We start from the raw sequence: 115,343 nt of genomic DNA, 5'->3' as shown, positions 1-115,343 counted from the left end.
CCGCCGCGCAGACCTCGTCCGACGCCGACGCCGTCAGCTGCTCCTCGAACCGGCCGCCGAGCCGGTCGAAGTCGTCGTCCGGTTCCGCGTGCTCCTCCAGGTCGACCCCGACCAACTCGGCGAGGTCATCGAGGGTGAACCGCTGGTCGCGCGCCGCGCGTCCACGCTCGTCGAAGACGACGCCCTCGGCACTCAGCAACCCGGCCGGGTCGTCGGTGCGCCCGGGGTCGACCCAGGCGAAGTTCGGCGACACCGTCCCCCCGACCTGCAGCACCCGGTGCGCGTTGGGCGCCCACTCCGACGCGAGCCGCGCCCCGACCGCGATCGGGTGGCTGCCGATGACGGCGGCCAGGTCGCCGTAGGTCGTCCAGGCGCCTGCCGGGAGGGCGGCCAACACGGCGTTCATCAGGTCCCAGGCGGGTTCGGCGTCCTTGCCGACGCTGGTCGGCCCCGGCCAGGTCTTGGTCACCGCCGTGGCCAGCCGGTCGGCGCGGGCCCGGATCGACCCCGGTCCCCAGGTCGCGGCGCGGGCGATCTCGTGGTTCATGGCCAGGCCGCTGTCGGCCAGGTGCTTCCGCTTGTCCTCGAACGACTTGTTGCCGAGTCGCGCGTTGTACCCGGTGAGCGTGAGGTTCCCGATCGTGTGCAGCACGGCTTGGTGGACCTGCTCGTAGGTCTCCCCCTCGGCCAGCTCCGCGCCGACCGCGCGCTCCCACTCGTCAGTGGAGGTCTGCGGGAGCACGTGTTCGATGGTCAGGGTGGTGAAGTCGACCGGTTCGCGGCTGCCGTAGGTCTCCTCCAGCCAGCGCAGCACCAACGCGCGCTGGTTGGGGCGACCGTTCAGGTAGAAGGGAACGGTGTGCACGGCAGTGCGGACTTCCTGGTCCGTTGCGTAGTACTTGCGCCCACTGGACAGGTAGCGGTGCACCGCCTGATCCACGGGAACGTCGTCGGCCATCTCGGTGACGGTGGACAACAGCACGCGGTTCACGTTCGCGGTCGCGCGGCCGATCAGCAGCCTGCGCACGAAGAAGCTCTCCACGTGCAGCATCGCCGTGGCGATCTCCTCCGAGGTGGCGGTACTCGCGGACCGACGGTCGAGTAGGTGCAACAGCAGCGGGTAGACGGTGGTCGTGCCCCAGTCCTTGAGCCTGCTCAGCCGCGTGCGGACTGTCTGGTTCTCCTCGCCAGTGGGATCGAGCACGAGTCCCAGCAGTGTGCCCAGCCTGTTGAACCGCTCGACCTCGGCGACGATCTCGTCCTCGGTCCGCAGCCGTTCGAGCCGTCGCTGCTGACCGGCGTAGACGTCCGTCTGCTTCACGCGCGGGTCGCGGTGCACGAGATCCAACCAGAACAACAGCTCCAGGTCTTTACCGCTCAACCGGTCCTGCAACGGCAGCCACAGCGACCGGTACACCTCCTCCCCGCGCGTGGGCAGGCGCATGAACAGGTAGTTGCGCAGCAGGTCGGCCTGGGTCAGCCGCAGGCCGGTGTTGTTGAGCGACTCGAAGATGCGGTAGGCGTTGTCGCCGTGCTGCGTGGTGACCGAGACCAGCGCGAGCCCGGAGATGACCGCGTCCTCGACCTGCTCGACGCCCACGCCCGACTCGTCCAGCCGCTCGACCTCGGCGCCGAAGAAGCGGTACGCGAACCCGACCGGGTCGGCACCACCCGCCTGGGGTGTGCCGTCCACGCACGCGAGGTAGGCATCGGCGTCGGCCTGCGTCGGCACGAGCTTGAGTCGCTGGGGTTCCTTCTTCCAGGGATTCACGAGGTACTGCTGGTTGATCCGGTCGCGGTGGCCGGGCTCCTCGGCGCGGGCGCGGTGGTCACGGATCGCGCAGAGCAGCAGGGTCAGCGTGGTCAACCGCTGCTGGCCGTCGACCACGAGGTACTCGGACACCCCGGCGGGCCCGTTGGCCGGGCTGGGCGCGAGCACCACCGAACCGATGAAATGCGTGGCGTCGGGCTGGTCCAGCCGGTCACCGGCGAGGTGGACGACGTCCTCCCACAACCGGACCAGCTGGTCCCGGTCCCACGAGTAGGTCCGCTGGTACAGCGGGACCCGATACTGCTTGGACCCTTCCAGCAACTCCTGCAACGACGTCTCACGCGCAACCACCATGCCGCCGCATCCTAGTGGTGCGACCCACTAGCGGGTGCCCCCGATCCGCCTTACATTGTCCACAAAGGACCTAATGGGCCCCGAGCGCGTCGACGGCGATCTTCGCGGCGCGGGCCACGAACGGCCTGGTGCGGTCGCCGTCGTGGTCGTTCGGGGCCGTGAAGACGGCGACCAGCCAGGGGGCGCCGTTCGGCGGCCAGGTGATGGCGACGTTGTTGACCTGGCCCTGTGCTCCCGAGCCGCTCTTGTCGCCGGTGCGCCAGCCGGTGGGCAGGGCCGCGCGGACGAGATCCTTGCCGGTGGTGCTGTCGACCATCCACCCGATCAGCCGGTCCTTGCCCGGTTGGGTGAGGCCGTCCGCCAGGAGCAGCTTGCCGAGCGTCCGGGTGATCCGGGTCGGCGTGGTCGTGTCCCGCTCGTCGCCCGGCGCGGCGACGTTGAGATCGGGTTCGACGCGGTCCAGCCGGGTGATGGTGTCGCCGAGGGAGCGGACGAAGGCGGTGACCCCGGCTGGCCCGCCGACGAGGTCGAACAGCAGGTTGTCGGCGGTGTTGTCGCTGACCTCGACGGCGGCCGCGCACAGGTCGGCGACCGTCATACCGGTGTCGACGTGCCGACCGGTGATCGGCGCGTACTCCAGCAGGCGCGAACGGTCATACCGGATGAGCTGGCCGAGAAGAGCGGACTCGGTCTCCGCGCGGTGCAGGATGTTCGCGGCGACCAGGGGCTTGTGCGTGGAACAGGACAGGAACAGCTCATCCGCGCGATGCCCGGCGGAGCGCCCGGTACCGGTGTCGATCGCGTACACGCCCAGCCTGCCCCCGAGCTCGGCCTCCAACGCCACCAACGCATCGGGCTCCGTCATGGCGGGCGTCGTCGTACCCCCGGTCGATGTGACCACAACGGACTGTTCGACGGCGCAACCCGCGACCAACGCAAGCCCGCCGAACAACGCGGCCCGGCGCGGAATCTCGTTCATGGCACCCCCAGTGCTCGTGGACGATCTCGCCCCAGGCTACCCCGACCCGGGTGAGATCACGCGCCACCGGGCCGGACCCGCGACCACGGCCCTTACTGTCGGGACCGAGAACGCTGGAGAACCGGAGGAGAACCGTTGCCGCTCACCCACTCCCACCTCGGCGACTCCCATGTGCTCGCCCTGGTCGGCGAAATAGACCTGCACACGGCCCCGGACTACCGCGACGCCCTGGCCTGCGCCGCCGTGCCGCGCGGGGCTCCGGTGATCATCGACCTGCGGGGGCTGGGATTCCTCGGCATCGCGGGAGTCCGGGTGCTGGTGGAGTTCGCCCGGAACCGAGAAGACGTGTCCTTACTGGTCGCCCCCGGAAGCCTGGCCTGGCGAGTACTCGAAATCTGCGAGACGGACCTACCAATCCTGAGCGACCCGATCCCGACCCACCTCTGACCCACTCCCACGCCGCCCCGCCAGTCGGATGCCCCTCCGCACCCCGCCAATCCATCCCACACCCACGTGATCCCTCGCCGAACCCCAGACGACCCACCCCACCGGCCGCCCCCAAACCGCCGACCCAGTTGATCATCGCGGGGCGTGCGACGACCGCGTTCGCGGTAATCACCTTGGCGGGCAGCAGGTGGGGAGCGTCCGGCCGCAGGAGTCATCCACAAGCGGCCCGAACCATCCACAGCCCGAAGCAGCGGCTTTCGCGGTGTTCGGCCACGCGAATACGTTCGTCTCAAGGAAGGACGACGGACCAGGGGGATGAGATGTCCACAATGGAGAGGTACCGCCGTGGGCCAACCCGGCCCACGGCGGCGATGATCACTCTCAGGAGCCGAGCTTCTCGGCTCTGCCTGCCAGTGGCATTGTCATCGGAGGCCCCGGGCCGCAGCGACCATGTTTCGGAGGGCGGGTTCCACCTCGGCGTAGCCGCGGGTCTTCAGGCCGCAGTCGGGATTCACCCACAGGCGGTCGGCAGGCACGGCCGTGAGAGCGGCCCGCAATCGGTGGACGAGTTCGTCCTCCGGAGGGACCCGGGGCGAGTGGATGTCGTAGACGCCAGGGCCGACGCCGCGGCTGAAGCCGATGGCGGCCAGGTCGGTCAGGACCTCCATGTCCGAGCGGGCGGCCTCCAGGGTGGTGACGTCCGCGTCCAGGCCGTCGATGGCGGTGATGATCTCGCCGAACTCCGAGTAGCAGAGGTGGGTGTGGATCTGCGTGGCGGCCGCCGCGCCCCCGGTCGCCAGGCGGAAGGCGCCGACGGCCCAGTCGAGGTAGGGCTTGTGGTGGTGTTCGCGGAGCGGGAGGGTCTCGCGCAGGGCCGGTTCGTCGACCTGGATGACGCGCAGGCCGAGGGCCTCCAGGTCGGCGATCTCGTCGCGGAGGGCGAGGGCGACCTGGTCGGCGGTGTCGGACAACGGCTGGTCGTCGCGTACGAACGACCAGGCCAGGATCGTGACCGGGCCGGTCAGCATGCCCTTCACCGGGCGCGCTGTCAGCGACTGGGCGTAGGCGCTCCACCTGGTGGTCATCGGGGCCGGGCGGGTGACGTCGCCGTGCAGGATCGGGGGACGGACGCAGCGGGAGCCGTAGGACTGGACCCAGCCGTGCGCGGTGTGGGCGAAGCCGTCGAGGCGTTCGGCGAAGTACTGCACCATGTCGTTGCGCTCGGGTTCGCCGTGCACCAGGACGTCCAGCCCGGTGTCCTCCTGCACGCGGATGACCCGCTCGATCTCGGCGCGCATCAGCGCGTCGTAGCCGTCCTGGTCGATCGTGCCCCTGGCCAGGTCGGCGCGGGCGCGGCGGACCTCGGGGGTCTGCGGGAACGAGCCGATCGTCGTGGTGGCCAACGGCGGCAGGCCCAGTCCTGCCTGGGCCTCGACCCGCTCGGCATACGGCGCGCGCGCCCGGTCCGAGGGGCGCAGTTCGGCCAGCCGGGCCCGCACGGTGTCGTCGCGCCGGGCGGTGGCCAGGCCGTGTCGCACCTCCTCGCCCGAGGCGGCGAGCGCGGACGCGACATCGACACCGTCACCGCTGAGGACGCGGCCGAGCAGCACCACCTCCGCGACCTTCTGCCGCGCGAACGCCAACCGGGCGCGCACGGTCGGGTCCAGGTCGGGCTCGGCGTCGAGGTCGTAGGGCACATGCAGGAGCGAGCAGGACGTCGACACCGCCAGCGTGTCCGCGGAACCGAGCAGCGTCGCGCACAACGTGGCGGCGGCGCGCAGGTCGGACCGCCACACGTTGCGGCCGTCGATCACGCCCGCGACCAGGATCTTGTGTTGCAGCCCGGTGATCGTGGGCACCCGGTCGGCGGCCTCGGGCCCGGCGACCAGGTCGACCGCGATCGCCTCCACCGCGGTGTCCGCCAGCACCGGCAGCGCGTCGCCGAGGTCGCCGAAGTAGCTCGCCACCAGCAGGCGTGGGCGCGTGGGCAGCTCGGCGAGCCGGTCGTAGGCGCGGCGCAGCGCGGCCAGGTCGTTGGCGGAGCGGTCGGTGACGAACGCGGGCTCGTCCAGCTGCACCCAGTCGACGCCCGCCTCGGCCAGCCGGGCGAGCAGGTCGGCGTAGGCGTCGAGGAGGTCGTCGAGCAGGTCGAGGGTGCGGAACTCGTCCGGCGAGCCGGGCGCGGGCTTGGCCAGCAGCAGGAACGTCACCGGGCCGAGCAGTACCGGACGGGTGGTCACGCCGAGTGCACGGGCCTCCCGGTAGTCCGCCAGCGGCTTGTCACCGGCGAGGGTGAAGTGCGTGTCCAGGGTCAGTTCCGGGACCAGGTAGTGGTAGTTGGTGTCGAACCACTTCGTGAGTTCCAGCGGCGCGACGTCCGCGGTGCCGCGGGCCATGGCGAAGTAGGTGTCCAACGGGCTCAGTCCGAGGCGGCGATAGCGCTCGGGGATCGCGTCGAACAGGACGGTGGTGTCCAGCACGTGGTCGTAGAAGGAGAACGTGTTGCCGGGGATGGAATCGAGATATCCCAGGTCGCGCCAGGCTCGGGCGCGCAGGTCGGCGGCCGCGGCGTGCAGTGCGGGCTCGTCCAGGGCGCCCGCCCAGTACTTCTCCACCGCGCGCTTGAGTTCCCGGCGCGGGCCGATCCTGGGGTATCCCAGCACGGTGGCGCCGATCGGGTTGTCGTGCACAGCTCTCTCCTCGCGAGCTCGGCCAACGGCCCGAGGGCAGGGGAGAACGCGCGACGGCGTCGCGTAGGCCCTCCCGAGAGGCCCCGGACCAGCGCGTGCCGGGTCGGCACGCGCACCGAGGGCAGGTCTTCGGACTCGTGGGCGCACTGCTCTGACCTACTGGCCGTCGCTTCCCAGGCTCGCGCCCAGTGCTTCGTTGACGGCGGTCGTTCCCACTCACCGCTGCGGGGCAGTCCCGGAATCGCACCGGGTTCCCTGTTGCCTCACCCCGGACGGGGGTGAACCTTCGGCAGGCCCGAGCGTAGTCGACGGCGGTCGGGAGCACCACGATCCGGGAAACCGGCCGAACGGGTGATCACCGTTGGCGACCGGTCGCGCTCCCGTGTCAGGGTGGGGGCGTGTTCGAGATCGGCGCGGCAGGCGCGGAAGACCTGGTGTTGATCGGCGAGTGGGCGCACGAGGAGGGCTGGAACCCCGGTCGGTCCGACGCGCTCGCGTTCGGTGTCGCCGATCCCGGCGGCTTCCTGGTCGGCAGGCTGTCCGGCGATCCGGTGGCCTGCGTGTCGGCGGTGCGGTACGGGGCCGGGTTCGGGTTCATCGGCCTCTACATCGCGCGGCCGCCGGTGCGTGGCCAGGGCTACGGGCTCCGGCTGTGGAACGCGGCGATGACCCGGTTGTCCGGGCGGCTCGTCGGCCTCGACGGGGTGGTGGCGCAGCAGGCGAACTACGCGAAGTCCGGGTTCGTGCGGGCCTGGAACAACGTCCGCTTCGAAGGCGTGCCGTCCACTGTGGATGCCGGGGTGCGGGTGGTCGACGCCCGAGCGGTGCCGTTCGACCGACTGGCCGCCTACGACCGGCGGTTCTTCCCCGCCGAGCGCGACTCGTTCCTGGCCGCCTGGATCGCCATGCCCGACCACATCACCGCCGCGGCCCTACGCGACGGCGAGCTGTGCGGTCTCGCGGTCGCCCGCCCCTGCCGCGGCGTCCCCCGGATCGGCCCGTGGTACGCCGACTCGCCCTCGGTCGCGGCGGCCCTCCTGTCGGCGGTGGGCTCGGGCACGCGTGTGGCGGTGGACGTGCCGGACGCCAACCCGGCCGCGGTGGAGCTGGTCACCGGGATGGGGTTCACGCCCACGTTCGAGGCCGCCCGCATGTACACCGGACCCGCACCCGCGGTCGACCTGTCGAGCCTGTTCGGGGTCGCCAGCCTCGAGCTCGGCTGAAATCATCCACAATAGACCGATGAAACCATTCCGTCGGTGCGGTCGGTGGCGTTGATCTCGCCCAGGAGCCCGCGAGGCGGCCTCGGCGGGCCGCTCGCACCCACTACGGTCGACGACATGACCTCGTCCGGGCCGTGGTGGGCCACCCCGCTCATCGCGCTGGTCGGCACCGTCGGCGGCGTGGTGCTGACGCTGCTGGTCAGCGGGCGGCGGGACGCGCGGTCGCGGTTCGGGGACCGGAAGCGGGTCATCTACGCCGACTTCCTCGGTGCCTGCGACGAGCTCCGGCAGCTGCGGATCTGGCCCGCCGACCAGCCGACCGCGCCGGTCATCGGGCGGATCCGGGCCCAGTCCATGCACACCGTCCTGGTGGCGCACCGGGCGGTGACCGAGGCGCTGTCGGCCGCGGTGGAGGCGGCGGCGCGGCTCGCGGCCGTGGTCGACGAGATCCGGTCCACCAGCACGCCCGGATACGGGGGCGCCGTGGACGAGCGTCGACGCCCCCGGTACACGGAGGCCACGGCGGCGTTCGACGCCGCGTTGAACGAGTTCGTGCGGGTCGCGCGCACCGACATCGACGTGCGCACCGCCTACGCGCCACCGTTCCCCGCGAACCGATGACCGCGAACCGATGACCGGAGTCTGGTCGCGCACGCCGATCGGCGAACCGGCGCGGCGGTGGTCCACGGTGCGGCATTCCCGAACGGTGTTGTTCGTCGTGCACACCGTGGCGTCCGCGAACCGGTTGCTGGATGTCCTGCCCCTGTTCGATTCCGACTTCCGGGTGCGCGTGGTTTTCACGTGCCCGCACGGGTCGACATTGTCGGTGGGGGTGGAGGATTTCCTGCGGGAGTACGAGCTGCCGTCGGTGTCATGGGACCAAGCGCTGGACAGCGCATGGGACCTGGCGATCACAGCCAACACCAGCGGAAACCTGCACGACCTGACGGCGCCGCTGATCGTGCTGTCGCACGGGATCGGCTACAGTAAGACGATTCCGGGAAAGCCGGAAAGCCGGAAAGCCGGAAAGCCGGAAAGCCGGAAAGCCGGAAAGCCGGAAAGCCCGGGAGTCTACGGGCTGTCGCCGCATTCCCTGATCTCGGACGGCCGGGTCGTGCCGGACGCGCTCGTGCTCTCGCATGACGAGCAGGCCGTCCGGCTGGCCGAGTCGGTCCCGGAGGCGGTCGGGGCGGCCTTCCTGGGCGGTGATCCCCGGTTCGACCGCATGATCGCCAGCCGAGGCCGACGAGCGCGGTATCGGCGGGCCTTGGGCGTGCGGGACGGGGAGGCGCTCGCGGTCGTGTCCTCCACCTGGCGGTCGGAGTCCCTGTTCGGCACCTGGCCGGACCTCCTGCGCACACTGCTCGCCGAGCTTCCGGTGGACCGCTATCGCGTCGCGGCCATTCTGCACCCGCACATCTGGTACCGGTACGGCCTCAAGCAGATCCGGCTGTGGCTCGCGGACTGTCTGCGGGCCGGGCTGATCCTCATCCCACCCGCCGAAGGCTGGGCGGCCGCGTTGGTGGCCGCGGACGTGGTGATCGGCGACCACGGCGCGGTGACCGGATACGGGGCGGCATTGGACAAACCCGTGTTGCTGGCGTCATTCCCGGAGGAGGAGGTCGCCCCAGGCACCGCCGTGCGCCTGCTCGGCTCCACCGCTCCCGCCTTGCGCAGGGACCGCAGCCTGCTCACACAGCTCGACCAGGCCCGCGAACGTTACGAATCCGGCACGCACAGGGATATCCGGGCATTCGTCACGTCCGTCCCGGGCGAGGCGGCAGAGCGGTTGCGGCGCCTCTGCTACGAACTGCTGGACCTCCCCGAACCGGAAACTCCCGTTCTGGTTCCACTTCTCCCACTGCCTGTTGCGATTCCCGGCACGGGACAGCACCTGGGTGTCCGGGTGGCGGGCGCGGTGATCGGCGACGAGGTCCACCTGGCGCGGCACCCCGTGGACGCGCTGCTGGGCCGGGCGACGCCGAGACCGATGCTGGACGACGCGCACCTCGTGGCGGTGGCCGACCACCCGATGCCCGCCGTACGCGGCAACGCGGACATCGTCTTCACCCGGGACGTCTTCACCCGGGACGGCGACCCGACCTGGCTCGCCGAGGCCCACGACGCCCACCCGTTCGCCCGGATGGCAGCGGTGGTGCTGGACGAGGCGCGGTGCGTGGTGAGCGTGCGGGGTGGCCCTATCCTGCGTATCGGCAGGGAAAGTGGCGCAGTGGAGGCGCTGGCGGCCGTGTCGGCGCTCTACCTGTGGCTGACCGAGCACGACGAGCCCCCGGACACGCTGACCGTGCGCGCGGGCGATGCGAGCGTGTTCAGCGTCCGCCGCTGAGCCGCGTGTAGAGGTCCAGCAGCCGAGCCCGCTCCTCCTCGGTCGGGTCGTTCTCGATCACCAGGTCCAACGCCTCGGCCTCACCCTGCAAGGATTCGTCCGCCCGAAACAGGGCGGCCACCCGGCGCGCGACCTCGGCCGCCACGGTCGCCCGGCCCAGCGCGGCCAGCGCTTTCGCCTGCACCAGCAGGGGTTTCGCCTGGTTGTCCCGCTCGTTCGTCTGCTCGAAGTACTCGACGGCAGGCTGCGCGGCGGCCTGCACCTCGTCGGCGCGGCCCGCGGCGAGCAGGACCCTGGCGCGTTGCAGGCACAGCAGGGCAAGCATCCGCGGCCGGAGCTCCGCGGGCACCTGGGTCTCGGCCACGTGCCAGGACTGGTCGAAGTACCGCAGCGCCGTCTCGTACTCACCCCTGCGGGCGGCGACCTTGCCGGACCACTCCAGCGCGCTCTGCCTGCCGACCGGGTCCTTCGCCTTCTCCGCCGCCGCACCGGAATCGGCGAACGCCTGGGCCGCGCCCGCCAGCTCATTGGTGGCCAGCAGCGCGGAACCCAGCTGCGAGGTCATCCGCATCACCGCACTCGGGTTGCCCGACTGGATGGCGGCGGCGAGGCCCGCGTGGTGCGTGGTGATCCAGTCGTCGTAGTGGCGGTGCAGGTGGAACAGGCCCCACAGCGCCTCGCAGAGCTGCCAGGTGAGGTCGTGCGCCTGGATCCGTTCGGCGAGCGCGACGGCGGCACGCAGGTTGGGGCGATACTCCTCCAGCCACACCAAAGCTTCGGCACGGGACGGCTGGACGCCGATCGCCTTCCGGCCGTACGCCGGGTTGGTGCGTGGCCGGTCCGACAGGACTCGGTCACGTTTGACGGTCTCGTCGAGGTACCACCGGATCACCCGCTCGGCGGCGGCCCGACGCGCCTCGAACGGCTCGTCCGCGTCGGCCCGCTCCCGCGCGTGCCAGTGCGCGACATCGTGGAACCGCACGAGATCGGCCGACACGAACTCGACGAGCGTGCTCACCGCCAGCCGCGACAACGCGGCCCGCGTCTCCGCCACCGACTCGCCCAGCATCGCGGCGGCGGCCGCCACCGGCACGGTCGACCCCGGGTGCACACCGACGACCAGCCGGTAGGCACGCGCGTCGGCGGCGGCGAGGCGCTGGTAGGCGCGGTCGAAACTGTCGCGGACATAGTCCTGGGACTCCCGGTCCAGCGCACCGACCCCACTGCGCGCCACCTCGCGGATCAGCTCGGGGACCTCCCATTCCGGCGTCCCCGCGATCTGCGCGGCCGTGGTACTGATCGCCAGCGGGTACCCGCCGCACGCCCGCACCAGCGACTCCGGGCGCACGTCGGCGGCCGCGAACCAGTCAGGTCCCAGGGCCCGCTCGAACATGGCGACCCCGTGCTCGTCGGCCAGCGGCTCCACGGCCGCCAGGTCGAACCCTTCCTTGGCAAGCAACCGGATCCGCGACCGCGCGACGACCACCAGCGCCGACCCGGGCGAGTTCAGCAGGAACGGCTTCACCTGCGCGACGCTGACGACCTCCTCCAGCACCAGCAGCAGACTCAGCGAATAGGTATGGCTGCGCAGCCAGTCGCTCCGCGACTCGACCGATACGGGGATGTCATCGCGCGGCACACCGAGGTCGACCAGGACCCCGCTCAACGCCTCCCCCACCGGATCGGCGTTCCGATCGACCGCGTCACCGAGCCGGACCCGCAGCGCCCCGTCGGGAAACCGCGCCGGATCCGCCCAGTACGCCTTCTGCACGACACTGCGCGCCCCGACCCCCGACGGCCCGTGCATCGCCGCCTGGGCAGGCCGCCCTTCCGCCTTCGCGGCCGCGAAACACCCCGTCAGCCAGCCGACCAACGCCTCCCGATCGACGAACCCCCGCGGCGGCGCGGGCAACTGCTGGTGCACAACCACGCCCGACACTCCCCTCGTTCCCCGCGCCGACCCTACACAGCACGCTCACTCCGCGCTGTCGTTCACTCACATCCCCACAAGATCACCCACACGCCGCCTGCCTGCCGGGGGCCTGCCCATGCGTGAACCTATCGGCCCAGGTCAGGACGAGGGAAGTGGTGCCCGACCGGCTGTGGATGGATTCGACACCCTGTGGATGACCAAGAGCCCTGCTTGCGGCCCCGAAGGGGTCAGTCCGGCTGGTGAGCGTCCAGGACTCGGTGCACGAGGTCGTGGAAAAGGCGGAGTTCAGCGGAGGTCAGGGCGTTCAGGGCGGCAGGCGGCTCGCTGACCCGGGCGACCAGCTCCGCGCGCACACGTTCCCCCACCGCGGTCAGGGCGACGACCTTGATCCGGCGGTCGGTCTCGTGTGGGCCGCGCGCGACGAGGGCGCGGCGTTCCAGGCGGTCGACGATCCAGGTGGCCGTGGAGGCGTCGCAGCGCCAGAGCTCGGCGAGGTCGCGCATGGCGGGGCGGGCGTCGGGGGTGAGCGCGATCAGGGCCTTGACGTCACCGGGGCTCAGGCCTGCGGCGGCGGCGGAGCGGAGGTTGGCCTCGGTGGTGGCGCGGAACAGCTCGTAGAGGGCGCTCCAGGTCGCCGCGCCGAGCCGGTTGTCGTCCACGGGACCAGGGTAATCGGCCGCGGCTTGACAGTGGAGGCGCGTCGCCCGCCTCACGCCGACGTCGCCCAGGCCCTGCTCGCCCTGCTGCGCCACGACGGCATGGACGGCCAGGCGGTCACCGTCGCCGACGACGCCCCGACCACCGCCTGGGACATCGCGGCGCTGACCGGACAGGCACCGCCGCGCGACCTGCCGCAGCCGGACCCGTGGGAGCTCATCGTCGACACCACCCGTCTGCGCCGCACCCTCGGCGTCCGCCCGCGCCACCCGACCGTCCACACAGCACTCGACGCCGACGCGCTGTGATCACGGCCGGGAACGGCCGGACACTCGCGCGAGCACAAGGACTCAGGCGTCCTCGGGTTCCGTCTGGCAGTCGGCGAAGAATCCGCGGGTACCTTGGGCAAGGTTGGTCATCTGATTGCCCGCGTCCAGCCGAGTGGTCAAGGTCAGCCGCCAACCACGCACGGGAGTGTCCGGGGAGATCGTCCATCGCAGATCGATGGTTCCCCAACCATTGTGGCTCGCCGCCAACGCGATGTGGTCGGCGCGCCAGTCCCGGACCCCGGTCCAACCGCGATAGTCGGCGGCCAGGGAGTCCAGGAACTCCGGAAGGTCGACCTCGGCGACCGGGTCGAGGCGGAGGGGACTCCGCACCGAGATCCCCTCCGCCTCCACCTGGATATCCATCACCAGGTAGAGGCGTTTGAAGCTGTAGAACTCCGCATACCGTGGCGGCCCGATCAGTGTTACCCGCGTGCGACGGTCGCCGACGCTCTGGAAAACCACCGAGGACACCGAAATCCCCCAGGATCAGCGGCTGGTGCGAAACTTCCGGAGGACGGCTCAACCTCCGGGCACAGCGGACTCATTCACTCTTCGAGCTGTCACACGCCGTCACCCGGTAGAGCTCGAAGGTGCCGCCACGATCGAGAAGATCGAAGCCGGGCGTGCCGGGCGGCGGGTAGGTGACGCCGTCCCACATATTGTCCCACGGGCGGTCGTTGGTGAGCAGGTAGCGGACGTTGAGGCGGCGGGCGATCTCGCAGACCCGCGGGTCGGTGTTGGCCTTCACCAGGTACTGCGCCAGATAGGCCTGGTCGGTGGTCATCCGGCCCAGGTTGATCTGGGGGAACAGCACCTGGCGGCCGCTGATCGCCATCGCCTCGGGGCTGCCGTTGAAGGGCATCTGGGCGATGATCGCGCCCGGCTCGACGTACCGGTTCAACCGCTTGTACAGCCCGTACTCGTCGTCATCCACCAGGCGGTGGTCGCGCGGGTACGCGGCGAGGACGCGGTTGCGGTGGTCGGCGTGGTTGACCACGCCGGTGCCCAGGACGAACACCGCGAGCACCGCCGGGACCACCAGCGGGGCCAGCCGCACCCGGCCCTCGGACGTGGTCAGCAGGCGCCGGACGTAGGCGATCGTCGCGGCCAGGCCGATGGCGGCGAGCGGGACGCCGGTGATCGGGACCATCGCGGCCAGCCGGTGCGAGTCGGTGTACCAGAAGCCGGTGAACAGCCGCCGCGTCGCGCCGGGCAGGCCCGCGGCCAGCACGTACAGGCCGCCCGAGATGGCGTGGCTCGCGACCAGCCAGCGGCGGGTGCGCTGCACGAAACAGGTCACCACGCCGACCACGACCAGCGCCGCGAGCACCCAACCCGCGGCCCGTCCGTTGGTGGCGCCGGTCAGCACCTCGCCGAGCGCGTGCGACGGGGTCTCGAACGGCAGCGCGGCCGCGTTGATCGTGCCCGCGAACAGGTCGGTCTTGGCCACCACCAGGTAGTACAGCGGTGGCGTGAGCACCAACGGCGACAACAGCAGCAGCGACAGCCCGCGCTGCCCGGCGGCCCGGCGGCGGCGCGCGGCCAGCACCAGGCCGAGGATGATCACCGGCAGGGCGACCGCGAGCAGGCTGAACACCGCGTTGGGGTGCGCGATGGCGACCGCGAACAGGATCACCGGCGCGAGCAGCCACGCCCGGCCGCGGCCGATGGCGTCGTCCTGGGCCAGGCCCGCCATGGACAGCACGGCCGCCAGCGCGGCGGGCACCAGCGCCAGACCCAGCAGGTTCGGCCACAGGATGCCCCAGCCGAGCAGCTCCCACGGGAACGCGCCGAACGCGATGCTCAGGAACCCGGCGAGGCCGAGCAGCAACGGCTTCGGGCCGAGCAGCTGGCGGGTCAGCAGCACGCAGCCCAGCGGCCAGACGACCAGCGCGATGGTGACCGACAGGATGTTGGCCGCCACCGGGACGGACCCACCGGTGATCATGACCAGCAGCGAGCCGAGGTCGTGCCAGCCCGCCGGGTAGAAGCCGCGCACCCGGTCCGGCACGCCCAGCGTGTCGACCATCAGGGTGGAGGCGTCGCGCGAGTTGAGGATGTGCGCGATGGCGTTGTAGTGGAACGGCGAGTCGGAGGTCTCGATCAGCTGTTCCGGCGAGGTGATCACACGGGTGACGGTGAACGCGCCGAACAGCATGGCGGCCAGGATCCCGGCGGCTGCGGCGAGGATCGCGGGCCGCGGGTCGCCCGCGATCGGAGCGGCCAGTCGGGCGCGCAGCGGCAGCACCACCGCCGCCAGCAGACCGGCGGTCCCGGCGAAGACGGCCAGCAGCAGCCACGGCGACCACGCGATGCCGAGCTTGGACGCGACGATCGCGGTGACCACCACGACGAACACGACCACGATCGGCGCCAGCGCCACGGCGGCGAGCCTGCGCAGGCCGAGCAGGTAGGTGATCGGCACACCGGGCACCACCAGCCCCAGCGCGCACACCAGCACGCTCGGCACGCTGCCAAGCCAGTTCATTCGGGTACCCCCGGTAGTTCCTGTCGTCCGGAATCCGGACGAGCACATCCCCAGCACCCGTCCGCGAGCGGAAACGGGCTTATCCGGCATGCTATACATCCGGCCCCGACGTGCGAGTCCCGGGGTATGCACGCAGCGTGCTCCCCGAGTCCATCCTGGATCGTCGGGATCCGAATGAGACCAGGTGGCGTGGTGTTCGGCAACTCGACCGGCCGTGTACGGTGCGTGTTCACCCGGACGCGGAAAACCACCCGTAAGTGACGCCGGGTTTCCCGATCGGGATCCGGGTCGAAAATCGCACACCGTTCTCCGATGCGCACGGATTTGTCCACGCGTACGAATACACCCGGCCCGGAGCAGAACACCACGGACCGCCGCGCCATCGTCGAAAGGTGCGAAAAGAAGTCCGTCGGACTGTGCCTCGCGGCAGTTGACAATTCCGCTTCCGACCGTTCGTCCGCGCTGGTCCGAGCACTCGTGCCCGGTCCTCGGACAATCGCCGACGGATAGCGCCGATACCGTCCGGTGATGGGTAATGTTCGACGGTAGGCGGCTCACCCGGGCACTTCCGAAACCGGTTCGTGCCCGGCGGTACTCCGCGCGTCGCAGCACCCCGCGACCCGCCGAGTGAACCCGAGGCCGCCCCGACCGCCGGCGGATCCCGGGGGCCGAGCCGAAGGAGGCAGTTACACCGTGACCGCGAACGGCACCGCCGCACGAGAGGGCACAGAGCCCGCGCTCGTGCGGCTGTTGAGCCCCGAGGGCACCCGCGTCCCGCACGACGAGTACTCGATCGACCTCACCCCGGAGCAGCTGCGCGGGCTGTACCGGGACATGGTCCTGACCCGCCGCTTCGACGGCGAGGCGGTCTCCCTGCAGCGCCAGGGCGAGATGGGCCTGTGGGTCTCCGCGCTCGGCCAGGAGGCCGCGCAGATCGGCTCCGGGCGGGCGGCCCGGGATACCGACTACATCTTCCCCAGCTACCGCGAGCACGGCGTGGCCTGGTGCCGCGGCGTGGACCCGCTGACCCTGATGGGCATGTTCCGCGGCGTCAACCACGGCGGCTGGGACCCGAACACCAACAACTTCCACCTGTACACGATCGTCATCGGCCCGGTCACCCTGCACGCCACCGGCTACGCGATGGGCGTGGCCAAGGACGGCGCGGACATGGCCGTGCTGTCCTACTTCGGCGACGGCGGCTCCAGCCAGGGCGACGTGTCCGAGGCGCTCAACTTCGCCGCGGTGAACAACGCGCCGATCGTGTTCATCTGCCAGAACAACGGTTGGGCCATCTCCACGCCGATCGAGAAGCAGACCCGGGTGCCGATCTACCAGCGGGCCGCGGGCTTCGGCTTCCCCGGCGTGCGGGTGGACGGCAACGACGTGCTCGCGATGATGGCCGTGACCAGGGCCGCGCTGGAGCACGCGCGCGGCGGCAACGGCCCGTTCCTGATCGAGGCGCTGACCTACCGGATGGCGCCGCACGCCACCTCCGACGACCCGACCCGCTACCGGTTCGCCGAGGAGGAGGCCGAGTGGCGGCTGAAGGACCCGATCGCCCGGCTGCGCGCGTACCTCGTCAACGAGGCCTGGGCGGACGACGCGTACCTCGCCGCGATCGAGGCCGAGGCCGACGCGCTGGCCAAGCGGGTGCGTGACGGGCTGCGGTCGATGCCGGACCCGGAGCCGACCGCGTTCTTCGACCACGTCTACGCCGAGCAGCACCCCCTCGTCGACGAGGAGCGGGCCGAGTTCACCCGGTACCTGGCCGGGTTCGAGGAGGGGCACTGATGGCCGCGCGGACCCTGACCATGGTGAAGGCGCTCAACGAGTCCCTGCGCAAGGCCATGGAGGACGACCCCAAGGTGCTCGTCATGGGCGAGGACGTCGGCAGGCTGGGCGGCGTGTTCCGGGTGACCGACGGCCTGCAGAAGGACTTCGGCGAGGACCGGGTCACCGACACCCCGCTGGCCGAGTCCGGCATCGTGGGCACCGCGATCGGCCTGGCGTTACGCGGGTACCGGCCGGTCGCGGAGATCCAGTTCGACGGGTTCGTCTTCCCGGCGGCCAACCAGATCATCACCCAGCTGGCCAAGATGCACGCCCGCTCACTGGGCAAGGTGCGGCTGCCGGTGGTCGTCCGGATGCCCTACGGCGGCGGGATCGGCGCCATCGAGCACCACAGCGAGTCGCCGGAGGCCTACTTCGCGCACACGGCCGGGCTGCGGGTGGTGACACCGTCGAACGCGGCGGACGCGTACTGGATGCTGCAGCAGTCGATCCGGTCCGCCGACCCGGTGATCTTCCTGGAGCCGAAGCGGCGGTACTGGGAACGGGCCGACGTGGATGTGGACGAGATGCCCCTGCCACTGCACCAGGCCCGGGTGGCACGGGCCGGGACGGACCTGACGCTGCTGGCCTACGGGCCGATGGTGCGGCTGTGCCTGGACGCGGCCGAGGCGGCCCGGGAGGACGGGCGAGACCTGGAGGTCGTCGACCTGCGCTCCATCTCGCCGATCGACTTCGACACCATCCAGGCGTCGGTGCGGAAGACCCGGCGGCTGGTGGTCGTGCACGAGGCGCCGGTGTTCCTCGGGCCGGGCTCGGAGATCGCGGCCCGGATCACCGAACGCTGCTTCTACCACCTGGAATCCCCCGTACTGCGGGTCGGCGGCTACCACAGCCCGTACCCGTCGTCGCGGCTGGAGGAGGAGTACCTGCCCACCATCGACCGCGTACTCGACACCGTCGACCGCGCGTTCGCGTTCTAGGGGCGCCGCGTGACGACAGTGAAGTCCGTGGAATCCGGGCTGCGCGAGTTCCGCCTGCCCGATGTCGGTGAGGGGCTGACCGAGGCCGAGATCCTGACCTGGCGCGTCCAGGTCGGGGACCGGGTGACGGACGGGCAGTTCGTGGTCGAGGTGGAGACGGCGAAGGCGGCGGTGGAGCTGCCCATCCCCTTCGACGGGGTGGTGCACGAGCTGCGGTACCCGGTGGGCGCGACGGTGGACGTGGGCAGCGTGATCGTCGTGATCGCCGCCGGGGGCGCGGGGGCTTCCGGGACCGCCGAGCCTGCCGAGGAGCCGGAGCCGCCCGCACGACAGCCGGTCCTGGTCGGCTACGGCGTGGCGGAGGGGTCGGGCGGCAGACGCAAGCGGACGAACGCGCCGTACCCGACCCGGTCGATGGCACCGGCACAGTCGGCGGGGTCGGCACCGGGGGTTCGGCCGTTGGCCAAGCCGCCGGTGCGGAAGCTGGCACGGGATCTGGGGATCGACCTGGCCTCCGTGACGCCGTCCGGTGTCGGCGGGATCGTCACCGCCGACGACGTGCGGGCGGCGGCCGTGCCCGAGGTGCGGACAGTGCCGGAGAACCCGCGCGAACGCCGGGTCCCGATCAAGGGCGTGCGCAAGGCGACCGCGCAGGTGGTCTCGCGGAGCGCGTTCACGGCACCGCACGTGACCGAGTTCGCCACGTTCGACATCACCGAGACGGTGGAGTCGGTGGCGGCGCTGAAGCAGGACCCGGCGTTCGCCGGTGTGCGGGTCAGCCCGCTGCTGCTGGTGGCCCGCGCCCTGCTGGTCGCGATCCGCCGCAACCCGGGCGCCAACGCGCGGTGGGACGAGGCGGCCCAGGAGATCGTGACGTACGACTACGTGAACCTGGGCATCGCGGCGGCCACGCCCCGGGGCCTGATCGTGCCGAACATCAAGGACGCCGACCGTCTCACGTTCCGCGACCTGGCCACCGCCCTGGCGGACCTGGTCGGCGAGGCGCGCGCCGGGACCACCACCCCGGCGGCCCTGCGCGGTGGCACGATCACGATCACCAACATCGGCGTGTTCGGCGTGGACACCGGCACCCCGATCCTCAACCAGGGCGAGGCCGCCATCCTCGCCTTCGGCGCCATCCGCGATATGCCGTGGGTGGTGGACGGGAAGGTGGTGCCCCGCAAGGTGACCACGCTGTCGCTGTCCTTCGACCACCGCCTCGTCGACGGCGAACTCGGCTCCCGGCTCCTCGCCGACACCGCCGCCCTGCTGGAACACCCCAGGCGCTTCCTCACCTGGACCTGACCGCGCCCGACCGAGGCCCCGGACCGACCCACGGCCCGGGGCCTCGGCCTTTCCCGAACCCCTGTCCGACAACACGAACCCGCATCCCGGCACCGCCCGGGTGCATGTCACCTCCCAGGCGGACAACCTCCGATGTGGAGCGATAGACGCCCGATCCCATTAACTGGAGCGCTGAATCATCGGCCTGCGTTCGGAGCAACCTGTTTGCCCGGTGATCAACAGCGCGCTTACCATTCCGGCACCGAATGGTCCCCCGCCGAACGGATGTCCTCATGCGCGTGCGAACCGTGGTGGCGGCCGTGCTTGTCACGGTCGGCAGCGTCGTGGTGATCGGCGAACCCGCCAGTGCGACAGGCCAGACGGTCACGGTCGCGCGGGCCTGTGACTCGCCGTCGGTCGGTCGGGCGGATCTCACGCTCGCGGGCGACATCGAGAACCCTGTCTTCGACTACCTCGGCCCCGAGCCGCGCGCGGTGACCGGGATGTTGACCATCCCGACGGCCGGTCTGTCGGGCGCGGTCGGTGTCGAGGGGACGGTCACCGTGCGTCTGGTCGCGCAGACCGCGTTGGGTACCTCGTATCCCACGCGCACGCTCGACCTGCGGCCCACGCAGATCACCCCGGGGCAGGACGCGGTGATCCCGGTGTTCGGGTACGCGACCGCCGCCGTTCCGGGGCGCGTCTGGGGATCCACGACCGTCGATGTGGACAGCGTCCAGTTCACACTCACCGGCAAGCGCGCGGACTGGTCCGACATCACCCCGGTCAGCACCACCTGCGTGCGCGGCGACCAACCCACCGCGCGCTGGTACTCGGTCACCACCATGGACATGCGGCCCGACTACGTCCCCGCGCCCAACCCGTTCTCCGCCGACGCCACCGCCGACAGCGTCACCGCGCACTGGGGCCTGACGACCGCCACCGGCTACCAGGTGCTGCTCGACGACCGCGTCGTCGCCACGACCGGCTCCAACGACACCACCGCCACGATCACCGGACTGACCCCCGAGACCGACTACTACGTCCGAGTCCGCCCGATCGACCAACTCGGCCGTCTGGTCCGCTCGACCGCCCCGATCAAAGTCCGGACACTCCCCCGCACCACGACCTTCCCGTACACGCTGACCGGGACCGCGCGGGTGAAGGGCGCGACGGTGCCGTTGACCGGATCACTGCGCACGGTCCTGGAGGCCTTCTCCGGCAAGCACACCTCGGACCTGACCCTGGACCCGACCGACGTGTCCGCGCGGGGAACATCCGCACACCTGGAGTTCGTCCCGGAGTCACCGACGACCGGGACGTTGTCGGCGACCGTGTTCACCGCGAACGCGCGGGTCGCGGTCGTGGTGAAGTCCGTGACGGTGCGCGGTCACCGGGTCCTCATGCCCGAGGGCTGCCGGACCGCACCCGTCGACCTCCCACTGCGCTCGGCCGCCGGCTTCGACCCCCGGCTGGGCGGGGAGGTGACCGCCGCGTTCACCGTGCCGCCCCTGACCGGGTGCGGCCCGCTGACCACCACGGCGAACGCCCTGCTGACCGGTGGCGGCAACACCGTCACCCTCCGGCTGGTCGGATAACGACAGTCCGTTATGGACGGTGTGCCCGCCCCCTGGGGATCCGGAACAGGGGCGGGCACACCTATCCACCGAGTCGGCCCAGGGCGAGGGCGATATCGCCGGGCGGGATTGGGAACTCACCCCGCGAGGCCTGCCGACCCGGCAAGTGGGCCGACCCGATCAGCCGCCGGTACCGTCGTCGTACGGGGTGAGCACGGCGGACGCGGTACAGCCGCCGCTCGGGGTGGTGCGGATGCCGGGACTCCCGTTCGCGGAACTCGGCCCCGCCGCGAACGCCACAACCGGCGCGCACACCCTCTCGCGTACCTCCATGCTCTCCACTCCCCTCTCCCCGACGACCACAGCCGGACCGGCGTGCCCATCACCGGCCCGACCGGTCCACCGACAGGGGCCTGACCGGGCTTCCGCGACCCGGACCACCGATCTCGGCGGCCCGGGGAGAACTCTGCCGGTGCTCGGGGTGCGCGGTCTTCGTGAGCGGTGACCAATCCTGGGACGGGATCGGGTCTGGGATTTGTCAGAGACCACGAAAACGAGGATCCGTCCGCGAACGATCGCGCGAGCGCGAAAGATGGAGGATGGAGGGCAGACAACTACAACACCTCTCAACAGGAACAGAAGCCCACACCCCCGCCAAGACGACACCCGCCCGCACAGTTGCGTTCTCTTGCGGTGGCGTCATCCTCGGCTTGGCAGCGTGGTCCCGTAGTCCGCGCGGTTTGGTGTCACGCTGTCGGATAACCTGCTCAACGGAAAACACATCATCCGATGATCAGGTGCCCGACTTAGTGAAGCGGGTCCTGCCCGAACCACATTCCGGGCAGGACCCGACTTCCCCCCTTGCGACGCCTATCCAGTTCAAGCGGGCGGATGACCGGGACGGACCAACGTGGGAGCCGTGTGCGGGTGGCCATCGGGCCGTCCCGGTTCCGCCCGCCGCAGTGCGTGTCGGGCCCTCGCGAGGGCCCGACGTCCAGGCTGGTTCCCCCCTGCCCGGGTGGCACCACAGCGGTCGGTTCGCGGTGGTGTGCCGCTTGCCGGGGAACACTGTGCGCCAAGGCGCGGAAGAAACGCTGCAGTACGGTGGGAAGGGTCGGCCGACCTGCGGGAACGGTGTCGGGGGCGCGGGATAGATTGCTCTGGTGACGGCGAGCGGGGGTGAACCGGCGGATACGGGAACGCGTTTCGGGGTGTTGGGCGCGACGGCCGCGTGGCGTGGTGGCGTGCCGGTGCGGCTGGGGCCTGCGAAGACGGTGCGGGTGTTGGCGGTGTTGTTGCTGCACGCGGACCGGGCGGTGGACCGGGGCGAGATCATCGAGTTGGTGTGGGCGGGGCGGCCACCGAAGAGTGCGGTGAACCTGGTGCAGAAGTATGTCGGCGACCTGCGCCGGGCGCTGGGGCCGGGGGTGAGCGCGCCGGAGCTGCACGGTACCGGCTACCTGTTGCGGTTGGGGCCGGACGAGCTGGACAGTCGGGTCTTCGAGGGTCTGCTGGACCGCGCGCGTCAGGCCGACGCGGTCGGGCGGCTCGGCGACGCGGAGCGGTTGTTGGCCGAGGCGTTGGCGTTGTGGCGTGGTCCGGCGTTCGGCGACCTGGACGTGCCTGCGGCGGCGGCCGAGCGGGCGCGGTTGGACGAGTTGCGGGTCACCGCGCGGGAAGACCATGCCGATCTCGCGCTGCGCACCGGCGACAACACGGCCGCGATCGCCCGGTTGCGACATCTCACCGCCGAGCACCCGTTGCGGGAACGTGCGCGGGAGTTGCACATGCTCGCCCTGTACCGGAACGGCAGGCAGGCCGACGCGCTCGCGGTGTACGCGGATCTCCGGACGGTGCTCGCGGACGAGCTCGGCATCGATCCGGGACCGTCGGCGCGCGCGATGCACGAGCGCATCCTGCGCAACGACCCGGCACTCGCGCGACCCGCCCCGGCGGTCACCCTGCCCCGGCAGCTGCCCGCGCGAGTCCCGAACTTCACCGGTCGGGCGGCGGAACTGCGCAGGTTGACCGAGGTGTTGGAGGCCGCGCGGGACACCATGCGGATCGTCACGATCAGTGGATCGGCGGGCATCGGCAAGACGACGCTGGCGGTGCAGTGGGCGTATGAGGTGCGCGAGCGGTTCCCGGACGGTCAGCTCTACGTCAATCTGCGCGGGTTCGAGCACACCGGTGCCCGCACCTCCCCCGAGGCGGCGGTGCGCGGTTTCCTGGAGGCCCTGGGTGTCCCGTCCCAGCGCGTCCCGGTGACACTGGACGCGTCGACCGCCCTGTTCCGGAGTCGGCTCGACGGCAAGCGCGTGCTGGTGTTGCTGGACAACGCCGCCGACGCCGAGCAGGTCCGACCGCTGCTGCCCGCCGCGCCGGGGTGTCTGGTCGTGCTCACCAGTCGCCACCAGCTCGCGAGTCTGGTGACGCTGGAGGACGCCGAGCCCATCTCGCTCGACCTGCTGACCGGCGCCGAGGCCCGCGACCTGCTCGCGTCCCGACTCGGTTCCGACCGGGTGGGAGCGGAGCCCGACGCGGTCGAGGAGATCGTGACCCGGTGTGCACGTCTGCCGCTCGCACTCGCGATCGTGGCCGCGCGGGCCCGCACTCGTCCCGGAACGCCGCTGGCCACGCTGGCCGAGGAGTTGCGGGACGCCCCGAACCGGCTGGACGCGCTCGCGGGCGAGGATCCGGCGGCCGATCCGCGCACGGTCCTGTCCTGGTCCTATCACCGACTTCCGTCCGCCGCCGCCCGCCTGTTCCGGTTGCTGGGACTGCACGTCATAGCCGATATCGCACTGGAGGCCGCTGCCTGCCTGGCCGACCTGCCGGTCCCGGCCGCCCGGGAGCTGATGTCCGAACTGACGGAGGCCCATCTGGCCACCGAGTCGTCCCGGGACCGTTTCGTCCTGCACGATCTGCTGCGCGCCTACGCGGCGGAGTTGGTCACGTGCCAGGAATCGGGCAGTGCGTTGAACCGTCTTTACGACCATTACGTGTCCGGCGCTGCGACGGCGATGAACGCTTTGCACCCGGCGGAGACCGAGCATTGGACACGGGCCACTGGTTATCCGTCCCAGGATCTGCCGGAGATCACCCAGGACGCGGCGCGCACGTGGTTGGACACGGAACTGCCCACCCTGGTCGCGATCACAGAAGGCGCCGGGACGCGGCACGTGATGACGTTGTCCACGATTCTGTTCCGCTACCTGGAAAGCGGCCACTACACCGACGGACTCACCGTCCACACCAGCGCGCTCGCCGTCGCCCGGCGCCTTGGCGACCGGGCGAGCGAGGCACACACCCTGTCCCTGCTGGGGAATGTCCACACGCGACTCGGCGACTACGCGACCGCTCGTGACCATCATCAGTCGGCGATCAGGTTGCACCGGGCTGCCGGGGATCGGTCCGGGGAAGCGCGCACGCTGAACTGGCTGAGTGTGGTGGATTGGCGGATCGGTCAGTACCACGCGGCCGAGGAGGACGCGTTGCGGGCGTTGGCGTTGGCGGAGGAGCTGGACGATCCCGACATCGCCGCCTCGTCGTTGGGAAGTCTGGGAGTGGTGACCACGTTCCTGGGGAAGTTCGACGATGCGGTGGTGTACTACCGTCGGGCGTTGGATCATCATCGGGCGGAGGGTGATCGGTATGGGGAGGCTCGGACGTTGAGCAATCTCGGGCTGACGTTGACCCGTACCGGTCATGACGATGAGGCTGCCGAGTACTTTCAGGCCGCTCTGTCGATCTCGCGGGACCTTGGCATCCGGTTCGGCGAGGCCGAGACGCTGACGAACCTGGGCGGGGTGCACAGTCGGCAGGGGCGGGCGAGCGACGCGGTGGACTGTCTGCGGCGGGCGCTGGTGATCTTTCGGGAGACTCGGGAGAGATACGGGGAGATTCGGGCGCTCAACGGGCTGGGCGAGGCGGAGCTTGCCTCCGGGCGGCCCGGGATGGCGGTTTCCCATCACATGGCCGCGGTGTCGATCGCCGCGGAGACCGACAACCACGATGAGCGGGCGCGGGCGCATATCGGGCTCGGGCATGCCCACCTCGCGTTGGGATCTCCGGCGGATGCCAGGAGCCAGTGGCTGACGGCACGGGACATCTACGCCGGTCTGGCCTCGCCCAGGCTCGATGACATCCCCGCGTTGCTGGACCTTCTCCCCGACGAAAGCGAATAGCCGACGTCACCGGCGGTCCGGTGGCAGTACAGGCCGGATATCAGCCGCAGGGGGGTTGGAAGTCCGCGTCCGGGAAATACGAACGCCACTGTTCCACCGTCAATCCCGGCCCACCCGCGCCACAAACCCGGGCCGCCAACCGTCCCGGATCAATGTCCCACAACGTCGCCGTGTTGTTGTCGCCGGTAGTGGCGACCACTGTCCCATCCGGACTGAACGTGATCGCATGGCTCGACGACCGAGCACTGACCAGCTCGGCCCGTAACCGAGGCGCTCGGGGATCCCCCGTGTCCCACAGCTGCGGTGGACGCCCGCCCCCGGCGATCAGGGCGAGCGTGTCGGTGACAGGGCTGAACGCCAGCTGCTCCCCCCACTCGCTGGCCTGGTCGAAACTGACCGGGATCTCGGACAACGCCTCCGGATGCGCGGGATCCCCCAACCCCCACAACCGCGTCGTCGTATTCGGGGCCGTCGTGGCAAGGACACCATGGCGGTCGAAAGCCAGGGTGGCCGTGCGAACGGGCAGATAGCCGGCCACCCGAACCTCGTGCAAGTCGGTGATATCCCAGATCCGGACCGCCCCATCGACTCCCAGGTTCGGCTCGGCGGTGACCAGCAACCGGCCATCAGGACTGAACGCGGCCGAGCCCGCGGTGATGCGCCAGCCGAGCATCTTGCGGGGAGTACGCGGATCCGTGATGTCCCACAACCGGTTCGCCGCGTACAGCACCTTCCCGTCCGGAGCGAGCGCGATCGCGCCCGGATCGCCCTCGGCCGGTATCTGTGCCAGTTCCTCGAAACTCCCGTCCCGCAACGGATGCCACAGGTTCGCCGTGCCGTCCAGGGCAGCGGCGGCCGCCAGGTCACCGCGCGCGGTGGTGGTGACCGAGCCGATCACGTCGGCCGTCTGCCTGCCGCCCAGCCTGCGCGGAGCCGTCCGGTCGGACACGTCCCAGGTGCGGACCATGCCGTCGGTGGCGGCGGTCACCAGCTGGCCGCCGTCCGGGGTGAAGGCGGTGGCGGTGACCGCGCCGACATGGCCCGCCATCAGCTCGGGCGCGATGTCCGTGAGCCGGGTGGTGCGGTCCTCGGCGGTGGTCGCGATCACCAGGCCGTCGGGGCTGAACGCGATGCCGCGCACCGGGGCCGTGTGCCCGGTGAGCACGCCGACCTCGCCCGGGTGGCGTGGGTCGGTCACGTTCCACAGCCGGACCGTGCCGTCGCAGCCGCCGGTGGCCAGGGTCAGGCCGTCGGGGCTGTACGCGGTCGCACGCACGGCGCTGGTGAAGCCGCCGATCGTGCCCAGGTCGGCGGGGTGGGCGAGGTCGGTGATGTCGATCAGGCGCAGCACGCCCTCGCCGACGCCGACCGCGAGGGCGTGGCCGTCGGGGCGGAAGGCGAGGGACTTGGTGGCGCCGGTGGGGTCGGGGACGGTACCCGCGAGCCGGGGGCCCGCGTCGGTCATGGTCCACAGGCGCACCTTGCCGTCGGGTCCGGTCGCGGCGAGGACGGTGCCGTCCTGGCTGAACGCGGCCAGCGGGCTGTGCCGGGGCTTGCCGGAGACGGCCGGGTCGGGTCCGATCAACGGCCAGGTGCGGCGCGGCGGGGCGAGCTCGGCCACGGTCACCCCGATGTACGGGGACACCTGGGCGACGAACCTGCCGTCGGGGCTGACCGCCTGGGCCGACAGGTCGTGGTCGCCGTCCGGGCGGGCGGTGGCGTCGAGCAGACCCCACGCCTGGGCGGTGTCGAGGCCGGGAAAAGCGCGGATCTCGCGGTGGTCGGCGCCGAGCTCTGGGTCGACGCCCCGGCGCAGGGTGTCCACCAGACGCGGCATGGTCTCGCCGTCGAGATGCCACAGTCTGGCGCCCTCGCCGTCCACGGTGAGCAGGGACTTGCCGTCCGGCGCGAACGAGAGCCGATACGCGCGGCCGACGCCGGGCAATACGCGGGCGCGTGGGACCGCGGACGCGGAGATCAACGCGCTCAACGTCTCCGGACCGGGCCGCAGCCGATACGCGGCCAGGGCGATCTGCCCGGCCAGCACCGGATCGCTGCCGCGCAACGTCGCCGCCGTCTCGACCGCGCGCCGTGCCGCGAGGGTGAGTCGTTCGTCGGCCGAGGACTTGCGCGCGTCCACCGCGAACGCCAACGCGCCCGCCGCTATCAACAACAACGCGCCCAACAGCGCCACCAGCCTGCGCGTCTGTCGGGAGCGCAGGCGCGCGGCCGCGTGTTCCGCCTCCCACGCCGCGACGCTGGCGGCGAGGAACCGGCGTTCCCGTCCGCTGAGCGAGCGCGCGGTGGCCGACCACTCGCGGGCCAGGGCGAGGCGGGTGCCGCGGTAGAGGGCGCCGGGGTCCTCGTCCAGCGCCGCCCACGTCTGCGCTGCCTCGGTCAGGTCGCGGTGCGCCCGGTGGCCCTCGCGGTCCTCGGCCAGCCAACCGCGCAGCCGGGGCCAGTGCCGGACGATCGCCTCGTGCGTGATCTCCACGCCCTCGTGGTCCAGGGTGACCAGGCGGGCGGCGGCCAGCCGGTCGAGCACCGGGGTGGCGTCCTCGTCCAGCTCGTCCCGGACCACCCGGCGCTTGGTGTCCTCGGCGTCCTCGCCCGGGGCGGTCAGCCGCAGGAAGATCTGCCGGGCCACCGCGCGGCCGCCCGGGTCCAGGCCGGTGTAGACCTGCTCGGCGCTGCGCGCGATGGCGTGCCGGATGCCGCCCGCGGCCTCGTACCCGGCGGCGGTGAGCGTGGTCCCCTTGCGCCGCCGCCAGGTCTCCCGCAGCGCGTGCGCGACCAGCGGCAGCGAGCCCGGCCTGCCGATCGCGTCCGCGACCAGGGTGGTGACCAGGGCGGCCTCCACCCGGCAGCCGACCGACTCGGCCGGGCGGGTGATCGCCTGCCGCAGCTCCTCCGCGGTCATCGGGCCGAGCAGCACCTGAGCGCCGCGCAGCGCCGCCACCAGGCCGGGGTGCCGGGCGCAGTGGCCGAGGAAGTCCGCGCGCACGCCCAGCACGACCCGGGTGCGGCTGGTGTCCGCGGTGGCGGCGGCGACCAGGGCGTCGATGAACCAGTCCCGCTGCGCGGGGTCCTCGCAGACGGTGAACAGCTCCTCGAACTGGTCCACGACCAGCACCAGCTCGGCTTCGTCCGGCTCGTCGACGAGCGCCTGACGCACCCGCAGGTGCAGGCGGTCGGCGCTGCCGGGCAGCTCGGTCCGCAGGGTGGCGGCGGGGACGCCGAGGACGCTCGCCAGGTGCACGGCGCACTCCTCGACCGGTCGCCGCCCCGGCGTGAACACGACCACCCGCGAGGTGAGGGCGGGGGCCAGCCCGGCACGCAGCACCGACGACTTGCCACTGCCCGACGGGCCGAACAGCCCGACGAAACGCTTGCCCCGCACGTGGTCCACCAGCTCGTCGACCACGCGCTCACGGCCGTGGAACCGGTGCGCGTCGTCCTGCCGCAGCGGGCGCAGGCCCACGTAAGGAGCGTCCTGCTCCGGACACGGCGCCGGTTCGTCCGGTTCGTCCGCGGCGGCCAGTTCGGCGGCGGTGTCCCGCCAACGCGCTTCCCACTCGTGCGCGTCGCCGCCGCAGCCGCCGACGAACGCGAGCGTGACCGCCAGGCTGGGCAGCTTGCGGCCGCCCGCGGCCTCGGACAATGCCGCCGCCGAGTAGTGCGCGCGCTCGCTCAGCACCCGGTAGGTCGGCCCGCCCGCCGCGGACCGGAGCGCGCGCAGCCCACCCGCGAACCTCGTCAGCGTCTCCGGCCCCGGCCCCAACGGCCCCTCGCCCCTCGGCATCCCCCACCCCCCGCCTCATCGGCACACCCCAGCCATTCCCCCTGGTCCCGATCCCTCCCCTTCGGGACCCCGCACGGGCTCCCCCGGCCCATCACCCGCGGGCGAGCCACCGCCGGCCGGACTCCCGCACACCGGTCCCCCATGGCCCCCCGCCACCGGTGTGCGGGAGGCAGGCACCCCCGGTCATCGCGGCTCCGCGACTCCCCGCAGCAACCGGTATAACGGACCGGCTTTGTTCACGGTCCACCATCGCGCGCTGAACAACAGGTCCTGAACATCCCCGACGACCCCGGTCCGGCCACTGAACAGCCGCCGACCAGGCGAGACTGCCTGGACATCCGGTCATCCGAACAAACCGGAACCCGGCAGGCGAGCACGGACGCACGGGCATACGGTGCGGGGAACGATCACCGAGGGAGGGCCGATGGGGCAGGTGCCTGCAGCGGGCGGCTGGGGGCTGCTGGCCGGGTCCGCGCTCATGGTCGGCGCGCTCGTGGGCTTCCTGACCAGGGTCCCGCGCCCGGTCGTGGCTGCGGTGATGGCGTTCGGCAGCGGGGTGCTGCTCTCGGCGGTGTCGTTCGAGCTGATCGCCGAGGCACACGACCAGGGCGGCCTGCTGCCCACGGTCCTCGGCGCGATCGGCGGCGCCGCCGTCTACACGCTCGCCGACCTGGTGCTGGCGGTGCGCGGGGCCCGGCACCGCAAGCGCTCCGGCGACCAGCAGCCGTCCGAGTCCGAGCAGGCCGGGTCCGGCACGGCCATCGCGCTGGGCGCGTTGCTCGACGGCATCCCGGAGTCGATCGTCATCGGCACCAGCCTGCTCGGCGGCGGGTCGGTGAGCGCGGTGACGGTGGTGGCGGTGTTCATCAGCAACGTGCCGGAAGGGCTGTCGAGCGCGTCCGGCATGCGGCAGGCCGGGCGGAGCCGGACGTACGTGTTCGGGCTGTGGACCGGGATAGCGCTGCTCAGCGCCCTGGCCGCGATGCTCGGCAACGCCGTGCTCGGCGGCGCCCCGGCCGCACTGCTCGCGGCGATCACGGCGGTCGCGGGCGGCGCCATCCTGGCCATGATCGCGGACACCATGATCCCGGAGGCGTTCGAGGACACGCACGTGTGGAACGGCCTGATCACGGTGATCGGCTTCCTCACCGCCTTCGCCCTGTCGCACTCCTGAGACCTTGGTAGCGTCGCGCGGGTGACCTGGTACGGCCCTGAGGGCGCTCCCCCGGTACTGCTCCTGCACCCGTGGTGGGGCGTGACCCCGTCGATCATCGAATGGGCGGACATCCTGGTCGGCGCGGGCCGCCGCGTCCTCCTGCCCGACCTGTTCGACGGGCGGACCGCGGACACACCCGCCGACGCCGAGGCGTTGGTGCGGTCCATCGGCTCCGAGGCGATCCACGCGCGGGCGGAGTCGGCGGCCGCGGAGGTGGCCGCCGGGGAGCAGCCCTGGGCGGCCGTCGGGTTCTCGTTGGGGGCTTTCCACGCTTGTTCGTTGGCGGTCGTGCCCGATGACCTGACGTTGTTCTACGGGGGTCAGCCGCCGGTCGGCCGCACGGCTCGGCGAGTCCGGTTGCACGTGGTGGAGGGCGACGAGTACTTCACCGCGGAGGAGTTGGCCGAGACCGAGACCGCGTTCCGCGCGACGGAGGCCGACGTCGACGCGTACCACTACCTGAACGTCGGGCACTGGTTCGCCGAACCCGGCTCCCCCGCCTTCGACGACGCCGCCTTCGCGCTGGCCAGGACCCGGGTCCTGAAGCAGCTCGGCGTCTGACCGGTCCCGGTCAGACGGTGACCGAGGGAGCGGGCGCGGGCGTGGTCAGGCCGATGGCGGCGGGCAGCGTGAAGGTGAAACGGGTGCCGCCGCCCGGGTTGTCGGTTGCGGTGATGACGCCGCCGTGGCGTTCCACGATGCGCTTGCAGATGGCCAGACCCAGGCCGGTGCCGGTGTAGCCCGCGGCGCGGTGGGCGCGGTGGAAGTTGTCGAAAATGGCGTCGTGCTGGCCCGCGGGCACACCGATGCCGCGGTCGGCGATCGTCACCTGGACCATGCCCTCGACCCGGGAAGCCGTGATCGACACCTCCGGGACCGACCCGGGGGCGGTGTACTTGACGGCGTTGCCCACCAGGTTGTCCAACAGCTGCCGCACCAGCACCGGGTCGGCGTGCACCGGCTCCAGGCGGCCGATGGCGAACCGGGGGGCGGGCATGCCCGCGGCGGCCGAGGCGTCCGCGCGGGCACCCGCGATGTCCAGGGCGACGGCGGTGATGCTCAACGGGATCGGCGCCATCGTGGCGTCCCGGGTGGTGGTGTAGGCGAGCAGGTCGTTGATCAGGCCGCGCATCCGGGTGGCCGCGCGCACGACCCGGGTGAGACCGTCCCTGGCCTGGTCGACGGCCGGGTGCGGGGGCACGTCGGCGAGCGTGTCGTGGGTGATGCCGGTCCAGCCCTCGACCGCGGCCAACGGGTTGAGCAGGTCGTGCGCGACCACGCCCGCGAACCCGGTGAGCTCGTCGACCTGACGGCGCTCCGCGGTGACGTCGTGGTAGAGCAGCACGGCGCGGGAGCTGCCGTGCCCGTCGGGCAACGCGTGCACGGTGACGCTGACGATGCGCCCCTCTGGCACGCCCGCGTTGCGCACCAGGACGTCCATTTCGGACACAGACTCGCCCGCGAGCACGCGCCGGTGCGGCATCTCGGCGTCGACGAACGGCGTGCCGTCCGGATGGAACAGTCCATAGTGGACACTATCGGCGACGGTGTCGTCCGGACTGATGTGTCCGCCCATCAGCCGCGCCGACGCCGGGTTGCGCAGCGCGATCCGGCCGTCGCGGTCGATGACGACCAGGCCGTCGCCCATCGAGTCGATGATCGCCCCCATCAGCTCGGCCCGCTCCGAGGCGTGCTCCTTCTCCGTGGCCAGCTCGGCGATCAGCCGCACCCGCTCGTCGCGGCCGAGCGACAGGGCCAGCCCGACGCCCGCGACCACGACGATGAACAGCTGCACCATCAGCGCCTTGACCGAGTGCGACCCGAGCGTGGCAAACGGACCGTCACCTTGAAGGGTGAACACGACGGCGATCGTGCCGACCAGGAGATCGTGCACGGCCACGAACGCGGTCGGCAGGCGCAACGCGGCCCAGACAGTGAGCGCGATGAGCATGAACGCCAGCGGAAGGCCGTGGTTGACGGCGAAGCTGAGCACGTAGGCGCCGACCGAGCACCCGGCCAGGGCCGCGTACTCCAGCACGCGCCACGCGGAGACGCGACGGACCTCGACCCCACGCGCGAGACAGAGGCCGACGGCGCCGACCAGCAGGATCCCGGTGATGTTGCGGGCCAGCCAGACGGCGGTGGCCAGCCAGGAGTAGTGGCCGGTCAGCAGCCAGAGGCCGGTCGGGCCGACGGCGGTGCCCGACAGCGTGGCGAGGAAGGCGGCGGCAAGCAGGGCGGACAGGTCGCGCGGGCCCCGAAAGCCCTCGGTCAAGAGGGTGGGGCGCCAGCGGTCAAGGAGGAGGACGAATCCCCAGGCCTGGGCGAGGTTCGCGGCCACGAAGACGGCGCAGGCGGCCGCGCTCGCACCGGTCGCCATGTTGACGACGAGGGTGATCGCGCTCAGCGCCGTGACGTCCACCCAGCGGGTCGGCAGGTGGCGTTGGGCACGGAACCAGAGCACCGCGACACCCGCGGCGGGCCAGACGAGGCTGAGGTTGGTGCTGTCCATGACGGTCATCCGGCCCGCCACCGTGGCCAGGAGGTAGAGCAGGGCGAAGCCCAGGGTGCGGGCCAGCGCGACGCGCGCGCTCCCGCTTCCCGGCTGCTCGATGGTTACCCTGCGCAACCCCGTCACCTTCCCGTCCGAGGTACTCGCCTGGCCCATCGGCCGGTGTGGTGACGGTCTGAGAAGTTGCCTGCCTGCGGGTGAACGATGTGGTTGGTGGTGCTTGTGTGAGGCTTGTGGTAGGGACCTGACGGCTGCCAGGCGGCACCAATGCCGCAACGTCCTCCCGCCAACGCGACACGCCCCACCCGATCAAGCCCACAACGACACTCGTGTCTCCAGCGCGATGCCGAAGGCGAGCCGACCACCAGCGATGCCGCAGGCGAGAAGTCCCGACACACCACGACCACAGGACCACCGTGCGGGCCGATCGACAACCGGCCCGCACGGCGCCCATCACGCACCCAGCAGGGAACTCCCGCCTGCCAGAGCCACCCGAGCCACCCCGGCCCCCGGAGGCACGGGATCCGGCTCGCAGAACAGATCCCGCTCCGGCAGCTCCCCTGTGACCAAGTACCGGTTCGCGCCGGTCACCGCACAGGACGGCGTGCTCGGGTCATAGGCACCATGGTTGCCCGCGTCCACGGTGATCAGACGAGCCCGGTGCCCCAACGCCCGGCGCATCCCCAGCGCCCCGTCATACGCCGTGACCGGGTCCCGCACGTTCTGGACCATCAGGATGTTGTCCGGTCCACGATCGGTGACCCGGACCGGCCGTTCGACCGGGTCCGGCCAGAACGCGCAGGCGTGGATGTTCGCGCCCACCCCCGCCAGGATCGGATACCTGGCTCGATCCTCCCGCACCGCACGTCGATAGGAGTCGATGCGGCGAGGCGAGGCGACGTCACCGCACAGCACGGCGGTCTGGGAGGCCTGGATGTTGTCCACCGGCACGCCGGGAATCACCGGCGCGACGGCTATCTGCGGCGGCGGGCCGGATCCGTCCACGAAATGCCACAGCGCGGCGAACCGGGGAAAGAGCAGCACGTGGTAGTAGGCGTTGCGGAACGAGCCACGGAAGCGGTTGCCGTCGATCGGCCCCGCCTGGGGATGCACGACCGGGGTGTGGTCCAGGCGGTCGGCGAGCGCCAGGTAGTTCGCCCGCACCTGGTCCGGTGTCGTGCCGAGGGCTGGATCGTGTTCGACGGCCCACTTGGCGAAATCGGTGAAGCGGACCTCGGCGGCCGGGTCCCACAGCCGGAACTCGTCCTGCCAGACCCGGGTGGGGTCGACGTTCGCGTCGATGACGAACCGGTCGGTACGCTCGGGGAACATCGTGGCGTAGACCGCACCGAGGTAACTGCCGTACGAACCACTGAGATACGAGACCTTGGACTCGCCCAACGCGGCACGGATCTGGTCCATGTCCCGAGCCGTGTTCGCGGTCGTCACGTACCGGACCTCATGGCCGCCCTTGGCGAGACAATCCCGGGCGAGATCACGGGCGAACGCCACGTTCGCGTCGATCGAGCCGTCCGGGGCGGGGTAAGGCAGGTAGAGCGTGTCGGGCAGCTGCGCCGGGGTTCGCCCGCAGGTGAGCGGCGTGCTGTGGCCGACGCCGCGCGGATCGAAGCCGACCAGGTCGTAGCGGTCGAGGACGTCCTGCGGGTAGGCCCGCACGTAGGCGCTGGGCAGGTTGAGGCTGGCCACGCCGGGGCCGCCGCCGTTGTGGACCAGGATCCCGCGCCGCAGGCCGGGTTTGGCGGTCTGCATGCGGGACACGGCGATGTCGATCGTCTCGCCGTGCGGCGAGTCGTAGTCCAGCGGGACCTTCAGCGTCGTGCACCGCAGGCGCGGGTCGACGGGGATGCCCAACGGGTCGGGGGGACAGTCGGTCCAGGTCAGTGGTGGTGGCTGGGGCGGTGTCGGGGCGGCCTGAGCCGGGAGTCCGGAAGCCAGGCCCGCCAATACGACCGCGCCGAGGAGAATCGGAAGTGATCGTCGCACAGTCTCGACGGTAGAGCGATCTCCCCGGCGCGGCACCGGTTTTCCGGACGTACTCGGAAGTACCCGGGAAGTTGCGGCCACCAGGACCAGGCCGCTACTCCTGTCACGGCAACGATTATCCGATATCGGACAAAGAAACCCCGCTGGCGGCAAGGGTTATACGCGCGAGCGTGTCGTTTCGCACGGGCGGAGCGGGGTCCGGTTTGCAGAACAGGTCACGTCGAGGAAGCGCGCCCGTGGTCAGGAACCTGTCGGTCTCGGTGACCGCGCAGGACGGCGTGCTCGGGTCGTAGACGCCGTGGTTTCCCGCGTCCACCGTGATCATGCGGGCGCGGTGGCCGAGTGCGCGGCGCATGCCCAGCGCGCCCGCGTAAGGCGTTGCCGGGTCGCGGAGGTTCTGCAGGATCAGGATGTTGTCCGGTCCCCGGTCCGTCACGCGGACGGGCGGTTCGACCGGGTCCGGCCAGAACGCGCAGGCCCGGACGTTCGCGCCCATACCCGCCAGGATCGGGTATTTCGCCCGGTCCTCGCGCACTTCGCGGCGGTACTGGTCGATCCGGCGCGGGGAACCGATATCGCCGCAGGTCACCGCGACCTGGACGGCGACCTCGTTGTCCGCCGGAATACCGGGCAGCACGGGGAAATCGAACCAGTCCGGCGCCGGTCCGGTGCCCTCGACGAAATGCCACCAGGCGGCGATCTCCGGAAAGAACACGACGTTGTAGGAATATCCCCGGTAGGCGGCCCGGAACAGGTTCCCGTTGACCTGTCCCGCCTTCGGATGGGTCACCGGCGCGCGGTCGAGACGGTCGGCCAAGGCCAGGAAGTTTGTCCGCACCTTGTCCGGCGTCGCACCGAGCGCCGGATCCTGCGCGACGGCCCACTTGGCGAAGTCGGTGAACCGGAGCTCGGCACCGGGGTCCCACATCCGCCACTGGTCCTGCCAGATGCCGCCCGGGTCGACGTTCGAGTCGATGACGAACCGGTCGGTGCGCTCGGGGAACATCGTGGCGTAGACCGCACCGAGGTAACTGCCGTAGGAACCGCTGTTGTACGAGACCTTCGACTCGCCCAACGCCACCCGGATCCGGTCCATGTCCCGAGCGGTGTTCGCGGTGGTCACGTACCGGATCTCCCGGCCGCCCTCGGCCAGACAATCCCGAGCGAGGTCACGCGCGAACGTCACGTTGGCGTCGATCGAGCCGTCCGGTGCGGGGAAGGGTAAGTAGACCTCGTTGGGCAGCTGGTCCCAGGTGCGGCCGCAGGTGACCGGCGAGCTGTAGCCGACGCCGCGCGGGTCGAAGCTGACCAGGTCGTACCGGTCGAGGATGTCCTGCGGATACACGTGCACGTAGCTGCTGGGCAGGTTCAGGCTCGCGCCGCCCGGTCCGCCCGCGTTGTGCAGCAGGATCCCGCGCCGCAGTCCGGGTTTCGCCGTCCGCATCCGGGACACGGCGATGTCGATGGTGGCACCGCGCGGTGCGCGATAGTCCAGCGGCGCCTTCAGCGTCGTGCACCGCAGGCGCGGGTCGACGGGGGTGCCGAAGGGGTCGGGTGGACACTCGGTCCAGGTCAACGGTGGGGAGGTGGGCACGGTGGCGGGGGCGGCCTGGGCGGGGAGCCCGGATAACAGGCTCGCCAGCACCATCGCGCCGAGCAGGGGCGGAAGTGATCGTCGCACGTTCGCAACCTAGGCAGCCCCGACCCGCGCCGTCATCCTCCTGAAAGAGGACATTATCGCTGATTCTCGGACAAATAGGGAGCAATACGTTGCGCCTTTCGGGCCAATCCGATCAGCCCGGCGCGGCCAATGTGACCGTGCCACCGGCGGCGACGAACGCGTTCATCTGGGACTGCAGGTCGTAGGCGAAACTGCGGTAGTAGGCGGGATAGGCGGGCAGGGTCGGCGGCGGGTTCTGGATGACCGCGTTCGGCGATCCGGCGAAGTTGAGCCCGATCGCGAAGTCGTCGGCGGCCCGGACGGAGATGGAACCGGAGTCCCCCTTGGCCACCCACAGATGGTTCGCGCCGTCCTTGGCGCGCAACAGGATCACGTTCTGGTAGGCCAGGCCGGGCGGATTGTAGTTGACGTAGACGACGACGCCCTCGGTGAACCTGGTCGTGGCGCCGAACTTGTAGACGGCGTCGCCGGGCACCGCGACGCCCACGCCCTGGATCGTGCGCAGGCCGGGGTGCCACGGATAGTTGGGCACCGCGTTCTCCTGTGCCCGGCTGACCAGCGCGACCGCGCAGTCCAGTGTGGGCGTCTGGTAGCCCTGCACGTAGTCCGCGCACAGGTAGTTCGGCGGGGCGACGATGTTGTCGTCCTTGGGCTGGATGACCTCCGGGTGGGCCACCGAGGCGTTCTGCAGGACGTGCTGGTTGGTCAGCAGGTAGACGCCCGCCGGGACGTTGTTGCCCGGGTCGCCGGTGGTGTCGATGAAACAGCCGATGGAACCCCAGGCGGGCGGGATCTCGCCCGCGGCCACCGACAGGCCGGAGAACATCGGGTCGTAGCGGGCGAACGGGTCGGTGGCGAGCAGTTCCAGTTCCTCCCGTTCCTGTTCCACCACGTCCGTCGGGAACCCCTCCAGGCTCGCCGGGACCCGCTGCCCGGCGGGCACGTCGTGCTTGTGCTCGACGAACACCGTGATCGCCAGGTCGTCCCGGTCCGTGCCGCCGACGTTCTTGCGCCCGATCGCGACGCCCGTGCAGCCCGGCAGCGCCAACAGCTGGTCCCGGCGCCGGGCCAGCACGGCACCCAGCGTCCGGACCTCGTCCTCGCGGTCGACCGACATCGTCGCCTCCCTGCTCCCGTCGGGGCGCCCACCTTCCTCCCGGTCGGCGGCCGTCGACAATGGCCGCCGCCGCGCGACACCCGGTCGTGCCGGTCCGTGACTCGTTCGGCCCAACGGCGGTGGTCCACTGTGGATGTCCGGTCGGGACGGACCACCCGGACGGCGGCTTGGCGACGGGCGGGCCACCGGTGTCGGCGACCCGCCCGCCTGCCCCGGCAACGGGGCTCAGTGCAGCCGGTAGGCGTGGATGATGGTCTGGTCCACCGTGTTCCCGTCACCGTCCCGGGTGCTCGCCCGCAACGAGACGTAACTGGCACCGGCCGGGTGGACACCGGCGGCCAACCAGCGACCGCCGACGCTCACGACCGGCAGCGGCCGCCAGGTGGCGCCGTCGTCATAGGAGATCCACACGTCCGGCTTGGCCACGCCCGCGGCGGTCGTCCCGTTTCGTTGCGCGTAGACCGGCAGGGCGAACACCCGTCCGGCCCGGGCCCGGTTGTGGTCGTCCAGGACCGGCGCGAACCGGACCACCGGCAGCGTCACCGGGACGACCGTGCGGGACGGCGCCGCAACGGAACGGAACGTCCACTCCGCGCTGACCGAGGTGCTCAGGTCGAACGGCGCGCCCCGCGTCGCGACCGCCGTCAGGCGGTAGTCGTCCGCGGCGGCGGGCAGGGTGGCCTGGAGCGGGAGCCCGGTGTCGGATTCCGCGACAAGCGTCTCGTTCCGGAACAGCCTGGTCCGGGTGGACGCGGTCGACGGGAAGCCCACGTGGTGCGCCGACTGGTCGCTGAACAACGGGAGGTACACGGACAGTCCGGTACTGCTCCGGCGCACCCATCCGGACACGCCCGAGGTGGGGAACGCCGGGCCGAACACCGCCGTGTTCCACCGGGCCTGTCCCTCGGCCGTCGCCTGCTGGTGCGACAGTTGGCGACCCGCCGCGTCGGTCTCCTGGAAGTCGAGGCGCCACGGGAAGTCCGGGGTGCGGTAGAGGTCGATCCCACCCGGCAGCGGCACGTCGGACATGTCGAAGAACCGGCCCCGCGCGCCCGCCGCCGACGCGGCGGCCGCGAGCCGGGAGTGGGGCAGGTCCCGGTCGCGGAGCAGGCGGTCGGGCCGGTCCGGGACGCGGCCGTCCTCGTCCCAGCCGACCGTGTACAGGTAGGGGCTGTCCCGGAACCCGCCGGAACGGTCGGGACGGGCGAGCGCCGCGGCCACCTTGAACCGGGCCTTGCCCGGCGCGGAGGTCACCGACGGGACGACCGAGACACCGTCGAAGTCCGGCAGCAGCAGGATCTCACCGACGTTCCCGCGCGAGGTCGTCTCCTCCATGCCCACCAGCGCGGTGTCGACGACCGCCTCCGGCCGCTCCACCCGAAGTCCGGCCGGTTGTCCCCGACTCGCGTCCAGGACCAGCGTCCGGTCGCCGGTGACGACGAACGCGGGCTCGTAGAACGCGGCGATGTGCTCGTAGTTCTCGTCGTACACCCGGGCGTCGACGAAGTAGCCGCCCGGCCGCAGCCGGAGCACCACCGTGTCGGCCTCGCCACCGCCCACCTGGCCGGTGTCGTCGTCCAGGTCGGTGAACCGGAAGTCGTAGCCGGTCGTCGGCGCTCCCGTCCTGTCCCGGAACCGGACGGTCACGTTGTAGTGCTCGCTCTCCTTGGTCAACGCGAGCGCCGTGCGCACCACGCTGTCACCACCGGTCGCCACGATCGCGCCGCGGTAGTCCCCGTCCGGGGCGGCCACCCGCGTGTCGACGGTGACCGTGACCTCGGACCGGCCGCCTGCCGGGATGGTGACCCGGTCCGCCGACAGCGTGACCAGTCCGGTGGCCGCCGCGTCCCCGGGTCCGGTGACCTGCGGCGCGATCGTCAGCGTCACCGGCGCGTCGCCGTCGTTGTGGTAGGTGATGGCGCGCGTGATCGGCTGGTCGTCCTGGTGCGGCCACGACGCGGTCCCCAGGCTCAGGCTGCCCACGCTCGCCGACACCGGCTGCCGGGTCGCGCGGCCGACGTCCACCCGACCCGCGCCCTGCGCGAACACCGAGACGGTCGGGTTCGGCGACGCGCTGTCCATCAGCGTGGCCTTGATCCGCTCCGGGCCCCAGTCCGGGTGCTCGCCCGCGAGCAACGCGGCGGAACCGGCCACGTGCGGCGCGGCCATCGACGTCCCCGACAGCGCCACATGCGTGGCATCCACCGGATCCCCGATCGTTCCGTGCGCCGCGCGGGCCGCGACGATGCCGACCCCGGGCGCGGTGATGTCGGGTTTGATCGCGCCATCACCCGGCCGTGGCCCCTGGGTCGAGAAGTCGGCCAGCGCGTCCTGCCGGTCGACCGCGCCGACGGTCAGCGCGGCATCGGCGGCGGCGGGCGAGCCGACCGGCAACGAGGCGAAATTCCCGGAGGAAACCACGAACAATGTGCCGTACTGCGCCGTCAGCCGGTTGACGGCCTGGGACAACGGATCGTCGCCCGCGGACGGCCGGGCGTTGCCCAGGCTCATGTTGACCACGTCCGCGCCCGCGGCCGCCGCCCACTCCATCCCGGCGATGATCGCGGAGTCCGAGCCCTCGCCCTGGTCGTCGAGCACCTTGCCGACCAGCAGCGTGCTGTCCGGCGCCACACCCCGGTACCGACCGGAACCGGTGATGATCGACGCCACGTGCGTGCCGTGCCCGAACAGGTCGTCGGTCGTCGGCGATTCGGTGAAGTTGCGCGTGTCCGCGACCGCCCCGGCGAGGTCCGGGTGCGTGGCGTCGATGCCCGTGTCGAGCACGGCCACCGTGACGCCCCGGCCGGTGTGGCCCGCCTGCCAGGCCTGCGGACCGCCGATCTGCGGGACGCTCCGATCCAGGTCAGCGTGGTCGCGGGCGTCCAGCCAGATCCTGCCGACCCCGGCCCGGTCCGCCGCGAGCCCCTTGCTCCGAGCCGACACCCAGAACTCCGAGCCGGTCACGGTGAATGCCTCGCCATCGACACTCGGCAGCTGCCGAGCGCCCGGCGTGGCCGCCAGCCGCGCCCCCGGATAGGTGACGATCACCGGCGTGCCCGCGGTGTAGCCGTCGCGCACCAGCGCCGTCACGTCGAACAGCCGCGCGTCCACCCGCCCCGACGCGACGGCGGCGGCCGCGTCGACCGGGACCACGTGCAGGTCACCGTGCTCGTCCACGCGTTGGGTGAACGCCAGCCGCTCGCGCCCGGCCGCCGGGCGGACCCGCGCCGGGCCGTCGCCGACTGTCACGTGGTCGCCGGTCACCAGCGTGATCTCGGTGTCCCGGGCCGGTCGTCCCGGCGCCGCCCGAGCGATCGGCGGGACGACCACCGCACTCGCCGCGAGCGTCACCACGAGGACGGCCAGCGGCGCACCCCGTCTGTACGTCATTCCGCACTCCCCTGGTCCCGAGCGGTGTCGACAACCGCCCCGCCCTACAACGCCGATCACGGCACGGTTGTTGAGCGACACCCCGGTAGTCCATAGTGGACACACCAAGGGCGCGGACCGCCCCGGCTCAGGGCTCGCCCGGCCCGGCGCGGCGGTCGTCGACGGGATGACCGCGGCGTCGCGGAAGTCGTCGTCGATCACGTTCACCCCGGTCAGGCCCCACGCGGTGGGTTCGCGGTAGTCCAGCGACGCGTAGCGGTAGACCGCGTCCGGCCGCTCGACCCGCACCGCGACCGGGCGGGCGTCACCTCGTCACCGCCCAGGCCGGGCAGCGTCTGCTCCGCCGCCCCGTTCGCCACACCCACGCGCGGTCCCACCGCGCGGGTTGCGCCGTGTGCGGAGATCAAAGTCCGAAAGGGAGGTACCACGCGCCGTGTTGCGGGCCGTTCCGGAACGGCCCGCAACACGGTTGGTCGGGGTCAGGTCAACTGACCGGCGGGCATGGGCTGGGTGAAGGAGCGGTCGCAGTAGACCAGCGGCGGGTGCGCGGCCACGTGCAGAGCCTCGACCCGGCCCACCAGGATGCTGTGGTCACCGCCGTCCAACATGTCGTACCGGGTGCACGCCAGCCGCAGCGCGGCATCGGGATGTCCCGGAAGTCCCAGCTCGCACGGGACCATGTCGCCCGCGTGGAACCGGTCGACCCCCGACTTCGCGAATCGGCGGGCCACCTCCGCCTGGTCGCCGTTGAGCACGTTGACCATGAAGTGCGGCGAGCCCGCGAACGCGGCGTGCGTGCTGGCCGTCTTCGCCAGGCAGATCAGCACCAGCGGCGGGTCCAGCGACAGCGAGCTGAACGAGCTGCCGGTGAAGCCCCACCGCCTGCCCGCGCCGTCGACCGTGGTGGCCACCGCCACCGGGCCGGGGACGCGGGACATGGCGCGGGTGAACGCGGTCGCGTCGATCGACATGGACCCTCCTCAGTCCCGGAAGTCGACGATGGTCTTGAGGTCGGTGGTGTGCCGGTAGTTCTCGAACACCCGCACCAGGCCCTCGTAGTCGTCGAACCTGTGCACGCGGGACAGCAGGTTCTTGCCGTCCACGATCCCGGTGCGCAGCATGCGCATGGCCGAGGCGATCACGTTGGCGGTCTTGTGCATGGGGAAGCTGGTGACGTCGAACGGGGCGGCGCAGATGTCGATGCCCTTGGCCAGCATCAGCCAGGTGTCGAACTTCTGCATCTCCTGCGAGGCACCGTAGAGCACGTACTTGCCCTTGGGTCGCAGCTTGCGCATGGCGACCCGGCGCGGGTCCTTCTCCTCGTCGTCCACCTTCACCGTGGGCAGGGCGTCGAAGACGTAGTCGAACGAGCTGTCCTCGACGGTGTCGATCAGCTCCTGCGGCAGGTATGCGTGCTGCGAGAAATGTGCCTCGGCGTGCGCGTTGCGCTGCGGGTTCGCGTCCACCGAGACGATCGAGTGCGGGGCCAGCAGGCGGCGGATCACGCTGCCCGCGATGATGCCGATCGGGCCGGTGCCCATGATCAGCACCCGGTCGCCGACCTTGGGGGCGTTGGTGAGCACCGAGCGCAGCGCGCCGGTGATCGGCTCGATGAACGAGGCCTCCAGGTCGGACATGTCGTCCGGGACCTTGACCGCCGCTGCCCGGTGGTCGTCGAAGAAGTTCCGGTCCGCGGCGAACACGTCCTCCAGCACCTGGCCGGAGAAGATCGGCCGCAGCGAGCGGTACTCGGCGAAGCCGCCGTAGTCGGTCTGGCCCCAGTACACGACCCGGTCGCCGATCTCGATGCCCGCGCCGTCCGCGTCGAACGCCGGGCCGATGTCGACGACCTCGCCGAGGTACTCGTGGCCGAGGATCACCGGGTACTCCGAGGGGAACAGGTGGCCCTCGTAGAAGGAGATGTCGGTCGAGCAGATCGACACGCAGCGGGTCTTGAGCAGCAGGCCGTCGATCGGGGTCTCCGGGACGGGCACCTCGGCCAGCACGGTCTTCTGCGGCGCGATCAGCTGCAGCGCGCGCATCGTCTTCGCCCGGGTGCGCGGGGCGTCCATCATGGTCATGGTCTTCGTCTCTCCGTGAGTTGCGACAGGACTGTCCTAAAAGGATGTTCGGTCATCGGCGCAGGTGCAGGCCGCCGCCGAGCAGGTACTGGCCGACCATCTCGAAGTGCGACGGCGACAAGGTGATGTGCTTGACCGCCGAGTGCACGTCCCGGAAGCAACGCTCCAACCGGGACGTGGCATACAGCGAGGAGGAACCGGCCAGCGTGTAGGCGATGTCGACGGCGGTGCTCGCGTGCTCGGCGACGGTCGCCGCCACCACGCGCACCAGCGCGCTGAGCCGGTCGCCGCCGTCCTCGCCGTGCGCGACGGCCTGGTCGGCGGCGTCGCGCAGGAGCAGCTCGGCGGTGTGCGCCAGCATCTCGGCGCGGGCCAGCTTCTCCTGCGTGGTGTGGCCGGAGGCGAGCTTGCTCAGGCCGAGCGTGGGGGTCTTGGTCAGGGCCAGCTCGGTGAACGTGTCCAGGGCGTCCTGGGCGATGCCCAGCGCGGTGGACGCGGACGTGAACGGACCGAAGTCGTAGTAGCCGATGGGGTACGCGCGGGAGAGCCGGTCGGCCGGGGCGGCGAGCATGTCCGCCCGGTCCACTGTGTACTCCTCGGGCACGAACACGTCCCGCACCCGATAGTGGTTGCTGCCGGTGCCGCGCAGCCCGACGGTGTACCAGGTGTCGAGCATCTCGGCGTCCGCCTTGGGAATGAACAACATCCGCAGCTGCGGGCCTGCCGCGCCGGTCACCGGCTTGCCGTCCAGGGTCACCGGCGCGGCGCAGACCAGCCAGTCGGCGTGCGCGGAGCCGCTGGCGAAGCCCCACTCACCGCTGAGCCGGTAGCCGCCCTGGACGGCCTCGGCGCGACCGCTGGGGTTCACGCCCCCGACGACCAGGCCCGCGTGGTTCTTGAACAGCTCCCGCGCGGTCTGCTCGGGCAGGTAGTCCGACAGCCGCCCGATCGCGCCCTGCACGCCCATCTGCCAGGCGATGGAGGCATCCAGCCTGGCCAGCGCGCGGATCACGGCCGAGCCGGTGCGCAGGCTGACCTGCTCGCCGCCGAACTCGGTGGACACCCACATCCGCGGGATGCCCGCGTCGCGCAGCTCGGCGAACACCTCGGCGGGCGTCGCGCGGTCGTGTTCGGCCTGGTCACGGCCCGCCCGGAGCACCGGCGCGAGTGCCGCGACCCGGCCAAGCCAGTCCTGTTCCTCGGCATCGGGCGTGCGTTGCCACAGCCCGACCCGGCCGGACTCGGACATGCGAGATCACCTCGTCTTCCATACGGGAAAGGGAAAGCGGAATCAGCGAGAAGTCGACACCGCTCGGGTGTCCGACGGGAAGTCCACCTGGGCGATTCGCCACGACTTCCGTGTGACTCCATTGTGCGGCACCGGCGAACCGGCGGACAACGGGAAAGTGCGAAAGTCGCACCCGGAACGCGGGTATTCCGGGCGCAACTTCAGGGCGCGAGACGAAGGGCGGTTGAATCGACCATTTCGGTCGACGTGGCAAGCGACCGGAACGCGTAGGCGGCGGACACCATCGTCATGTGGTGGTGCCAACCAGGAAATGAGCGGCCCTCGAAGTCGAGAACGCCGTAATCGTGTTCCAGCACCCGGGCGACGCGGCGGGCGGCGCTCGCGTGCGGGACCAACGCGCGCAGCTCGCCGACCCGCCGGTGGACCATGGAGGTGAGCCAGTAGCAGGTGGGCGCGCCGCGCCTGGGGCACCAGTCCGTCAACAGCCGTAGAGTTCCGCGCACCCCGGGGACGTGCACGAGTCCGGAGTAGACGACGTGGCCGCCGTCCGCCGCGCCGATGTGCGGCTGGCGGGCGTAGCCGTGGGACAGGAACTCGCGGGCGGTGGTCCGCTCGCGCGCGCGGCGCGGCAGCAGCATCGGCGCCCTGGGAGCGTGCCCGGCGGCCGCCGACGCGACCGGCTGCGTCGGGGCGACCTGGACCAGGAAGTCCTGTCCCAGATCGACCAGTCCGCGCACGACCGGGCCGACGTCCGGGAGCGTGTGCAGGTCGAGCACGAACGGCATGCCCGCCGGGAACTCGCGGGTGGCGGCGAGCGCGGCGAAGTCGAGCACGTGCGCCCATTCCGGCCGCGGCCCGATGCCGTCGGGGATGCGCACACGGCGCTTGCGGTGCTCGTCGGCCAGCCACGACTCGTCCAGCGCGAGCCGCCAGTCCACCGGCAGGCAGCTCTCGGCGGACGCCAGGTAGAGGCCGATGCCCAGCTGGCAGTTGACGGTGCGGCCGGTCTCCGGGTCGAAGCGGCGGTGCACGCCGACGGAGTGGTCGCCCCGCTTCGGGATCACCGACAGCGCGGTGGTCCAGGCCAACGGGCGGGCCGCGGCGACCGCGGCGCGGGCCAGCGCCCGGCGGGCGGGCCGGAAGTCCCACGGACTGGAGTTGATGAACTGGCGCAACGCGTGCGGGGTGACCGACGGCGACCGCACCGCCTCGGCCAGCCGCTGGATCGTCTTCTTCCCCCGCACCCGAAGCAGACCGTCCAGATAGACCCCGGCCCAGCGCCGCTGGTCCACCCTGGGCAGCCCGCCGAACACCTCGTCGACGAACGCGACGAGGCCCCGGTCGGCGGCCGCGGGTAATCGAAAGGATTCATGGCTCGACATGTGTCGACTCTCCCCCTGCACTCCCCGGTGCGACTGGTCCGACGCGCGTCGACGAGTGGTCCGGACCGCGCACGCCTGCCGGAGCACGCGCGGGAACCACTCGTCGATCGGCGTCAAACTACCCTTGTGCGTCGGTTCCCGGCGCACTGTCGAGGCAACTTTGCCAATTCCTGACCTGACCTGCCGGAACGTATTCGGACATACGCTCGGAACGCTCACTGAATACGGAACGCCGAGCGTGACGCACCGTCGGTCACGAGCGGGATCAACCGTTCTAGGCCATTAATCCCAAGCGCACCATCGGGGACCGACAGGGCCCGGAGGCCGCGATCACGAAGAAATCACGGGAATATTCTTGGGCGGCCCCGGGCCGCCATTCGGGCGAGCGCGGCGAACCTGGGAAAGTCGCACCGGATTCGCGATCGACCACCCGCGCCGCCGGTACCGTCGGATTGTCGCCCGGGTCGGCCGCGCGTGTCGCGGGCCCGGGTCGGCTCCCCACGTCCCGGCGGCGCCCGACCGCGTGTGGGCACCGGGATCCCACCCGAGGAGAACGAGGAGAGATCCGCATGACCACCGCCGACTACGTGATCGTCGGGGCGGGTGCGGCGGGCTGCGTGCTCGCCGACCGCCTCAGCGCGGGCGGGGCCGAGGTGCTGCTGCTGGAGGCGGGCCGCCCGGACCCCGAGCGCGAGCCCGACGTCCGGGTGCCCATCCGCTTCCCGCGCACCTTCGGCACCGACCTGGACTGGGGCTACCGCACGGTGCCGCAGCCCGGCCTGGACCACCGGGTGATCGACTACCCGCGCGGCCGGGCGGTCGGCGGCTCGTCGGCCATCCACGCCCAGCTGTGGACCCGCGGCCACCCCGCCGACTACGACGGCTGGGCCGCCGACGGCTGCGCGGGCTGGTCGCACGCCGACCTCGCACCCTATGTCGCGCGCGCCGAACGCGACCGCATCCGGCTGGCCGGGCTGCGCTATCCCAGCCCGGTCACCCCCGACTTCCTGACCGCGTGCGCGCAGCTGGGCTACGACCCGGCAAGCGAGCTGCCCGAGGGCTACTCCGCCGCCGTCGCCACCCACCACGACGGCCTGCGGTTCAGCTCCGCCGACGCCTACCTTGGCGCCGCCCGCGGCCGGGCGAACCTGCGGGTCATGGCGAACACCCTGGTACGCAGGGTGGTCTTCGAGGGCACCCGCGCGGTCGGCGTGGAAATCCGCACGGCACAAGGTATCGAGGAGGTCCGCGCGCGGCGCGAGGTGCTGCTGGCGGCGGGCGCGATCGGCAGCCCGCACCTGTTGCTGCGCTCCGGCGTCGGCCCGGCCGACCAGCTCGCCGAGCACGGCGTGCCGCTGGTGGCCGACGCGCCCGGCGTGGGCGCGAACCTGACCGACCACGTGCTGGTCCCGATGGCGTTCTCCGGCGTCGGGTTCGCCTCGCCCGGCTCCACCGCGACCGACGAGGACGTCCAGCGGTACCTGCGCGACCGCGAGGGCCCGCTGGAGTCGATCCTGTCCGAGGCGACGCTGTTCCTGCGCACCGACCCGGACCTGCCCGCGCCGGACATCGAGATCATCATGCTGCTCGGTGCCCTTGGCGCGCAGGAAAGCCGGGCCGAGCACGCGCTGTCGCTCGGCGTCGTGCTGCTGCGGCCGGAGAGCCGCGGCGCGGTCCGGCTCGCCTCGGCCGACCCGGACGCCGCGCCGTTGATCGACCCCGGGCTGCTCACCGACCCGGCCGACCTGCGCACCCTCACCACCGGGGTGCGGCGGGCGCAGGAGATCCTGACCCGGCCGGTCATGGCCAGGTGGTGGGACAAGCCGCTCACCCCTGGCGCGCTGTCGCCCGAGGCCGCCGACATCGCCGACTACGTCCGGCGGGTGGGCGAGAACATCCACCACCCGGTCGGCACCTGCCGGATGGGCGCGGACCCGGCCTCGGTCGTGGACCTGGCGCTGCGCGTGCGCGGCACCGACGGGCTGCGGGTCGTGGACGCCGCCGCCCTGCCCACCATCGTCCGGGCGCACACCCACGCGCCGGTGACCATGTTCGCCGAACGGGCGAGCGACCTGGTGTCGGCGGACCGCTGAGGCCACGGGCGGGTCAGACCGGGTCGGGGCGCGGCGGCGAGTACTTGGCCAGCACGCGCACCGCCTCGGCGACCGCCTCACGCAACGCGTGCGGCGGATAGTCGGCACCCAGCACCATGCGGCGCAGCTGCGGCACCGCGAACCCCCAGTTGACCAGCCCGAGGGTGAAGAACACCAGCACCCTGGGGTCGACCGGCGGGTTCGCGGCCGCGGCGGCGTCGACTCGCTTCTGGTACTTCTCCGCCCGTTCCGGCTCGCCGGGCACCGCGCGTTCCCCGTACTCCAAGGCTTCCCACATCAGCAGGCGCAGCGTCTCGGGGTTGGCGGCGTGGTAGTCGACCAGCCGTTCGGCGTAGCCCGCGAGGTCGCCGCCCTCGATGGTGACCTCCTCGGCGCAGCGCGTCATCTGCCGTTCCAGCACGGCGCCGAAGAGCCGGTCCTTGTCGCCGAAGTAGTCGTAGATGGCCCGCTTGTTGGCCCTGGCGTCGGCGGCGATCCGGTCGACCCGGGCGCCCGCGATGCCGTGCGCGGCGAACTCCGCGGTGGCCGCCGCCAGGATCCGCTCCCTGGTCGCGTTCGAGTCGTAACCCATTGCACCACCATACCGCGCGCTAAAACGAACTGGTTGGTTTGACCACGACGCGCGAGTCTGACAGGCTTTCGATCCAGATGGTTCGTTTGAAAGGAGCACCCGTGTCCGTGGACACAGCCCGGCCGACACTGAGCCGACGGGCGATCTTCATCCTGGCGCTCGCCTGCGGGGTCACCGTGGCGAACGTCTACTTCCCGCAGGCGATCAGCCCGCTGGTCGCCCGCGACCTGGGGGTCACCCCGGACGACGCGGCACTGGTCGCCACCGCCGCCCAGCTCGGCTACGCGGCGGGCATCTTCCTGCTGGTCCCGCTGGGCGACCGGCTCCGCCACCGACCGCTGATCCTCACCCTGCTCGGCCTCACCGGCCTGGGCCTGGTCGGCGCCGCCCTGGCCGACACGCTGCCGCTGCTGGTCACCGCGAGCGCGCTGATCGGCCTGACCACGGTCGTGCCGCAGATCATCATCCCGATGGCGGCGGGCCTGGTCCCGGACGACCGCCGCGGCGCGGTCACCGGCACGCTGCTGTCCGGCCTGCTCGGCGGCATCCTGCTGGCCCGCACCTTCAGCGGCACCCTGGGCGACTGGCTGGACTGGCGCGCGCCCTACGTGGTCGCGGCGGCGTTGGTGCTGGTCCTGGGCGCGGTGCTGGCGGTGACGATCCCGCTGACCACGCCCCCGTCCCGGCAGCGCTACCCCGCGCTGCTCGGCATGTCGCTGCGGCTGCTGGCCACCGAGCCCCAGCTGCGCCGCTCCTGCCTCTACCAGGCCACCATGTTCGGCGGCTTCACCGCGGCGTGGACGGCGATCGCGCTGCTGCTCACCGGCCCGGACTACTCGTTCGGCTCGTCGGTGGTCGGCCTGGTGGCACTGGTGGGCGCGGGCAGCATGTTCTTCAGCCCGATCGCGGGCAGGCGCACCGACCGCGACGGCTCGGACACCGTCAACCGCGTCTGCTTCCTGGGCGCCATCGCGGGCGCGGCCATCCTGGCCCTGGGCACCGCGGGCGGCGCGCTGGGCGTCATCGGGCTGGTCGTCGGCATCCTGGTGCTGGACATCGCCGTCCAAAGTGGACAGGTGGCCAACCAGGCACGGATCTTCAAGCTGCGCCCGGAGGTGCGCAGCAGGCTGAACACCGCGTACATGACGTGCGCCTTCCTCGGCGGCACGGCCGGATCCTGGCTGGGCGTGCGGGCCTACGTGTGGCTGGGCTGGGGCGGGGTGTGCGGCCTGGTCGCGATCCTCGCGGCGGTGGCGTTCACCGCGCACGTGCTGTGGCAGGCTCGGGCCACGGCCGCACCCCAGCTGGCAACGGTCCCGCAGGCCTAGCCCCATGGCGGGCGGTCGGCATCCTCCCCGCCGACCGCCCGCCCTATCACAGCCGGGTGGCTCATGCCCGCTTTCCCAGTGGGCGGTTGCGGTTGCCCGGCCCGTGCGCGCGGAGGAGCCTGCCCGGCAAGAGGTATCCGTCACCCGGGAGCGACCATGACCGTGGAAGTCCAACACCCGCTCAACAACGTCGACATCGCCGCGGTGGGCGCGCTCGTGACCGCCATCCAGGAAGATCCGGCGAAGGCCCACACGACCTGGGCCGCGCATGTGACGTGGACCGGCGGTTTCGGCTCCGAGGCCAAGGTCCGCGCCTTCGCCCCGGTCCCGTCCGACGAACCGACCGCGCTGGGCGGCGGGGACAGCGCGCCCAACCCGGTCGAACAGCTTCTGAGCGCCCTCGGCAACTGCCTCGCGGTCGGCTACGCCGCCAACGCCACCGTCGCGGGAATCCGGCTGGACCGGCTGACCATCGACCTCAAGGGCGACATCGACCTGCACGTCTTCCTGGGACTGCGGGAAGGCCACGCGGGCTTCGACACCATCACCGCCACCGTGCGGCTGGACTCGCCCGCGCCGCGCGCGGACGTGGAAGCCCTGCACGCCAAGGTGATCGCGTCGTCCCCGGTGGGCCACACCCTCGGCGCGGCCGTGCCGGTGCGCGTCGACCTCGCCTGATCCCGTTGTGACACCAGGGCCGTCGAACCCGCCTCCCGCCGGCACGACGGCCCTTCGTCATACCGGGCCATCTCCGTCCTAAGTGGACTCCACCACTCGCGGCCGGGTCGACGCGGTCACCAGCGCGTCCCGGTTGGCGAAGTGCCGCCACAGGGTGCCCGGCCCGACACCCGCGCGCCGGGCCACGTCGTTGAGCGCGGCCTGCTCGATGCCCACCTCGTCGAACACCTCCCGCGCCACCGCGATCAACCGGGCACGGTTACGGCGCGCGGTGTCCCGGACATCGGACCTCCTGACCCAAGCGGAGCGGCACTCCGGATACTACCGGACCGCCCCTACCGCAATGGCGCGCACCGGCGGACGTGGTGAAGAGCACCCGCGACGCCGCGGCCGCCCGCACTGAGGGTGCGGCCGCGGCCGGGTAGGTTGGGCCGGTGGTCGGGACACGGACATCTGCGCACGTCTGGACCACCGTCCGACCAGCCCGCCGGGTGGCCGCGATCGTCCACAACATCACCGCGGCCACCCGGCTGTTCGACGTCCTGCACCTGCTGGCCGACTCGCGCGTCCAGGTCGAGTTCACCGTCCCCGGCTCGTCGGCGTTCACGGCGGGGACCGAGGAGTTCCTGACGGGGCAGGGAATCCGGGTCCACCCGTGGCAGTCGATTGTGGACAATCCACCGGACCTGGCGATCAGCGCGAGCCTGGGCGGGGACCTCTCCGCCTTGCGGCCGTTGCTCGTCCTGCCCCACGGAATGGGCTACAATAAATATCTCCGGGAAACGGGAAACGGGAAACGGGAAACGGGAAACGGGAAACGGGAAACGGGAAACGGGAAACGGGAAACGGGAAACGGGCATGAGGGCGCCTTCGGCATCTCCAGCGAGTCCCTGCTCAACGCGAACGGCGACCTGATCCCCACCGTCCTGGTCCTCTCCCACGAGGAACAACGCACCCGCCTCGCCCGCTCGTGCCGCCAAGCCGTCCCCATCAGCCTGGTGGCGGGCGACCCCTGCCTCGACCGAATGACCGCCAGCCTCCCCCTACGCCCCATGTACCGCCGGGCCTTCGGCGTCGCCCCCGGCCAACGCCTGTTGGTCGTGAGCTCCACCTGGGGCCCGGGTTCACTCTTCGCCGAATGCCCCGACCTCCCCGATACCCTGGCCGAATTACCTCTGGACGAATACCGCACGGTGGTCGCCCTGCACCCCAACATCCGCGCCTGGCACTCCGACTGGCAGGTAGCCGCCTGGCTGGCCCGCTGCACCCGCGCAGGCCTCACCATCCTCCCCGCCCAGGACGGCTGGCGCGCCGCCCTGATAGCCGCCGACACCATCATCGGCGACCACGGCTCGGTGACCTTCTACGGCGCCGCCTTAGGCCGCCCGGTATTCCTGGCCACCGCCCCGCACAGCACCGTGGACCCGGACTCCCCCATCGCCCAATTACTCCACATTGCCCCGCGCTACACCGGCGACCCAACCGCCCCCTGCCCCGACCTAACCTCTGTGACAGCTCTCGCAACCTCCCACCCCGACAAAGCCGCCCCCCTCCTCCGCACCGAGTTCTATCGACTCCTCAACCTCCCAGAACCCACCTATCCCCCCGAAGTCCAGGTAGTCCCCACTCCCCTGGTCCCCCCAACCACCCCCGCAGCCCAACTAATCCACGTCACCCTGCACAACAACACCGCCGCGATAACCCGCCACGCCTCCACCAACCTCAACTCCGGCGCCTACAACGGAACCCACCTCACCGTGGACACCACCGCCTCCCCTCTCCGCCGCGAACTGGAACTCGCCGAGATCCTCATCGCCCCCGACCCCACCACGGCCCAGGAACTCCTCCACTCCCTCCCCGGCGCCCTCCTCGCAACCACTCCACTCCCGCACGACCGCTGGCTGACTCTCTCCCGCCACAACACCCACTACGTGACCACCGGCCTCCCCACCTCCCACGGCCCACTCGGCGCTTCCCTCCTCCATCACCTCCTCAGCGACCACACCCCGCCCACTGTCCCGCTGACCCTGACAATCCACTGCGGCCCCCGCCGCTTCACCGCAACCATCCAGCCCGCCGACTGAGTTATCCACACCCGCCACCCGCACCCCATACTCTCCGTCTCGCAATCCCACCAGGCTGGAACTCGGGGGTCCCCGAGCGAGTTGTCCACAACCCGCCCAGGCATCCACAGGGCTCCGCTCTCCCTTGACAAGCGCCCGCCAGCGCCGCCGATTCGGCCCTGTGCACAGCTCGGCGCGTAGACCTCAGAGTTCCGGCGGCTGATCAACAGCCGGAACAGGTCCGTGAACAGCGTGATCCACAGGCACCGTGGCGGGGCCTGTCTCAGAACTCGCTGGGTTGTGCTCGGGGGTGGCCGGATCCTCGGACGAGGTCGGCGAGTTTGGTGTGGAGTTCGCGGGCACGCGGCTGGTGGCCATAGGTCTCGGCGATGATCAAGGCGCGGCGGTAGCAGTCGGCGGCGGTGGGGTCGTGGGTGGTGGTGGCGAGGTCGCCGAGGGCGGTCCAGGCGTGGGCCTCGTCGTAGGGGCGGGCGAGGGTGTGCAGGAGGTCGAGGGCCTGGGCCAGGTGGGTGGCGGCGTCGGAGTGGGCGGCGGTGGCGGTTTCGGCGATGCCGCGCAGGAGGTCGCACTTGGCGACGTTGTGGGCGTCGGTGGGGCCCGCCGTCTCGAAGTACGCATGGGCGGCCGTGAGCAGGGCGATCGCCTCGGTGGGGGTGACGGCTTTGGACAGGTGCATACGGGCCAGGGCGATGCGTCGCGGGTCGCCGACGGTCTCGGCCAGGGACAGGTTGCGGCGGAGGAGGTCCGCGGCTTCCGCGCGGCGGTCCAGGGCGAGGGCGGCCAGGCCCAACGACTCGGTGGCGGTGGCGATGATCTCGGGGACCGCGTCCGCGTCGAGCGCTGTTCGGAACAATGCGTAGGCCGCGGCCGGATCGCCTCGGTGCAATGCGGCGAAACCCTCCTGGGTGCGCAGTACCGCCGCCACATCCGTCCGCCCGCGACGTTCGGCGGCGGCCGCGCCGAGGGAACCGGCGAGGGCGAGGTCGTCGAGGTACTTGCCGCGTTCGTGCAGGGGCCACAGCATCAGGGCAAGTTCCCATGCCCGGTCCTGGTACTCCGACTCGGCCGCTCGGCGCACTGTGCCGAGCAGGTTGACTCGCTCGGCCGTCGACCAGGCCACCGGATCGACCGGGGCCAGGGCGTCGAAGGCGGCCAGGTGCGGGGCGAGCTGGTCGCGCCACGGGCGGGACGGCAGCATCGCGTGACCCGCCGCGACGCCGACGTGGTGGTAATGCGTGTCCACGGCCGCGGCCAGCTCCGCGGCCACCCCGTCCTGGTCCGCTTTCGTCCACGCATGGAGATGAACCAGCTCGTGCAGGGACAACCGGTCCTCGACGTTCTCCTGTGCCAGCCCGGCCCGCAGCAGCTCGTCGGCGGCGTCGCGGACATCCCAGGTGTCCAGGCCGAGGACCGCCGCGACCGTGTCGAGATGCACGTCGCCGGGACCCGGATGGGCGCCGAGCAGCCGGTAAACCTGGCGCGAGGTCTCGCCGAGCCGCTCGCAGGCGCTGTCGAAGACGGCGGCCACGGAATGGTTGGTGGTCCGCGACAACACCGCCAGCCTGCGCCGACGGTCCTCCAGCTCGGCGACCAGACGCGCGATCGAGCGCTTCGGGTACTCGGCCAGCGTCGTGCCCGCCACGCACAACGCGATCGGCAGCCCCGCGCACAGCTCGACCAAGGCGTCGACCGCCTGCGGTTCCGCGCGGATCCGTTCGAATCGCGCGATCCGGCCCAGCAGTTCCCGCGCCGCCGCGGGTTCCAGCGGTGACAGGTCGACCTCGCGGAGCTGTTCCTCCACGCCCAGCCCGGAGATCCGACCGGGCGCGGTCACCAGCACCACCGACCCCGCGCCCGCGGGCATCAGCATCCGCACCTGCGGCGCGGCCAGCACGTCCTCGACGACGACGGCGACGCGCCTGCCGTGCGACCACGACCGGAACGCCGCCGCGCGACCGGCGGGCGTGTCGCTGATGGCGCCCGACTCGAAGCCCACCGCCAGCAGGAACTCGCGCAGCACGGTGCTCTCCACGCCGTCGACGCGCGTGCCCGCGGACAGGTCGGCGTGGAACTGGCCGTCGGGGAACTCGTCGGCGTGCGCGCCCAGCCAGGCCCGCACGACCTCGGTCTTGCCCACGCCCGGCAACCCGACGAACGCGATCACCACCGGCCGTGCCCGGTCCGCCCCGTCCCAGTGCGCATCCGCCTCGGCGAGCGCGCGCACCTGGTTGGTGAAATGGGGGCTGCGCTCGACGACCATGCGCGGCGCCGGGATGTCGCGGCCGCCGTGCAGGTGGAGATCGCCACCGACACGTCCGACCTGCAACGCCACCTGCGCGTGACCGCTCAGCACATTCCGCACCAGGTCGCCGTCGTCGGCCATCCAGCCCTCCCCAACCGGCACCGCCCGTGACGATCACCGTACTGCACGCGATCACCCGGGTCGTCCACAGGCCGCACGCGCTGGTCGTCATTCCCGTCGGCGCCAACGGTAGAATGGGATTCGGTGGATTCTCCGGGAGTTGTGCAGAATTCGTGAAATAATCCATCGGTCACGGCGTAAATCAGCCGGTTCCGCAATGTGGGAGCAGGAATAGTCGCCCGGCCTGGTCGTTGCCCTGGGTGGGTGCGGGACGCGTGCCCGGGAGTGGAGGAGGCGACGATGGCGACCGACGAGTTCGCGGCGAGCTGGCGGGAATGGAAGGCGGCCCGCGAGCGGGACCTGGGCGACCCGTACGGGTGGCTGGCGCTGGTGTCGCTGGAGTGGCTGGGTGCGGAGCCGCGGTCGTACGCGGGGGTGCCGGGCCGGTGGTGGCAGGACGCCGACGCCGCCTACGTCGACCCGGCTGGCGCCGACCTGGTGCACGAGGGCACGCGACTGACCGACGTACACCGCTTCGACCTGGTCAACAGCGGCGCGGGCACCCGGGTGCGAGCGGGCGAGGTGGAGATCGAGGTGGCCCGCCGCACGGGTTACCTGATCCGTGTGCACGACCCACGAGCCGCCGCCGTCCAGGCCTTCCGGGGTGTGCCGTCCTACGAACCGGACCCGGCTTGGGTCCTGCGCGGCATTTTCGAGGCGTTCCCCGAGCCGCGCCCGACCACGGTGGGCGCGGTCGTCGCCGGACTGACGCATGTGTACACCGCGCCGGGGGTCGTTCGGTTCACCCATGCGGGGACCGAGCACGTACTGACCGCGTTCAACGGCAAACAATCCGGCTTCAGCATCCTGTTCACCGACACCACAAGCGGCGTCACGACGTACGGTGCCAACCGCGCGCTGGCTGTCTCCGAGGCGGACGAGGACGGGACGGTGACGCTGGACTTCAACCGCGCCACCAACCTGCCGTGCGCGTTCACGGTGTACGCGACGTGCCCGTTGCCGCCGGAGGGCAACCATCTGCCGTTCGCGGTGGAGGCCGGTGAGCGGATCCCGTATGAGCAGGAAGCCCTGACCCACTGAAGCCGTTGCGCCCGGCAGGCACGATGATCATCCAGTGCCGCGCCGGGCCAGTACCACAAGCGTCATCGGCTTCCACAGTCAGAGCCGCCAGTCGGAAGCTCCTCACTGGGCCTCCAGGAAGGGGGCGGCCTGGAGGTGGAAGAGTTCGGCATACGTGCCACCGGGCCGGTCGACCAGGGACGCGTGGGTACCGGTTTCCACGAGGCGGCCGTTGTCGAGGACCAGGATCGTGTTGGCTTGGCGGACGGTGGAGAAGCGGTGGGAGACGTAGAGGACGGTTCGGCCGGTGGTGAGGTCGGCGAGGCGGGTGAACAGGTCGGATTCGGCTCTGGCGTCCAGGGCCGAGGATGGCTCGTCGAGAAGTAGCAGGCCGGCGTCGGGGCGGGTGAAGGCTCGGGCGAGGGCCAGGCGTTGCCATTGGCCGCCGGAGAGTTCGGTGCCGCGGCCGAACCACCGGCCCAGCATGGTGTCGGCACCCGCGGGTAGGGGTTTCAGCACGGACAGGGCGTCGGCGCGGGCCAGGGCTTGGCGGACGGACTTGGGGTCGTCGACATGGGAGAGGTTGCCCAGGGCGACGTTTTCGTGGACGGTGGCCTGGTAGGTGACGTAGTCCTGGAACATGGTGGCGATCTGGGCGCGGACGGTGTCGGGGTCATAGCAGGCCAAGTCCTTGCCGTTCAACCGGACCCGGCCCGACGTCGGCTGGTAGAGGCCGCAGGCCAGTTTGACCACAGTGGACTTTCCGGAGCCGTTCGGGCCCACCAGGGCGGTGACCCCGCCCGCCGGGAGGTCGAAGCTCACGTCCTGTAGCGCCCATTCGGCGGCGTCCGGGTAGCGGAAGGACACGTTCTCGAAGGTGATGCGGGGCGGGCCGGGCTCCAATGACAGAGTCCCGGACGAGCCCTCGGAACGCACCGACAGCAAGGCGAACAGCTGGTCCAGGTACAGCGTGCTCTCGTGCATCGTCGACAGAGCCGTGAAAACGGCCTGGATCGACACCTGCAACGTGACGGCTGCCGCCGTGTACAGCATCAGGTCACCCAAGGTCAGGCGCCCGGACACGGCCTCCAGCGCGATGTAGAGATACGTCCCCGCCCCCACCAACGTGCTCAGCGTCCCCCACAACGCCGCCGCCACCTGCCGACGGCGGACCTGCACGCGCAAACGCCCGTAGTACCGGGAGCCGATGAGACGGAACCGTTCCGTCAGATAGGCCCCCAGTCCGAAGACACGCACCTCCTTCGCATACGTGTCGGTCGTCAGCAGTGATGACAGGTAGTCCATCCGTCGTCGCGCCGGGGCGGCCAAAGTGGACAGGAGGAACGCCTGGGTGCCGTGGCGGGCATCGGCTATGAAGGCAGGTATCGGGGCGACCAGGGCCAGCAACGCCAGCCACGGGCTCACGGTCACCAGCAGCACCGCCAGCCCGGCGAACATGACCAGGTTCTGCAGCAGGCCGAACGCGCTCCCGACCATCCCGACAGGACGGACAGCCGCCTCCTGTTGGGCCTGTCGGAGGAGGTCATAGGACTGTCCACGCTCGAAGAACGTCAGGTCAAGACCCGCCGCGTGGTCCATGATCCGGGCTCGCACGTGCTGCGTCACCCGCTCCTGCAACAACTGCTGCGTCCCAGTCCGCACGGCGGCCGCCACTCCCCCGAGTTGGTTCGCCCCGAACTGCACTGCGACCAGCACGACCACGGCCGTAGTGGTGGGCATGGCAGGCAGGTCGAACGCGAACCCCGGCAGCCGCACGTCCAACGGGCCGCCGCCCTTGCCGGACAACGCGGCCAGCACCGCGTTGACCAGCACACGGACGGTCGCTGCCGTGACGACGGGCACGAGACCCGCCACCACGATGGCCACGCCCAGCCACCGCGTCAGCCGCGCGTCGACGCCCCACACGAGCCGCAGCACGCGGACCATGCCGGACAAGGCGGCCAAGGGGTGACGGCGGCCGGAAGCCGCGGCCGGGGGATCGCCCAGGTCGGGGTCGCCGGTGAGGCCGCTGCCCGCCGTGTCGGCCGCGGATTTGGAATACACGAAACGCAACGACATGTGTCTCCCCCGGATTTCCCGTCCGCCATTCGGTCGCTGGACAGCGCCCGCGTCTGCTCCGCATACTGGCCGCCGTGGCCGAGCCGAGGATCATTCCCCGCGCGATTCTGTTCGGGAACCCCGACCGGGTCAGCCCGGCATTGTCGCCGGACGGGTGCCGTATCGCGTTCGGGGCGCCGGTCGAGGGTGTCAAGAATATTTTGTGCGGTCCGATCGGCGGCCCCTACGAACCGGTGACCCACGACCGCGGCCGGGGTGTGCACGTGTTCGCCTGGGCGCACGACGGCACCACCCTGCTCTACGCCCGCGACCGCGACGGCGACGAGAACACGCACCTGTTCGCGGTCGACGTGACCGATCCGCGACCGCGCGACCTGACCCCGTACCCGGACGTGCAGGCGCGCCTGGTGGCACTGCACCGCGACCGCCCGCACCACGCGCTGATCACGCTCAACCGCGACGACCGCGCCCGCCACGACGCACACCTGCTCGACCTGCGCACCGGCGAGACCACCCTGGCGGCCACCCGGCCGGGGGTCACCGCCTGGACCGCCGACGCGGACCTGCACCCGCGCGCGGCGGTCGAGGCCCGCCCGGACGACGGCCTGGCCGTGGTCGTCCGCGACCCCGACGGCACCTGGCGCACCCTGCACGAGGTCGACCACGACGACACCATGCTCCTGCGCGTCGTGGGCCTCACCGGCGACCGCCTGCTCCTGCTGTCCAGCAAGGACGCCCCGGCCGTCCGCCTGCTCCGTATCGACATCCGGACCGGCCGTCAGGAGGTCCTCGCCGAGGACCCCCGGCACGACGTGATCGGCGTCGGTCTCGACCAAGACGGCGACGCCCGCCTGGTCGTCATCCGCCGCGAACGCGCCCACCTCCACGCCCTGCGCCCCGACGTCGAGGCCGACATCAGGACACTCCAGGCCGGGCCCGGCGAGGCCACGATCCTCGGCACCGACGACGCCGACCGGACCTGGCTGGTCCGTCACCTGGTCGACGACGGCCCAGCCGAGTTCCGCCTGCACGACCGCGCGACCAACCGGTCGACCGGTCTCTTCACCCATTCCACGGCGCTGCAAGGCCTCCCGCTCGCCAAGGTCGAGCCGTTCTCCTTCACCGCCCGCGACGGCCTGGGGATCCACGGCTACCTGACCTTCCCGCCCGGCGTGCCGCGCGCGAACCTGCCCGCGGTCGTCGTCGTGCACGGCGGCCCGTGGACCCGTGACCTGTGGGGTTACCGCGCCGAGACGCAGTGGCTGGCCAACCGCGGCTACGTCGCGATCCAGGTCGACTTCCGCGGTTCCACCGGCTACGGCAAGGACTTCGTCAACGCGGGCGACCGCCAGTGGGGCGCCGCGATGCAGGACGACCTCCTCGACGCCGTCGAGTACACCGTCGCCCAGGGCTGGGTCGACGCCGACCGGGTCGCCATCCACGGCGGCTCCTACGGCGGGTACGCCGCCCTCGTCGGTGTCACGTTCACCCCGGAGGTCTTCCGCTGCGGCATCGCCGTCGCCGCCCCCGCCGACCTGCGCGCGTTCGTCGCCGCGATCCCCGGCGGCGGCCTTTCCGGCCTGTCCCAACGCATCCGCAGGCGCGTCGGCGACCCGGACGCGGACGCCGACCTGCTGCTGGCCCGCTCCCCGGTCACCCGGCTGCCCGACCTGCGGGTCCCGCTGCTGGTCGCGCACGGCGCCAACGACCCGCGGGTGCCCGTCGCGGAGGCCGAGCGGGTGGTGGACGTGCTGCGGGCCAACGGGATCGACCACGAGTACCTGCTCTTCCCGGACGAGGGTCACGCGATCCTGCGGCCGCGCAACCGGATGGCGTTCTACGCGGCCGCCGAACGGTTCCTCGCCCGGCACCTCGGCGGACGTGCCGAGGCGCCGGACGAGGAGCGACCCGCCTGACAAGCCTGCTCACCCCACGGTGAGCAGCCCTTCGCGCACAAGGGTGCCCACCAGCACGACGCGACCCGACGAGTCCAGCCCGCCGGGCAGGTCCGCGGGACGGAACGGTTCACGGGCCGCGGAGATGAACCGGACCTGCTCATCCACGCGCGCGGGCAGGCTCACCCGTTTGCCGTGGAAACGCAGGTGGACCTTCTCCGCGTCGGTCTCCAACGCGACCGGCACCCGTTCCCGGCGCCGCACCGTCGTGTCGCCGTCCAGCGACCGGACGGCCTCCAGGTCCAGCAGGTGCCCGCCCAGGTCGGGCCGCCTGCCCACCTCCGCGTTGCGCTCCGCCCGGTCCAGCAGCTGCGCGGGTTCCGCCAGCTCCCGGACCAGGTCAAGCAACTCGCCGACCGTCGACTCGGCCGCCGCCCGCACCCCCGGGTCGGCGAACGTGCCCGCGGGCACCGCGCGGCGGAACCGCTCGTCGCGCTCGATCGCGGTCTCCACCGCGTCGCGCACGACCGACGCCCACAGCACCGGCAGCACCCCGATGGTCAGGTGCAGCGACGCCTCGTCCCGCGACAGCGCGTCGTGCACGCGGCCGCGCGGCATGTAGAAGACGTCGCCGGGGCGCAGCACGAACTCCTCCACCGGCGGCCCGGGGTCCGGTCCGGCGCGGTGCCGGGCGTAGGACTGGCCGTGGAGCGGCAGCAGGTAGGGCGAGTCGTAGATGCGCCAGTGTTTGGTGCCCGAGACCTGGACCACGAACACGTCGTGCGTGTCGTAGTGCGGGGTGAGGCCGCGGGCGCCGGGCGGGGTCAGGTAGACGTTGACCTGGATGCGCGCGTCGAGATCGGCGGCCAGCCCCGCGCACAGCTCGCGCAGCGGCGGCCAGCGCTCGTCGAGGAACTTCAGCACGAGCGTGGAGCCCTTGCGGTAGCAGTCGTAGAGCAGCTCCAGCGCGGTCGCGTCGCCGGGGGCGGCCAGCTCGGCGATCGGGGTCTCCCGGCCGTCGGCGACCACCCGCAGGTCGGTGGACCGGATGCTGGACTGGGCCAGGATGGCGTCCACGTCGGCGAGCGAGAGCGGCAGCGTCCGGCCGCCATCGCCCGCCGGGATCCGGACGTGCCCGCGCTCGCGGAACTCGGTGGTGAACCGGTCCACGGGCAGCGGGGCGATCAGCGCGGCGAGCCCCGGGGAGGGCTCGCGCGCGGCCCTCCCCGGTGTCGAAGGTCCCGGCATCAGAGCACGGGGTCCGACGGGTCGTCGTCGGCGATCACGAGGATCGGGTCGGTCGGGTCGTCGTCGGCGATGACGAAGTCCGCCGAGGCGGGCGGCGTCCTGGTCACCTCGACGTCCTCGGCGTCCAGCGAGAACTTCTCGGACATGGCTTACCCCTGTTCCGTTGTCCGGTGGTGGGATCGGCAGCCGCGGGAAACCGGATGCCGCGAACGATTCTCGGGAACCGCGCGCGACGACGTCAACTCCGCATGAGACGGTGTCACACATATGGAGCAGGTCGGTAAAGGGTCGGGCGCGCGGTCGTGCCAAAAGAACGCGAACCCATTCCCCGGGCGGCTATTCGACGCCGTTTTCGCAGGCATTCTCGTGGACTTCCTGCCAGGTCACGCCCGCGTCGATGAGCACCCGACGCAGCTGGCTGCGGCTGACCGCGATGCCCTGCGCGCGGGCCGCGTCGGTGAGCGTGGTCAGCGTCCACGGCGACCGGCCGCCGGTGGCCGCCAGCCGGACCAGCGCCGACCGGTCCGCCTGGGTGAGCCGCTGGGGCCGACCGGAGCGCGGCAGGTCGGCCAGACCGGCGACGCCGTCGGTGTCGAACCGGTTGAGCCAGGCCCGCACGGTGCGCGGACGCAGGCCGACCTGCTCGGCGATCTCCTCGGTGGCCGCGCCGTCCCAGCTGAGCGTGACGATCTGGGCGCGCTGCCCGAGCCAGCGCGGCACGGTGCGCGAGCCCGCGAGCTTGCGCAGCTGCCGTTCCTCCTCCTCGTCCCTGGCCGGTCTGGCGAACTTGCGTGTCCCCATGCGACCCCCATGTACGGGTGCGGTACTTGTGAAACCGAGCGCGCTAATTGGTCCAGACCTTTTGGACACCGTTCAGACCGCCGCGAGCGCCTCGGTGGGGCTCAGCCGCGCGGCGCGGGCCGCGGGGTAGAGCCCGGCGACGATCCCGGTGACCACCGCGGCCGCGAGGCCGGCGCCCACCGCCGCCAAGGACAACGTCACCGGCAGGTCACGCGAGAGTGAATAGCCGACGCAGACGGCGATCCCGACCAGCACGCCGAGCACACCGCCGATGCCCGACAGCACCGCGGACTCGGCCAGGAACTGCGCCCGTACCTGTCCCCGGGTGGCCCCGAGCGAGCGTCGCATGCCGATCTCGCCGCGCCGCTCCAGCACCGAGACGATCATCGTGTTGGCCACCCCGATCCCGCCCACCAGCAGCGCCACCGCGCCGAGGCCGAGGAACAGCTGGTCGAACGCGGACCGCGCGGCCAGCTGCGCGGTGAGCGCGTCGGATGGCCGGGACACCGCGACGTTCTGCGGGTTCTCCGGGTCGGCGGTGGCCGCGAGCACCGCGCGGACCGAGGTCACGGCAGCGTCGGCGGACCGCTCGTAGATCGTTGTGGGGTGCCCGGAGAAGGCCAGAGTGGACTGGGCCACCGGCCAGCCGACCAAGGCCGCGCGGTCGATCTCCGGCGCGAGTGGCAGCGTCCCAAGCAGTCCGACCACCGTGAACCACCGGTCCCCCAGGTAGACCTGGTCCCCCACGACGTCCACGCCCAGCCGCGCGGCCGCGACCGAGCCCAGCACCACCGCCGGGTAACGCTCCGTCGCCGGATTCAGCCAGGAGCCCGCCGCGACCGTGCCGCCCAGGGTGTCCAGCAGGTCCAACCGGGTCGCCAGCACCGCGATCCCGTTGGTGTCCTGGGGATCGACCTTGTCCGTGCGCCGCACCGAGTGCCCGGTCACCGCGCCGACCGCGCTGACCGACTCCACACCCTCGATCCGCCCGACCATGGCAACGGACTCGACCGGCAGTCGTGTCTGGTTGCCGAACAGGTCGCGGCCGGGCGAGACCGTCAGCATGTTCGTGCCCAGACTGCTGATCTGCGCGATCAATCCCGCCTGGCTCGCCGCGCTGATCCCGAGCACGGCCACCATCGCCGTCACCCCGACCGCGATCCCCAACAGCGACAACGCGGCCCGCCCGGGTCGGCCGCGGATGCCCGATGTGCTCTCCCGCAACAGGTCCGCGGTCCGCAGCGTCGACGGCGGCGGCAGATCCCGCACGGCGGCGGTCATCGCGCACCCACCGCGGAGTCGCCGACGACAGCGCCGTCCCGCACCCGGATCCGACGCGGCAACCGTTCGGCCACCTCGGTGTCGTGCGTGATCACCACGATGGTCGTGCCCTCCCGGTTGAGTCGGTGCAGCAGGTCGAGCACGACCGCGCCGGAGGCGGTGTCCAGGTTGCCGGTGGGTTCGTCGGCCAGCACGATCGCGGGCCCGGCCACCAGCGCGCGGGCGATCGCCACCCGTTGCCGTTCACCGCCGGACATCCGCGCGGGCCGGTGGTCGAGCCGGTGCCCGAGCCCGACCCGGTCCAGCACCTCCGCCGCTCGCTCGCGCCTGCGCCGGTGCGGCACGCCCGCGTACATCAGGCCCGCGGCCACATTGTCCACAGCGGACAATGTGGCGCCCAGGAAGAACTGCTGGAAAACAAAGCCGATCCAGTGCGCGCGCATCGCGGCGAGCGTGCGGTCGCGGACGGCGGCGACGTCGTGGCCCAGGAGGCGGATGACGCCGGAGGTCGGCTTGTCCAGCGTGCCCATCAGGTGCAGCAGGGTGCTCTTGCCCGAGCCGGACGGGCCCACGATCGCGACCAGCTCGCCCGCCCGGACGGTCAGCGACACGTCCGTGAGCGCGGGCACGCCGCCGCGGTAGACCTTGCCCACGCGCTCGGCCGTGATCATCTCGGTCACCGGGCGGGCACCTGCACCCGCATGCCCTCGGTCAGGCCGTCGGCGGCGACCTCGACCTGACCGGTGGCGAAGAACCCGAGCCGCACCACCACGCGCCGGGTGTGCCAGGAGCCGTCCCCGGACGTCTGCACCACGTCGACCGCGTAGTCGCCGTCCGGCATGGCCAGCAGCGCGACCAACGGGACCGCGAGCACGCCCCGGTGCACGTCGCTGGTGAACTCCACCGCGACCGGCGCCCCGTCCAGGCTGCCCGCCGCCTCCGGCTTGTCCAGCGTGACCCGCACCGGAAGCGTGGCCTGCACGGCGTCATTGCCCGTGGGGGCGGCGGGGTCGCGTGGCGCGGCCGTGGCGACGGTGCCGACGGAGGCGACCCGGCCCGGCGTCGCCTCGCCGGTGGGCAGCAGCACCCGCACGGCGGCGCCCACCCTGGCGAGGCCCTGCTGGGCGACCCCGAGGTCCACGGTCACCACGCGCCCGGTGCCGGACGCGGTCAGCACGATCGGCGTCAGGCTCCCGCCGAGCGTGCCGCGCACGTCCACCACCCGCAGGTCGGACGGGGCGACGACGACCTCGCCAGGTCGCACCCTGCGGCTGTCCTCGACGCCGATCGCGCGTTGCCACCGGGCCACGGCGTCGCCGACGGCGGCCGAGAAATGCGCGCTGTCCTCGGTGAGGTTCGGCGCGAAGCCCAACGCGCGGAGATTGTCCCGCAACTCCCGAACGTCCGGTCCGTCGTCCATGCCCTCGGCCAGCTCCCGCCACAGCGGCGTGTCACCGTGGAAAAGCGGGACAGGGCGGTTGTTCACCGAGTAGACCCGCTCACCCCGGTGGACGACGGTGCCGGGCGCGGGCAACCACGTCGCGATACCGCCGCCGGGCGCGGCGGGCACCGGCACGCTGCCGTCGAACCCGAGGGTGCCGTCGGCGCGAGTCGTCTGGGCGAGGTCGGCCCGCACCACCGACGCGGTGGGCGGCGCGGGACGGGCTCCCGGCGTGGCGGCCGTGCGGTCCGGGCGCAGCAGCACGAACACGGCCGCGCCCAGCCCGGCCAGCACGAGCACTATCACCAGCCACCACCACCGGCGGCGACGCTCAGCCGCCACTGGACTGCCCGCTCGGCTGCGGCGCGCCCGACGCGAACTGCTGCGACACCTCGCGGCGGCAGTCCTGCACCGCCTGCAACGCCTTGGGGTCCTTCGAGTCGATGTCCAGCCGCAGCGGCTGACCCGGCGCCGGGTCCTCCACCTGGATGCCCTTGCCGCGCAGGCAACGCGCGGTCGCGAGGGCCCGGTCCTGCTGCTGCGGGTCGGACGCGTCCTTGCCGCTGCCCTGCCCCAGCAGGTGCCTGCACTGGTCCACCGCCCGCGCCATCCCGGGATCGGTCTTGGCCTCGGGCGGCAGCTGCACCGTCTGCGCGCCGGGCGGCGGGTCCGGCAGCGGGAAACCCTGGTCGCGGACGCACTGCACGAAGCGCACCGGGCCGTCGGCGGCCACGGTGGTGGTCGTCGTGGGGGACGAGCCGCCGGAACCGCCCGGGGAGCACGCGGCCAGCGCGGCGCCGAGCAGCAACAGCCCGGCCACCCGCGCGGGACGGGAACACGTCAGAGTCACGGGGAGGAACACCTTCCGGGAACGAGAATCGCCATGCGGTTCCCCAGATCTAGCGAATCGGGGCTATCCCGGGCGTCTCGCTTCGTCGATACACTCGTGAAACACCCCGCCCGTTACCGTTGTCCGGTCTCGGGAAAACCCCCGACGAGACTGGAGAAGCGGTGCGCGTGCTGGTCGCCGAGGACGAACCGGCGCTGGCCGGGCTGATCGCCGACGGCCTGCGCAGGCGCTCGCTGGCCGTGGACGTGGCGCTCACCGGCGACGAGGCACTGGAGCGGCTGGCCACCAACCGGTACGCGGTGGTCGTGCTCGACCGCGACCTGCCGGTCGTGCACGGCGACGAGGTGTGCAGGCGGATCGTGGCGAGCGGCTCCGGCTGCCGGGTGCTGATGCTCACCGCGGCCGCGGGCAAGCGGGACCTGGTCGGCGGGCTGGCCCTGGGCGCCGACGACTACCTGGCCAAGCCGTTCGACTTCGACGAGCTGGTGGCCAGGATCCGGGCGCTGGGCAGGCGGCCAGCCGAGCTGGTCTCCCCGGTGCTGCGGCACGGCGATCTGGAGGTGGACGTGCCCCGGCACCAGGCCGTGCGCGGCGGCCGCTACCTGGCGCTGTCCCGCAAGGAGTTCGCGGTGCTGGAGATCCTGCTCGGCGCCCGGGGCGGGGTGGTCAGCGCGGAGACCCTGTTGGAGAGCGTGTGGGACGAGAACGCCGATCCGTTCACCAACGCGGTGCGGATCACGATCAGCAGACTGCGCGCGAAGCTGGGCGACCCGCCGCTGATCGTGACCGTGCCGGGCGTCGGCTACCGCGTCTGACCCGCGGCCGCGGGGTCCGGCTGCGGCTGACCCTGCTCTACGGCGGGCTGTCGCTGGCCGCGTGCCTGGTGCTGCTGGGCGTGGTGTTCCTGCTCTCCGGGCAGACGCTGGCGGGCAGCGTGGAGGTGGTGATCCGGGACGCGGTCACCGGCCAGCGGCGCACCAACGTGACCGTACTGCCCAAGCAGGCCCTGCCGGAGGTGCAGGGTTCGGCGCTGTCGCCCGCGCAGATCAGGACGCTGGCCGAGGACATCAAGGTGGACACGCTCAGCGAGCTGCTGGTGGCCTCGGCGATCGCGGTGGGCGTGATGGTGCTGTTCGCGTGCGTGGTCGGCTGGTGGGTGGCGGGCCGGGTGCTGCGCCCCCTGCACACGATCACCTCGCGGGCGCGCGGCATGTCCGCAGGCAACATCCACGAGCGGCTCGCGCTGACCGGCCCGGACGACGAGCTGCGCGCCCTGGCCGACACCTTCGACGACATGCTCGACCGGCTCGACCGCGCCTTCACCAGCCAGGCCCGGTTCGTCGCCAACGCCTCGCACGAGCTGCGCACCCCGCTGGCCGTGGAACGCGCGCTCATCCAGGTGCGGCTGGCCGACGGCAGCCCGGACGACCCGGCCGCGGTGCGCGCCGAGCTGCTCGCCGCCAACCACCGGCTGGAGCGGCTGCTGGAAGGTCTCCTGCTGTTGGCGCGCGGCGACCACGGCCTGCCCGAACGACACCCGGTCGACCTGGCCGCGGTGGCGACCCGGGTGGTGTCGGAGGCGTTGGCGAACCCGCCGACCGGAGCGCCCGAGGTGCGTGGGGAGGTGCGCGCGCGGTCGCTGGTGGTGGCGGGCGACGAGGTGCTGTTGGCGCAGCTGGTGGACAACCTGGTGCGCAACGCGATGCTCTACAACATACCCGGTGGATGGTTCACGGTGACGGTCGACGACCGGTGCACGGTGTCCAACAGCGGCCCGGTGATCTCGCAGGACACAGTGGACGGTCTGTTCGAGCCGTTCCGCCGCGGCGCGGGCGACCGCCTGGCCGGACGCGGCGGCGCGGGCCTCGGCCTGGCCATCGTCCGCTCGATCGCCGAGGCGCACGACGGCACGGTCACCGCGGCCGCACGTCCGGATGGCGGACTGGAAGTAGCGGTGACCCTGCCCACGCCATGATCAGTTCCTCCGTTTGGCGGATGTCCGGAACCGTCCGCCGGGTGGATGCTCGAACGCGGTCCGGCCGACGTCCGCCACTGGGGGCACAGATGACATCGCCGCGTTCACGCACGCCCGCGTTCACGATCGGGCGAGTTCGCTGACGCCCGCGAGCACCGCGCCGTGCCGCACCTGGTGGACCGAGCTGCGCGCGGTCAGCCCCGTGCCACCGCGCGAAACCCACCCCACCGAGGCCGCCCTGGCCCGCCAGGCCCATGCCCTGGCGGCTCACTCACCGCACCGCCTGCGCCGGGTCTTCGCCATCCTGGAGTCGGTGCTGGTCGACGGGACGGAGGCGGACGGGCGGGTGGTCGCGACGGGGTTCTTCGAGGTCTTGGTGACGGAGTACCGACACGGGTTCGACCTGCGCACGGCGTGGTTCCACATGGGTCCCGAGTCGCGTCTGTACTGCCTGGCGTGGAACAAGGCCCTCGGCAACGAACCGCCGGAGTGGATGATCGCGTGATTCGTCCTTGGTGGACAGATTCGGCCGGGGGGCGGGATCGCTGTCGCGGCTACCCGCACCGCGAAAGCCGCCGGTCGAACAAGTGGCGTCCTGCCTCGACGATCGCACCGGTCCGTTCGGGACTCGGATCACGGGCCGGTGGCCTCGTCGCGGCGGTGGGTGAGGTAGGTCTTCTCGCCGATATTGGTGGTGAGCGCGATTGCCCGATCGTACGCCGCCCGTGCCTCCGCGCCACGGCCCAGCCTGCGCAGGAAGTCGGCACGCGTGGCGTGATAGGTGTGATAAGTCTCCAGCGGTAGACCATCGATCTCGGCCATGGCGACCTGCGGCCCGTCCAGCTCGGCGACCGCGATGGCCCGGTTGAGGCGCACGATCGGCGACGGGTCGATGCGGGTCAGCTGGTCGTAGAGGGCGACGACCTGTGACCAGTCGGTGTGCGGGCCGTCGGTGTGCACGGCGTTGATCGCGGCGAGGACCTGGTACCGCCCCGGCATCTGTCCGGACGCCAGCCGGGCGCGCACCAGGGCGTGCCCCTCGGCGATCAGCCCCCGGTCCCAGGCGGCGCGGTCCTGGTCGCCGAGGGGGACCAGGTCGCCGTCGGCCGACACCCGCGCGGCCCGGCGGGCCTGGGTCAGCAGCATCAGCGCCAGCAGCCCGGCGACCTCGCCGTCGGCGGGCAGCAGGACGTGCACCAGCCGGGTCAGCCGGATCGCCTCGGCGGTCAGGTCGTCGCGGACCGGGTCGCCGTCGGAGGTCGAGGCAAGGTAGCCCTCGTTGAAGATCAGGTACAGCACGGTCAGGACGCCCGCGACCCTGGCCGGGACGTCCTCGTGGAACGGCACGCCGTAGGGGATCCGGGCGGCCTTGATCTTCGCCTTGGCCCGGGTGATCCGCTGGCCCATGGCGGTCTCCTGGACCAGGAACGCGCGGGCGATCTCGGGCACGGTGAGCCCGCCGACCATCCGCAGTGTCAGCGCGATCCTGGCCTCCATGGCCAGCGCGGGGTGGCAGCAGGTGAACACCAGGCGCAACCGGTCGTCGTCGATGGCGCCCGGCGGTTCGGGGGTGTCGACCAGCATCAGCGCCTCCCGGTGCCTGTCCTCGCGCTTGCTCTCCCGCCGCAGCCGGTCGATGGCGCGGCGGTGGGCGGTGGTGGTCAGCCACGCGCCGGGGTTCGGCGGCACGCCGTCGATCGGCCAGCGCTCGACCGCGGTGGCGAACGCGTCGGCCGCCATCTCCTCGGCGACGTCCAGGTCCCCGAGCCGCCTGGCCAGCGTCGCCACCACCCGGGCCCACTCCGCGCGGTGGACCCGGGCGAGCTCCGCGTCGACGTCGGTCATTCGCTCAAGAACGGTCGCACCTCGACCCGCCGGTTGCAGGCCTTCGACCCCTGCCCGGCCAGCCGCAACGCCACGTCCAGGTGCGGCGCCTCGACGATCCAGAAGCCGATCACGTGCTCCTTCGACTCCGCGTACGGCCCGTCGGTGAACACCGGCTCCGCTCCCCGCCCGTCCACCACGGTGGCCGAGTCCGGCCAGGCCAGCCCACCCGCGAACACCCACTGCCCGTCGGCCTGCAGCTGCGCGTTGAACACGTCGATCGCGGCCGCCTCCTCCGCGTTGCCCTCGACCGGCGCGTCGGTGAGCACGGAAATCAGGTACTGCGCCATCGGAACATCTCCCGCCGTCGTGGCCGCCCCCTCGGGCCGCCTGTCACCCCTGCTACGAACGCCACCGGCCCGATCCGACAGGGTCCGCCCGGATTCTTTCGAGAATTCTCGCGCGGCACGCGTCCGGACACGCCGAGGAGCGGTGTTCGCCCTGGTCCGCGCCCCGACCGCGACAAGCATCCCCGACGACGCAGGGCGTGCGGTCGCGCGGTCAGAAGGTGGCGATCGGGTTGACCGGGCTGCCGGACGTGCCCGCGAGACGGACCGGTGCGACCGCGAGCTGGAAGTCCCACTGGCCGAGCTCGGCGGCCGTCGCCGCGCACGCCTCCAGGTCGCAGTTGTCGAGCAGCCACAGGCCCATCGCGACGAGGCCGACGGCGTGGACCGGCATCAGCACAGCGTCGTACCCCGACGGCTGGACGTCCTGGGGAGTGTCCGCGCCGATCAGGGCGACGCCTCGCTCGTGCAGCCACGGCAGGCAGGACGCGTGCCAGCCCGCCTGTGTGACACCGCCCGACGCACCGGCTTCGTGGCGGAGTCGGCCACGGCCGGTGCGCAGGAGTACCGCGTCACCGGGTCGTACCTGCACGCCCTGGCGGCGTTCGGCTTCCTCAAGGTCGTCGGGGAACACGCCCTGACCCGGTTCCAGCCACGGCACATCGCGAACACTCGCGATGTCCAACAGGACACCGCGCGTGATGATGCCGTTCTCCGCCGCCGTGACGGCCGCCCACGCCGATCCCGTCTCGGCGTCGACCAACGAGTGCGGTCGGCCGTTGTACATCTCGCCGTCCCAGAAGATGTGACACGGCGAGTCGACGTGGGCGACGGTGTTGCCGTGGAACATGAGGCCGAGCCGCTCGGACGAGAATCCCCAGCGCCGGTCGTGGCGGAACCCGGACGGCATGTTCTCGGCCCCCGGCATGTCGGCGGCACACGGGCAGGTCGTCGTCGACCGCTCCATCTCCCCCGGCACGGCGACCTCCCAAGCGCACGACACACTCCGACCGTGACGCACGGCGCGCGCCGCCGCCAGCCGGACGTCGTCGGTGATGTGGTTCAGGGTGCCGAGCTGGTCGTCGTCACCCCAGCGTCCCCAGTTCGACAGCGTGTCGAAGTACCCGAGCACGTCGTCCTGCGTGGGCATCGGTCGCTCTGCCGTCATCCCGGTGGTTCCTCCGAGGTACGAGGCCCGGCATCGGATCAGCGGGCCGACGGTCGCCGGTCAGCGGGCAGGGTACGGCACGAACGACAACGAGCGGCACATGCTCGGCGAGCTTCGGGCTGTCTCCAAGCCTGCAGCGGGTGTACTTGTCCGACGCCGAGGTCAAGGCACACTCACCCGCCAGGCGGTAGCACGCGAGCGTCGTCCGGTGACCTCGGCGAAGTCCACCGGCATCTGCCCCCACGCACCGAGTGCGCCGGGTACCAGGACCGGGGCCTCGGTCAGCACCCGCTGGTGGGTGTGGCGCAGCAACGCGCCGGGCTCGACACCCAGCTCGTCGATCAGTGTGCCGCGCACCCTGGCGAAGGCGGCCAGCGCCTCGGCCGTGCGTCCGCACTGGTGCAGCGCCTGCACGAACCGCGCCCACAGCGGCTCGTGCAGCGGGTGCTTGTCGAGCAGCGCGCCGAGGCCGTCGACGACCGACTCCGCCCGGCCGAGTCCGATCGCCGCCGCCGCGTGCTGCTCGGCGACGGTGAGCCGCAGGTCGACCAGGCGGGCGGCCTCGGCCAGCAGGACCGCGCCCGGGTGACCGATCCCCTCCAACGGTTCACCGCGCCACAGGTCGAGCGCGCGGCCCAGGTCGGTCATGGCCGTGGCCAGTTCGCCCGCGCGCAGGAACCGGTCGCCCCGCGTGGCGAACTCGCGGAACCGCAACAGGTCCAGCTCGGCGGGCTCGGCCGCCAACCGGTAGGCCCCCTGGCCGGTCACGAGCCGGGCGTCGCCGTCGCCGCACTCGCGCAGGGTGCGGCGCAGACCGGCCACGTGGGTGCGGATGTTGGACTCGGGCGCGGCGGGCGGCCGGTCCCACGCGGCGTCGGCGAGGTAGCCGAAACCCGCCGATGTGTTCGCCCGCAGCAACAGCGCGGCCAGCACCGCGCGCCTGCGGTGCCCGCCCAGGTCGATGGTGGTGCCCGCGTGCCGTACCGCAAGCGGACCCAGGAAAAGGAACTCCACTCCAGCCCCCCGATGCAGATGACAGCCCGCACGTCCCCCAGGGCTGCTTGTCGTCCCGCGCCGACTCCCGGGCGCACCGGACCGGCACAGTCGTGACCCATTCTGCCATAGCGGGCATATCCGCCGGAGGTCACCGCGCCTGTGCGCGATCTGTGCGCGTGGGCTGGGACTGTTGTGCCGCAGGGATTTCCAGGACTGATGTGGGAGGAAGTGTCCTATGGGCAGAAGGTTGACAGTGGTCGCCGCGACCACGCTGGCACTGGGCGCCCTGGTGCCCGCGACGGCATCGGCGTCGGCGGCCCCGGCGCAGTCCTTCGCGTGCTCCGTGGTCGCCAAGCAGACCGTGATCGTCCGCGCCTCGGCGAACGCGGGCAGCACGGCGAAAGGCCAGCTCAACACCGGGGAGAGCTCGTCCGCGTCATGCTCGGCCACCAGCGGCGGCTCCTACACCGCGTGCGGGGGCACGAGCACGTGGTGGATCCACGTCTCGGCCCGAGGCGGCGGCTATGTCGCCCAGCGCTGCGTCAACTGGTACACCTGAGCCGGGTGAGCCGGTGAGGTGACGGTGTGGCGGGACCAGCGGAATCGGTGCCGCCACGCTGTCCGTATCGGATCGCCTGCCTCGCCCGACAGTCGGCCTGCCCTGCCGGGGCGGCCGCCTACGGCAGACATCGGCATGGCAACACACACGTCGATCGTCCTCAGAGGACAGTCTTGGCCGGGATCCCCCGAGTGTCGTTCTACCGCCCAAGGCCCACACCCCAGGCGGTAGAACGATCTTGCCGGTGGACAACCAAGGGCGACTACGGGTTGAGCAGGTACTCGACCTCACTCCGCAGCGCATCCGGGTCGTTGAGGAAGGCCGTGTGTCCGGCACCGGACCAGGTCAGCACCCGCGAACCGGAGATCTGGCAAGCCAGCCCCAACCCCCACGGGTAAGGCGTGGCGGGATCATGCCGCCCGGTCACCACCAGGATCGGCGGCGCCCCACGAACCGGTGTCGGACCCCACGGGTTGGCCGCCTTGATCGGCCACCCCGCGCACCCGGCCTGCACGTCCCAGCCTTCCACATACCCCCGGGTCGTCGGCGCGATCTGCCGGGCGGCCCGCTGCCGCTCAGCCAGATCCGCGTACCCGCGCACGTCACTCGGGAAGTCATGGCACCCGATCACCCGGTAAGCCGCAGACGACCCCTCCCCCACGAACCCCGCAGCGTCGGTCGCGGCGTCGCGGATGGCGGTCGCCAGTATCGGCCACAACGACTGGATCGACACCAGGGAGTAGGCCGTGTAACCGATCTGCTCCGCGTTCAACCCGTCCGGCACCCCCGTGGCAGGCACCGGCGCCCGATCGGCCCGGTCCAACAGCGCCCGATACTCCCCCGCGATGTCCCGCCCGTGCATGGCGCAGGAAACCTCGGCCGCGCACCAGGCGAAGAACTTCCCGAATACGTCCTCAGTGGACCGGATCTCGTCGAACGCCAACCGTCGCGTCCCGACAGTGTGGTCTACCGCGCCATCCAACACGGCCGCGCGCAACCGGTTCGGGTAGAGCTGCGCATAGGTCGCCCCCAACAACGTGCCATACGACAGCCCCAGCCAGTTGATCCGCTGCTCCCCCAAGGAAACCCGGACAGCGTCGATGTCCCGTGCCGCACTCACCGTGTCGACGTGGTCGATCAACGGTCCGGTCGCGGCGCGGCAGCTGTCCGCGACCTGCTTGTTGTAGGCGACCAACCGGTCATAGTCCGCGCGGTCACGCGGGAACTGGGTCACCTTGGAACTCGTCGGCGGCACCGGGCAGGTGATCGCGGGCGTGCTCTCCCCCACCCCACGCGGGTCGAGACCGATGATGTCGAACCGTTCCTGCAGCTCTCGCGGGAACACATCCGGACCGAAGTCCCGTACCACCGGGACTCCCGGGCCACCGGGGCCGCCGGGGTTGAACAGCAGCACACCCAGGCGCCGCTTGGGGTCCGTCGCGCGGAGGCGGGTCACCGCCAGTGAGACGCGGTCGCCGGTGGGGCGGGCCCAGTCCAGGGGGACGCTGATGGTCGCGCATTCCGCACCACGGGTGCCGCACGACCGCCACGCGACCGAACCACGGTCCGCCGAGGCGGTTCCCGCGCCCAGGGTCGTGGTCACGACGGCCGCCACCACGATGGCGGCGACTATCCGTTTTCTCTTGCTTTTCGCCATGGGCCGATCATCCTGAGCGCGCGATGCGCGGTCGTCAGTCCAGAGGATGACCGGTCCCCGTGGGGGATACCCCCACAGAGGTGCGGGCGGCTGCCGACCGGAGTCGACAGCCGCCCGTTCACCAGGAGCATTCCGAGACTAGATCAGCAGGCGCCCTCGTCCTGCCAGACCGCCCACGAGCGGGGGTCGTCGGGCTGGGCACCGGTGGAGTACCAGATGGACTTCCACTTGTGCCCGTTGAAGGAGACCTCGTCGTTCGGCACGTAGGCCTGCGACGCGCTCCACTCGCTGACGCCGCCGCAGCCGCCGCCACCGCCGCCGTTGACGGTCAGCGAGAACGTGGCGGTGTGCGAGGCGGTGCCGCTACCGGTGATGGTCACCTGGTAGCTGCCCGGCGCGGTGCTGGCCGAGGTGTTGATGGTCAGCGTCGAGGTGCCGCCGGACTGGACCGACGACGGGTTGAAGCTGGCCGTGGCACCCGACGGCAGGCCGGACGCGCTCAGCGCCACGGTCTGCGCGCTGCCCGCGGTGGTCGCCGTGGTGACGGTGGTGCTGACCGACTTGCCCGGGTCCGCGCTGCCGTCGCTCGGGCTCAGCGCGAGCGAGAAGTCGTCCGTCGGGGGCTGGCCGCCGCTGACCGTGAGGTTGTAGGTCACGGTGTGGCTGGTCGCGCCCGCCGCGCCCTTCACGGTGATCGGGTAGGTGCCCGCCGCCGCGCTCGCCGAGGCCGAGACGGTCATCGTCGAGGAGGCGCCGGACTGCACCGAGGCCGGGTTGAACGACACGGTCACGCCCGCGGGCTGGCCGGTCGCGGTCAGGGCGACGGTCGACGCACTGCCGGTGGTGGTCGCGGTCGAGACGGTCGCGGTGGTGGACGCGCCCTTCTGGACGGTGCCGGAGCTGGAGCTCAGCGAGACGCTGAAGTCGTTGCCCGGCTGCGAGGTGCAGGTCGGCTCACCCGACTGCTGCGCGACGCTGACCGCGTTCCAGGCCGCCTTGGTGGCGTTGTACTGGGCGCAGGTCGGGTCCAGGTTCTTCGCCGCGGTCAGGGTCGCGGTGCGGTACCGGTTGTAGGACATGCCGGAGGTCTTGAGCAGCATCGCGTTGTAGAACACGCGGCCGGCGGCCTGGATGCCGATACCGGTCACGGTGGAGCTGTTGCAGGTCGGGCTCTTCGCCGAACCCTCGGCCAGCAGGTAGAACCAGTGGTTCAGCGGACCGGCCGCCGCGTGCACCTCGGTGCTCGGGATGCGGCTGGAGTAGCAGTTCGGGTCGCCGTTGACCTGCGACGGGTTCGCCATGTTGCGGATCGGGCCCTGGCCGACCAGGTTCACCGACTCGCCCACGGTGTAGTCCGGGGTGTCGTACGGGGACGGCTCGTTGGTGTAGGCCTCGGTCAGGGCGCCGAAGATGTCGCCGGTGCCCTCGCCGAGCCCGGCCTCCTGGCCCGCGCCACCCGGGGTGTACTGGTCGATCGCGTGGCCGTGCTCGTGGCCCACGACGTCCATCGAGCCGATCCACTGGTTGGCGTTGTTGTGGCCGATCTCGATGTGGTCGCCGGTCCAGTACGCGTTGACCTGGCTCAGGCCGACCTGGACGGTGACGCCGCCACCGGAGCCGTTGATGCCGCTACGGCCCAGCCAGTTCTTCAGCATGTCCCACTCGTGCTGGGTGGACCACAGCACGTCGACGCAACCGGTCTCCTTCGAGGAGGCCTGGCCGTTGCCGAAGGTGTCGTTGGACTTGGTGAACGGCTGCTTGGTGGCGAGATCCACGCAGCGCACACCGCTGCGGGTCGGGTCCACCGTGCTGTTGTTGCTGGTGTCGATGTGCAGCGGGTTCGGGCCGTTCCACTGGCTGGTGCCGGACCCGGCGCGCACGTCGTCCTTGGTGCTCTCGACCTTGCCGGTCTTGGCGTTGACGAACACGTGCAGTCGGCTCGGGGCACCGTCGGCCTTGTGACCGGCGACGATGGTCTCGTAGACCAGCGTGCCGCCCGCGCCCGCCTGCACCGACAGCGTGTTGCCGTCGATGCTGTCCACGGTGGCCAGCTTGGCCGTCGCGCGGGCGATGCTCTCCGCCTTCGACGCGGTCACCGAGGCGCGGGTGTCGACCGCGAGCTCCGCGCCCTGGTCGGCCGCGACGGTGGACAGCACGGCGCCGTTGGCGTCGGTGGCCACGACCGCGTCGCCGCCGATGACCGGCAGCCCCTTGTAGGTGCGGTCGTAGGAGACGTAGAACAGGTCACGGTGGCCCGGGACGCCACCGGTGTAGGTCTGCTTGCGGACGAACTGCTGGTCCGGCCCCTTGGCCAGCGCGTCCAGCCCGGACAGCGCGGCCTTGTCGGCGGCGGCCACGGCCAGGGACATCGGGCTCGCGGCGGCTGCGGGGGCGGCGGCACCTCCTTGTGCCGCCTGTGCCACGGTGATCACCGCGGGCACGGACAGGGCCGCAAGACACGCGGCAGCGGGTAGGGCGATTCTGCGTTTCACACGAACTCCTCAGGCATGCAGGGAATACCGAGAACTCGGACGGTCAATCTAGGTTCCTGGTCGAAAACAAGGCAAGGGTTCACCCCGTCAACCACTCCGGTAAATCCCGCTTAACAGTTGCCAGATCGCCCCTGATCAGCACTGATTGCGCCGAACGGCCTTGTCGGTCATACCGCGTGCGTGATCGCGCGCCGGTATGGCTCCGAATAATGACGCGACTGTCAAGTGAATGTTTACAGGTGGATTATCGACACTTTAGAATCTCTTTAACCAAGCCTTTTCGGACCTGGGTGCCCGTTTTCCGGACACCCGGTGACTGGTTTCCGCCGCGCGTCCTGGCCGGTCGACGCCCCTGGCGCGCCCACCACAAGCGATACCACGAGGGGGAAGCGGGATGCGGGGGTCGTGCACCGCGACGGGCTCCCCGTCGCACGTTCGGGCAATGGCACCGTTGGTCGAGACATCGCCGGGCGCGAGGTGGTACTGGCGGTACCGCCGGAACCGGTGACAACGGGTGAACGGGAACTATCGGGCATCACCATCGCCCCGACGTTCCCGGATATCACGCGGTTCCTGGCGGAACGGATGGCCGCGCGGAACACCGCCGAGCACGCGTCGTCACGGCCGTCCACTCACCACTGTGGAGGGATTGCCGAACCAGCGGCGCAACGCCCGTTCCAGCTCGTCGGCGGTGCCGTCGAGCCAGGCGGCGTGACCGTCGGGTCGGACGAGGAGGGCGCCGAGGTCCGGGTGGTCCGGACAGCGGGCCGTGATCATGGTGATCCTGTCCGACCAGCGCGGGGCCGTGTAGTCGTTGTCGCACAAGGAAAGGAGAACGCCACGGCCGGGGCCGAGTAGCTTCGCGAGCGTGGTTTCCGCGTCAGGCGTGTGCAGTGCGAGGTCGGGCACGAGCCTGCCCGCCCATGGGTGATCCCCGAACGCCTCGTAGCGGGCGTCCAGGCCGGTGATCACCTCGGTCAACGCCCGGTTCCCGTCGGGATGCTCCGCCACCCGACCCAGGAGGTCCGCGATCGGCTTCGAGGCCGGATCACCCAGCATCACCTGCGCCCGTGTACTGGCCAGGACCCGCTCCCCCGCCCTGTGCCGTTCCTCGTGGTAGCTCGCGAGGAGATCCGTTCCCCGCACCGTCGCCGCCAGCTTCCACCCCAGGTTGAACGCGTCGTCCAACGCCACGTTCACCCCGATAGCCCCGGCGGGCGGATGGATGTGCGCGGCGTCCCCGGCGAGGATCACCCGGCCTTTGACGTAGTCACTGGCCTGCCTGCTCGCGTCCCCGAACCTGGTCGTCCACCGTGGATTGCGCAGCGGGACATGGCGGCCGAGCATGGCGTCCAGGGTGCGTTGCAGAAGGTCGAGGGTGACCGGCGTGTCCTTGTCGGCGGGCGGGTCGTCGTCCTGCATGAGAAGCCGGACATAGCCGGGCCGGGGAATGACGAAGATGGTGCCGCCCGGTCCATCGGTGACGCCGAACGGGAGTTCGTCCGCCTGCTCGACATCTCCGAGCAGGGTGAACCGGGTCGAGGACGTGCCGGGGAAGTCGATGCCCGCCAGCTTCCGGACCGTGCTCCGACCACCGTCGCATCCGACGAGGTAGTCGGCGCGCTGTCGGTACTCGCCGTGCTCGGTCTCGATGGTGGCGGTGACTTCGTCCTCGTCCTGGGTCAGGCCGCTCAACCGCTGACCGCGCCGCACGTCGACGCCGAGGCGGATCGCGTGTGTTTCCAGCACTTCCTCGACGCGGGTCTGCGGGATGCCCAGGGTGAACGGGTGATCCGTGTGTGTCCCTTGGAGAGCGAGGGTCACCGGCAGGCCGGACACGGCCGCGTGCGGGACCTGCCATCCTTCGGCGACCAGTTGTTCGGCGTAACCGCGACGCGCCAACAGGTCCAGGGCGCGGGCGTTGAGGTTGAAGCCACGGCAGAAGGGCGGGCGCTCGGGGGTGCGTTCGACGAGGACGGTGTCGATACCGGCCAGGGCCAGTTCGCAGGCGGTGAGGAGACCGGCGGGACCCGCGCCGACGACGAGTACGGTCACTGTTCTCCCTCCGGCCAGGCGAGGCTGCCGTCGGCGATCTCCTCGACGGTCCGGCGGACCCAGGCCAGCTCGGACTCCCAGGTGTGCAGGGCGTACTCGACCTCGATCATGAACAGGCGGGGGACGGTGCCCGCGCCGACCGTGTCGGCGAGGACCAGGCGGACCTGCTCGATGCGCTCGTCCAGGCGGTGCGCGCGTTCTGCCAGGGCGGCCTGGGCGCCGTCCCTGCCCAGGGCGCCCAGGTAGGAGATGGCGGAGATGAACTTCGGGTACTCGGCCACGGGAGTGCGGATCAGCTCGTCGAGCCAGGCCAGGAACTCCTTGTGGCCCAGGTCGGTGTGGCCGTAGACGGTCCGTTCCGGACGTCTGCCGTCCCGTTCCGTCGCCACCGGCTGGATCCAGCCGTGCCGGGCCAGCGACTCGACGGTGTCGTAGAGGGAGCCCGGGTTGATCTTGAAGGTGCCGCCCTTGTGCCGCTCCCTGAGCGTGGCGGCCATCTCGTAGGGGTGCATGGGCCGTTCCAGGAGGAGACCCAGGACGGCCAGGGCCAGCGGGTTGGAGATCTTTCTCGGCAACGCGACACTCCTCGGTATCGACTACTCGGTTCCGAGTATATGAGTCCGGGCAAGTGGCCGCGCCGCGCGTGCGTGGTCTGGGGAACCCCCAGGTCAGGCGGCGGACAGCACCGCCAGCAAGGCCGCGCAGGTACGCGCCGCCACATCCACCAACGTCTCCGCCAGCACCCGGGCCGCCCCCAGGTCCTGGTCGCGCCCGGCCTCCTCGATGGCCGCGCAGGCCGCCGCCAGCTGATGCCCGGCCATCAACGAGCTGGACCCGCGCAACCCGTGCGCCAGCCGGGCGGCCCGCGTCAGGTCCCCGTCCCGGATCGCGTCGACGATCCCCTGGGCCCGGTCCGCGGCCTTCCCGGTGAACGAGTCCAGCAACGTCCGGGAGACCTCCGGCCCCATGGCCAGCAGCTGGTCCAGCATCGCCGGGTCCAACAGCTCCGCCACCTGGTCCGCGCTGGGCATCGGCCCGGCCACCCGGTCGCTCTCCCGCCGCGGCCGGGGCGGTGCCGCCGGGGCCATCATCCGGCGCAGCGCGGCCTGGAGCTGGTCCCGTCGCAACGGCTTGGTCAGGAAGTCGTCCATCCCCACGTCCCGACAGCGCTTCTCGTCGGAGGCCAACGCGGAGGCCGTCAACGCGATGATCGGGATCTGGTTCACCGGCGCGGCCAGCTGCCGGATCAGGATGGTCGCCTGGTACCCGTCCAGCACCGGCATCTGGCAGTCCATCAGGACCACGTCGTAGTCCCCGGTCTCGACCATCGCCACGGCCTGTTCGCCGTTCTCCGCGACATCGGCCTGGTACCCGAGCGCCGACAGCATCTGCACCACGACCTGCTGGTTGATGTCGTTGTCCTCGGCCACCAGCACCTTGCCCGCCTCCTGCCGCGCGTGCTTCGGCGTCGGGGACACCGCCGGTGCCTTGCCGATCTTCGGCTCCAGCAGCCGCCCGAGCCCCTCGCGCAGGGTCGCGGCCCGGATCGGCTTGGCGAGGTAGACCTCCACGCCCCGGCCGCGGGCGCGCTTGGCCTCTTCGGCGTCGATCGTCGAGGTCAGGATGCCCAGTCGCGGGGAGCCCGTGTCCGAGTCGGTCTGGATGCGCGCGGCCAGCTCCAGGCCGTCCAGGTCCGGCATGCGCATGTCCAGCAGCGCCGCGTCGAACGGCGCCCCGGCGGCGGCGGCGAAGCGCAGGGTGGACAGGGCCTCCGAGCCGTTGGTGGCGACGGCCACGCGGACCTGCCAGGTCTCCAGCAGCTGGGCCACGATCTGGCGGTTGGTGGCGTTGTCGTCGACCACCAGGACGGCCGCGCCGGAGAGGTTGCGCTGCGGGCGGGTGGTGGGCAGCGGGGCCGTGGCGGGCGGCAGGGGCAGGGTGAAGAAGAACGCGCTGCCCTCGCCTGGCTCGCTGGTGAGGCCGATGGTGCCGCCCATCAGCTCCACCAGCTGCCGACAGATGGTGAGGCCAAGGCCGGTGCCGCCGTACTCGCGGGTCGTGGACGCGTCGACCTGGGTGAAGGCGTCGAAGAGGTACTTCTGGCGGTCGGTGGGGATGCCGATGCCGGTGTCGGTCACCGTGAAGGTGACGTCGTGGTGGGTCTCCGGGCGGATCACCGGCGGGATGTCGACGAACACGACCACCTCGCCGGTGGGGGTGAACTTGATCGCGTTGGACACCAGGTTGGTCAGGATCTGCCGGATCCGGTGCGCGTCGCCGTGCAGCGCGGGCGGGATGGCCGGGTGCACCACGGCGGCGATCTCCAGGCCGGTCTTCTGCGCGGTCGGGGCCAGCAGGCTGACCACGTCCTCCACCAGCGACCTCGGGTCGAAGTCGACCGGGTCGATCTCCAGCTTGCCCGCCTCGATCTTGGAGAAGTCCAGGATGTCGTCGATGACCTCCAGCAGCGCGTCCGCCGAGCGCTGCAGGGTGGACACGTGGTCGCGCTGGCGCGGGTCCAGGTCGGTGTCCAGCAGCAGGGTGGCCAGGCCGATGACGCCGTTCATCGGGGTGCGGATCTCGTGGCTCATGTTGGCCACGAACGCCGACTTCATCCGGGACGCCTCCAGCGCCTGGTCGCGCGCGGAGGCCAGGTCCAGCTCGTACTGCTTGCGGTCGGTGATGTCCCGGACGAACGCGCTGAACACCATCTCCTCGCCCTGCCCGGACGCCCACACGGTCAGCTCGGCGGGGAAGGTCGCGTAGTCCTTGCGGCGCGCGACGACCTCGGCCGTCGTGCCCAGGATGTGCGGCTGGCCGCCGCTCAGCACGCGGGTCATGCCCGCCAGGTGCTCGGAGCGGTGCTCGTCCGGCACCACCAGGTCGACCAGCGGCACGCCCACCACCTCGTCGGCGCGCCAGCCGAAGATCTCCTCGGCGCGCGCGTTCCAGTGCGTGACCTTGCCGTCCGCCCGCATCGACACGAACGCGTCGCCCGCGGCCTGCAGGATCGCGCGCACCTCCTCGCCGCGGGCGGACAGCTTCGCCTCGGCCAGCCGCCTGCGCCGCTCGGTGTGCACCGCGACCACCAGGGCGGCCAGCAGCACCTGCACGAGCAGGGTGGTGACCGCGACGATCCGCGCGGTCAGCCGGGTGACGCCCGCGAACGCCCGGTCGGAGTCGATCCTGGCCACCACCGCCCAGCGCAGCGACGGCACCGGGTGGTGGAAGGTCAGCTGCTCGCCCCCCGGCCCGGCGACGGTGGCCGCGCCGCTGAGCCCGCCCAGCGCGGCCCGCACGCCCGGCACGTCCAGCGCGGACGTCAGCCCGGTGGTGCCCGCCTGCTGGGTGACCAGCGTGCCCCGGTCGTCGGCGACCAGCAGCGACACGTCCTGGTCGACGGCCACCATGCCGACGAAGTCGGTCAGCGCGCCCACCGGGTAGCTGACCGAGACCACGCCCACCACGCGCCCGCCCACGAGCACCGGCGAGGCCACCGCGACCACCGCCGCCCGGTCCGCGGTGGCCGCCTGGTAGACGTCCGAGACGTACGGGCCGCCCGTGCGCACGGCGCCCTGGAAGTAGTCCTGATAGGCGAAATCGGCGCCCTGCACGGGCAGTGAACCGGGGGCGACCGCGACCAGCCTGCCCGACGAGTCCAACGCCCAGGCCGCCTTGAACGCGGCGTTCTGCGAGAACAGCGAGTCGACCGAGGCGGTCAGCACGGCCGCGGACCCGGGCGCGTCGAAGTCGGCCGACTGCAGGGACGGGCGGCGGGCGTAGGAGTCGACCAGGGCGGACACGCTGGCCAGCCGGTCCCGCAGCTCCTGCCCCGCGACCTCGGCGCTGTGCGCGAGCCTGCGGTCGACCTCGTCGGCGACCATCCGGTGCGCGCCGCTGATCGACAGGTACGCCAGCGTGATCAACGGCAGCAGCGCCAGCAGCACGAACAACGCCACCAACCGCGCGGTGCGCTTGCGCAGCTCGCCGCGCAGGCCGGGGAAGGCGACCACGCCGCGCTGGGTGACCGAGACGCGCAGCAGCAACAGCGCGGTGACCAGCAGCGAGCCCGCCGCGATGACGATGATGTCGTCCGTGCTCGCCCGCACCGCGCGCAGCACCAGCAGGATCGGCAGCGGCAGCACGCACATCACCAGCGCCAGCCGCTCCGCCCACCGGGCGCAGTGCTCCTCCGGGTGCCGCTCAGTGTCGAACCGGGCCAGCACCAGCAGCAGCGACGCCCAGATCACCAGCCACGGCGCGGTGCCCGGGGCCGAGCGCAGCAGCTCCGCGGTGCCCAGCCAGGCCGCCGACCAGCCCAGCAGCCAGGCGGCGGTGCGGTGCGCGGTGGAGACGAACGCGGCGGTCGCGCAGGCCGCGACCGCGACCCAGGCGACCGCGGGCGCGATCGGGCCGTTACCCGGCAGCGTCCACACCAGCACGCCCGCGGCCACCGCGGCCACGCACGTGTCCAGCAGCGGCACCAGCCGGAACCACCACTGGTCGGTGCCGACGAACAGCCCGGCCAGCGGGATGATCCCGGCCGCGACCAGCAGGTACGGCGCATCGGGCCAGGACTCCAGCGCCCAGCCCGCGACCGCCAGCGCCTGCGAGCAGGCCAGCACCCACCAGATCGCCGCGTTGCGGGTGATGCCGCTGGTACGGGCCAGCACCGTCCCGATCCCGACCGCGCCGATCGCCGCCACCGCGACCCGGGCGCCGCCCGCGGGCAGCGTCAGGTACAGCACGGCCGCGAGCGGGTGCGCGGCGACCGCCACCCACCGCGCGGCCCACCACCGATCCGGGACTGGTGCGGGTGTCACCATTGGAGAGTGGCCCTGCCCCGGTCGGGTGTCCCGCAAGCCCTGCGGCGCGCTACCCGACCGAATGAAATATTCACACGTTCGCGCGGGCCCGGTCGCTCGGTCGGCCCTTGTTCACGAGACACGCGTGGTGTTCGCCAGCACACCACGAATCCCGTCCCAGGGCGCGCGGCACCACTCGACCGAGCGAAAACCCCGGTCAGGGGCGGCGATCGGGGTCCAGCGTCAGCCGGGCGCGTTGTTGGTGATCCAGACGTTCCTGGCGTAGCCGAGGGTGGCGCCCGCGCCGACATCCCGCATCTCGTTGTGCACCTGCGGGATCGCGGCCGGGCACCCCGACTCGCGGGTGCGGTTGGCGTACACCTGCGGAACCAGCAGGGTCCGCGTGGGAACCGGTCGACCGGAACGCAGGCGGTGCAGGAGGTCGACAGCCCCCGTGGCGATGTCGTAGCCGTCCTGGACCACCGTGGCCCGCAACGGTCCGGTGCCCGTGTCGATGTGCGCCAGGGCTTCCGCGGCACCGTCCACGCCGACGACCACGGTGTCCGCCACGCCCTCCCACTGCAGTGCCTCGACCGCCCCCAGGGCCATCTCGTCGTTGGTGCAGAACACGGCGTCCAAGCGGTGGCCGCCGAGCAGGCGCGCGCGGACCGCGTCCCGCGCGGCGATCCGTACGTAACGACAGGAGTCGTCCACCACCAGGCTCGCCTCGGGCAGCAAGGTCCGCAGGATCTCGGCGAACCCGGCCTGTCGGTCGGCGTGCTCATGGCTGGCGGCCACGAACACCGCCGGGTCCCGCCGGGGCACGACGCCCGCGAGCCACCGCGCGGCCGCCTCGCCGATCTGCCGGGAGGAGTAGCCGATGAAGGCGGTGTTCGGCGGATACCCGGCCTCGGTCTCGAACGGTTCCACGTCCAGGAACACCACCGGCCCGGCGACCTCGGCGCAGAACTCGACCAGGTCGTCCCGCAGCCGCGCCGGATCGGTCGGCATGATCAGCCCGCCTGCGTAGTCCGCCCGGCGGGCCACGAGCCCGCGCAGGTGATGCGCTATCCCGCACCGGTTGTAGTCGCGGCGCGGCCGCTTGAGCACGACATCGGTCTGCTCGTGGTCGAAGGCGTCGAGCACGTGCCCGATGAACTCGCTGAGCCAGTACTTCTGCTCGAACGCCGACACCACGAGGTAGACCTGCGCCATCGCCTCATCATGCCGGCCGATCCGCAGGCCGAAGCCCTGATCGCGACGGACGCGGTGTCAGGTGAGATCGAGGTCCTTGGTCTCCGGGAGGGTCAGCACGGCCAGGAACGCGACCACGGCGGCGAGCGCGACGTACCAGAAGAACAGAGTCGACGCGCCCGCCGCGGCCAGCGCGGTGATCACCAGCGGCGCGGTGCCGCCGAACAGCGCGACGGTGAGGTTGTACCAGGCGCCGATGCCCAGCCCGCGCAGTTCGGTCGGGAACAGCTCGCTCATGATTGCCGGGGCGATCGAGGTCATCGCGGTGTAGAGGGCGAGGCCGACGCAGAACACGACCAGCAGGTTGCCCAGTCCTGGCCGCACGAACGTGGACAACGGGTAGATCAGCACGGCGGTCGCGCCCGACCAGACCAGCAGCTGCGGGCGGCGGCCGACCCGGTCGGCGAGCGCGCCCATCGGGTATTGCAGCACGACGAACAACGCCGTCGCGATGGACAGCGCGAGGAAGACATCGGAGCTGTCGGCTTTCCTGGTGTCGATGGCGAACGGGGTCAACGCGCTGAAGAAGGTGTAGTAGCAGAGGGTGGAGAGCAGGGTGAATCCGCACAACCACCCGACCTGCCGCGGATACTCGCGCAGTGTGCGCAGGAGCGGATTCCGCACCCGGCGCGCCTTCTCCTTGTTGTGCTCGAATTGCTCGGTCTCCCCGAGGTTGCGGCGCAGCACCAGACCCGCGAGGCCGAGCAGACCGCCCACCAGGAACGGGATCCGCCAGCCGTAGCTCCCCATGTCGGCCTTGCTCAACGCCCGGGTGAGGAAGTAGCCCAGCAGCGACGCGACCAGCACCGCCGTCCCGGTGGAGAGGTAGAAGAACGACGAGTAGCGGCCCCGCCTGCCCGCGGGCGCGATCTCGGCCAGGTAGGCGGAGGCGTTCGACACCTCCCCGCCCATCGACATGCCCTGCGCGATCCTGGCCACCAGCAACAACACCGGCGCCAACCACCCCACCTGTGCGAACGTCGGCAACACCGCGATCGCCAGCGACCCGCCCGCCATCAGCACGATGGTCAGGATCATCGCGGGCCGCCTGCCCCGCACATCGGCGAACCGGCCGAGCAGGAACCCGCCCAACGGCCGGAAGAAGAACGCCAACGCGTAGGTCGCGAACGTGGCCACCAACTTCTTGCTGTCCGGCGCGAACAACGCGTTGGCCAGGTACGTGCTGAAGGTCGCATAGACACTCCAGTCATACCATTCAACGGCGTTGCCAACACTGGCCGCGACCAACTCCCGCACCGGTAACCGGTGTCGTTCCCGCACCCCGACGGCCACGTCCCACCTCCGACATCCCGGCCCGTGCTCCCTGTCGGACCCTGCCACACCGCACCCCCGGTTCGTAAGGTTGTTTCGGGTGGCGCTTTCCCGGGTACCGTCACGCGCCGTACCGGGATTCGCGTTCTAAACATCCGACTTCACCGCCCATAAGCGTCCGCTATGGGCAGGTGATATGACCGCGATTCAGCTCCGGAAACACATCCGCACCCGTTTCGCGGCGGAATGGGCCGGGTAAGTGCCGGTTCGTCGGAAAGCCGAAATCCCGGACCAGTGGAGTGGATGGATGAGCGAGATCGAACTGACCCCGCTGTCGCAGGACGAGCTGGCCGCCGAGGGCGGGGTGGCGCTGCCGGACAAGGAGGTCTACTCGCTGCTTGACCTCAACGTCGACCTGGACCTCGGGCTCGACCTGGCGGCGCCGGTCGACCTGGCGGTGGCGGCGAACGCGAACGTGGCCGCGCCGATCGACGCGGCGGTGGGGGCGAACGTGCTGTCCGACGGGTCGACCGCGCAGGCGTTGGCGGACCAGGGTGTCGCCATCGGCCAGGGCATCACCGGTGAAGCCGTGGCGCACTCGACCCAGGACAGCGACATCGACCAGGGCGACACGCCCGACACCCCGCCCGCGCAGAGCGGTGCCGACATCCCGGATGACGTGAGCGGGGCGTTGCAGGGCGGTCTGCTCAACGTGGATGTCAACGTCAAGGGCGATCTCGACCTGACCGCCCCGATCAACGGCGCGGTGGCCGCCAACGCCAACATCGCCGCGCCGATCGACGCGGCCGTGTCGGCCAACATCGGTTCCAACGACTCGGCGTCGACCGCGATCGCGCAGCAGGACGCGATCATCAACCAGACCATCGACGCCGACGCGCACGCCACCGCCGACCAGACCTCCGGCGTGGAGCAGTAACACATGAGTGTCACCTCCGGGTCAGACACTCCCGCGCGGGGCGCCGAGGAGGCGTCCCGCGCGGTGCCCGCGGGCGTGCCGCACCGGGCCGAGGGCGTCGAGCTGATCGGTGAGATGCGCGGGTCCGGCTACCGCAGGCCGCCCGCGCTGGTGCGGCGCCGGGACGGCCAGGTCGTCCAGCTGACCCCGCTGCTCTACCAGGTTCTGTCCGCTGTGGACGGTCAGCGGGACCACCGGGCGGTCGCCGACGCGGTGAGTGCCGCGATCCGCCGCCGGGTGAGCGCCGACGACGTGCGCACCCTGCTCGACGGCAAGCTGCGCGCGCTCGGTCTGCTGCGGCTGGCCGACGGCTCGGAACCGGCGCCGCGCAAGGCCACTCCCCTGTTGGGGCTGCGGCTGCGGTGCGTGATCTCCAACCCGGAGGTGACGCGGCGGGTCACCGCGCCGTTCGCCGCGCTGTTCGCGCCCGTCGTGGTGGTGCTCGCGGTGGCGGCGTTCCTGGCGATCTCGTACTGGGTGCTGTTCGAGAAGGGCCTGGCGGGCGCGGCGTACGAGGCGTTGCACGAGCCGTCGCTGCTGCTGCTCGTCTTCGTCGCCACCGTGGTGTCGGCCGGTTTCCACGAGTTCGGGCACGCCGCCGCCGCGCGCTACGGGGGCGCGACGCCGGGCGCGATGGGCTTCGGCCTCTACGTCGCCTGGCCTGCCTTCTACACCGACGTGACCGACAGCTACCGCCTCGGCCGGGCCGGGCGGCTGCGCACCGACCTGGGCGGGCTCTACTTCAACGCGTTGGTCGCGATCGCCATGTACGTGGGCTGGTGGTTCTCCGGCTGGGACGCGCTGCTGCTGGTGATCGCCACGCAGCTGGTGCAGATGGCCCGGCAGCTGGCGCCGATGGTGCGGTTCGACGGCTACCACGTGCTGGCCGATCTCACCGGTGTCCCGGACCTGTTCCACCGCATCAAGCCGACGCTGGTGGGACTGCTGCCGCACAAGTGGCGCTCGCCGGAGGTCACGGTGCTCAAGCCGTGGGCGCGCGCGGTCGTGACGCTGTGGGTGCTGTTCGTGGTGCCGACGCTGCTGTTCTCGGCGGTCATGGTCGTGCTGACGCTCCCCCGGATCGTCGGCACGGCCTGGCACGGGGTGGGACAGCAGTGGAGCGCCGCCGGGACGGCCTGGGACGACGGTGACCTGGCCATGGTGCTGGTGCGCGGCCTGGGGATGCTGGCGATCGCGGTCCCGTTGCTTGGCACGTTCTTCATGGTCGCGCGCATGGTTCGGCGGACGGTCGCGAAAAACTGGAAGCGCACCGAGGGCAAGCCGGTGCGGCGGGGCATCGCGGGCCTGGTCGGACTGGCCGTGCTCGCCGGTCTGGCGTGGGCGTGGTGGCCCGCCGACGACAACTACCGGCCGATCCGGCCGGACGAGCGCGGAGCCGTGCAGGACGTGCTGCCGCTGGCGAGTCACACGCCCCGGTTCGACGCCGGTCACGAGCCGGTGACGAGCGCGGTCCGCGAGGGCTCCACCGGCGCGGTCCGGACGGTGTGGCCGCAGGAGCGGTCGAAGACGTTGCCCACCAAGGAACACCCGGTCATGGCGACCGTGCTGGTGCCCGCCGCCGGGCAACCCGCCGCGCCGACGTGGGTGTTCCCGTTCGACCAGCCGGGGCCGGTGCGTCCCGGCGACAACCGGGCGTTCGCCTGGAACACGACCGACGGCACGGTCCGCTACGAGGTCGCGTTCGCTCTCGTGTGGGTGACCGATGGCGACGCGGACAACCGCAACGAGGCCTACGCGCTCGCCAACTGCCGCGCGTGCGCGTCGGTCGCGATCGCGTTCCAGGTCGTGGTGGTCATCGGGCACGCGGACGTCGTGCCGGAGAACGTGGCGGTGGCGGTGAACAGCTCGTGCACCGGCTGCCTGACGTTCGCGCTGGCCTCGCAGCTGGTGGTCACGCTGCCGGACGTGCCGAGCGAACAGGTGCGGGCCGAGCTGGAGCGCATCTGGTCCGGCATGGGCGATCTGGCCGCGCGCATGCGGGGCATGACGGCGGCGCAGATCCAGGCGGAGCTGGAAGAGGTGAAGTCGGAGATCCTGGACGTGCTGAAGCCGACCATGCCGACGACCTCGCCCACGCCCACGGCAGTCCCGCCGGTGCGCGCCAGTGTGACCGTGCCGCCGACGCCGTCGGTGAGCGCGCCGGTGACCACCGTGCCGAGCACGTCGGCGCCCGGCTCGTCGACCGGTTCCCCCACCGGTTCCCCCAGTACGACGAACCCACCGTCCTCTGTGGAACCGACCACGACGGTGTCGTCCACAGTGGAGTCAACCAGCCCGACCAGCTGAGTCGCCATAGCGGACACACCGTTTCCCGCCGAGCGGAATGCCCGGCGGGAAACGGTGTCCGTGGGATCTACTGTGTCTACAGTGTCCTAAAGTCGAGTATCAGATCGACTTGCGGCGGAAGCTCTGCTTGCGCGCCACCGGGATCCGGGGCGCGACGCGCGAACCGCCGTCGGTGTGCGCCACGCCGTCGCGGCCGGAGCCGTTCTTGCGGGCAAGGATCTGCTCGAACTTCTGCTTGATGTCCGCCTTGTCAGCGTGGGTCTTTTTGGCAGCCATGCGGGCCTCCTGGCGAGGTACGTGTGGTCGCTCTCTACGGCACGAGTCGACGGAACAGCGGCCGCGGCCGGGAAAGGCCGTGGCAGGGGACGGTCCGCGAGCGAGGTCGGACCGAACGTGGCGTCTGGATACGCTGTCCGCCAGATCATGGCCATGCCGGAACCACGGCATGACGCGATCGCGCGGGAGGATGATTTCGCTTCGGGACCCCCGGACCACTCAGCACGAGGCTGGGGTTCACACGGGGAGGAAGTCCCGGAATGTCACAGCTGGTTGCCCATGCCCTAGATAGTGCCATCCACCGCGACGCCCCGTCAAGCGCCCTTCGGCGACCCGGTTTCGCGCCGGGCGAACGCTGTCCCGTTGCGACAGTCCGGAACCCGGCCCGAGGGCCACCCGAGCCGCCCTGAGCGGAGACGGGGCGGGGTCGGCGCGTGACTGTCGGTGGGTGCCGGCAAGGTGTGCCGGGTCGGGGCCGGGGCGGGATCGCCTGTCGGCCAAGGGGTTCGAGCGGGAGGGACGATCATGACGACACCGGTGGTGGCGCCCTGGGACGCCGAGCGCGTGATCGGGCTGGCCCCGGACGCGGCCTCGGCGAAGGCCGGGCGCGGCCAGGCGGTGGCGTCGAAGTGGTCCGGGCTCGGCGTGTCCGGCGAGGCGATCTGGGGCGACTGCCAGGGCAGCGGGAAGAAGCCGTACCAGACGTGCGTGGAGCTGGCGGGGCCCGCGTACAGGTGCTCGTGCCCGAGCCGGAAGTTCCCGTGCAAGCACGCGCTGGGGTTATTGCTGCTGTGGTCGGCGGGCGGGGTGGCCGCCGGGCCGCAGCCGGACTGGGTCGGCATCTGGCTGGACAGCCGCGCCGACCGGGCCGACCGCGCGGAGAAGCGCGCCGCCGCCCCGCGCGACGAGCAGGCGGCCGCCAAACGCGCCGGTGACCGGCTCGACCGAGTCCTCGGCGGCGCCGCCGAGCTGCGCGAATGGCTCACCGACCGGGTCCGCGCCGGCCTGGGCACGCTGGGCCCGGACGGCGTCGCCGACCTGCACGGGGTGGCCGCCCGCATGGTCGACGCGCAGGCACCGGGCCTCGCGGGTGGGCTGCGCCGGGCCGCGTCCCTGCTCGGCCGCGGGCGCGACTGGCACGGCCCGCTGCTCACCGAGCTGGCCCTGCTGCACCTGCTGGCCGACGCCGTCACCCGCCTCGACGACCTGCCACCCGCCCTGGCCGACACCGTCCGGGCCCGGCTCGGCTTCACCGTGGACACCGCCAAGGTCCTCGCCGACGGCCCCCGCGTCACCGACGACTGGCTGGTGGTGGGCATCGCCGACGAGGAACACGACCGGCTGGTCACCCGCCGCGTCTGGCTGCGCGGCACCCGCACCGGCCGGGCCGCGCTGGTCCTGTCGTTCGCCCCGGCGGGCCGCTCGATCGACTCGTCCATCCCCGCGGGCCACGTCCTGCCCGCCGAGCTCGCCTTCCACCCGGCGGCCGCCCCGGTCCGCGCGGTGATCGCCGACCGCGGCGACCCGGTCCCGGTCACCGACCCACCCGGCGACACCGTCGCCACCGCCCTCGACTCCCTCGCCGACGCCCTGGCCGCCGACCCCTGGCTCGACCGCTGGCCGGTCCTGCTCTCCGACGTCGCCGCCACCCCCATGCCGGACGCCCGAACCTGGGCCCTCACCGACCCGACCGGCGCGTCCCTGCCGCTCATCCCCGGCACCGACCACTGGCCCCTCCTCGCCCTCACCGCCACCACCCCGGCCACCCTCGGCGCCGAATGGACCCCGGCGGGCCTGCACCCCCTCACCTGCTGGCACGACTCCCGGGCGGTCCGACTGTGAACACCGACCACCGCACGACTCCACGTCCCGCACCCGACCACGGGGTGTCGGCGTGAGCGCGTGGGAGGACGTCGTCGGGGCGGCGTTGTTGGGGACGCGGCGGCGAGTGCCGAATCCGGCGCAGTTGCCCGAGGAAGTGCGGCAGGCCGTCGCCACCAGGGACGATCCGGCGGAGCAGGTGCTGGTCGCCGCCGTGCTGCTGGCGGCCGCGCGGCGGGCCGGGCAGGTCGCCCGCACGGATCTCACACCCCTGCCCAGGGCCGCCGCCGACCCGCGGCCGGTGGTGCCGTCCGCCGCGCGGGAGCGGTTGGCGCGGTTGTTGGCGGAGAACCGGCCGGAAGTGCTGCGGGAATGGCTGGAGGCCGTCACCGCCGCCGGGTTCCGGGTGCCGCCGGAGCGGGTTCCGGCGCTCGCGGACGCCGCCGGGAGCCGGATCCTGTTGCGAGAGCCGTTGGCCGCGGCGGCCGGGCCGGTCGGCGGGTGGTTGGGCGCGCGCAACCCGGAGTGGGCGTTCCTGGCCAGTCCGGTGCCGGACGACGACACCGACCTCTGGCAGTACGGCAGTCTCGTACAGCGCCGCGCCTGGTTCACCCGTGCTCTCACCACCGACCCGGACGCCGCGCGGGCCGCGCTCGGGAGTACCTGGGACAGCGAGCCCGCGGATGTCCGGTCCGCGTTCCTCGACCTGCTCGCCCCGCGCATCCGCCCCACTGACGAGGAGTTCCTGGAACGCGCCCTCGACGACCGCGCCGGTTCGGTCCGCCAGCGTGCCGCCGAGATACTCGCCGGGCTCCCGGACTCCGCGTTGGGTGCCCGCATGGTCGAGCGGATGCTGCCGCTCGCGGGCCTGCGCGGGAAGACCCTGGTCATCAACCTCCCGACCGACGACGCCCCGCGCGACGGCCTCCGCGCGCCGTCGAGCGGGGAACGTCGCACGGCCATCCTGCGCCAGCTCGTCGCCGCCACCCCGCTCCGCTTCTGGGACACGTTCGGCACGCCCGCCGAGGTGGCCGCGCGCAAGGTCGACGGCGTCGCCCCGAGCGTGCTGCGGGAGAGCCTGGTCCAGGCCACGCTCCGGCAGCGCGACCCGGCCTGGGCCCGCGCCCTGCTGGCCGTCAACCCGGCGGGCCATGAGGCGGGCGCCCTGGTCGGCGCCCTCCCGGCGGCCGACCGCGCCGAGGCCGTGGCCGCCCTGCTGACCGGCCTCGACACCGAGACCGCCGCCTACCTCGCCCGCGAGCTCCCGGCCCCGTGGCCCCCCGACCTGGGCGACGTCCTGCTCGACTGGATCGGCGCCCAGGGCGACAAACGCCACGTCGCGCACGCCGCCGCCGTGATCGCCGAGACCGTCCCGCACGCCTGCCTGCGCCACCCGGTGGCCCTGGCCCGGCCGTCCGCCGAGGCGCCGCACTGGCGCCGCGGGCTCGCCGAGACCCTGGCCTTCCGCCGCGCCATGTACGAGGAACTGACCGATCTGCCGACCCGATGACCTCCGCCACCAGACCTCTCACCCCCACCAGGAGCTGACATGACGACCGCGGTGCTCCGGCCGCACGCCGAGGACGAGTACGCCGCCGAACTGGCGGCGCTGGCCGCGCTGGACGAGCGGGAGCGGCCGCCGTCGTGGCGGTTGTCGCCGCAGGCCGTGGTCACCTACCTGATGGGTGGCACGCTGCCCGACGGCACCGCGATCAGCCCCAAGTACGTGGGCCCGCGCAGGCTGATGGAGGTCGCCGTCGCCACCCTGGCCACCGACCGCGCGCTGCTGCTGCTCGGTGTCCCCGGCACCGCCAAGACCTGGGTGTCCGAGCACCTGTCCGCCGCGATCAGCGGCGACTCGACGCTGCTCGTCCAGGGCACCGCGGGCACCTCGGAGGAGTCCATCCGCTACGGCTGGAACTACGCGCGGCTCATCGCCGAGGGGCCGAGCGAGCGGGCGATCGTGGAGAGTCCCGTGCTGCGCGCCATGCGCGACGGCAAGATCGCCCGGCTGGAGGAGCTGACCCGCATCCCGGCCGACGTCCAGGACACCCTCATCACCATCCTGTCCGAGAAGACGCTGCCGGTCCCGGAGCTGAACACCGAGGTCCAGGCCCGTCCCGGTTTCAACCTGATCGCCACCGCGAACAACCGCGACAAGGGTGTCAACGAGCTGTCCAGCGCGCTGCGCCGCCGGTTCAACACCGTCGTCCTGCCGCTGCCGGACACCGCCGAGGCCGAGGTGGAGATCGTCAGCCGCCGCGTCGCGCAGCTGGGCACCTCGCTGCGGCTGCCCGCCGAGGCCGCCGAGCTGACCGAGATCCGGCGCGTCGTCACCGTGTTCCGCGAGCTGCGGTCCGGTCGCACGGAGGACGGCCGCACCGCGGTGAAGTCGCCGTCCGGCACGCTGTCGACCGCGGAGGCGATCAGCGTGCTGACCGGCGGTCTGGCGCTGGCCACGCACTTCGGCGACGGGGTGCTGCGCCCGCACGACGTGGCCGCGGGCATCCACGGCGCGGTCGTCAAGGACCCGGTGGCCGACCGCGCGGTCTGGATCGAGTATCTGGAGACGGTGGTGCGCGAGCGCGACGGCTGGGCCGACTTCTACCGGGCGGGCCAGGAGATCACCGGCCGATGACCACGCACCTGCTGGGGATCCGGCACCACGGCCCGGGGTCGGCGCGCGCGGTCGCCGCCCGGCTGACCGAGCTGCGGCCGGACCTGGTGCTGATCGAGGGCCCGCCGGAGGCCGACACGCTGGTCGGGTTCGCCGCCGACCCGGCGCTGCGGCCGCCGGTGGCGCTGCTGGCGTACGCGGCCGACGACGTGTCGCGGGCCGCGTTCTGGCCGTTCGCGTCATTCAGCCCGGAGTGGCAGGCGCTGCGGCACGCGGTCGAGTCCGGGATCCCGGTGCGGTTCTGCGACCTGCCTGCCGCGTACCGGTTCGCGAGCGATGAATGCTCCACTGTGGACTCGGACCCGCTGGCGGAGCTGGCCGCGGCGGGCGGCTACGACGATCCCGAGCGCTGGTGGGACGACGTGATCGAGTCCCGGCGCGGCGCCGAGTCCCCGTTCGAGGTGATCGCCGAGGCCATGGCGGCGCTGCGCGAGGACCACGAGGTGACCGACGTCCGCGAGCAGCGCCGCGAAGCCCACATGCGCACGGTGCTGCGCAAGGCACGCAAGGAGGGCTTCCAGCGGATCGCGGTCGTCTGCGGCGCCTGGCACGTGCCCGCGCTGGCCGACCCGCTGCCGCCCGCGAGCCACGACCAGGCCATCCTCAAGGGACTGCCGAAGCGCAAGGTCACCTGCACCTGGGTGCCGTGGACGCACGGCAGGCTGGCGGCGGGCAGCGGCTACGGCGCGGGCGTGCGCTCACCCGGCTGGTACCACCACCTGTTCGGCTCCGACGAGCACACCACCACGCGCTGGCTGACCGCGGTCGCGGGCGTGCTACGCGAGGAGGACCTGCCGGTCTCGACCGCGCACGTGATCGAGGCGGTGCGGCTCGCCGACGCCCTGGCCGCGTTGCGCGGGCGCGCGTCGGCCGGGTTGGCGGAGGTGTCGGAGGCGACCCGCGCGGTGCTGTGCGCGGGCGACGACGTGCGCGCCGACCTGGTCACCCGCCGGATGCTGGTCGGCGAGACGCTGGGCGAGGTGCCGGACTCGGTGCCGCGCCCGCCGTTGACCGCCGACGTGGTGAGCACCGCCAAACGCCTGCGGCTGCCGCGCGACCCGCTGTCCCGCGAGCTCGACATCGACCTGCGCACCCCCGGCGGTCTCGACCGGTCACAGCTGCTGCACCGCCTCGTCGTGCTCGGCGTCCCGTGGGGCAGGCGCGTCGAGTCGGCCAAACGCAGCAAGGGCACCTTCCGCGAGACCTGGCAGCTGGCCTGGGACCCGTCGCTGGAGGTCGACCTGGTGACGGCCGCCGCCCAGGGCACCACGGTGATCGCGGCCGCGACGACGGCGGTGCGCGCGACGGTCGCGGGCACGCCACCGCTCGCCGAGGTCACCGACGCGGTCGAGGACTGCCTGCTCGCCGACCTCCCCGACGCCCTGCCCGACGCGTTGACCGCGCTGGACGCGCGCGCCGCCGCCGACGCCGACGTGGCGCACCTGATGACCGCGCTGCCCGCGCTGGCCCGCGCCACCCGCTACGGCGACGTGCGCGGCACCGACACGACGGCGCTGCTGACCGTGGCCCTGCGGGTGCTGGACCGCGTCTGCGCCGGTCTGCCGCCCGCCACCCACGGCATCGACGACGAGGAAGCGGCCCGGTTCTGCGAGCTGGTCGCCCGCGTGCACGACGCGACCGGGTTGTTGGGCGAGGACGCCACCGACCGCTGGCTGACCGCACTGCACCGGCTGGCGGTGCGGGAGTCGCTTGCCCCGCTGCTGGCGGGCCGCCTCACCCGTCTCCTTCAGGACGCGGACCGTATCGACACCGCCGAGGTGGAACGCAGGCTCGCCCGCTCGCTCACCGCGGGCGTCGACCCGCGCGCCGGAGCCGCCTACGTGGAGGGCTTCTTCGCGGGCGGCGGCCTCCTGCTCGTCCACGACGAACGCCTGCTGCGGGTGATCGACACCTGGCTCGCAGGCATCCCCGCCGAGCTGTTCACCGAGGTCCTTCCCCTGCTCCGGCGCACCTTCGGCGCGTTCGCCGCCCCGGAGAAGCGCGCCATCGGCGAACGGGCCGCGACCCTCACCGGCGCCCCGCGCCCGGCCGTCGGCGCCGCGACCGACCTGGACGACGACCGCGCCGCCCGCGTCCTGCCCGTACTGCAGACCCTGCTCGGCGTGACCCCCGGGAGCCGCCCGTGATCCCCGAACCCGAACGCCTCCGCCGCTGGCGCCTCGTCCTGGGCGGCGCCGCCGACGGCACCGGCCCCGCACTGTCCACAGCGGACACCGGCCTGGACGGCGTGCTGGCCGCCCTCTACGACGGCGAACCCGGCCAGGCCCGGCGCGGCCGCGCGGGCAATCTGGCGGCCTCGGCCCCCACGGTGGCCCGCTGGCTGGGCGACATCCGCCGCTACTTCCCCAGCACGGTCGTACAGGTGATGCAACGCGACGCGGTCGACCGCCTCGGCCTGACCCGCATGCTGCTGGAACCGGAGCTGCTGGCCGCCGTCGAACCGGACGTCCACCTGGTCGGCACCCTGCTCACCCTCAACGGCGTGATGCCCGAGGAGACCAAGGAGACCGCCCGCGAGGTCGTCCGCACGGTCGTCGAGGAACTGGAACGCAGGCTGGCCGAACCCACCCGCGCCGCCATCAAGGGCGCCCTGGACAAGGCGGCCCGCACCCACCGACCGCGACTGTCCGATGTGGACTGGCCGCGCACGATCCGGCAGAACCTCAGGCACTACTCCCCCGAGCTGGGCACGATCATCCCGGAACGCCTGATCGGCTTCGGCCGCAAGCAGAGCAGCGTCCAACGCGAGATCATCCTGGCCGTCGACCAGTCCGGCTCGATGGCCGAGTCGGTGGTGTACTCGGGCCTGTTCGGCGCCGTACTCGCGTCCATGCGCGCGCTGAAGACCCACTTCGTCGCCTTCGACACGGCCGTGGTCGACCTCACCGAGCACCTGACCGACCCGGTCGACGTCCTGTTCGGCACCCAGCTCGGCGGCGGCACGGACATCAACCGCGCGCTGGCGTACTGCCAGGGCCTGATCACGCAGCCGGAGAACACGCTGGTGGTGCTGATCAGCGACCTCTACGAGGGCGGCGTCCAGGCGGAACTGCTGCGACGGGCCGCCGAGATGACCGAGTCCGGCGTCCAGATGGTCGCGTTGCCTGCATTGTCGGACTCCGGCACGCCGTCTTATGACCGGGAGAACGCCGCCGCCCTCAGTGAGCTGGGAATCCCGGCGTTCGCGTGTACACCGGACATGTTCCCGGACCTCATGGCAGCCGCCATCCGCCGCGACGACCTCTCCGCATGGGCGGCGACGGCCACCGAGGCGTGAGTCGTCAGCATGTGTTGACGACCGACGAGTGTCAGCATACGCTGACGACATGACTTTGCTCGCGGACCTGGACGAGGCGACTCGTGCTGCCGACCCCGACGTCTCCTTAAGGGCGGTTGCCCGTCTTCGTCATCTGGTGGAGCAGCTGGAGGCTCAGCAGGTGGCGGCGGCCCGGGGGGCGGGGTGGTCGTGGCAGGACATCGCCTTGCGGCTCGGCGTCACGAAGCAGACTGTTCACCGTAAGCACCGATCGTTGGACGTGTGATGTTTCGCGGAGATCATCCGGTTCTGGGACAGGTTCTTGGCACGGCCTCCGGGCACGCTCGGCGGCTTGGACACGGTCGGGTCGGTACCGAGCATCTGCTGCTGGCTTTGGTCGACGCACCTCCTGTCGCCGCTGTGCTGACGGACCATGGCGTCACCTCGTCGGGCCTCGAAGCGGCGATCCAGCTTGCCGGGCCGTCCGGAGCCGGGGCGGCGGCTGATCGCATTTCCCTACGCGCTCTCGGGGTCGAGGTCGATGGGTTGCTGGTTCCCGAGTTGCTGGATCGGGCGCCCGCACAGGAACCTCTGCTCCCACTCGGAGCCAAACAATCCCGCCGCCGTGCCGCGCGTCTGTCGCCGCCATTGGGACTGGATACGCAAGCGGCCTACGCGGCCTCGCTCCGGTTGGCATTGGCCCGCCGCGAACGCGACCACCGTGTCGAACACCTTGCTTTGACACTTCTGGCGCTCGACCCCGGGGTCGACTGGATCCTCACCACCGCTGAAATCTCCACCCACTCCTTGCTGGCGGCCCTGGCAACGGCGTTCCCGCCCCCGCACCGCAATCCGTTGCTCCGCTTGGAACGCGCACTAGGCCGACCAGCGCGCCACCGCGACATCATCCGCCGCTACCACCACACCACCGGCCGCCCACCCACGACACCAGCCGCCTTGAACACCCTCATCCACCAACCGACAGGAACGTGATCCCGCGCCCCGACAACGCGGCATCCGACCACGCAACGCGACAACCGCCAGGACCCGGGGACGACGGGACCACCCCGCCATCCCCGGGTCCTGCGTCGTGCTGAATCAGCAGGCGCCGAGATCTGCCCAGACCCAGGGTGCCTGTCCCGGCTTCTCCACCCGCACCCACCAGTTCGCCTGGTAGACCCGTCCCCCGGACGAGACCCGACTCCCACCCACATAGCTGACATCCCGCCCCCAAGCCGGGGCGGTACAGGAGAACCCGCCCCCGGTCACCGCCGGAAAGTCGAACCCCCACCCGGCGGCCTTCCACTGCGGAATCAACCCCCGATAAGCGGCAACGGTAGGCGCCCGATCCCCACCCCCGTCATGGCTCAACACCACCGCGGTCGGATAGATCTGCGTGGACAACCGAGCCGAGATCACCTCGGCCCCGGATCCATCCCAGTCCTGCGGATCCACCGTCCACGCCAACGACGACATCCCCAGCGAGGCGGCGATCCCGGGCGCGGCTCCCCAGCTCCCATACGGCGCCCGGAAGTACCGGATCGGCAGGTTGGGGTCCCCGGCGGCCTGCCGGATGGCGTCATTGGTCGTCACCAGGATCGACCGGATCTCCTCCGGCGTCTTCGCCGCCAGGTCCTCGTGCTGCAACGTATGGTTGCAGATGGCATGCCCATCGGCCACGATCCGCCGCACCAGCTCCGGGTGTGCCGCCACCTGGTTCCCCAACAGACAGAACGTCGCGCGGATTCGCTGCTCCCGCAACAGGTCCAGGATCGCGGGCGTGTAGTCCGACGGGCCGTCGTCGAACGTCAGGGCCAGGAGCCGGCCGTCGCCGCGTGTGCGGTACACGATGTCGCCGGTGGGACCGCCTGCAGCAGTCGCGGGTAACGCGGTCACCACAGTCGCGAGCACTGCCGCGAGGACAGTGAGCGCTCTCTTCGAGCCGAACGCCATGGGAGTGCCTTCCGTGGCCGGGGTGTCAGGGTGCGCGCACTGTATTGGTCCACACCATCCGAACGGAACGGTCGGGAACGATCTTTCGACGGTCCACCGATCCGCGCTTGCCCATCGGGCCACCTAGGCGCCATGATGGCGCCATGGAGTTGCAGCCGTATGTCGACCACCTGCGCCACGAGCTGGCCGTCGCCGCCGCGACCGAGGGTGACGACGCGCGGGTGCTGACCGACCGGCTGCTCGCCCATCTGGCCGCGGCGACGCGGTTGACCCTGCTGGACGCGCTGTCCACGGCCGCTGACGAGATCACCAGGGAGCTCGCACCCGGGTCCGTCCACCTGCGGTTGCGCGGGGTCGAGCCGAGTTTCGTCGTGGTCGACCGGGCCGAGCCGGAACCGCGTGGCGCCGAGGTGGCGCCACCCGCGCCCAAGGTCGACGACAGTGCCCCGGCCCGGATCAACTTCCGACCGCCGGAGCAGCTCAAGGCCCGGATCGAGGAGGCCGCCGCGCGCGAGGGCATGTCGGTGAACGCATGGTTGATCTCGGTGCTGACCAATGTCTTCACGATGATCGACGTCGGTGCCGCGCAGCCCGGCAAGGGCGGGCAGAGCTTCACCGGCTGGGTGGGCTGAGGTGGCCACGTTCGACACCCCGGACCCGGTCTCGGTGACCCTCGACCTCGCCGTCGCCGCCGGTGACGTGCGGATCGTCGCGGCCGAGCGGGTGGACACCGTGGTCGACCTACGGCCTGCCGACCCGGACAGCCGGGCCGACGTGAAGGCCGCCGAGCAGGCCCTCATCCTGCGCACGGCCGACAACATCGTGGTGCGCGCGACCAAGCCCTGGTACGGCGACTACACCCCGTTCGGCCGCGGCGCGATCACCGTGCGGATCGACCTGCCTGCGGGTTCCGCGGTCCGCGGCGAGGCCGCGCTGGGCGGGTTCGTCGCCGAGGGGCGGCTGGGCGAATGCGTGCTCAAGACCCACCGCGGCGACATCCGGCTGGGCGAGACGGGGCCGGTCCGGCTGACCGCGGGCAGCGGCGAGGTGCGCGTCGACCGGGTCGCGGGCCCGGCGAGGGTCACCCTCGGCCACGGCAGCGTCCGACTGGGTGAGATCCTGGGTCCGACCACGGTCAAGAGTTCGCACGGCGACGTCCGCCTCGACCACGCCTGGGGTGCGGTACGGGTCCGCGGCGCCGCGGGCGACCTGCGGGTGGGCACGGCGCGCGGCGATGTGGACGTGAAGACCGCGCGCGGCGACATCCGGCTCGACGAGGTCGGTCGGGGCACGGTCGTGGCGATCACGGCCAGCGGCGAGGTCGAGGTGGGGGTACGACCGGGAGTGGCGACGTGGCTGGAGGCGCACACCAGGGTCGGACGGGTGCGCAGCGCGCTGCGCCCGTCCGGGCCGCCCGCGCCGGGCACCGACCGGGTCCGGGTACAGGCCCGCTCGTTCGCGGGCGACATCGTGATCCACCCGGCCCGGCCGCCCGCGCGGCCGGTGTCGGACGAGGCGGCGGACAGGGCCGGAGGGAACGACGGAGGACGACCGTCGGACGGCGGTCGGTGAGTGAGGGGACGATGACGACCAACGGGAAGGTCGTGCTCGACGTCGAGGGCCTGCGCATGCGCTACGGCACCACCGACGTCCTGCACGACGTGACATTCCAGGCGCGGCACGGTGAGGTGCTCTGCCTGCTGGGGCCGAACGGCGCGGGCAAGACCACCACGATCGAGATCGTGGAGGGCTTCCGGATGCGCTCGGCCGGTCGGGTGTCGCTGCTGGGCACCGACCCGGCGCACGGCGACGAGGCGTGGCGCGCGCGGCTGGGCGTGGTGCTGCAGTCCTGGCGCGACCACGGCAAGTGGCGGGTCCGGGAGCTGCTCGACCACCTTGGCCGCTTCTACGCGCCGTACTCGACCGACACGATCACGCGGCCATGGGACCCGGATGAGCTGGTCGAGGCCGTCGGCCTCACCGAGCACCGGGACAAGAAGGTCCGCATGCTCTCCGGCGGCCAGCGGCGCCGCCTGGACGTGGCGATCGGCATCGTGGGCAGGCCGGAGATGCTGTTCCTGGACGAGCCGACCGCCGGGTTCGACCCGGCCGCCCGGCACGAGTTCCACGAGCTGGTGCGCAGCCTGGCCGAGGAGCACTCCACCACGATCCTGCTCACCACGCACGACCTGGACGAGGCGGAGAAGCTCGCCGACCGGATCATCGTGCTGGCGGGCGGCCGGATCATCGCCGACGGCACCGCCGACGAGCTGGCCCGCAGCATCGCGGGCGAGGACGAGGTGCGGTGGGTGCGCGGCGGCGAGCGGTTCAGCCAGACCACCGCCGAGTCCACCAAGTTCGTGCGCGAGCTGTTCCGCCGCTACGACGAGGAGATCGAGGACCTGGAGGTCCGCCGGACCTCGCTGGAGGACACCTACCTGGAGCTGGTGCGCCGGGTCGAGTCCGGGCACGGCGAGGCGCCGGTCGAGCTGGGAGAGGTGACGAGGTGAACCCCACCCTGACGGCGCTGCGCGCGGGCTGGCAGCGCGGCCTGATCGAACTGCGGCAGACGTTCACCAACGGGCAGGACATCTTCGGCCAGCTGTTCTGGCCGGTGGTCATGCTGGTCGTGCTGTTCTTCCTGCGGGACAGCACAGTCGAGGGCGTCAGCCTGGGCGTCGGCGTGCTCGCCCTGCCCGGCGCGCTTGGCATGAACCTGGGCATCACCGGCATCATCGGCATGAGCCAGCTGCTGTCGGTGGAGCGCGAGGACGGCACCCTGCTGCGCGCCAAGGCGATCCCGAACGGCATGCTCGGCTACCTGGTCGGCAAGATCGTCATGGTCACCGGCACCCTGGTCGCGGGCGTGCTGATCCTGCTCGTCCCCGGCTCGTTCCTGCTCGACGGCCTGACCACGGACTCGCCGACCACCTGGCTGGCGCTGCTCGGCGTGGTCGTGCTCGGCGCGATGGCCACCCTGCCCGCGGGCGCGGTGATCGGCTCGCTGATCACCAGCCCGCGCAGCCTGGGTCTGATCATGCTGCCGATCATGGGCCTGGTCGCCATCTCCGGCGTGTTCTACCCGATCGCCGCGATGGCGGGCTGGGTGCAGTGGCTGGCCCAGGTGTTCCCGATCTACTGGCTGGGCCTTGGCATGCGCGCCGCTCTGCTGCCGGACTCGGCGGTCGCGGTGGAGCTGGGCCAGTCCTGGCGCCACTGGGAGACGGTCGCCGTCCTGGGCGCGTGGGCCGTCGTCGGCCTGGTGCTGGCCCCGATCGTCCTGCGCCGCATGGCCCGCCGCGAGTCGGGCTCCAGCGTCGCGGCCCGCCGCGACAAGGCGATGCAGCGCGTCGGCTGAGTGGTTCACCGCCTGCCCGCCATCCCGGCCCGGGATGGCGGGCAGGCGTTTTTCACCATGATGGCAGGCAAAAAGCCCATCCCGGTCGAACGGACCCCCGACCGTCGCGGCGGATGTCCACTTGGCGCATCGGATCCGGGTCGCGGCCGGAGGCGAGCCGGGCGAACGGGTGTCCGAGGGATGGAATTGGCGCGAAGTTCACTCATCCGGTGATGCGATCGTTCCCTGTGTCCGGCAAGGGAATTCGTCCGCAGGGCGAACGAGAGTCCACCCTATGGGAACGGTGACTTCACCGCGAAGTTGCTCGGCACCGGTCCGAGAATGCCTGGTATGACAACGAATTCCTGTCCGCTGAGCGGACAGCCGGACGTCCACCCGGGAAGAATCCCTTGTCAGGCTGGGTTTTTCCGGCCCGCGACGATCTTGGCGGACTGTGTCGTTGCCCACCGGGGGTGAAGCGGGATGCTTCCCGAGGGCCGGAACCCGCGAGAATCGGTCTTATGTCGATCTTGTCCGGGCCGGGTCCGCTGCGGGACATGTCCATCAACACGCTGGTGAACACCGTGGGCACCGGCCTCTGGTACGCCGGGAGCGCGCTCTTCCTGACCCGGTCGGCGGGCATCCCCGCGACCTCGGTGGGGATGGGCCTGACCATCGCGGGCTTCGTCGGGGTGCTGGCCAGCCTGCCCGCGGGCGCGCTGGCCGACCGGCGCGACCCCGGCAGACTGCGCGCGCTGGTGCAGGCCGGACAGGCGGTCACGGCGGCGGCGTACATCCTGGTGCACGAGTTCCCGGTGTTCCTCGTCGTCGCCACGCTGGACTCGCTGCTGACCGCGGCAAGCCTGACCGTGCGGGCCGCGCTGGTCGCGAGCCTGGCCGGGCCCGCGCACCGGGTGCGGTTCTTCGCCGAGCTGCGGGTGGTGGCCAACATCGGGATAGGGGCGGGCTCGCTGCTGGCCACCACCGCGCTGGCCGCCGACACCCGCCCGGCCTACCTCGCGCTCGCGCTGACCAGATCGGTCCTGTTCCTCACCTCGGCCGTGATGCACATACGCCTGCCGCGGCTCACCCCGCCCGCCGACACCCCGGAGAGCCCGGCCCGCCGCTGGGCCGACGTCCTTGGCGACCGGCCGTACCTGTCGGTGACCACGGTCTCGGCCGCGCTGTACGCCCACCGGGTGGTCCTGCTGCTGATCGTTCCACTATGGACGGTCAACCGCACGGCCGCCCCGCCCGCCCTGGTGTCGGTCCTGCTCGCGGTGAACTCGACGATGAGCGTCCTGTTCACCATCCGCGCCAGCCGCGGCGTCGACACCGCTCCGGACGCCGCCCGCACCATGCGACGATCGGGGCTGGCGCTGGCCACCGCGATGCTGATCTACTCGCTCAGCGGCAACACGCCCGCCGGGTTCACCGTCGTGCTGCTCCTCACCGGCACCATGGTCTGCACCGTGGGCGAGCTCCTGCACGCCTCCGCCAGCGCGGGCCTCGCCTACTCCCTGGCCCCCTCCGACGCGATGGGCCGCTACCAGGGCCTGAACACGTTCACCCACGGCACGGTCGAGGCCGCCGCCCCCGCGCTGCTGACCCTGCTGTTACTGGAGGGTGGCCCACTCGGCTGGCCCGCCCTCGCCATCCTGTTCACGGCGGCGGCCCTGGTGACCCCCGCCCTAACCCGCTGGGCATGCGCGACCCGGACGAACTGACGTCTCCTGCGGACGCCCGGGGCGAGTCGACGCCCTATCCCCCTGCGGCGTCGTTCGGGTCGGCGCGGGCGAAGACCACCGTCCCCGCCTCCCACGCGTCCCGTTGGTAGGGGGGCAGATTCTCGCCGTCGGCGATGACCTCCACCAGTGCCGGACCCAACCCCCACTGCAACGCCCCCTGCGCGGTGGCGACGTCGGCGTCCTCGGCCAGCTTCACCACATACACGGTTTTGTCCGGAGTCCCGGCTTCGTCCGGGTTCCCGGCCACGACTCGACGGGACTTTCGGACTTCCCGCAGAGCCGCAAGCGTTTTCGCGGCGGCGACCAGGGGCTGGTCCGTCGAGTCCTGAGTGGACTCGGGACGGAAGGTGATCTCCGGGACGGTGGCGGGCGGAAGGTCGGCGATGATCGGGCTGTCGGCGTGCAGGCCCGCAGCCGTGAGGAGGGCACGTTCGTCCGAGGTGAGGCCGATGGCGTTGTCGGCCAGGTCGAACAGGAGGGACCGCTCCAGATCCTCCAGTTCTCGGGCGGCCAACGAGTTGCGCAGGGCAGCCAGATCGTCGTCCGGGAGGCGTCCTGCCAGGTTGCGGAGCAGGGTCACCAGGGCGGTGGGCACGGTGTTGGTCCTCTCGGCCGAATCAGGGACAGCCCGCGACGGGGATGGGGGATGTCGGGGTGCGGACACCCGCGTTGTCGGTGACGTAGGTGACGGGTTGGCCCGCCTGGTCGACGGCGGGTTTTCCGGTGGCGTCCAGGGCCGGATAACGCCACGTGTCGGTGGCTCGGTCGTAGCGGGGTGGGAGCGTGCGGGCGCCGTTCAGCTGTGGGTTGGCCGGTGGGTTGTCGGGGTTCTTGAACAGGGTGGTGTCGTTCAGGGTGGCGGACTTGGCGACGTGCACGCGGTCCCGGTCGACGATCCGGTTGGGGCCGCCCGCGCGGAGGGCCGGGTAGGCGTTGCGGAAGGTGCCGTCGGAGTAGACGTACATGTCGATCTCGACGGTGATGCCCTTGACGGTGGCCGTGCCCAGGTAGCGCCAGGACCAGACCGGTGCGTTCATGTGGTTGCGGTCGGCGCGCGGCTGGGTCGTCAGGTTGCCCTGGCTGTCGACGGTCCGCCCTTGGTCGGCGACCTGGGCCAGCGCGGCCTTGACGTCGTCGAGGGTCCAGGCCGCCGGGAACTCGGTCTTGCCGGGGCCGCCCGCGCCCGCGAGGTGGCCGCCGGTGTTCTGCTTGCCCGGGTCGGCGGCGTCGTATGGGTCGCCCTCGGCCATGTGGTGCACGTTCGGCTCGGTGAACACCAGGTCCTTGCCCGCGGGCTTGGTCCTGGGGATGTCGGCCGGGCGTCGGTGCAGGAACGCGGTCAGGTCGTCGCGGGTGAACACGTAGCGGCCGCCGGGGACGCTGTCGCGGGTGAACTTGTTGGCGACCATCAGCTCGTCGACCACCGGTGTGTCGGTGCCGCCGCCGAGCAGGTCGGCCAGCGACCTGCCGTCGACGCGCAGCAGGCTGAGCTGGTCGACGAGCACCTTGCGCTGCACCTGCCCGTAGGCGGGGAACGCGTCGCCGAAGTCGAGGACCAGGGTCTTGGCCAGGCCGGTGGTCTCGACCGTGGCGAACCGCTTCAGCGCCTCGTCGGCCGCGGTGTGGACGCGGCGGTCGCGGTCGTCCGGGTTGGTCACCGAGGCGATCGAGTAGACCCGCTTGCCGAACGTGTCGGTGACCAGCCCGGTCTGCGCGCTCAGCGAGTTCGGCGACCGCCCCGGCTGTTGGGCCAGGTCGGCGAGCAGGGCCAGCTGCTGCCGGGCGGCGAGCCGCTCGGCGCCCTTGCCGCGCACGGCCGACCGGGCGATGTCGATCACCGGGCTGGGCTGCCCGTCGGCCACCGCGATCGCCGGGTGCCGGGCCAGCGTGCGCAGCAGGCTCAGCAGCCGCGCGTCGCCGGACTTCTGCACCAGGTCGATCACCCGCTCGACCGCCGGGTCGTCCGGCGCGGCCGCGCGGGCGAACCCGGCCACCGCGGGACCGGGGGTGATCAGCCGGTCGATGACGGAGTTGACGTCCGGCCCGGCCACCTCGGGCCTGCCGGGCACCGGCCGGTTCGGGTCGACGCCCTTGTCGTACAGCCGCCTTCCGGTGTCGAGATCGCCGCCAGCGATCGTGGTGACCTGGGCGAACGCGCTGACGTCGTAGGGCCGGGTGCAGGACTGGGTGCAGGTGTAGGCCGGGTTCACCACCTGGAACACCTGCTCCGAGCGCTGTCCCGGCGCCACCGTGAACGGCAGCACCCCGCCGCCCCCGCTGGTGGCGGTGACCGACAGCATCCCGGTGGCGGCCTCGTCGCCGGAGTTGACCACCGCCACCGGCGTCGGGCAGGACGCCGTCATGCAGGTGCCGGTGGCCACGATGTCGATCGACAGGTCCGGCCCGTGCCCGGCCGCGGGGACCGGCGGCGGCTCGGGTGCCGACGCCACTTTCTCCCCCGCGTCGGTCACGGTCTTGTTCGCGCGCTCCCGGCACGGGTCGTCGACCGCCGTGGTGCTCACCAGCCCGGACGAGTACGCGCCGCCGGTCTGCGCCTTCCGCAGCCGGTCGCCCATGCCCGCGAGCGGACCGCCGATCCCCAGCAGCAGGCTGTTCTCACTGGACAGGTAGATCGTCCACGGCGACCCGTGCGCGGACAGCGCGAACGCGCGCGTGCCGTCGACGTACACCGTCGGCCGCGCCGTCCACGACGACCCGTCGACGACCTCGCGCAACCGCGCCCCGGACAGCGCGGTGAGCATGCCGACCGGGAAGCCCATGTCGTCGGTGGCGTGCACCCAGGTGTCCGACAGCGACTGCGCGTAGACCGGCACCGTGTTGAGCCACCAGGCGCTGTTGGCGTTGACCACCACCCGGTCGCGCACCGCGAGGAACGTGGCCGCTCCCCCGGCGCCGTCGGACACCGTGGCCGTGGTCCGACCGCCGGACAGCGCGACCACGTCGATGGCCAGGTCCACCCCGGACTCGGTGGTCAGCGAGCCGCGCAGCCGCACATCACCCAGCCCGCCGAGCTGCCCCAGCGCGGACCGCGCCAGATCGGCGGCCCCCGTCGCGCTCGGCGTCCCGGGCACCGACACCGGCCCGCTCAGCAGCGCGGCCAGGCAGGCCACCACGATCACCACCCCGGCGAGCACACCCCCGCCGAGCACCCGCCGCGACGCCGTCAGCCGCATGGCACACCCCCAGATCCACATCCGACGCGAGCATTCTGCACCCCCTGGTCCGGCGCGGGCACGGAGTTGTCCACAGCCCGCTCGGCAAGGGCCGGGCGGGCGATCGGCAGTCCTCAATGGACGACGGTGGGTGCGGCCCGTTGGTAGTGACGGGTGAACACCCCGGCACCACCGTGTGAGCGGCCGCGGATCGCGGAACGGCGCCGGTCGGCGGCCCGATTCCGCTCCATGGCAGCCGCCCCGAGGATGTGGAGGAACGCCATGGCCCCGCGCCCACCCGACCGACTCCCCGCCACCGGCGGACTCGCCCTGGCCGTCGCGACCGCGGCCGGGGCGATCACCGCACTCGCCTGCCCGGCCGCCGCGGACCCCGGCGTGCCGCACGCCCCGGTCACCGTGTTCGCCGAGGACTTCGAGAACGGCCTGGGAGTCCCGGCCACCCTCCTGCCCGACTACACCGGCGCCCCGCCGCTCGCCGAGACCTACGCGGCGGACCCGGCATGGCTGCACTTCTGCAACGGCTTCCTGATCACCCGCGACACCCCCAACCCGCCGGGCAGCGGCTGTGGCTCCGGCCCCTGGGCGAACCTGCAGGCCATGTCGGCCGCCCTCGGACAGTGGTCCGGCGGCGACCCGGACACCAACCACGCGGTCACCGCCTACACCGACGGGGCCAATCCCGGCCCGGACAAGGTCCAGCTGGAGACCCGGACACCGATCCCGCTGCCCGCGACCAACCGCTTCCTGGCGTTCTCCGTGGACGGCGCCGAGCGCAACTGCTTCGCCAACCACGCGCGGTTCGCGTTCTACCTGCTCGACGGCGACACACCGATCGCGACGTTCGACCACCCGATCGAGCCGTGCGCGGCGCCGCAGCAGGTGATCGGGGGCACCGCGGTCGGGACCTACCACAGCGACGCGCCGGTGTTGGTGAACAGCTCGGCGGTGGGGATCAGGCTGGTCAACCAGCAGGCCAGCGGTGTGGGAAATGACGCGGCGTTCGACAATGTGCGGATTCTCGATGTCACGCCGCAGCTGGATGTCGTCGCGCCCGCGGCGAATGTCACGGTCGGTACGGCCACCACGCTGACTTACACGGTCACGAACACCAGTGAGCTCACGGCGAAGGCCGGGTGGTCGTTTGGTGGTTCGTTGCCTGCGGGGCTGGCGTGGGCGGGGACCCCCAGCAGTTCATGTGCCACGGTTGTCGCCGACGGGCGGGGTTTCAGTGCTACCGGGTCTCTCGCTGCGGGTGTGGCGTCCTGCGATGTCAGCCTTCCCGTTACCGCTGCCCGGGTCGGGTCTTATACGACCTGTGCGGGAAATCTGTCGGTGCTGGTGGGGTTGGATCCGCCTGGTTGTGCCACTGTTCGCGTGGTGGGGCCGGTGCTGGCGTTCAACGCATACGCGCATGGGGGGACGGTCGATGCGTTGCTGGTTCATCTGGGGCCGATCGCTCCGGCGGACTACACCTGCACGACCGGGCCTGGCAGTAGCCATAACTCGATCACCGGGACCGGACTGCCCGGCGGCTCGCTCAGCGTGATCAGCAATGATGCTTCCGGCGCGGTCGATGCCAATGGATTGCGCACCTCGCGGGCCGTGTCGAGTATTGCCGCGTTGAATTCGCTCGGCGGGCTGGTCACCGCGGATGAGATTCGCACCGAGGCAGTGGCCGCGGTGGACGCCGGCGGTCAGGTGACTGCCACCGGCGGCGTCAGTTTCCACAATCTGCGGGTGAACGGGGTGCCGGTTGCGCCCGGGTTGAGTGTGCAGATCGTGATTCCGCTGGTGGGAAATGTGACCGTTGATGAACGGACGCCGTTCGCCAGCGGGGCGGGCATGTCGGTGAACGCCATTCACATCCGGCTTCTCACCGGCGTGGACGTCGTCATCGGGCATGCACGCGCCGCCCTCGGGACGCCCTGTCCATAGCCCGCGACGCGACCCGGCCTGCTTTCCGGAGCGGCCGACCGGCTTGATCGGGTGGACGGTCAGTCCACCCGATCAAGCCGTGGCACGATGCCCGAGGTCAGAGCCGGAACCGCGCCACCGTCTCATGCATCTGCCCACTCATCTCGGCCAGCTCGGTGGCCGCCAGCTGCCAGTGCCGCACCCCCGAGGTAGTGGTATCGGCGGCACTGGCGACCCCACCGATGTTGCTGGCGATCTCCCGACTGCTGGAAGCGGCCTCGGCCAGGTTCCGGTTCATCTCGTGGGTGGTGGCGGTCTGCTCCTCCACCGCGGCCGCGATCACGATCTGGAAGTCACTGATCCGCCCCACCGTGGACACGATCTCGCCGATCGCGGCGATGGCGTCCGCGGTGTCCGCCCGAATGGCCTCGACCCGGCTCGTGATGTCCTCGGTGGCCTTCGCGGTCTCCTGGGCGAGATCCTTGACCTCGCCCGCCACCACGGCGAACCCCTTCCCGGCATCACCGGCACGAGCGGCCTCGATGGTCGCGTTCAACGCCAACAGGTTCGTCTGCTCCGCGATCGAGGTGATGGCCTTGACCACGTCGCCGATCTCCGCGGAGGACACCCCCAGCTTGGCGACGGTGGCATTGGTCGCCTCGGCCACGGTGACCGCCTTGGTGGCCACGTCGGCGGCCTCGCTCGCGTTGTCCGCGATCTGCCGGATCGACTCGCCCATCTCGTTGCCGCCGGTCGCCACGATGTCCACGTTCTCCAGCACCCGCGCGGCGGCCTGGGTGACCGCGCCCGCCTGGCTGCTGGCCTCGTCGGCGGAGCCCGCGATGTCGGCGGACACCGAGGTCAGCCGCTCGGACGCGGACGACAGCGCGCCCGCGTGCGCCGCCAGGCTGGTCACCGTGACCCGCAGCGACTCGACGGTGTGGTCCACGGCCTGGCCGACCTGGGCGATCTCGTCCGAGCCGGGCAGGTTCGCGCGAATCGTCAGATCCCCCTGCTCCAGGCCGCGCAGCGTGCGCACGACGGTGGCCAGCGGACGTACGACCGACCGGGTGGCCCACACACTCAGCCAGGCCGCCAGCAGGAGCGCGGCGATGAGCGTGGCGCCCAGTGCCCACGAGCTGGTCGACTGGGTGCTGTCGGCGTCGGCGCGCAGGCCCGCCATGCGGGTGTCCAGGGACGCGGACAGCTTGGTGGTGGCGTCGAGCACCTTCGCGTACGCGGCGGAGGCGTCGCCGCCGTCGATGCTGTCCATGGCTTGGGCGCGGGCGGCCATGGTGTCGGCCTGCAGCCACTGCATGATCTTGGTGTCCCAGGCGAAGTAGTCGTCCCAGGCCGGGCGCAGGCTCGCGAACTGGGTGCGCTCCTCGGCGGTCATCCACTCGGTGTGCGTGGCGTCCAGGTGCGCGTACGCGCCCGCCTTGGACTTCAGCTCGGCCGCCCGGTTGTAGGAGTCGTCCGCGGTGGCCTTCGCCGCGCCGTACGCGCCCGCGTCCGCGAGGACCAGCGCCTGCCAGCCGGTGACGTCCGCGATGTCGTACTTCACCTGCGCCACCTCGTCGCGCAGCTGGCCGAGCTGGTCCAGCTCGCCGTGCAGGGAGTCCTGGCGACTCAGGCCGTACCAGCCCGCGCAGGCCGCGAAGACGATGAGGAGCACGAGGACCGCGAACGAGCCGCCGAGGCGGGTACCGACCTTGGCCTTGCCGAGAACCATCTGGTGCCGTCCTTCCGGGGACGATCCGGGGCCACCGCGTGATCGGCAACCGGGATCGCCCGCCCCTTCGGCCGCGGGCCCGCGGACCTGAGCCACGAAGGGGTGGCACGTCCACTCGATCGGGACAACCGTTTCGCACCCGACGCAACCATCATCCCGCACCCGGCCCTGCCGATCACCCGGTGGACTGCCCCCAGCGGGCCCGGCGACCAAGGAGGGTCGACCGGCAGGTCACACCAGGAACGAGGGACCACCATGAGCGCCACCAGGAAGAGGACCGGGCTGAAGACCGCCGCGGTGCTGACGACCGGCCTGGTCGCCAGCGCGCTCGTGATCTGGTTCAGCAGCTATGCCGCGTTCACCGCGACCACCTCCAACAGCGGCAACACCTTCAACTCCGGCTCCGTGTCGATCACCGACGACGACAGCAACGGCGTCCTGTTCACCGTCTCCGGCCTGAAGCCGGGCGACACCGGCACGCGCTGCATCGAGGTGACCTTCACCGGCAACGTCGCCTCCTCGGTCAAGCTCTACACCACGGCCGTCTCGTACACCGGCACCCTGGGCACCTACATCGACTTCGTCGTCAAGCAGGGCACCGGCGGCACCTACGCGGACTGCACCGGGTTCGTCGCCGACGCCAGCGGCGGCACCATCCACAACGGAACGCTTGCCGCGTTCGCGTCCGGGTACACCAATTTCAGCAACGGCATCGGCACTTGGACCCCGTCCACCGCGAACAGCAAGAAGACCTACCAGTTCACCTACACGCTGCAGGACAACAACGCCGCCCAGAACAAGAGCGCCGGGATCGGCTTCACCTGGGAAGCGCAGAGCTCCTGATACACACGACCGGCACGAGGACACCGTGAACGTCGCGCGGATCACGCGGTGGCGGGCTTACCTGCCCGCCACCGCTGCTTTCGTCGCGCAGTCCGCGCTGTCCACGTTGCTGTGGCTGCTCGCCTGGTGTGTACTGCCGGTCGTCATCTCCTGGCAGCCCTATGTGGTGCTGTCAGGTTCCATGGCGCCCGCGATCCGACCGGGTGACGTCGTCATCGTCGGTTCCCTGCTGACCGAGCACCCAGTACCGGGCGCCGTCATCGCGTTCCCCGACCCGGCGGAGCCCGATCGCACGCTGCTGCACCGGGTCGCGCGCGTGGACGAGCTGGGCAACCTCATCACCAAGGGCGACGCCAACCCGGTCGCCGACAGCACCCCCGTCGACCCCGAGACCGTGCACGGACAGGGCCGCCTGCGCGTGCCGTGGGTCGGTCTGCCCATGTACTGGCTGCACAGTGGGAACTACCTGGCCCTGATCCTCGGACTCGTGGGACTGGTGGCGTTGGCCGCGCTCGCCCGCCTCCGCCGACGGGACGGCCCGCCGCCGTCGTCCCCGGATCCCCCGCCGCCACCGCCCCCGCGCACCGGTCGCCACCGCAAGCGCCCGGCCTGGCGTCTCCGCACCCGCCGTCACCCCGACCGGCGGGTCGTCGGCGTGGTCGCGTTCGGTGTGGCGATGCTGCTCGTGTTCGAGGGCACCGGGTTCGCCAAGTTCTCCAAGACCACGACCAACTCGGGCAACACGCTCGGCTCGGCCACCACCTTCCCGACCTACCCGGCCACGGTCAACGCCGACAGCCCCAGCTTCTACCACCGCCAGGACGACGCGGCCTCGTCCGCGGCGACCAGCACCGCCACCGACTCGTCCACCAACAACCGGCCGGGTCAGTTCGCCATGCCCACCAACGGCCCCTACACGTACTGGCGCTTCGACGACGCCTCCGGCACCAGCACCGCAGACGCCGCGGGCGGGGCGGACCCGGGCACCCTGGTCAACGGCCCCACCTGGTCGACCGGGCTCACCGGGTCCGGCCTCCAGTTCGACGGCACGGACGACCGGGTGGTCGGCGCGGGTCCGTCCACCGCCTCGGACACGAGCTTCTCGGTCTCTCTCTGGGTCAAACCCGCCAACACCACCGCCGCGGTCATGTTCGGACAGACCGGAACCGCCTCCAGCGCCTGGTACGTCTACCAGAGCGCGAACGTATGGCGGTTCGGCATGACACGGTCCGACACGGCAGGCGCCACCGCGGACTACATCAGTTCCACCACAGCGGTGTCCACGACCCAGTGGACCCACCTGACGGCGGTCTATGACGACCCGAACAACGTGATGCGGCTCTACGTCAACGGAACACTGGAAGGCTCGGGCGCGCGCCCCGACGCCTACGAGTGGCGTGCGACCGGTGTGCTGTCCGCAGGCTCCCTGCTGCTGAGCGGCACCTGGCAATACCCGTACGCGGGCGCACTCGACGACGCACGCGTGTACCCGCGCGTGCTGGGCGCCGCCGAGATCTCCGGCATCATCGGCGCCGCCACCGCCCCGAACGCGCGCTACGATATGGAACAGGCCGGTACCACCGCAACGGACTCCTCCCCCAACGGCTACAACGGCACCGTCAACGGTGGTGCGGCGTGGAATGCCAACGGCCGCACGGGCCGTTCACTCACACTGGACGGTGTGGACGACTACGTGTCCGCGTCCACCTTCGCCATGCGCACCGACACCAGTTTCACCGCCTCGACGTGGGTATATCTGACCAGCCCCGGTGGCGTCGACCGCACAATCCTGACCAAGGACAGCACGAACATCGGCGCGTTCTTCCTGTCCTACATAGCCAGTACGGGCAAGTACGCGTTCACCATGCCCGCCTCCGACAGCACAAGCGCGAGCACGGTCCGCGTATCGAGCACGACAAGCGCGACCACCAGCACGTGGACACACCTCGCGGCTGTGTGGGATGCGGCGGCGGGACAGATGCGTCTGTATGTCAACGGAGCGCTGGAAGGCAGCGCGAGCCGTTCCGGCGGGTGGAACGCATACGGTCTGATCTCGATCGGCCGTGGCTACCGCTCCGGCGCGGGCGCGGAGTACTGGCCTGGTTATGTAGACGAGGTCGCACTGTACAACCGGGTCCTGAGCGCCTCCGACATCGAGGACGCGTACACCCGGCCTTCCCTGGACTGGCAGTTCAACGACAACATCGCGGTCACCGCCTCCGACGACTCGGGCAACAGCAACGACGGCGCGATGAACAACGTCCGTTGGACCGACTACGGCTACGAAGGCACGGCGGGTCTTTACTACTACGACAACACCAACAGCTGGACTGTCAGCCAGACGGCCCCACTCCGTACGGACTTCGGGTTCACCGTGTCCACGTTCGCCTATCTGAACGCGGCCTCGTCAGGGCAGGCAGTGTTGTCGCAGCAGGGAACCAACGACAGCGGGTTCATCCTGGGACTGGACAACAGCACCCTCCGCTGGACGTTCCGCATGCCGCGCTCGGACGTGAACTCGCCTACGTACGACTCGGTTCTCAGCACGTCCGGCCCCCAGATCAGCCGTTGGTACCACCTGGTCGGGGTGTTCTCGGGCGGCAGCAGCGGCACGATCAAGCTGTACGTGGACGGCGTGCTGCAAGGAACCACCACCCGTGGCGCGAACAGCGCGTGGAACGCGACGAACCCACTGGAGTCGGGGCGCGCGTTGCGCAGTGGCGTACAGACTGATTACTTCAACGGGGTCATCGACAAGGTTCGCACTGTCCAGGCCCCGCTGACGGCAACACAGGTACAGAACCTGTACAACGCGGGCGCACCCGCCCCGACCCCGATCCCGGTGGCGGGTGCCTTGTCCCCGATCACGGCAGGCATGCCGGGCGCGTTGCAGGGTGCTCAACAGGGACAGACCACCAGCACGGCGACGGCGTTCAACGGCACATCGAACGCGGCGAACCTCACGAGTTCCGCAAACCCGTCGACATTCAGCGTCGAGACATGGTTCAAGGTGACGGGTACGGCTGGTGGTCTGATCGCCGGCTTCTACAACACAATCAGCGCGAACAGCACTACTCGGGACAGGGTCGTCTATCTGGACAGTGCGAGCCGCCTCGTGTTCGGGGTTGCGCCGAGTGGGGTTGTGAAGACGATCTCGACTACTACGTCGTACAACGATGGAGCATGGCATCACGTGGTCGCGAGCCTGGGTGCGGCGGGGATGAAGCTCCATGTGGACGGAAACCTGGTCGCCACCGACGCGGCCACCACGACCGCCCTGAACATGACCGGCTACTGGCGATGGGGTGGGGGTGTGCTGCCTGGTTGGCCCAGTCGGCCGCTCAATGACTATCTGGTGGGGACACTGGACGAGTTCGCGGTGTATCCGGCACAGTTGACGGACGCCCAGGTTCGCCGCCACTTCCACGCCAACCACTAGCTTCTCGTTCCCTGTACGGACTTCTGCCGTGACGATGGGTCGCCGGGGCGTCGCCGCTTCGAGGTAGGTGCACCCCTCATGAGCACAAAACCCGCTCGGCTAAGGCGATTCGCTGACTGTCGGTCACGATGCATTCAGCCCATCGGGCTATGTGGATGG

84 protein-coding genes and 1 riboswitch (1 of these 85 cut by a window edge) are annotated in these 115,343 nt (G+C 71.6%); of the genes, 39 read left to right on the top strand and 45 right to left on the bottom strand.

What is annotated here, in order from left to right; translation table 11 throughout:
- Positions 1-2,125, bottom strand: partial view of a GmrSD restriction endonuclease domain-containing protein gene (locus C503_RS0105995; RefSeq protein ID WP_018681285.1) — the 5' portion only. The gene continues 380 nt to the left of window position 1, outside the view; 2,125 of the gene's 2,505 nt are visible here — the first part of the coding sequence; its start codon is at positions 2,123-2,125; its stop codon lies off the left edge, out of view.
- A gap of 70 nt (positions 2,126-2,195) precedes the next feature.
- The gene (bla, locus tag C503_RS0105990) at positions 2,196-3,104 is read right to left on the bottom strand and encodes a class A beta-lactamase (RefSeq protein WP_018681284.1); all 909 of its coding nucleotides are present in this window, start codon (positions 3,102-3,104) and stop codon (positions 2,196-2,198) included.
- Positions 3,105-3,239: 135 nt separating this feature from the next.
- On the opposite strand from bla, the gene C503_RS38190 reads away from it, so the two are divergent.
- Positions 3,240-3,551 (top strand): STAS domain-containing protein, encoded by a 312-nt coding sequence (locus tag C503_RS38190; RefSeq protein WP_018681283.1) that lies wholly within the window; start codon positions 3,240-3,242, stop codon positions 3,549-3,551.
- Between the two features lie 422 nt (positions 3,552-3,973).
- Here the strand turns inward: C503_RS38190 and metE are convergent, their stop codons facing one another.
- Entirely contained in the window at positions 3,974-6,241 is a 2,268-nt protein-coding gene (metE, locus tag C503_RS0105980; protein WP_018681282.1) for a 5-methyltetrahydropteroyltriglutamate--homocysteine S-methyltransferase, read from the bottom strand.
- 103 nt (positions 6,242-6,344) lie between these two features.
- Positions 6,345-6,544, bottom strand: a riboswitch (cobalamin riboswitch).
- A gap of 95 nt (positions 6,545-6,639) precedes the next feature.
- Between metE and C503_RS0105975 the strand changes: the two genes are divergently transcribed.
- The 3 genes from C503_RS0105975 (at position 6,640) to C503_RS38185 (ending at position 9,811) form a co-directional block, all read left to right on the top strand.
- The gene (locus C503_RS0105975; protein WP_018681281.1) at positions 6,640-7,464 is read left to right on the top strand and encodes a GNAT family N-acetyltransferase; all 825 of its coding nucleotides are present in this window, start codon (positions 6,640-6,642) and stop codon (positions 7,462-7,464) included.
- Positions 7,465-7,581: 117 nt separating this feature from the next.
- The gene (locus C503_RS0105970; protein ID WP_018681280.1) at positions 7,582-8,085 is read left to right on the top strand and encodes a hypothetical protein; all 504 of its coding nucleotides are present in this window, start codon (positions 7,582-7,584) and stop codon (positions 8,083-8,085) included.
- Positions 8,086-8,095: 10 nt separating this feature from the next.
- Positions 8,096-9,811: a hypothetical protein gene (locus C503_RS38185; protein WP_018681279.1), complete on the top strand. Its 1,716-nt coding sequence runs from the start codon at positions 8,096-8,098 to the stop codon at positions 9,809-9,811.
- On the opposite strand, the gene C503_RS38180 is transcribed toward C503_RS38185, so the two are convergent.
- Both C503_RS38180 and C503_RS46695 read right to left on the bottom strand, forming a co-directional pair.
- Positions 9,795-11,741: a tetratricopeptide repeat protein gene (locus tag C503_RS38180; RefSeq protein WP_156893004.1), complete on the bottom strand. Its 1,947-nt coding sequence runs from the start codon at positions 11,739-11,741 to the stop codon at positions 9,795-9,797. The two genes, C503_RS38185 and C503_RS38180, sit on opposite strands and share 17 nt — an antisense overlap.
- A gap of 230 nt (positions 11,742-11,971) precedes the next feature.
- Complete coding sequence (locus tag C503_RS46695; protein ID WP_018681277.1) at positions 11,972-12,403, bottom strand: MarR family winged helix-turn-helix transcriptional regulator; 432 nt, start codon at positions 12,401-12,403, stop codon at positions 11,972-11,974.
- Positions 12,404-12,427: 24 nt separating this feature from the next.
- On the opposite strand from C503_RS46695, the gene C503_RS46690 reads away from it, so the two are divergent.
- Positions 12,428-12,709: an NAD-dependent epimerase/dehydratase family protein gene (locus C503_RS46690; protein WP_169514500.1), complete on the top strand. Its 282-nt coding sequence runs from the start codon at positions 12,428-12,430 to the stop codon at positions 12,707-12,709.
- A 42-nt stretch (positions 12,710-12,751) separates the two neighbouring features.
- Here C503_RS46690 and C503_RS43050 read toward each other — a convergent pair whose 3' ends face one another.
- Positions 12,752-13,201: a DUF6228 family protein gene (locus C503_RS43050; RefSeq protein ID WP_018681275.1), complete on the bottom strand. Its 450-nt coding sequence runs from the start codon at positions 13,199-13,201 to the stop codon at positions 12,752-12,754.
- Between the two features lie 70 nt (positions 13,202-13,271).
- Positions 13,272-15,218, bottom strand: a complete 1,947-nt coding sequence (locus C503_RS47715) for a DUF6541 family protein (RefSeq protein WP_018681274.1) — start codon at positions 15,216-15,218, stop codon at positions 13,272-13,274.
- A 693-nt stretch (positions 15,219-15,911) separates the two neighbouring features.
- On the opposite strand from C503_RS47715, the gene pdhA reads away from it, so the two are divergent.
- The 4 genes from pdhA to C503_RS43045 all read left to right on the top strand — a co-directional run bounded on the left by pdhA (position 15,912) and on the right by C503_RS43045 (position 20,874).
- Positions 15,912-17,012 (top strand): pyruvate dehydrogenase (acetyl-transferring) E1 component subunit alpha, encoded by a 1,101-nt coding sequence (pdhA, locus tag C503_RS0105930; protein ID WP_018681273.1) that lies wholly within the window; start codon positions 15,912-15,914, stop codon positions 17,010-17,012.
- Positions 17,012-17,992: an alpha-ketoacid dehydrogenase subunit beta gene (locus C503_RS0105925; protein ID WP_018681272.1), complete on the top strand. Its 981-nt coding sequence runs from the start codon at positions 17,012-17,014 to the stop codon at positions 17,990-17,992. Before pdhA ends, C503_RS0105925 begins: the two co-directional genes overlap by 1 nt.
- Positions 17,993-18,010: 18 nt before the next feature.
- The gene (locus C503_RS0105920) at positions 18,011-19,297 is read left to right on the top strand and encodes a dihydrolipoamide acetyltransferase family protein (protein ID WP_018681271.1); all 1,287 of its coding nucleotides are present in this window, start codon (positions 18,011-18,013) and stop codon (positions 19,295-19,297) included.
- A 272-nt stretch (positions 19,298-19,569) separates the two neighbouring features.
- Positions 19,570-20,874, top strand: coding sequence for a fibronectin type III domain-containing protein (locus tag C503_RS43045; RefSeq protein WP_018681270.1), 1,305 nt, complete (start codon positions 19,570-19,572; stop codon positions 20,872-20,874).
- A gap of 159 nt (positions 20,875-21,033) precedes the next feature.
- On the opposite strand, the gene C503_RS45715 is transcribed toward C503_RS43045, so the two are convergent.
- The gene (locus C503_RS45715; RefSeq protein ID WP_156893002.1) at positions 21,034-21,186 is read right to left on the bottom strand and encodes a hypothetical protein; all 153 of its coding nucleotides are present in this window, start codon (positions 21,184-21,186) and stop codon (positions 21,034-21,036) included.
- 830 nt (positions 21,187-22,016) lie between these two features.
- Here C503_RS45715 and C503_RS38155 point away from each other — a divergent pair.
- Positions 22,017-25,040, top strand: a complete 3,024-nt coding sequence (locus C503_RS38155; RefSeq protein WP_084476806.1) for an AfsR/SARP family transcriptional regulator — start codon at positions 22,017-22,019, stop codon at positions 25,038-25,040.
- 40 nt (positions 25,041-25,080) lie between these two features.
- On the opposite strand, the gene C503_RS0105900 is transcribed toward C503_RS38155, so the two are convergent.
- Entirely contained in the window at positions 25,081-28,842 is a 3,762-nt protein-coding gene (locus tag C503_RS0105900; protein WP_156893001.1) for a WD40 repeat domain-containing protein, read from the bottom strand.
- 424 nt (positions 28,843-29,266) lie between these two features.
- On the opposite strand from C503_RS0105900, the gene C503_RS0105895 reads away from it, so the two are divergent.
- A complete protein-coding gene (locus tag C503_RS0105895; RefSeq protein ID WP_018681266.1) occupies positions 29,267-30,016 on the top strand; it encodes a ZIP family metal transporter in 750 nt (249 codons plus the stop codon).
- A 21-nt stretch (positions 30,017-30,037) separates the two neighbouring features.
- Complete coding sequence (locus C503_RS0105890; protein ID WP_026316004.1) at positions 30,038-30,619, top strand: dienelactone hydrolase family protein; 582 nt, start codon at positions 30,038-30,040, stop codon at positions 30,617-30,619.
- A 10-nt stretch (positions 30,620-30,629) separates the two neighbouring features.
- Here C503_RS0105890 and C503_RS0105885 read toward each other — a convergent pair whose 3' ends face one another.
- From C503_RS0105885 to C503_RS38140, 9 genes are all read right to left on the bottom strand, one after another.
- Positions 30,630-32,696, bottom strand: coding sequence for an ATP-binding protein (locus C503_RS0105885; RefSeq protein ID WP_425393504.1), 2,067 nt, complete (start codon positions 32,694-32,696; stop codon positions 30,630-30,632).
- Positions 32,697-33,023: 327 nt separating this feature from the next.
- On the bottom strand, positions 33,024-34,574 hold the full coding sequence (locus C503_RS38150; RefSeq protein WP_033400253.1) for an alpha/beta hydrolase: 1,551 nt from the start codon (positions 34,572-34,574) through the stop codon (positions 33,024-33,026).
- Between the two features lie 115 nt (positions 34,575-34,689).
- Positions 34,690-36,255, bottom strand: a complete 1,566-nt coding sequence (locus C503_RS38145) for an alpha/beta hydrolase (protein WP_245572411.1) — start codon at positions 36,253-36,255, stop codon at positions 34,690-34,692.
- Between the two features lie 112 nt (positions 36,256-36,367).
- Positions 36,368-37,372, bottom strand: coding sequence for a chymotrypsin family serine protease (locus tag C503_RS0105870; protein WP_018681261.1), 1,005 nt, complete (start codon positions 37,370-37,372; stop codon positions 36,368-36,370).
- A 225-nt stretch (positions 37,373-37,597) separates the two neighbouring features.
- Positions 37,598-40,762, bottom strand: coding sequence for a S8 family peptidase (locus C503_RS48430; RefSeq protein ID WP_033400289.1), 3,165 nt, complete (start codon positions 40,760-40,762; stop codon positions 37,598-37,600).
- Between the two features lie 479 nt (positions 40,763-41,241).
- A complete protein-coding gene (locus C503_RS0105860) occupies positions 41,242-41,733 on the bottom strand; it encodes a flavin reductase family protein (RefSeq protein WP_018681259.1) in 492 nt (163 codons plus the stop codon).
- 9 nt (positions 41,734-41,742) lie between these two features.
- Positions 41,743-42,843, bottom strand: a complete 1,101-nt coding sequence (locus C503_RS0105855) for a zinc-dependent alcohol dehydrogenase (protein WP_018681258.1) — start codon at positions 42,841-42,843, stop codon at positions 41,743-41,745.
- A gap of 52 nt (positions 42,844-42,895) precedes the next feature.
- Positions 42,896-44,092: an acyl-CoA dehydrogenase family protein gene (locus C503_RS0105850; RefSeq protein ID WP_018681257.1), complete on the bottom strand. Its 1,197-nt coding sequence runs from the start codon at positions 44,090-44,092 to the stop codon at positions 42,896-42,898.
- Between the two features lie 200 nt (positions 44,093-44,292).
- Entirely contained in the window at positions 44,293-45,474 is a 1,182-nt protein-coding gene (locus C503_RS38140; RefSeq protein ID WP_018681256.1) for an IS701 family transposase, read from the bottom strand.
- A 569-nt stretch (positions 45,475-46,043) separates the two neighbouring features.
- On the opposite strand from C503_RS38140, the gene C503_RS0105840 reads away from it, so the two are divergent.
- Positions 46,044-47,567, top strand: coding sequence for a GMC family oxidoreductase (locus C503_RS0105840; RefSeq protein ID WP_018681255.1), 1,524 nt, complete (start codon positions 46,044-46,046; stop codon positions 47,565-47,567).
- Between the two features lie 13 nt (positions 47,568-47,580).
- On the opposite strand, the gene C503_RS0105835 is transcribed toward C503_RS0105840, so the two are convergent.
- Positions 47,581-48,159, bottom strand: coding sequence for a TetR/AcrR family transcriptional regulator (locus C503_RS0105835; protein WP_018681254.1), 579 nt, complete (start codon positions 48,157-48,159; stop codon positions 47,581-47,583).
- A 101-nt stretch (positions 48,160-48,260) separates the two neighbouring features.
- Here C503_RS0105835 and C503_RS0105830 point away from each other — a divergent pair, with 101 nt between their 5' ends.
- Positions 48,261-49,487, top strand: a complete 1,227-nt coding sequence (locus tag C503_RS0105830) for an MFS transporter (protein ID WP_018681253.1) — start codon at positions 48,261-48,263, stop codon at positions 49,485-49,487.
- Between the two features lie 156 nt (positions 49,488-49,643).
- On the top strand, positions 49,644-50,165 hold the full coding sequence (locus tag C503_RS0105825) for an OsmC family protein (protein WP_018681252.1): 522 nt from the start codon (positions 49,644-49,646) through the stop codon (positions 50,163-50,165).
- Between the two features lie 78 nt (positions 50,166-50,243).
- On the opposite strand, the gene C503_RS44330 is transcribed toward C503_RS0105825, so the two are convergent.
- Positions 50,244-50,405: a helix-turn-helix domain-containing protein gene (locus C503_RS44330; protein WP_245572417.1), complete on the bottom strand. Its 162-nt coding sequence runs from the start codon at positions 50,403-50,405 to the stop codon at positions 50,244-50,246.
- 194 nt (positions 50,406-50,599) lie between these two features.
- Between C503_RS44330 and C503_RS45710 the strand changes: the two genes are divergently transcribed.
- The gene (locus C503_RS45710) at positions 50,600-52,249 is read left to right on the top strand and encodes a hypothetical protein (RefSeq protein ID WP_156892998.1); all 1,650 of its coding nucleotides are present in this window, start codon (positions 50,600-50,602) and stop codon (positions 52,247-52,249) included.
- 262 nt (positions 52,250-52,511) lie between these two features.
- Here C503_RS45710 and C503_RS0105810 read toward each other — a convergent pair whose 3' ends face one another.
- Positions 52,512-54,632 (bottom strand): ATP-binding protein, encoded by a 2,121-nt coding sequence (locus tag C503_RS0105810; protein WP_018681249.1) that lies wholly within the window; start codon positions 54,630-54,632, stop codon positions 52,512-52,514.
- A 279-nt stretch (positions 54,633-54,911) separates the two neighbouring features.
- Here C503_RS0105810 and C503_RS0105805 point away from each other — a divergent pair, with 279 nt between their 5' ends.
- Positions 54,912-55,712, top strand: a complete 801-nt coding sequence (locus tag C503_RS0105805; RefSeq protein ID WP_018681248.1) for a DUF1684 domain-containing protein — start codon at positions 54,912-54,914, stop codon at positions 55,710-55,712.
- Positions 55,713-55,814: 102 nt separating this feature from the next.
- Here the strand turns inward: C503_RS0105805 and C503_RS0105800 are convergent, their stop codons facing one another.
- A complete protein-coding gene (locus C503_RS0105800; RefSeq protein WP_018681247.1) occupies positions 55,815-57,770 on the bottom strand; it encodes an ABC transporter ATP-binding protein in 1,956 nt (651 codons plus the stop codon).
- Positions 57,771-57,844: 74 nt separating this feature from the next.
- On the opposite strand from C503_RS0105800, the gene C503_RS0105795 reads away from it, so the two are divergent.
- Positions 57,845-59,686, top strand: a complete 1,842-nt coding sequence (locus tag C503_RS0105795; protein WP_018681246.1) for a S9 family peptidase — start codon at positions 57,845-57,847, stop codon at positions 59,684-59,686.
- Between the two features lie 9 nt (positions 59,687-59,695).
- Here the strand turns inward: C503_RS0105795 and C503_RS48425 are convergent, their stop codons facing one another.
- From C503_RS48425 to C503_RS43040, 7 genes are all read right to left on the bottom strand, one after another.
- Positions 59,696-60,913 carry a cupin domain-containing protein gene (locus tag C503_RS48425; protein ID WP_018681245.1) on the bottom strand — a complete coding sequence of 406 codons (1,218 nt, stop codon included), beginning with the start codon at positions 60,911-60,913 and terminating at the stop codon, positions 59,696-59,698.
- A complete protein-coding gene (locus C503_RS46685) occupies positions 60,913-61,059 on the bottom strand; it encodes a hypothetical protein (RefSeq protein ID WP_018681244.1) in 147 nt (48 codons plus the stop codon). Before C503_RS46685 ends, C503_RS48425 begins: the two co-directional genes overlap by 1 nt.
- Positions 61,060-61,249: 190 nt before the next feature.
- Complete coding sequence (locus tag C503_RS38125; protein ID WP_018681243.1) at positions 61,250-61,714, bottom strand: helix-turn-helix domain-containing protein; 465 nt, start codon at positions 61,712-61,714, stop codon at positions 61,250-61,252.
- 72 nt (positions 61,715-61,786) lie between these two features.
- Positions 61,787-62,995, bottom strand: a complete 1,209-nt coding sequence (locus C503_RS0105775) for an ABC transporter permease (RefSeq protein WP_018681242.1) — start codon at positions 62,993-62,995, stop codon at positions 61,787-61,789.
- Positions 62,992-63,675, bottom strand: coding sequence for an ABC transporter ATP-binding protein (locus C503_RS0105770; RefSeq protein ID WP_018681241.1), 684 nt, complete (start codon positions 63,673-63,675; stop codon positions 62,992-62,994). Before C503_RS0105770 ends, C503_RS0105775 begins: the two co-directional genes overlap by 4 nt.
- Positions 63,672-64,742: an efflux RND transporter periplasmic adaptor subunit gene (locus C503_RS0105765; RefSeq protein WP_156892997.1), complete on the bottom strand. Its 1,071-nt coding sequence runs from the start codon at positions 64,740-64,742 to the stop codon at positions 63,672-63,674. The genes C503_RS0105770 and C503_RS0105765 overlap by 4 nt, the downstream gene beginning before the upstream one ends.
- A gap of 25 nt (positions 64,743-64,767) precedes the next feature.
- Positions 64,768-65,286 carry a hypothetical protein gene (locus C503_RS43040; protein WP_156892996.1) on the bottom strand — a complete coding sequence of 173 codons (519 nt, stop codon included), beginning with the start codon at positions 65,284-65,286 and terminating at the stop codon, positions 64,768-64,770.
- A gap of 161 nt (positions 65,287-65,447) precedes the next feature.
- Between C503_RS43040 and C503_RS0105755 the strand changes: the two genes are divergently transcribed.
- From C503_RS0105755 to C503_RS45705, 3 genes are all read left to right on the top strand, one after another.
- Positions 65,448-66,101, top strand: a complete 654-nt coding sequence (locus C503_RS0105755; protein WP_018681238.1) for a response regulator transcription factor — start codon at positions 65,448-65,450, stop codon at positions 66,099-66,101.
- Positions 66,102-66,169: 68 nt separating this feature from the next.
- Positions 66,170-67,261: a HAMP domain-containing histidine kinase gene (locus C503_RS0105750; protein WP_018681237.1), complete on the top strand. Its 1,092-nt coding sequence runs from the start codon at positions 66,170-66,172 to the stop codon at positions 67,259-67,261.
- Between the two features lie 202 nt (positions 67,262-67,463).
- The gene (locus tag C503_RS45705) at positions 67,464-67,766 is read left to right on the top strand and encodes a hypothetical protein (protein ID WP_156892995.1); all 303 of its coding nucleotides are present in this window, start codon (positions 67,464-67,466) and stop codon (positions 67,764-67,766) included.
- A 128-nt stretch (positions 67,767-67,894) separates the two neighbouring features.
- Here the strand turns inward: C503_RS45705 and C503_RS0105740 are convergent, their stop codons facing one another.
- The 4 genes from C503_RS0105740 to C503_RS38115 all read right to left on the bottom strand — a co-directional run bounded on the left by C503_RS0105740 (position 67,895) and on the right by C503_RS38115 (position 71,614).
- Entirely contained in the window at positions 67,895-69,106 is a 1,212-nt protein-coding gene (locus C503_RS0105740; RefSeq protein ID WP_018681235.1) for an RNA polymerase sigma factor, read from the bottom strand.
- Positions 69,103-69,435 (bottom strand): YciI family protein, encoded by a 333-nt coding sequence (locus C503_RS0105735; RefSeq protein ID WP_018681234.1) that lies wholly within the window; start codon positions 69,433-69,435, stop codon positions 69,103-69,105. Before C503_RS0105735 ends, C503_RS0105740 begins: the two co-directional genes overlap by 4 nt.
- A 211-nt stretch (positions 69,436-69,646) precedes the next feature.
- A complete protein-coding gene (locus C503_RS0105730) occupies positions 69,647-70,600 on the bottom strand; it encodes a cyclase family protein (protein ID WP_245572410.1) in 954 nt (317 codons plus the stop codon).
- A gap of 162 nt (positions 70,601-70,762) precedes the next feature.
- The gene (locus C503_RS38115) at positions 70,763-71,614 is read right to left on the bottom strand and encodes an AfsR/SARP family transcriptional regulator (RefSeq protein ID WP_018681232.1); all 852 of its coding nucleotides are present in this window, start codon (positions 71,612-71,614) and stop codon (positions 70,763-70,765) included.
- Between the two features lie 217 nt (positions 71,615-71,831).
- On the opposite strand from C503_RS38115, the gene C503_RS45700 reads away from it, so the two are divergent.
- Entirely contained in the window at positions 71,832-72,155 is a 324-nt protein-coding gene (locus C503_RS45700) for a hypothetical protein (protein ID WP_156892994.1), read from the top strand.
- Positions 72,156-72,417: 262 nt separating this feature from the next.
- Here the strand turns inward: C503_RS45700 and C503_RS0105715 are convergent, their stop codons facing one another.
- From C503_RS0105715 to C503_RS0105685, 7 genes are all read right to left on the bottom strand, one after another.
- Complete coding sequence (locus tag C503_RS0105715) at positions 72,418-73,812, bottom strand: alpha/beta hydrolase (protein ID WP_018681230.1); 1,395 nt, start codon at positions 73,810-73,812, stop codon at positions 72,418-72,420.
- A gap of 143 nt (positions 73,813-73,955) precedes the next feature.
- The gene (locus C503_RS0105710) at positions 73,956-76,181 is read right to left on the bottom strand and encodes a M4 family metallopeptidase (protein ID WP_018681229.1); all 2,226 of its coding nucleotides are present in this window, start codon (positions 76,179-76,181) and stop codon (positions 73,956-73,958) included.
- 741 nt (positions 76,182-76,922) lie between these two features.
- Positions 76,923-78,359 carry an FAD-dependent monooxygenase gene (locus tag C503_RS0105705; RefSeq protein ID WP_018681228.1) on the bottom strand — a complete coding sequence of 479 codons (1,437 nt, stop codon included), beginning with the start codon at positions 78,357-78,359 and terminating at the stop codon, positions 76,923-76,925.
- The gene (locus C503_RS0105700) at positions 78,356-78,934 is read right to left on the bottom strand and encodes a PadR family transcriptional regulator (protein WP_018681227.1); all 579 of its coding nucleotides are present in this window, start codon (positions 78,932-78,934) and stop codon (positions 78,356-78,358) included. The genes C503_RS0105705 and C503_RS0105700 overlap by 4 nt, the downstream gene beginning before the upstream one ends.
- A gap of 93 nt (positions 78,935-79,027) precedes the next feature.
- Positions 79,028-83,182 carry a response regulator gene (locus tag C503_RS0105695; RefSeq protein WP_156892993.1) on the bottom strand — a complete coding sequence of 1,385 codons (4,155 nt, stop codon included), beginning with the start codon at positions 83,180-83,182 and terminating at the stop codon, positions 79,028-79,030.
- A 225-nt stretch (positions 83,183-83,407) separates the two neighbouring features.
- Positions 83,408-84,379, bottom strand: a complete 972-nt coding sequence (locus tag C503_RS38110) for a sugar ABC transporter substrate-binding protein (protein ID WP_018681225.1) — start codon at positions 84,377-84,379, stop codon at positions 83,408-83,410.
- A gap of 57 nt (positions 84,380-84,436) precedes the next feature.
- On the bottom strand, positions 84,437-85,711 hold the full coding sequence (locus C503_RS0105685) for an MFS transporter (protein ID WP_018681224.1): 1,275 nt from the start codon (positions 85,709-85,711) through the stop codon (positions 84,437-84,439).
- Between the two features lie 286 nt (positions 85,712-85,997).
- Between C503_RS0105685 and C503_RS0105680 the strand changes: the two genes are divergently transcribed.
- Together C503_RS0105680 and C503_RS38105 are read left to right on the top strand one after the other, a co-directional pair.
- Entirely contained in the window at positions 85,998-86,627 is a 630-nt protein-coding gene (locus tag C503_RS0105680; RefSeq protein ID WP_018681223.1) for a hypothetical protein, read from the top strand.
- 3 nt (positions 86,628-86,630) lie between these two features.
- Positions 86,631-88,973, top strand: coding sequence for a zinc metalloprotease (locus tag C503_RS38105; RefSeq protein ID WP_018681222.1), 2,343 nt, complete (start codon positions 86,631-86,633; stop codon positions 88,971-88,973).
- A 99-nt stretch (positions 88,974-89,072) separates the two neighbouring features.
- On the opposite strand, the gene C503_RS47250 is transcribed toward C503_RS38105, so the two are convergent.
- On the bottom strand, positions 89,073-89,249 hold the full coding sequence (locus C503_RS47250) for a DUF5302 domain-containing protein (RefSeq protein ID WP_018681221.1): 177 nt from the start codon (positions 89,247-89,249) through the stop codon (positions 89,073-89,075).
- A gap of 525 nt (positions 89,250-89,774) precedes the next feature.
- On the opposite strand from C503_RS47250, the gene C503_RS0105665 reads away from it, so the two are divergent.
- Genes C503_RS0105665 through C503_RS44320 form a run of 7 tightly spaced genes read left to right on the top strand, consistent with a single transcriptional unit; the run spans position 89,775 to position 98,017 of the window.
- Positions 89,775-91,091 (top strand): SWIM zinc finger family protein, encoded by a 1,317-nt coding sequence (locus C503_RS0105665; RefSeq protein ID WP_018681220.1) that lies wholly within the window; start codon positions 89,775-89,777, stop codon positions 91,089-91,091.
- 52 nt (positions 91,092-91,143) lie between these two features.
- Entirely contained in the window at positions 91,144-92,580 is a 1,437-nt protein-coding gene (locus C503_RS48420; RefSeq protein WP_018681219.1) for a DUF5691 domain-containing protein, read from the top strand.
- Positions 92,581-92,619: 39 nt separating this feature from the next.
- Complete coding sequence (locus tag C503_RS0105655) at positions 92,620-93,708, top strand: ATP-binding protein (RefSeq protein WP_018681218.1); 1,089 nt, start codon at positions 92,620-92,622, stop codon at positions 93,706-93,708.
- Positions 93,705-95,894, top strand: coding sequence for a DUF5682 family protein (locus C503_RS0105650; RefSeq protein WP_018681217.1), 2,190 nt, complete (start codon positions 93,705-93,707; stop codon positions 95,892-95,894). The genes C503_RS0105655 and C503_RS0105650 overlap by 4 nt, the downstream gene beginning before the upstream one ends.
- The gene (locus tag C503_RS0105645; RefSeq protein ID WP_018681216.1) at positions 95,891-97,045 is read left to right on the top strand and encodes a VWA domain-containing protein; all 1,155 of its coding nucleotides are present in this window, start codon (positions 95,891-95,893) and stop codon (positions 97,043-97,045) included. The genes C503_RS0105650 and C503_RS0105645 overlap by 4 nt, the downstream gene beginning before the upstream one ends.
- Positions 97,046-97,094: 49 nt before the next feature.
- Positions 97,095-97,310: a hypothetical protein gene (locus tag C503_RS0105640; protein WP_026315997.1), complete on the top strand. Its 216-nt coding sequence runs from the start codon at positions 97,095-97,097 to the stop codon at positions 97,308-97,310.
- Positions 97,310-98,017, top strand: coding sequence for a Clp protease N-terminal domain-containing protein (locus C503_RS44320; RefSeq protein ID WP_084476832.1), 708 nt, complete (start codon positions 97,310-97,312; stop codon positions 98,015-98,017). The genes C503_RS0105640 and C503_RS44320 overlap by 1 nt, the downstream gene beginning before the upstream one ends.
- Before the next feature lie 105 nt (positions 98,018-98,122).
- Here the strand turns inward: C503_RS44320 and C503_RS38100 are convergent, their stop codons facing one another.
- On the bottom strand, positions 98,123-98,935 hold the full coding sequence (locus C503_RS38100; RefSeq protein WP_211222322.1) for a polysaccharide deacetylase family protein: 813 nt from the start codon (positions 98,933-98,935) through the stop codon (positions 98,123-98,125).
- A 185-nt stretch (positions 98,936-99,120) separates the two neighbouring features.
- Between C503_RS38100 and C503_RS0105625 the strand changes: the two genes are divergently transcribed.
- From C503_RS0105625 to C503_RS0105605, 5 genes are all read left to right on the top strand, one after another.
- A complete protein-coding gene (locus C503_RS0105625; RefSeq protein ID WP_018681212.1) occupies positions 99,121-99,609 on the top strand; it encodes a toxin-antitoxin system HicB family antitoxin in 489 nt (162 codons plus the stop codon).
- 1 nt (position 99,610) lies between these two features.
- Positions 99,611-100,549 (top strand): DUF4097 family beta strand repeat-containing protein, encoded by a 939-nt coding sequence (locus C503_RS38095; RefSeq protein WP_018681211.1) that lies wholly within the window; start codon positions 99,611-99,613, stop codon positions 100,547-100,549.
- Positions 100,550-100,560: 11 nt separating this feature from the next.
- Complete coding sequence (locus C503_RS0105615; RefSeq protein ID WP_018681210.1) at positions 100,561-101,487, top strand: ABC transporter ATP-binding protein; 927 nt, start codon at positions 100,561-100,563, stop codon at positions 101,485-101,487.
- Positions 101,484-102,335, top strand: a complete 852-nt coding sequence (locus C503_RS0105610; RefSeq protein WP_018681209.1) for an ABC transporter permease — start codon at positions 101,484-101,486, stop codon at positions 102,333-102,335. The genes C503_RS0105615 and C503_RS0105610 overlap by 4 nt, the downstream gene beginning before the upstream one ends.
- Positions 102,336-102,835: 500 nt before the next feature.
- Positions 102,836-104,041: an MFS transporter gene (locus C503_RS0105605; RefSeq protein ID WP_018681208.1), complete on the top strand. Its 1,206-nt coding sequence runs from the start codon at positions 102,836-102,838 to the stop codon at positions 104,039-104,041.
- A gap of 34 nt (positions 104,042-104,075) precedes the next feature.
- On the opposite strand, the gene C503_RS0105600 is transcribed toward C503_RS0105605, so the two are convergent.
- Positions 104,076-104,657 (bottom strand): hypothetical protein, encoded by a 582-nt coding sequence (locus C503_RS0105600; protein WP_018681207.1) that lies wholly within the window; start codon positions 104,655-104,657, stop codon positions 104,076-104,078.
- Positions 104,658-104,679: 22 nt separating this feature from the next.
- Positions 104,680-107,256 carry an EndoU domain-containing protein gene (locus tag C503_RS0105595; protein ID WP_018681206.1) on the bottom strand — a complete coding sequence of 859 codons (2,577 nt, stop codon included), beginning with the start codon at positions 107,254-107,256 and terminating at the stop codon, positions 104,680-104,682.
- 261 nt (positions 107,257-107,517) lie between these two features.
- Between C503_RS0105595 and C503_RS0105590 the strand changes: the two genes are divergently transcribed.
- The gene (locus C503_RS0105590; protein WP_018681205.1) at positions 107,518-109,191 is read left to right on the top strand and encodes a choice-of-anchor P family protein; all 1,674 of its coding nucleotides are present in this window, start codon (positions 107,518-107,520) and stop codon (positions 109,189-109,191) included.
- A 97-nt stretch (positions 109,192-109,288) separates the two neighbouring features.
- On the opposite strand, the gene C503_RS0105585 is transcribed toward C503_RS0105590, so the two are convergent.
- Entirely contained in the window at positions 109,289-110,902 is a 1,614-nt protein-coding gene (locus tag C503_RS0105585) for a methyl-accepting chemotaxis protein (RefSeq protein ID WP_018681204.1), read from the bottom strand.
- A 255-nt stretch (positions 110,903-111,157) separates the two neighbouring features.
- Here C503_RS0105585 and C503_RS46675 point away from each other — a divergent pair, with 255 nt between their 5' ends.
- Positions 111,158-111,745 carry a M73 family metallopeptidase gene (locus tag C503_RS46675; RefSeq protein WP_018681203.1) on the top strand — a complete coding sequence of 196 codons (588 nt, stop codon included), beginning with the start codon at positions 111,158-111,160 and terminating at the stop codon, positions 111,743-111,745.
- Between the two features lie 25 nt (positions 111,746-111,770).
- Positions 111,771-115,184: a signal peptidase I gene (locus C503_RS0105575; protein WP_026315995.1), complete on the top strand. Its 3,414-nt coding sequence runs from the start codon at positions 111,771-111,773 to the stop codon at positions 115,182-115,184.
- Positions 115,185-115,343 lie beyond the last annotated feature (159 nt).

This window comes from Actinokineospora enzanensis DSM 44649 (assembly GCF_000374445.1).
Classification (GTDB): Bacteria; Actinomycetota; Actinomycetes; order Mycobacteriales; family Pseudonocardiaceae; genus Actinokineospora; species Actinokineospora enzanensis.
The sequence above is the reverse complement of the archived record's forward strand: the minus strand, read 5'-3'. Positions and strand labels throughout refer to the sequence as shown.

What these genes read in the sequence shown, in the direction of transcription:
- C503_RS0105730 (WP_245572410.1), bottom strand. Translation starts at nt 70,600, where the DNA reads ATGACGGCAGAGCGACCGATGCCCACGCAGGACGACGTGCTCGGGTAC.
- C503_RS0105860 (WP_018681259.1), bottom strand. Translation starts at nt 41,733, where the DNA reads ATGTCGATCGACGCGACCGCGTTCACCCGCGCCATGTCCCGCGTCCCC.
- C503_RS44320 (WP_084476832.1), top strand. Translation starts at nt 97,310, where the DNA reads ATGTTTCGCGGAGATCATCCGGTTCTGGGACAGGTTCTTGGCACGGCC.
- C503_RS43045 (WP_018681270.1), top strand. Translation starts at nt 19,570, where the DNA reads ATGCGCGTGCGAACCGTGGTGGCGGCCGTGCTTGTCACGGTCGGCAGC.
- C503_RS0105665 (WP_018681220.1), top strand. Translation starts at nt 89,775, where the DNA reads ATGACGACACCGGTGGTGGCGCCCTGGGACGCCGAGCGCGTGATCGGG.
- C503_RS47715 (WP_018681274.1), bottom strand. Translation starts at nt 15,218, where the DNA reads ATGAACTGGCTTGGCAGCGTGCCGAGCGTGCTGGTGTGCGCGCTGGGG.
- C503_RS0105825 (WP_018681252.1), top strand. Translation starts at nt 49,644, where the DNA reads ATGACCGTGGAAGTCCAACACCCGCTCAACAACGTCGACATCGCCGCG.
- C503_RS0105595 (WP_018681206.1), bottom strand. Translation starts at nt 107,256, where the DNA reads ATGCGGCTGACGGCGTCGCGGCGGGTGCTCGGCGGGGGTGTGCTCGCC.
- C503_RS0105680 (WP_018681223.1), top strand. Translation starts at nt 85,998, where the DNA reads ATGAGCGAGATCGAACTGACCCCGCTGTCGCAGGACGAGCTGGCCGCC.
- C503_RS38140 (WP_018681256.1), bottom strand. Translation starts at nt 45,474, where the DNA reads ATGTCGAGCCATGAATCCTTTCGATTACCCGCGGCCGCCGACCGGGGC.
- C503_RS0105655 (WP_018681218.1), top strand. Translation starts at nt 92,620, where the DNA reads ATGACGACCGCGGTGCTCCGGCCGCACGCCGAGGACGAGTACGCCGCC.
- C503_RS0105805 (WP_018681248.1), top strand. Translation starts at nt 54,912, where the DNA reads ATGGCGACCGACGAGTTCGCGGCGAGCTGGCGGGAATGGAAGGCGGCC.
- C503_RS0105925 (WP_018681272.1), top strand. Translation starts at nt 17,012, where the DNA reads ATGGCCGCGCGGACCCTGACCATGGTGAAGGCGCTCAACGAGTCCCTG.
- C503_RS38125 (WP_018681243.1), bottom strand. Translation starts at nt 61,714, where the DNA reads ATGGGGACACGCAAGTTCGCCAGACCGGCCAGGGACGAGGAGGAGGAA.
- C503_RS0105900 (WP_156893001.1), bottom strand. Translation starts at nt 28,842, where the DNA reads ATGCCGAGGGGCGAGGGGCCGTTGGGGCCGGGGCCGGAGACGCTGACG.
- C503_RS48425 (WP_018681245.1), bottom strand. Translation starts at nt 60,913, where the DNA reads ATGCCGGGACCTTCGACACCGGGGAGGGCCGCGCGCGAGCCCTCCCCG.
- C503_RS46675 (WP_018681203.1), top strand. Translation starts at nt 111,158, where the DNA reads ATGAGCGCCACCAGGAAGAGGACCGGGCTGAAGACCGCCGCGGTGCTG.
- C503_RS0105710 (WP_018681229.1), bottom strand. Translation starts at nt 76,181, where the DNA reads ATGTCCCTGGCCGTGGCCGCCGCCGACAAGGCCGCGCTGTCCGGGCTG.
- C503_RS0105605 (WP_018681208.1), top strand. Translation starts at nt 102,836, where the DNA reads ATGTCGATCTTGTCCGGGCCGGGTCCGCTGCGGGACATGTCCATCAAC.
- C503_RS38185 (WP_018681279.1), top strand. Translation starts at nt 8,096, where the DNA reads ATGACCGGAGTCTGGTCGCGCACGCCGATCGGCGAACCGGCGCGGCGG.
- C503_RS0105970 (WP_018681280.1), top strand. Translation starts at nt 7,582, where the DNA reads ATGACCTCGTCCGGGCCGTGGTGGGCCACCCCGCTCATCGCGCTGGTC.
- C503_RS0105835 (WP_018681254.1), bottom strand. Translation starts at nt 48,159, where the DNA reads ATGGGTTACGACTCGAACGCGACCAGGGAGCGGATCCTGGCGGCGGCC.
- C503_RS38110 (WP_018681225.1), bottom strand. Translation starts at nt 84,379, where the DNA reads ATGGCGCAGGTCTACCTCGTGGTGTCGGCGTTCGAGCAGAAGTACTGG.
- C503_RS0105625 (WP_018681212.1), top strand. Translation starts at nt 99,121, where the DNA reads ATGGAGTTGCAGCCGTATGTCGACCACCTGCGCCACGAGCTGGCCGTC.
- C503_RS0105800 (WP_018681247.1), bottom strand. Translation starts at nt 57,770, where the DNA reads ATGTCGTTGCGTTTCGTGTATTCCAAATCCGCGGCCGACACGGCGGGC.
- C503_RS0105810 (WP_018681249.1), bottom strand. Translation starts at nt 54,632, where the DNA reads ATGGCCGACGACGGCGACCTGGTGCGGAATGTGCTGAGCGGTCACGCG.
- C503_RS0105735 (WP_018681234.1), bottom strand. Translation starts at nt 69,435, where the DNA reads ATGGCGCAGTACCTGATTTCCGTGCTCACCGACGCGCCGGTCGAGGGC.
- C503_RS0105740 (WP_018681235.1), bottom strand. Translation starts at nt 69,106, where the DNA reads ATGACCGACGTCGACGCGGAGCTCGCCCGGGTCCACCGCGCGGAGTGG.
- C503_RS0105840 (WP_018681255.1), top strand. Translation starts at nt 46,044, where the DNA reads ATGACCACCGCCGACTACGTGATCGTCGGGGCGGGTGCGGCGGGCTGC.
- C503_RS0105585 (WP_018681204.1), bottom strand. Translation starts at nt 110,902, where the DNA reads ATGGTTCTCGGCAAGGCCAAGGTCGGTACCCGCCTCGGCGGCTCGTTC.
- C503_RS0105895 (WP_018681266.1), top strand. Translation starts at nt 29,267, where the DNA reads ATGGGGCAGGTGCCTGCAGCGGGCGGCTGGGGGCTGCTGGCCGGGTCC.
- C503_RS0105855 (WP_018681258.1), bottom strand. Translation starts at nt 42,843, where the DNA reads ATGACCATGATGGACGCCCCGCGCACCCGGGCGAAGACGATGCGCGCG.
- C503_RS38105 (WP_018681222.1), top strand. Translation starts at nt 86,631, where the DNA reads ATGAGTGTCACCTCCGGGTCAGACACTCCCGCGCGGGGCGCCGAGGAG.
- C503_RS45700 (WP_156892994.1), top strand. Translation starts at nt 71,832, where the DNA reads ATGGGCAGAAGGTTGACAGTGGTCGCCGCGACCACGCTGGCACTGGGC.
- C503_RS0105650 (WP_018681217.1), top strand. Translation starts at nt 93,705, where the DNA reads ATGACCACGCACCTGCTGGGGATCCGGCACCACGGCCCGGGGTCGGCG.
- C503_RS0105850 (WP_018681257.1), bottom strand. Translation starts at nt 44,092, where the DNA reads ATGTCCGAGTCCGGCCGGGTCGGGCTGTGGCAACGCACGCCCGATGCC.
- C503_RS47250 (WP_018681221.1), bottom strand. Translation starts at nt 89,249, where the DNA reads ATGGCTGCCAAAAAGACCCACGCTGACAAGGCGGACATCAAGCAGAAG.
- C503_RS0105870 (WP_018681261.1), bottom strand. Translation starts at nt 37,372, where the DNA reads ATGTCGGTCGACCGCGAGGACGAGGTCCGGACGCTGGGTGCCGTGCTG.
- C503_RS46685 (WP_018681244.1), bottom strand. Translation starts at nt 61,059, where the DNA reads ATGTCCGAGAAGTTCTCGCTGGACGCCGAGGACGTCGAGGTGACCAGG.
- C503_RS45715 (WP_156893002.1), bottom strand. Translation starts at nt 21,186, where the DNA reads ATGGAGGTACGCGAGAGGGTGTGCGCGCCGGTTGTGGCGTTCGCGGCG.
- C503_RS0105715 (WP_018681230.1), bottom strand. Translation starts at nt 73,812, where the DNA reads ATGGCGAAAAGCAAGAGAAAACGGATAGTCGCCGCCATCGTGGTGGCG.
- bla (WP_018681284.1), bottom strand. Translation starts at nt 3,104, where the DNA reads ATGAACGAGATTCCGCGCCGGGCCGCGTTGTTCGGCGGGCTTGCGTTG.
- C503_RS0105615 (WP_018681210.1), top strand. Translation starts at nt 100,561, where the DNA reads ATGACGACCAACGGGAAGGTCGTGCTCGACGTCGAGGGCCTGCGCATG.
- C503_RS0105590 (WP_018681205.1), top strand. Translation starts at nt 107,518, where the DNA reads ATGGCCCCGCGCCCACCCGACCGACTCCCCGCCACCGGCGGACTCGCC.
- C503_RS0105775 (WP_018681242.1), bottom strand. Translation starts at nt 62,995, where the DNA reads ATGACCGCCGCCGTGCGGGATCTGCCGCCGCCGTCGACGCTGCGGACC.
- C503_RS48430 (WP_033400289.1), bottom strand. Translation starts at nt 40,762, where the DNA reads ATGACGTACAGACGGGGTGCGCCGCTGGCCGTCCTCGTGGTGACGCTC.
- C503_RS0105640 (WP_026315997.1), top strand. Translation starts at nt 97,095, where the DNA reads ATGACTTTGCTCGCGGACCTGGACGAGGCGACTCGTGCTGCCGACCCC.